At 59.1% G+C, this 110927-nt stretch carries 113 protein-coding genes and 5 pseudogenes (1 of these 118 running past the window's edge); 60 read left to right on the top strand and 58 right to left on the bottom strand.

Translation table 11 applies throughout. The features are described 5' to 3' along the window. Together ACWGTI_RS23225 and ACWGTI_RS23220 are read right to left on the bottom strand one after the other, a co-directional pair. On the bottom strand, positions 1-494 hold the 5' portion of the coding sequence (locus tag ACWGTI_RS23225; protein ID WP_454589273.1) for an SDR family NAD(P)-dependent oxidoreductase. Its footprint begins 253 nt before the window's first position; 494 of the gene's 747 nt are visible here — the first part of the coding sequence; it begins with the start codon at positions 492-494; its stop codon lies beyond the left edge, outside the window. Further along, positions 491-1825, bottom strand: a complete 1335-nt coding sequence (locus tag ACWGTI_RS23220; RefSeq protein WP_454589272.1) for an aspartate aminotransferase family protein — start codon at positions 1823-1825, stop codon at positions 491-493. Before ACWGTI_RS23220 ends, ACWGTI_RS23225 begins: the two co-directional genes overlap by 4 nt. Positions 1826-1971: 146 nt before the next feature. Between ACWGTI_RS23220 and ACWGTI_RS23215 the strand changes: the two genes are divergently transcribed. The 7 genes from ACWGTI_RS23215 to ACWGTI_RS23185 all read left to right on the top strand — a co-directional run bounded on the left by ACWGTI_RS23215 (position 1972) and on the right by ACWGTI_RS23185 (position 9927). Then, on the top strand, positions 1972-3348 hold the full coding sequence (locus ACWGTI_RS23215; protein WP_454589271.1) for an aminotransferase: 1377 nt from the start codon (positions 1972-1974) through the stop codon (positions 3346-3348). A gap of 23 nt (positions 3349-3371) precedes the next feature. Next, positions 3372-4502: an ABC transporter ATP-binding protein gene (locus ACWGTI_RS23210; protein WP_454589270.1), complete on the top strand. Its 1131-nt coding sequence runs from the start codon at positions 3372-3374 to the stop codon at positions 4500-4502. Positions 4503-4514: 12 nt separating this feature from the next. Next, positions 4515-5957, top strand: coding sequence for an amidase (locus tag ACWGTI_RS23205; protein ID WP_454589269.1), 1443 nt, complete (start codon positions 4515-4517; stop codon positions 5955-5957). 35 nt (positions 5958-5992) lie between these two features. Then, a complete protein-coding gene (locus ACWGTI_RS23200; RefSeq protein ID WP_454589268.1) occupies positions 5993-7033 on the top strand; it encodes a polyamine ABC transporter substrate-binding protein in 1041 nt (346 codons plus the stop codon). A gap of 78 nt (positions 7034-7111) precedes the next feature. Continuing rightward, on the top strand, positions 7112-8332 hold the full coding sequence (locus ACWGTI_RS23195; protein ID WP_454589267.1) for an ABC transporter permease subunit: 1221 nt from the start codon (positions 7112-7114) through the stop codon (positions 8330-8332). Positions 8333-8342: 10 nt separating this feature from the next. Then, positions 8343-9110: an ABC transporter permease gene (locus ACWGTI_RS23190; RefSeq protein ID WP_454589266.1), complete on the top strand. Its 768-nt coding sequence runs from the start codon at positions 8343-8345 to the stop codon at positions 9108-9110. A 115-nt stretch (positions 9111-9225) separates the two neighbouring features. Continuing rightward, the gene (locus tag ACWGTI_RS23185) at positions 9226-9927 is read left to right on the top strand and encodes a GntR family transcriptional regulator (RefSeq protein ID WP_454589265.1); all 702 of its coding nucleotides are present in this window, start codon (positions 9226-9228) and stop codon (positions 9925-9927) included. A 59-nt stretch (positions 9928-9986) separates the two neighbouring features. On the opposite strand, the gene ACWGTI_RS23180 is transcribed toward ACWGTI_RS23185, so the two are convergent. Both ACWGTI_RS23180 and ACWGTI_RS23175 read right to left on the bottom strand, forming a co-directional pair. Continuing rightward, on the bottom strand, positions 9987-10937 hold the full coding sequence (locus ACWGTI_RS23180) for a transketolase family protein (RefSeq protein WP_454589264.1): 951 nt from the start codon (positions 10935-10937) through the stop codon (positions 9987-9989). Beyond that, complete coding sequence (locus ACWGTI_RS23175) at positions 10930-11772, bottom strand: transketolase (protein ID WP_454589263.1); 843 nt, start codon at positions 11770-11772, stop codon at positions 10930-10932. Before ACWGTI_RS23175 ends, ACWGTI_RS23180 begins: the two co-directional genes overlap by 8 nt. Before the next feature lie 253 nt (positions 11773-12025). On the opposite strand from ACWGTI_RS23175, the gene ACWGTI_RS23170 reads away from it, so the two are divergent. The 5 genes from ACWGTI_RS23170 (at position 12026) to ACWGTI_RS23150 (ending at position 18441) form a co-directional block, all read left to right on the top strand. Then, positions 12026-13339 carry a hydroxyacid-oxoacid transhydrogenase gene (locus ACWGTI_RS23170; protein WP_454589262.1) on the top strand — a complete coding sequence of 438 codons (1314 nt, stop codon included), beginning with the start codon at positions 12026-12028 and terminating at the stop codon, positions 13337-13339. After that, positions 13339-13995 carry a rhomboid family intramembrane serine protease gene (locus ACWGTI_RS23165; RefSeq protein WP_454589261.1) on the top strand — a complete coding sequence of 219 codons (657 nt, stop codon included), beginning with the start codon at positions 13339-13341 and terminating at the stop codon, positions 13993-13995. The genes ACWGTI_RS23170 and ACWGTI_RS23165 overlap by 1 nt, the downstream gene beginning before the upstream one ends. 106 nt (positions 13996-14101) lie before the next feature. Beyond that, the gene (locus ACWGTI_RS23160) at positions 14102-14851 is read left to right on the top strand and encodes a 3-keto-5-aminohexanoate cleavage protein (RefSeq protein ID WP_454589260.1); all 750 of its coding nucleotides are present in this window, start codon (positions 14102-14104) and stop codon (positions 14849-14851) included. 1072 nt (positions 14852-15923) lie between these two features. Then, complete coding sequence (locus tag ACWGTI_RS23155) at positions 15924-17309, top strand: FAD-binding oxidoreductase (protein ID WP_454589259.1); 1386 nt, start codon at positions 15924-15926, stop codon at positions 17307-17309. A gap of 295 nt (positions 17310-17604) precedes the next feature. Continuing rightward, a complete protein-coding gene (locus tag ACWGTI_RS23150; protein ID WP_454589258.1) occupies positions 17605-18441 on the top strand; it encodes an NYN domain-containing protein in 837 nt (278 codons plus the stop codon). A 528-nt stretch (positions 18442-18969) separates the two neighbouring features. Here the strand turns inward: ACWGTI_RS23150 and ACWGTI_RS23145 are convergent. The 8 genes from ACWGTI_RS23145 to ACWGTI_RS23110 all read right to left on the bottom strand — a co-directional run bounded on the left by ACWGTI_RS23145 (position 18970) and on the right by ACWGTI_RS23110 (position 26335). Further along, positions 18970-19878, bottom strand: a complete 909-nt coding sequence (locus tag ACWGTI_RS23145) for an aminotransferase class IV (RefSeq protein ID WP_454589257.1) — start codon at positions 19876-19878, stop codon at positions 18970-18972. An 89-nt stretch (positions 19879-19967) separates the two neighbouring features. Further along, positions 19968-20618, bottom strand: coding sequence for an amino acid ABC transporter permease (locus ACWGTI_RS23140; RefSeq protein WP_454589256.1), 651 nt, complete (start codon positions 20616-20618; stop codon positions 19968-19970). 17 nt (positions 20619-20635) lie between these two features. Beyond that, a complete protein-coding gene (locus ACWGTI_RS23135; protein ID WP_454589255.1) occupies positions 20636-21469 on the bottom strand; it encodes a substrate-binding periplasmic protein in 834 nt (277 codons plus the stop codon). Positions 21470-21559: 90 nt separating this feature from the next. Next, the gene (locus ACWGTI_RS23130; RefSeq protein ID WP_454589254.1) at positions 21560-22300 is read right to left on the bottom strand and encodes a GntR family transcriptional regulator; all 741 of its coding nucleotides are present in this window, start codon (positions 22298-22300) and stop codon (positions 21560-21562) included. Positions 22301-22331: 31 nt separating this feature from the next. Beyond that, the gene (locus ACWGTI_RS23125; protein ID WP_454589253.1) at positions 22332-22727 is read right to left on the bottom strand and encodes a VOC family protein; all 396 of its coding nucleotides are present in this window, start codon (positions 22725-22727) and stop codon (positions 22332-22334) included. Next, positions 22724-24316 (bottom strand): AMP-binding protein, encoded by a 1593-nt coding sequence (locus ACWGTI_RS23120; protein WP_454589252.1) that lies wholly within the window; start codon positions 24314-24316, stop codon positions 22724-22726. Before ACWGTI_RS23120 ends, ACWGTI_RS23125 begins: the two co-directional genes overlap by 4 nt. A gap of 6 nt (positions 24317-24322) precedes the next feature. Beyond that, positions 24323-25489, bottom strand: coding sequence for a thiolase domain-containing protein (locus ACWGTI_RS23115; protein WP_454589251.1), 1167 nt, complete (start codon positions 25487-25489; stop codon positions 24323-24325). A gap of 489 nt (positions 25490-25978) precedes the next feature. After that, positions 25979-26335, bottom strand: a complete 357-nt coding sequence (locus tag ACWGTI_RS23110) for a VOC family protein (RefSeq protein WP_454589250.1) — start codon at positions 26333-26335, stop codon at positions 25979-25981. A gap of 342 nt (positions 26336-26677) precedes the next feature. Between ACWGTI_RS23110 and ACWGTI_RS23105 the strand changes: the two are divergent. The 6 genes and pseudogenes from ACWGTI_RS23105 to ACWGTI_RS23080 all read left to right on the top strand — a co-directional run. Then, a pseudogene (locus ACWGTI_RS23105) lies at positions 26678-26776 on the top strand (CsbD family protein); the annotation flags it as partial. Between the two features lie 153 nt (positions 26777-26929). After that, positions 26930-27994, top strand: coding sequence for a type III polyketide synthase (locus ACWGTI_RS23100; protein WP_454589249.1), 1065 nt, complete (start codon positions 26930-26932; stop codon positions 27992-27994). Continuing rightward, positions 27991-28701, top strand: coding sequence for a class I SAM-dependent methyltransferase (locus ACWGTI_RS23095; protein WP_454589248.1), 711 nt, complete (start codon positions 27991-27993; stop codon positions 28699-28701). Before ACWGTI_RS23100 ends, ACWGTI_RS23095 begins: the two co-directional genes overlap by 4 nt. Positions 28702-28707: 6 nt before the next feature. Continuing rightward, positions 28708-29958: an NAD(P)/FAD-dependent oxidoreductase gene (locus ACWGTI_RS23090; protein ID WP_454589247.1), complete on the top strand. Its 1251-nt coding sequence runs from the start codon at positions 28708-28710 to the stop codon at positions 29956-29958. Between the two features lie 327 nt (positions 29959-30285). Continuing rightward, a complete protein-coding gene (locus ACWGTI_RS23085; RefSeq protein ID WP_454589246.1) occupies positions 30286-30954 on the top strand; it encodes an ankyrin repeat domain-containing protein in 669 nt (222 codons plus the stop codon). A 28-nt stretch (positions 30955-30982) separates the two neighbouring features. Then, a complete protein-coding gene (locus tag ACWGTI_RS23080) occupies positions 30983-31492 on the top strand; it encodes a YHS domain-containing (seleno)protein (protein ID WP_454589245.1) in 510 nt (169 codons plus the stop codon). A gap of 41 nt (positions 31493-31533) precedes the next feature. On the opposite strand, the gene ACWGTI_RS23075 is transcribed toward ACWGTI_RS23080, so the two are convergent. Beyond that, positions 31534-33750 (bottom strand): adenylate/guanylate cyclase domain-containing protein, encoded by a 2217-nt coding sequence (locus tag ACWGTI_RS23075; protein ID WP_454589244.1) that lies wholly within the window; start codon positions 33748-33750, stop codon positions 31534-31536. A 338-nt stretch (positions 33751-34088) separates the two neighbouring features. On the opposite strand from ACWGTI_RS23075, the gene ACWGTI_RS23070 reads away from it, so the two are divergent. Then, positions 34089-35507 (top strand): DUF6600 domain-containing protein, encoded by a 1419-nt coding sequence (locus tag ACWGTI_RS23070; RefSeq protein ID WP_454589243.1) that lies wholly within the window; start codon positions 34089-34091, stop codon positions 35505-35507. A gap of 478 nt (positions 35508-35985) precedes the next feature. Here the strand turns inward: ACWGTI_RS23070 and ACWGTI_RS23065 are convergent, their stop codons facing one another. From ACWGTI_RS23065 to ACWGTI_RS23055, 3 genes are all read right to left on the bottom strand, one after another. Further along, on the bottom strand, positions 35986-36444 hold the full coding sequence (locus tag ACWGTI_RS23065) for a hypothetical protein (RefSeq protein WP_454589242.1): 459 nt from the start codon (positions 36442-36444) through the stop codon (positions 35986-35988). Between the two features lie 176 nt (positions 36445-36620). Then, entirely contained in the window at positions 36621-36860 is a 240-nt protein-coding gene (locus ACWGTI_RS23060; protein ID WP_454589241.1) for a hypothetical protein, read from the bottom strand. 231 nt (positions 36861-37091) lie between these two features. Next, entirely contained in the window at positions 37092-37937 is an 846-nt protein-coding gene (locus ACWGTI_RS23055) for a PRC-barrel domain-containing protein (protein ID WP_454589240.1), read from the bottom strand. A gap of 593 nt (positions 37938-38530) precedes the next feature. On the opposite strand from ACWGTI_RS23055, the gene ACWGTI_RS23050 reads away from it, so the two are divergent. Continuing rightward, a complete protein-coding gene (locus tag ACWGTI_RS23050; protein WP_454589239.1) occupies positions 38531-38971 on the top strand; it encodes a hypothetical protein in 441 nt (146 codons plus the stop codon). 158 nt (positions 38972-39129) lie between these two features. Here ACWGTI_RS23050 and ACWGTI_RS23045 read toward each other — a convergent pair whose 3' ends face one another. From ACWGTI_RS23045 to ACWGTI_RS23030, 4 genes are all read right to left on the bottom strand, one after another. Continuing rightward, positions 39130-39408 (bottom strand): hypothetical protein, encoded by a 279-nt coding sequence (locus tag ACWGTI_RS23045; protein WP_454589238.1) that lies wholly within the window; start codon positions 39406-39408, stop codon positions 39130-39132. Between the two features lie 655 nt (positions 39409-40063). Then, a complete protein-coding gene (locus ACWGTI_RS23040; protein WP_454589237.1) occupies positions 40064-40270 on the bottom strand; it encodes a KTSC domain-containing protein in 207 nt (68 codons plus the stop codon). Between the two features lie 9 nt (positions 40271-40279). Then, positions 40280-40585 (bottom strand): hypothetical protein, encoded by a 306-nt coding sequence (locus tag ACWGTI_RS23035; RefSeq protein ID WP_454589236.1) that lies wholly within the window; start codon positions 40583-40585, stop codon positions 40280-40282. 110 nt (positions 40586-40695) lie between these two features. Further along, a complete protein-coding gene (locus ACWGTI_RS23030) occupies positions 40696-41871 on the bottom strand; it encodes an extracellular catalytic domain type 1 short-chain-length polyhydroxyalkanoate depolymerase (RefSeq protein ID WP_454589235.1) in 1176 nt (391 codons plus the stop codon). Between the two features lie 2699 nt (positions 41872-44570). Here ACWGTI_RS23030 and ACWGTI_RS23025 point away from each other — a divergent pair. Next, positions 44571-45434 (top strand): ATP-dependent DNA ligase, encoded by an 864-nt coding sequence (locus ACWGTI_RS23025; RefSeq protein WP_454589234.1) that lies wholly within the window; start codon positions 44571-44573, stop codon positions 45432-45434. A gap of 120 nt (positions 45435-45554) precedes the next feature. On the opposite strand, the gene ACWGTI_RS23020 is transcribed toward ACWGTI_RS23025, so the two are convergent. Beyond that, entirely contained in the window at positions 45555-45833 is a 279-nt protein-coding gene (locus tag ACWGTI_RS23020) for a hypothetical protein (protein WP_454589233.1), read from the bottom strand. 109 nt (positions 45834-45942) lie between these two features. Here ACWGTI_RS23020 and ACWGTI_RS23015 point away from each other — a divergent pair, with 109 nt between their 5' ends. The 3 genes and pseudogenes from ACWGTI_RS23015 to ACWGTI_RS23005 form a co-directional block, all read left to right on the top strand. Next, positions 45943-46578: a hypothetical protein gene (locus ACWGTI_RS23015; RefSeq protein WP_454589337.1), complete on the top strand. Its 636-nt coding sequence runs from the start codon at positions 45943-45945 to the stop codon at positions 46576-46578. A 231-nt stretch (positions 46579-46809) separates the two neighbouring features. Beyond that, on the top strand, positions 46810-47034 hold the full coding sequence (locus tag ACWGTI_RS23010; protein WP_454589232.1) for a DUF768 domain-containing protein: 225 nt from the start codon (positions 46810-46812) through the stop codon (positions 47032-47034). A gap of 40 nt (positions 47035-47074) precedes the next feature. Then, positions 47075-47511: pseudogene (locus ACWGTI_RS23005) on the top strand (class I SAM-dependent methyltransferase); the annotation flags it as partial. Positions 47512-47677: 166 nt separating this feature from the next. Here ACWGTI_RS23005 and ACWGTI_RS23000 read toward each other — a convergent pair. Both ACWGTI_RS23000 and ACWGTI_RS22995 read right to left on the bottom strand, forming a co-directional pair. Beyond that, positions 47678-47914 carry a hypothetical protein gene (locus ACWGTI_RS23000; RefSeq protein ID WP_454589231.1) on the bottom strand — a complete coding sequence of 79 codons (237 nt, stop codon included), beginning with the start codon at positions 47912-47914 and terminating at the stop codon, positions 47678-47680. 81 nt (positions 47915-47995) lie between these two features. Then, the gene (locus ACWGTI_RS22995; protein WP_454589230.1) at positions 47996-48559 is read right to left on the bottom strand and encodes a hypothetical protein; all 564 of its coding nucleotides are present in this window, start codon (positions 48557-48559) and stop codon (positions 47996-47998) included. A 343-nt stretch (positions 48560-48902) separates the two neighbouring features. Between ACWGTI_RS22995 and ACWGTI_RS22990 the strand changes: the two genes are divergently transcribed. The 4 genes from ACWGTI_RS22990 (at position 48903) to ACWGTI_RS22975 (ending at position 51326) form a co-directional block, all read left to right on the top strand. Continuing rightward, positions 48903-49397, top strand: a complete 495-nt coding sequence (locus tag ACWGTI_RS22990; RefSeq protein WP_454589229.1) for a YidB family protein — start codon at positions 48903-48905, stop codon at positions 49395-49397. Next, on the top strand, positions 49324-49803 hold the full coding sequence (locus tag ACWGTI_RS22985; RefSeq protein ID WP_454589228.1) for a DUF4112 domain-containing protein: 480 nt from the start codon (positions 49324-49326) through the stop codon (positions 49801-49803). The genes ACWGTI_RS22990 and ACWGTI_RS22985 overlap by 74 nt, the downstream gene beginning before the upstream one ends. Positions 49804-49931: 128 nt before the next feature. Continuing rightward, a complete protein-coding gene (locus tag ACWGTI_RS22980; protein ID WP_025583718.1) occupies positions 49932-50183 on the top strand; it encodes a GlsB/YeaQ/YmgE family stress response membrane protein in 252 nt (83 codons plus the stop codon). 666 nt (positions 50184-50849) lie between these two features. Further along, entirely contained in the window at positions 50850-51326 is a 477-nt protein-coding gene (locus ACWGTI_RS22975) for a YciE/YciF ferroxidase family protein (protein WP_454589227.1), read from the top strand. A 1058-nt stretch (positions 51327-52384) separates the two neighbouring features. On the opposite strand, the gene ACWGTI_RS22970 is transcribed toward ACWGTI_RS22975, so the two are convergent. Both ACWGTI_RS22970 and ACWGTI_RS22965 read right to left on the bottom strand, forming a co-directional pair. Further along, on the bottom strand, positions 52385-52603 hold the full coding sequence (locus ACWGTI_RS22970; protein ID WP_454589226.1) for a hypothetical protein: 219 nt from the start codon (positions 52601-52603) through the stop codon (positions 52385-52387). Between the two features lie 4 nt (positions 52604-52607). Further along, positions 52608-52796 carry a DUF3606 domain-containing protein gene (locus ACWGTI_RS22965; RefSeq protein ID WP_454589225.1) on the bottom strand — a complete coding sequence of 63 codons (189 nt, stop codon included), beginning with the start codon at positions 52794-52796 and terminating at the stop codon, positions 52608-52610. A 453-nt stretch (positions 52797-53249) separates the two neighbouring features. Here ACWGTI_RS22965 and ACWGTI_RS22960 point away from each other — a divergent pair, with 453 nt between their 5' ends. Beyond that, positions 53250-53609, top strand: coding sequence for an ArsR/SmtB family transcription factor (locus tag ACWGTI_RS22960; RefSeq protein ID WP_454589224.1), 360 nt, complete (start codon positions 53250-53252; stop codon positions 53607-53609). Between the two features lie 1220 nt (positions 53610-54829). Here ACWGTI_RS22960 and ACWGTI_RS22955 read toward each other — a convergent pair. After that, complete coding sequence (locus tag ACWGTI_RS22955) at positions 54830-55570, bottom strand: DUF1236 domain-containing protein (protein WP_454589223.1); 741 nt, start codon at positions 55568-55570, stop codon at positions 54830-54832. 65 nt (positions 55571-55635) lie between these two features. Between ACWGTI_RS22955 and ACWGTI_RS22950 the strand changes: the two genes are divergently transcribed. Both ACWGTI_RS22950 and ACWGTI_RS22945 read left to right on the top strand, forming a co-directional pair. Next, the gene (locus ACWGTI_RS22950; RefSeq protein WP_454589336.1) at positions 55636-55944 is read left to right on the top strand and encodes a Crp/Fnr family transcriptional regulator; all 309 of its coding nucleotides are present in this window, start codon (positions 55636-55638) and stop codon (positions 55942-55944) included. 480 nt (positions 55945-56424) lie between these two features. After that, positions 56425-56652 (top strand): hypothetical protein, encoded by a 228-nt coding sequence (locus tag ACWGTI_RS22945; protein ID WP_454589222.1) that lies wholly within the window; start codon positions 56425-56427, stop codon positions 56650-56652. Between the two features lie 26 nt (positions 56653-56678). Here ACWGTI_RS22945 and ACWGTI_RS22940 read toward each other — a convergent pair whose 3' ends face one another. Both ACWGTI_RS22940 and ACWGTI_RS22935 read right to left on the bottom strand, forming a co-directional pair. Continuing rightward, a complete protein-coding gene (locus ACWGTI_RS22940; RefSeq protein WP_454589221.1) occupies positions 56679-57605 on the bottom strand; it encodes a hypothetical protein in 927 nt (308 codons plus the stop codon). Between the two features lie 77 nt (positions 57606-57682). Then, the gene (locus ACWGTI_RS22935; protein WP_454589220.1) at positions 57683-58201 is read right to left on the bottom strand and encodes a winged helix-turn-helix domain-containing protein; all 519 of its coding nucleotides are present in this window, start codon (positions 58199-58201) and stop codon (positions 57683-57685) included. Between the two features lie 569 nt (positions 58202-58770). Here ACWGTI_RS22935 and ACWGTI_RS22930 point away from each other — a divergent pair. Beyond that, positions 58771-59688 (top strand): ketopantoate reductase family protein, encoded by a 918-nt coding sequence (locus tag ACWGTI_RS22930; RefSeq protein ID WP_454589219.1) that lies wholly within the window; start codon positions 58771-58773, stop codon positions 59686-59688. Positions 59689-59736: 48 nt separating this feature from the next. Beyond that, the gene (locus tag ACWGTI_RS22925) at positions 59737-60477 is read left to right on the top strand and encodes a class I SAM-dependent methyltransferase (protein ID WP_454589218.1); all 741 of its coding nucleotides are present in this window, start codon (positions 59737-59739) and stop codon (positions 60475-60477) included. A 301-nt stretch (positions 60478-60778) separates the two neighbouring features. Here the strand turns inward: ACWGTI_RS22925 and ACWGTI_RS22920 are convergent, their stop codons facing one another. The 4 genes from ACWGTI_RS22920 to ACWGTI_RS22905 all read right to left on the bottom strand — a co-directional run bounded on the left by ACWGTI_RS22920 (position 60779) and on the right by ACWGTI_RS22905 (position 63374). Beyond that, positions 60779-60940, bottom strand: a complete 162-nt coding sequence (locus ACWGTI_RS22920; RefSeq protein ID WP_454589217.1) for a hypothetical protein — start codon at positions 60938-60940, stop codon at positions 60779-60781. Beyond that, positions 60937-61185 carry a hypothetical protein gene (locus ACWGTI_RS22915; protein ID WP_454589216.1) on the bottom strand — a complete coding sequence of 83 codons (249 nt, stop codon included), beginning with the start codon at positions 61183-61185 and terminating at the stop codon, positions 60937-60939. Before ACWGTI_RS22915 ends, ACWGTI_RS22920 begins: the two co-directional genes overlap by 4 nt. A gap of 244 nt (positions 61186-61429) precedes the next feature. Next, positions 61430-62110, bottom strand: coding sequence for an outer membrane protein (locus tag ACWGTI_RS22910; protein ID WP_454589215.1), 681 nt, complete (start codon positions 62108-62110; stop codon positions 61430-61432). Positions 62111-62822: 712 nt separating this feature from the next. Then, entirely contained in the window at positions 62823-63374 is a 552-nt protein-coding gene (locus ACWGTI_RS22905) for a hypothetical protein (protein WP_454589214.1), read from the bottom strand. Between the two features lie 869 nt (positions 63375-64243). Between ACWGTI_RS22905 and ACWGTI_RS22900 the strand changes: the two genes are divergently transcribed. From ACWGTI_RS22900 to ACWGTI_RS22885, 4 genes are all read left to right on the top strand, one after another. Then, positions 64244-64528 carry an ATP-dependent DNA ligase gene (locus ACWGTI_RS22900; RefSeq protein WP_454589335.1) on the top strand — a complete coding sequence of 95 codons (285 nt, stop codon included), beginning with the start codon at positions 64244-64246 and terminating at the stop codon, positions 64526-64528. A gap of 1566 nt (positions 64529-66094) precedes the next feature. After that, positions 66095-66316 carry a DUF768 domain-containing protein gene (locus ACWGTI_RS22895; RefSeq protein ID WP_454589213.1) on the top strand — a complete coding sequence of 74 codons (222 nt, stop codon included), beginning with the start codon at positions 66095-66097 and terminating at the stop codon, positions 66314-66316. Continuing rightward, on the top strand, positions 66317-66610 hold the full coding sequence (locus tag ACWGTI_RS22890; RefSeq protein WP_454589212.1) for a hypothetical protein: 294 nt from the start codon (positions 66317-66319) through the stop codon (positions 66608-66610). It abuts the gene before it with no gap. Positions 66611-66634: 24 nt separating this feature from the next. Then, the gene (locus ACWGTI_RS22885; protein ID WP_454589211.1) at positions 66635-66877 is read left to right on the top strand and encodes a DUF768 domain-containing protein; all 243 of its coding nucleotides are present in this window, start codon (positions 66635-66637) and stop codon (positions 66875-66877) included. 514 nt (positions 66878-67391) lie between these two features. On the opposite strand, the gene ACWGTI_RS22880 is transcribed toward ACWGTI_RS22885, so the two are convergent. Together ACWGTI_RS22880 and ACWGTI_RS22875 are read right to left on the bottom strand one after the other, a co-directional pair. After that, positions 67392-67610, bottom strand: a complete 219-nt coding sequence (locus ACWGTI_RS22880; RefSeq protein WP_454589210.1) for a hypothetical protein — start codon at positions 67608-67610, stop codon at positions 67392-67394. Continuing rightward, a complete protein-coding gene (locus tag ACWGTI_RS22875) occupies positions 67603-67797 on the bottom strand; it encodes a hypothetical protein (RefSeq protein ID WP_454589209.1) in 195 nt (64 codons plus the stop codon). Before ACWGTI_RS22875 ends, ACWGTI_RS22880 begins: the two co-directional genes overlap by 8 nt. Before the next feature lie 279 nt (positions 67798-68076). Here ACWGTI_RS22875 and ACWGTI_RS22870 point away from each other — a divergent pair, with 279 nt between their 5' ends. The 3 genes from ACWGTI_RS22870 to ACWGTI_RS22860 all read left to right on the top strand — a co-directional run bounded on the left by ACWGTI_RS22870 (position 68077) and on the right by ACWGTI_RS22860 (position 69582). Continuing rightward, entirely contained in the window at positions 68077-68307 is a 231-nt protein-coding gene (locus ACWGTI_RS22870) for a DUF6894 family protein (protein WP_454589208.1), read from the top strand. Between the two features lie 77 nt (positions 68308-68384). Next, on the top strand, positions 68385-69113 hold the full coding sequence (locus tag ACWGTI_RS22865) for a Crp/Fnr family transcriptional regulator (RefSeq protein ID WP_454589207.1): 729 nt from the start codon (positions 68385-68387) through the stop codon (positions 69111-69113). Between the two features lie 55 nt (positions 69114-69168). Next, positions 69169-69582 (top strand): DUF768 domain-containing protein, encoded by a 414-nt coding sequence (locus tag ACWGTI_RS22860; protein ID WP_454589206.1) that lies wholly within the window; start codon positions 69169-69171, stop codon positions 69580-69582. Positions 69583-69803: 221 nt separating this feature from the next. Here ACWGTI_RS22860 and ACWGTI_RS22855 read toward each other — a convergent pair whose 3' ends face one another. Further along, on the bottom strand, positions 69804-70475 hold the full coding sequence (locus ACWGTI_RS22855) for a hypothetical protein (protein WP_454589205.1): 672 nt from the start codon (positions 70473-70475) through the stop codon (positions 69804-69806). Positions 70476-71087: 612 nt separating this feature from the next. On the opposite strand from ACWGTI_RS22855, the gene ACWGTI_RS22850 reads away from it, so the two are divergent. Both ACWGTI_RS22850 and ACWGTI_RS22845 read left to right on the top strand, forming a co-directional pair. Then, positions 71088-71573 carry a DUF427 domain-containing protein gene (locus ACWGTI_RS22850; protein WP_454589204.1) on the top strand — a complete coding sequence of 162 codons (486 nt, stop codon included), beginning with the start codon at positions 71088-71090 and terminating at the stop codon, positions 71571-71573. 318 nt (positions 71574-71891) lie between these two features. Then, entirely contained in the window at positions 71892-73916 is a 2025-nt protein-coding gene (locus ACWGTI_RS22845) for a sensor histidine kinase (RefSeq protein WP_454589203.1), read from the top strand. A gap of 155 nt (positions 73917-74071) precedes the next feature. Here ACWGTI_RS22845 and ACWGTI_RS22840 read toward each other — a convergent pair whose 3' ends face one another. The 4 genes and pseudogenes from ACWGTI_RS22840 to ACWGTI_RS22825 all read right to left on the bottom strand — a co-directional run bounded on the left by ACWGTI_RS22840 (position 74072) and on the right by ACWGTI_RS22825 (position 77996). Beyond that, entirely contained in the window at positions 74072-74425 is a 354-nt protein-coding gene (locus tag ACWGTI_RS22840) for a hypothetical protein (RefSeq protein ID WP_454589202.1), read from the bottom strand. Positions 74426-74579: 154 nt separating this feature from the next. Next, the gene (locus ACWGTI_RS22835) at positions 74580-76370 is read right to left on the bottom strand and encodes a PAS domain S-box protein (RefSeq protein WP_454589201.1); all 1791 of its coding nucleotides are present in this window, start codon (positions 76368-76370) and stop codon (positions 74580-74582) included. A 103-nt stretch (positions 76371-76473) separates the two neighbouring features. Continuing rightward, positions 76474-77345, bottom strand: a pseudogene (locus ACWGTI_RS22830) (alpha/beta fold hydrolase). 225 nt (positions 77346-77570) lie between these two features. Further along, positions 77571-77996, bottom strand: a complete 426-nt coding sequence (locus ACWGTI_RS22825) for a hypothetical protein (RefSeq protein WP_454589200.1) — start codon at positions 77994-77996, stop codon at positions 77571-77573. A gap of 680 nt (positions 77997-78676) precedes the next feature. Between ACWGTI_RS22825 and ACWGTI_RS22820 the strand changes: the two genes are divergently transcribed. The 3 genes from ACWGTI_RS22820 (at position 78677) to ACWGTI_RS22810 (ending at position 80032) form a co-directional block, all read left to right on the top strand. Beyond that, on the top strand, positions 78677-79060 hold the full coding sequence (locus ACWGTI_RS22820; protein WP_454589199.1) for a hypothetical protein: 384 nt from the start codon (positions 78677-78679) through the stop codon (positions 79058-79060). Positions 79061-79455: 395 nt separating this feature from the next. Further along, positions 79456-79833 carry a response regulator gene (locus ACWGTI_RS22815; protein ID WP_454589198.1) on the top strand — a complete coding sequence of 126 codons (378 nt, stop codon included), beginning with the start codon at positions 79456-79458 and terminating at the stop codon, positions 79831-79833. A 37-nt stretch (positions 79834-79870) separates the two neighbouring features. After that, on the top strand, positions 79871-80032 hold the full coding sequence (locus ACWGTI_RS22810; RefSeq protein WP_454589197.1) for a hypothetical protein: 162 nt from the start codon (positions 79871-79873) through the stop codon (positions 80030-80032). A gap of 20 nt (positions 80033-80052) precedes the next feature. Here ACWGTI_RS22810 and ACWGTI_RS22805 read toward each other — a convergent pair whose 3' ends face one another. Both ACWGTI_RS22805 and ACWGTI_RS22800 read right to left on the bottom strand, forming a co-directional pair. Further along, positions 80053-80280 carry a hypothetical protein gene (locus ACWGTI_RS22805; protein WP_454589196.1) on the bottom strand — a complete coding sequence of 76 codons (228 nt, stop codon included), beginning with the start codon at positions 80278-80280 and terminating at the stop codon, positions 80053-80055. A 129-nt stretch (positions 80281-80409) separates the two neighbouring features. Further along, positions 80410-80634 carry a hypothetical protein gene (locus ACWGTI_RS22800; RefSeq protein ID WP_454589195.1) on the bottom strand — a complete coding sequence of 75 codons (225 nt, stop codon included), beginning with the start codon at positions 80632-80634 and terminating at the stop codon, positions 80410-80412. Between the two features lie 533 nt (positions 80635-81167). Here ACWGTI_RS22800 and ACWGTI_RS22795 point away from each other — a divergent pair. The 3 genes and pseudogenes from ACWGTI_RS22795 to ACWGTI_RS22785 all read left to right on the top strand — a co-directional run bounded on the left by ACWGTI_RS22795 (position 81168) and on the right by ACWGTI_RS22785 (position 82924). Next, complete coding sequence (locus ACWGTI_RS22795; RefSeq protein ID WP_454589194.1) at positions 81168-81404, top strand: hypothetical protein; 237 nt, start codon at positions 81168-81170, stop codon at positions 81402-81404. A gap of 200 nt (positions 81405-81604) precedes the next feature. Continuing rightward, positions 81605-81807, top strand: a pseudogene (locus ACWGTI_RS22790) (DUF768 domain-containing protein); the annotation flags it as partial. Between the two features lie 274 nt (positions 81808-82081). Beyond that, positions 82082-82924: a hypothetical protein gene (locus ACWGTI_RS22785; RefSeq protein ID WP_454589193.1), complete on the top strand. Its 843-nt coding sequence runs from the start codon at positions 82082-82084 to the stop codon at positions 82922-82924. Positions 82925-83173: 249 nt separating this feature from the next. Here ACWGTI_RS22785 and ACWGTI_RS22780 read toward each other — a convergent pair whose 3' ends face one another. The 3 genes from ACWGTI_RS22780 to ACWGTI_RS22770 form a co-directional block, all read right to left on the bottom strand. Beyond that, positions 83174-83407 (bottom strand): hypothetical protein, encoded by a 234-nt coding sequence (locus ACWGTI_RS22780; protein WP_454589192.1) that lies wholly within the window; start codon positions 83405-83407, stop codon positions 83174-83176. Positions 83408-83782: 375 nt separating this feature from the next. Further along, the gene (locus tag ACWGTI_RS22775) at positions 83783-83974 is read right to left on the bottom strand and encodes a hypothetical protein (RefSeq protein ID WP_454589191.1); all 192 of its coding nucleotides are present in this window, start codon (positions 83972-83974) and stop codon (positions 83783-83785) included. Next, on the bottom strand, positions 83971-84306 hold the full coding sequence (locus ACWGTI_RS22770; protein ID WP_454589190.1) for a hypothetical protein: 336 nt from the start codon (positions 84304-84306) through the stop codon (positions 83971-83973). The genes ACWGTI_RS22775 and ACWGTI_RS22770 overlap by 4 nt, the downstream gene beginning before the upstream one ends. A gap of 232 nt (positions 84307-84538) precedes the next feature. On the opposite strand from ACWGTI_RS22770, the gene ACWGTI_RS22765 reads away from it, so the two are divergent. Together ACWGTI_RS22765 and ACWGTI_RS22760 are read left to right on the top strand one after the other, a co-directional pair. Further along, positions 84539-85045: a YciE/YciF ferroxidase family protein gene (locus ACWGTI_RS22765; RefSeq protein WP_454589189.1), complete on the top strand. Its 507-nt coding sequence runs from the start codon at positions 84539-84541 to the stop codon at positions 85043-85045. A gap of 9 nt (positions 85046-85054) precedes the next feature. Then, the gene (locus ACWGTI_RS22760) at positions 85055-86611 is read left to right on the top strand and encodes an FAD-dependent oxidoreductase (RefSeq protein WP_454589188.1); all 1557 of its coding nucleotides are present in this window, start codon (positions 85055-85057) and stop codon (positions 86609-86611) included. Positions 86612-86792: 181 nt separating this feature from the next. Here ACWGTI_RS22760 and ACWGTI_RS22755 read toward each other — a convergent pair whose 3' ends face one another. Next, entirely contained in the window at positions 86793-89936 is a 3144-nt protein-coding gene (locus ACWGTI_RS22755) for a GAF domain-containing protein (protein ID WP_454589187.1), read from the bottom strand. 372 nt (positions 89937-90308) lie between these two features. Between ACWGTI_RS22755 and ACWGTI_RS22750 the strand changes: the two genes are divergently transcribed. The 3 genes from ACWGTI_RS22750 (at position 90309) to ACWGTI_RS22740 (ending at position 94344) form a co-directional block, all read left to right on the top strand. After that, positions 90309-90512: a hypothetical protein gene (locus ACWGTI_RS22750; protein ID WP_454589186.1), complete on the top strand. Its 204-nt coding sequence runs from the start codon at positions 90309-90311 to the stop codon at positions 90510-90512. Positions 90513-90670: 158 nt separating this feature from the next. Continuing rightward, the gene (gene ligD, locus ACWGTI_RS22745) at positions 90671-93319 is read left to right on the top strand and encodes a DNA ligase D (protein ID WP_454589185.1); all 2649 of its coding nucleotides are present in this window, start codon (positions 90671-90673) and stop codon (positions 93317-93319) included. Further along, entirely contained in the window at positions 93316-94344 is a 1029-nt protein-coding gene (locus ACWGTI_RS22740) for an ATP-dependent DNA ligase (protein WP_454589184.1), read from the top strand. The genes ligD and ACWGTI_RS22740 overlap by 4 nt, the downstream gene beginning before the upstream one ends. A gap of 563 nt (positions 94345-94907) precedes the next feature. Here ACWGTI_RS22740 and ACWGTI_RS22735 read toward each other — a convergent pair. From ACWGTI_RS22735 to ACWGTI_RS22720, 4 genes are all read right to left on the bottom strand, one after another. Then, the gene (locus tag ACWGTI_RS22735; protein ID WP_454589183.1) at positions 94908-95234 is read right to left on the bottom strand and encodes a low affinity iron permease family protein; all 327 of its coding nucleotides are present in this window, start codon (positions 95232-95234) and stop codon (positions 94908-94910) included. 66 nt (positions 95235-95300) lie between these two features. Further along, complete coding sequence (locus ACWGTI_RS22730; protein WP_454589182.1) at positions 95301-96491, bottom strand: glycosyltransferase family 4 protein; 1191 nt, start codon at positions 96489-96491, stop codon at positions 95301-95303. After that, entirely contained in the window at positions 96488-97321 is an 834-nt protein-coding gene (locus ACWGTI_RS22725) for an amidohydrolase family protein (RefSeq protein ID WP_454589181.1), read from the bottom strand. Before ACWGTI_RS22725 ends, ACWGTI_RS22730 begins: the two co-directional genes overlap by 4 nt. A gap of 481 nt (positions 97322-97802) precedes the next feature. Further along, positions 97803-98498, bottom strand: a complete 696-nt coding sequence (locus ACWGTI_RS22720; RefSeq protein ID WP_454589180.1) for a methyltransferase domain-containing protein — start codon at positions 98496-98498, stop codon at positions 97803-97805. A 236-nt stretch (positions 98499-98734) separates the two neighbouring features. Between ACWGTI_RS22720 and ACWGTI_RS22715 the strand changes: the two genes are divergently transcribed. Then, entirely contained in the window at positions 98735-98998 is a 264-nt protein-coding gene (locus ACWGTI_RS22715; RefSeq protein WP_454589179.1) for a hypothetical protein, read from the top strand. A gap of 93 nt (positions 98999-99091) precedes the next feature. On the opposite strand, the gene ACWGTI_RS22710 is transcribed toward ACWGTI_RS22715, so the two are convergent. Then, on the bottom strand, positions 99092-99406 hold the full coding sequence (locus tag ACWGTI_RS22710) for a hypothetical protein (RefSeq protein ID WP_454589178.1): 315 nt from the start codon (positions 99404-99406) through the stop codon (positions 99092-99094). A 222-nt stretch (positions 99407-99628) separates the two neighbouring features. Between ACWGTI_RS22710 and ACWGTI_RS22705 the strand changes: the two genes are divergently transcribed. Together ACWGTI_RS22705 and ACWGTI_RS22700 are read left to right on the top strand one after the other, a co-directional pair. Continuing rightward, positions 99629-99934 (top strand): DUF982 domain-containing protein, encoded by a 306-nt coding sequence (locus ACWGTI_RS22705; RefSeq protein ID WP_454589177.1) that lies wholly within the window; start codon positions 99629-99631, stop codon positions 99932-99934. Positions 99935-99952: 18 nt separating this feature from the next. Further along, positions 99953-100246 carry a DUF982 domain-containing protein gene (locus tag ACWGTI_RS22700; protein ID WP_454589176.1) on the top strand — a complete coding sequence of 98 codons (294 nt, stop codon included), beginning with the start codon at positions 99953-99955 and terminating at the stop codon, positions 100244-100246. Between the two features lie 158 nt (positions 100247-100404). Here the strand turns inward: ACWGTI_RS22700 and ACWGTI_RS22695 are convergent, their stop codons facing one another. From ACWGTI_RS22695 to ACWGTI_RS22685, 3 genes are read right to left on the bottom strand one after another with little or no spacing between them, the layout of a single operon-like run. Continuing rightward, complete coding sequence (locus ACWGTI_RS22695) at positions 100405-102090, bottom strand: family 1 glycosylhydrolase (RefSeq protein WP_454589175.1); 1686 nt, start codon at positions 102088-102090, stop codon at positions 100405-100407. After that, positions 102087-103217: a UDP-galactopyranose mutase gene (gene glf, locus ACWGTI_RS22690; RefSeq protein WP_454589174.1), complete on the bottom strand. Its 1131-nt coding sequence runs from the start codon at positions 103215-103217 to the stop codon at positions 102087-102089. The genes ACWGTI_RS22695 and glf overlap by 4 nt, the downstream gene beginning before the upstream one ends. A 2-nt stretch (positions 103218-103219) precedes the next feature. Further along, on the bottom strand, positions 103220-104386 hold the full coding sequence (locus ACWGTI_RS22685) for a glycosyltransferase family 1 protein (RefSeq protein ID WP_454589173.1): 1167 nt from the start codon (positions 104384-104386) through the stop codon (positions 103220-103222). Between the two features lie 288 nt (positions 104387-104674). Here ACWGTI_RS22685 and ACWGTI_RS22680 point away from each other — a divergent pair, with 288 nt between their 5' ends. After that, positions 104675-105598, top strand: coding sequence for a hypothetical protein (locus tag ACWGTI_RS22680; protein ID WP_454589172.1), 924 nt, complete (start codon positions 104675-104677; stop codon positions 105596-105598). A gap of 34 nt (positions 105599-105632) precedes the next feature. On the opposite strand, the gene ACWGTI_RS22675 is transcribed toward ACWGTI_RS22680, so the two are convergent. From ACWGTI_RS22675 to ACWGTI_RS22665, 3 genes are read right to left on the bottom strand one after another with little or no spacing between them, the layout of a single operon-like run. After that, positions 105633-106511: a hypothetical protein gene (locus tag ACWGTI_RS22675; RefSeq protein ID WP_454589171.1), complete on the bottom strand. Its 879-nt coding sequence runs from the start codon at positions 106509-106511 to the stop codon at positions 105633-105635. Continuing rightward, positions 106508-106873 carry a phage holin family protein gene (locus tag ACWGTI_RS22670; protein ID WP_454589170.1) on the bottom strand — a complete coding sequence of 122 codons (366 nt, stop codon included), beginning with the start codon at positions 106871-106873 and terminating at the stop codon, positions 106508-106510. Before ACWGTI_RS22670 ends, ACWGTI_RS22675 begins: the two co-directional genes overlap by 4 nt. Positions 106874-106902: 29 nt before the next feature. Next, entirely contained in the window at positions 106903-107421 is a 519-nt protein-coding gene (locus ACWGTI_RS22665; RefSeq protein WP_454589169.1) for a hypothetical protein, read from the bottom strand. Between the two features lie 471 nt (positions 107422-107892). Between ACWGTI_RS22665 and nthA the strand changes: the two genes are divergently transcribed. From nthA to ACWGTI_RS22650, 3 genes are read left to right on the top strand one after another with little or no spacing between them, the layout of a single operon-like run. After that, positions 107893-108540, top strand: a complete 648-nt coding sequence (gene nthA / locus ACWGTI_RS22660) for a nitrile hydratase subunit alpha (RefSeq protein WP_454589168.1) — start codon at positions 107893-107895, stop codon at positions 108538-108540. Then, positions 108540-109196, top strand: a complete 657-nt coding sequence (gene nthB, locus ACWGTI_RS22655) for a nitrile hydratase subunit beta (RefSeq protein WP_454589167.1) — start codon at positions 108540-108542, stop codon at positions 109194-109196. Before nthA ends, nthB begins: the two co-directional genes overlap by 1 nt. Further along, positions 109183-109557 (top strand): hypothetical protein, encoded by a 375-nt coding sequence (locus ACWGTI_RS22650; RefSeq protein ID WP_454589166.1) that lies wholly within the window; start codon positions 109183-109185, stop codon positions 109555-109557. The genes nthB and ACWGTI_RS22650 overlap by 14 nt, the downstream gene beginning before the upstream one ends. A gap of 248 nt (positions 109558-109805) precedes the next feature. On the opposite strand, the gene ACWGTI_RS22645 is transcribed toward ACWGTI_RS22650, so the two are convergent. Both ACWGTI_RS22645 and ACWGTI_RS22640 read right to left on the bottom strand, forming a co-directional pair. After that, positions 109806-110033, bottom strand: a complete 228-nt coding sequence (locus ACWGTI_RS22645) for a helix-turn-helix domain-containing protein (RefSeq protein ID WP_454589165.1) — start codon at positions 110031-110033, stop codon at positions 109806-109808. 817 nt (positions 110034-110850) lie between these two features. Continuing rightward, positions 110851-110927: pseudogene (locus ACWGTI_RS22640) on the bottom strand (CsbD family protein); the annotation flags it as partial.

Here is a 110927-nt window from a genome sequence, read left to right as displayed (position 1 = left end):
TGCTCAAGAGCGAGCGCCTCGGTCAGGCCTATGAGTGCGGCCTTGCTCGCGCAATAGGCAGCCATACCCTCGGCGCCTGTCATTCCAGCGACGGACGAAACGGTCACCACGGATCCTTTGGACCTGATCAGGCCGGGCAAGCTCAACCGCGTGAACAGATAAACACTTCGGGTATTGACTGCGAAAATCCTGTCCCATTCCTCCGCCGTCGTATCGATGAAGGCGCGCCGCATCGACATGCCCGCATTGTTGACGAGGCCGGCGATCTGTCCGTCGCCTAGCGTCAGTGCCAGATCAACCGCCGCTTTGCAGTCGGCCTCGTCGCTGACATCTGCCCGGCAGAAGGTAACTCTCGAGAAAGCGCCTGCTATCTCCGAACCCTTTTTCGCGTCACGACCGACACAAAGGACCTTGGCGCGCTTTGATGCCAGATGCTCGACGCATGCGGCACCAATTCCATGGGTACCGCCGGTTACGATGTAAATTCCCGTCATCGCCATGCTCCTGCGCCATTGATGTCTTCGGTCACTACCTGTTTCATCGCGTGGATAGTTTGCTGGATGTCGTCCTCGTCATGCGCTGCTGAAATCATGAAGGTCCCGCGAGCAAAGGACCAGATGCCGTGGTTGAGCAGGGCGCGATGAATGCGCGCCAGCAGGTCCTTGTTATGCGACAGGACATCTCGATAGGTTCTGGGAATTGTCGGAGACCCATAGACACTGACGACGGCGCCGGGCCCGCCTGCGGATAACGGAGTTCCTGTCTCCCGGAAGACCTGGTTGAAGCCGGCGATAAGCTCTTTACCCAACCGCTTGATGTGTTTCAGAACCGCCTGGTCGTCACGCTTCAATTCGCGCAATACAGCAAGCGCGCCCGCGCAAGATAAGGCGCCGGAATTATAGGTTCCCAAATGCGAAACGGCATTGTCGACCAGGAGCGACATGATATTGTCGCGGCCGCCAAAACCTGCAATCGGCAAGCCGCCGGCAAACGCCTTGCCGAATATGCAGAGATCGGGGACGGTCGCGTAGAGTTCCTGTCCTCCACCGAGCGCCATCCTGAAGCCGCTGACCACCTCGTCGAAGATCAGGACCGAGCCGTAGGCTGACGCTAGAGCCCGGAGCTTTTCCAGAAAGCCTGGTGCGACTTCCAGAAATCCGTTGTTCGTCGGGTACGGCTCGAGAATGATCGCTGCGATATCGTAGCCATGCCGTGACATGATCTGGTCAATCCCCGTGAAGTCGTTCCATGTTGCGACGACAATGTCGTCGATCACGCTCTTGGGTTGGCCCGGCGTCATCGGCACGGGTTTCGGATGGCTGGCGAGCCCCATATGTGCCACCGGCTTGACGCTTACGAAGACATTGTCCGCCCAGCCATGAAAATGGCCTTCGAATTTCAGGATTTTGTCGCGGCCTGTAAATGCACGTGCCAGTCGCAGCGCCGACTGCACGGCCTCGGTTCCCGAATTCGTGAACCTGACCTTGTCGACACAAGGGAATGAGCCGACGACTTCTTCCGCGAGCAGCAACTCGCTCTCGCACGCCGCGCCGAACATGATGCCGGTTTCAAGCGATTGGGCGATTGCCTCTGAGAGCACTCGCGGGGCATGGCCGAGGATCAAGGGGCCGAACGCGAGCATGTAGTCGATGTAGCGTTTGCCGTCGGCATCCTCCACATGCGCGCCTTTGCCCTTGGTAATGAAGAGATCGCGGTGCTCGTAGCGACCGCCGCTTCCCATTCCTCCGGCAAGCACGTTGGCCAATCTCGCTGTCAAGCCGGCAGATCGATCCTGCTCGCCTGAATCCCCGGTTTCGTTGCGCATTGGCTTGAAATCCCTCCGTTGGCGGCGCGGCGCGCAATTTGCGAATCCGCTTCTTGTAATCTACAATCTATAAGTTATAAGTGCGAAGTCATAAGTGCAAGCGGATACAACCGTTGCGCTGTCGGAAATCCGGGGAACCCGAGGGCATGAGCAACATTCATCGCGCAGCCGAGATCCAGCTGCACCTGCACTCGCAGACCAACCCGCGCGTTCATGAAACCGAGGGGCCGCTGATGGTTGTGGAGGGCCGCGGCGCTACCGTGGTCGATGATTCCGGTCGCCGCTACATCGAAGGCATGTCGGGGCTTTGGTGCGCCTCACTCGGATTTTCCAATGAGCGACTTGCGAGCGCCGCATACAACCAGATGCGCACGCTTGGCGCCTATCACACTGCCAATCACCGCTCGAATGAGCCGGTCGCGGAGTTGGTGAGACTGATCGAGGAAATCTCGCCAATCCCGTCCTGCAAGATCTACCTGGCCAGTACCGGGTCCGAGGCGACGGACTCCATGATCAAGCTGGCTTGGTATTTCAACTGCGCCCGAGGCAAGCCGGAAAAGCGCAAGATCATCAGCCGGCAAGGAGCCTATCACGGGAGTACCGTGATGGCGGCAGCGCTGTGCGGATTGCCCAACATGCACCAGGCATTCAACCTGCCGACTGGGGATGTCCTCTACGCAAGGCGACCCCATTATTTCCGGGAGGCGGAACCGAACGAATCCGTGGCTGCATTTGGTGCGAGGCTCGCCCGCGAACTGGAAGCGATGATCCTCGCGGAAGGCGCCGACAATATCGCAGCGATGATTGCCGAGCCGGTGATGGGGGCCGGAGGCGTCTTTATCCCGCCAGAGAACTACTTCCCGCTGATTCAGGAGGTGCTCGCCCGGTACGACATTCTGCTACTGGCCGACGAGATCATCTGCGGCTTTGGCCGCACGGGAAACTGGTTTGGATCCGAAACCTTCAAGATCAAACCGGATATGGTGTCGATAGCCAAGGGCCTCTCGGCAGGGCATATGCCGATTGCCGGCGTCATAATATCAGACAGGATATACCAAGCCATTGCCGACCAGGCCGCATCGATCGGGGTGTTTGGCCATGGCTTCACCTATTCGGGTCATCCTGTGACGTCCGCCGTCGCTGTGGAGGCGATCAGGATCTACCAGGAAATCGATATCGTGGGGCTGGCACGTAGCGCCGGATCACACCTGCTTTCGTCGCTTCGGCAGAGATTTTCCGATCATGAATTTGTCGGCGACATCCGTGGTGTAGGCCTGCTCGGCGGAATCGAGATCGTCGCCGATCGGAAAGACAACATTGCGTTCGCACCTGAAGAGCGCATCGGTGCGAAAATCGAGATGGCATGCCGACGGCGCGGCGCGCTCGTCAGGAACATGGGCGACACGATCGCCTTCTGCCCCCCATTCCAGATCAGTGAAACGGAGACGGAACAGCTGGTGGAGATCGTCCATCAAGCGCTCGAAGACGTCCTCGGCCAGCAATCAATAAGAACGTCACGTTAAGTGCGGAACTGGGAACGGCATTCATGCTTCAGCGTATCAGCGAGAGTGACACGGACGGTGCACTTCCCTCTCAGGCGGAGGTCGTTGTTCGCTTCGAGAATGTGTCGAAGACCTATGACCAGGACAACGTCGTCATCAGCGGTCTGACCCTCGACATCGTTCGAGGTGAGTTTCTGACCCTGCTTGGTCCATCCGGATCGGGCAAGTCGACATCGCTGATGATGCTCGCGGGCTTCGAGGCTCCGAGTGCCGGTCGGATCTATCTCAATGGCCGGCCGATCGAAAATCTTCCGGCCCACAAGCGGAACATCGGAATGGTGTTCCAGAACTATGCCCTCTTTCCACACATGACTGTCGCAGAAAACCTCGCCTACCCGTTGCGGGTAAGGAGGCTGACGAAGGCTGTCATCGCCCAGCGCGTGAACCGCGCTCTCGATATGGTGCAGATGCGTGAGTTCGCTGCAAGAAAACCCACGCTTCTGTCGGGTGGACAGCAGCAGCGCGTGGCGCTAGCGCGCGCCATCGTTTTCCAGCCGGAACTTATCCTGATGGACGAGCCGCTGGGTGCGCTGGACAAGAGGCTCCGCGAAGACCTGCAGCTCGAAATCAAGCACCTGCATCAGGAGCTTGGCGTGACTGTCGTTTATGTAACCCATGACCAGTCCGAAGCGCTCACCATGTCGGACCGCATCGCGATCTTCAACGGCGGGCGCATTGAGCAACTCGACAAGCCAGGCGCGCTTTACGATGCGCCGCAGACACGCTTCGTGGCCGGCTTCATCGGCGACAACAACGCCATTGAAGGTGAGGTCGTCGCTGTCAGAGATGGGTTGGCGACGCTCATCATCGATCACGGAATAAGCACACAAGCGCGCGCGACCAACGGCCTTTACAAGGGCCAGCGAGCTATCATCTCAATTCGACCCGAGAAGATCTCTCTCCGCGCCGCGGGAAACAGCTCCGCCGCACAGCTGACTGCCTCCATCCGCGATCGGATCTATCTCGGAGATCACTTCCAATTTCACGCCCAGACCGATGCCGGCACCCGGCTGCTGGTCAAGCAACTAAACGTTGCCGAGGGGCTCGGCCTGAATCCCGGTGACCGGTGTGAACTCACCTGGGCTGCCGAAGACTGCATCGCCTTTTGCGCATGAGCAGAGGACAAAATGCCGAGCAACAATAATCTGATGGAGACAGACCTTGTCGGCCTTGCCGCGCTGGTTGCCGCCAAGGATGTTACGCCATCCGAACTGGCCGAAACCGCCCAGGCGCGGATCGATCTTGTCAACCCGCTCATCAACGCGGTGATACGCCCGATCGACCCGGCGCAGGATCTCGCGAACCTGGCGGGCCTTGGCGCGCCGCCTTTGTCGGGGGCCCCGTTCCTCATCAAGGATCTGGCGATCAATTATGCGGGTCTTCCGACCAGTGCCGGCAGCCCTCTGCTGATCGACAGGCCCGTGCCGCATGACAGCGAGCTCATGGCGCGCTACCGGAAATCCGGCCTGGTAACGCTAGGAAAAACCAATACCTGCGAATTCGGCACGCTCGGGACGACTGAGCCGAAATTATTCCGCCCCACACGCAACCCCTGGGACACACGACGGTCCAGTGGCGGTTCCAGCGGCGGATCGGCGGCCGCTGTCGCCGCCCGGATGGTCCCGGCGGCACATGCCAATGACGGGGCAGGATCCATACGCATTCCCGCTTCCTGTTGTGGCGTTTTTGGTTTGAAACCCAGCAAGGGACGGATCACCCACGGACCCGACTTCGGAGAGGGCAGCGTCGCCGGTATCGGCGTGGAACATGCGGTCACGATATCGGTCAGAGACAGCGCGGCATTACTGGACCTGACAGCTGGCGGAATGCCGGGCGATCCCTACTACGCCCCGGTGCAGCGCTCCAGTTTCACCGAGCAGGTGAGGCGCCGCCCGCGACGCCTGCGGATCGCGTGTGCTGATGTCTCGATGTTTGGAACGCCCGTTGACCCAAGCTGCAAGGAGGCCGTTCACGAGGCGGCGCGTCTGCTGGAAGATCTTGGCCATCAGGTTGAGTTCGACGCGCCGGATTTCTCGTTTGCACAATATGAGGAAGTGTATCGGCGGCTCTGGACGCTGACGGCGACCCGTACGCTGTCATTGCTGTCGCAGCGCACGGGTACCGCCGTCAACACAGCAGTCGAACGATCCGAGCCCTTCAATCGCTACCTTTTCGAGAAGGGCATCAGGGTCACCGCTGCGCAATATCTGACGGACATCGTGTTCTTCAATGGCTTCGCGCGCAGGATCGCCGAGTTTCATAGCCGATATGATCTCTGGCTGACTCCGACCCTTGGCTCGCCGCCACCGCTTCTCGGCCATTTTGATGCGGGCGTACATGGCGGAGACGAGGTCATGGACCGCTTCATCGAATTCCTCGCCTTCACGACATTCGCCAACATGACCGGGCAGCCGGCCATGAGCGTTCCGCTTCACTGGAATGCCGAGAACCTGCCGGTCGGCACGCAATTCACGGCGCGCTACGGCGAGGAAGGACTGCTTTTCAACCTGGCGCGACAACTCGAGGAGGCGAGACCGTGGGCCGATAGGAAGCCCGACCTGAAATCGTGATCCAACAAAAACATCAAATCAAAGGGAACTGAAACATGCGAACGAACCCCATTTCCACCTTGCTGTCCGCAGCGGCCATCCTGATCGCTGCGCAAGTCGCCCATGCCAGCGACATCACATTGGTCGGCGCATGCGGCGTACTGCAGGATGCCGAGCGTGCGGTCTTCTTCGAACCGTTTGCCAAGGAGGTTGGCATCAGTTTCTCGGAGGATTCTTACGCCGGCGAGCAGGCCAAGATCCGTGCCATGGTACTGTCCAAGAACGTAACCTGGGACGTGGTCCAGCTGGATCACGCCGAGATGATAGTCGGCTGCGACGAAGGCCTCTATCAGAAGCTCGACTGGTCCACGATCGGCAACACCGAGGATTTCCTGCCCCAGGCGGTACAGCCGTGTGGCGTCGGTGCTTTCGCATGGTCGTTTGTCTTTGCCTATGATCAGGATCGCATCGCCGATGGCCCGAAGAACTGGGTCGATTTCTGGAACCTGAAGAAGTGGCCGGGCAAGCGCGGTATGAGAGCGTCCGCGCGCTTGACCCTTGAAGCCGCACTGCTGGCCGATGGCGTCAAGAACGAGGACCTCTACAAGGTGCTGGCCACTGACGAAGGTGTGGCGCGTGCGTTCAAGAAGCTCGATGAGATCAAGCCGCAGATCGTCTGGTGGTCGACCGGTGCCGAGCCCATCGAGCGGCTTGCAGCTGGCGACGTCGCGGTAACGACGGCGTTCAACGGTCGCGTGACAACGGCAAACCAGAACGGCCGGCACTTCGCGCTTGTATGGGACGGGCAGATGTATGGCCAGGACTATTGGGGCATCGTGTCGGGCTCCCCTCACAAGGATCTGGCGGAAAAGTTTCTCACATTTGCGAGCCAGCCGGAAATCCAGTCGAAGCTTCCCGAGAAGATCGCCTACGGCATCATGAACAAGAAGGCGATCGCGATGGTCTCTCCGAAGGCCGCCGAGGCCATGCCGACTGCACCGCAGAACCTGAAGAATGCGATCCCCTTCGACGCTGCGTTCTGGGCGGAAAATGATGCGGATCTGACAGCCAGGTTCGAAGCCTGGCGTGCGCGATAACCGGCAGGTAACCAGGCCCCGGGTGGTCTCCACCTTCCGGGGCCGGGATTTCAATTCAGCGATCGATTGGATCGGCCAGTGAACGAATTTCATGTACCGGAGCAAGCTATCAGGCGCGCGAAACTGACGAGCTCGCCGATCCTGCTGTCCGCGCCACTCGTTGTCTTCCTCACCGTTTTCTTTTTCTCTCCGCTGGTGGTCATGCTGAGCTATTCGGTGCGCAACGGCGAAGTGCCCTCGGTGCTGCCGCATCTCAGCGAAGCGATAACGACCTGGGACGGGCAGGGGCTTCCGCCCGACGCCGTGTTTTCGGCACTGGCCCTCGACCTGAGGTCGAATAAGGATTCCATGGCACTTGGGGAGGCGGCGCGGCGGCTGGATTTCGAGGGGCCTGGCTATCGTGCGCTGCTTTTCAAGACTGCGCGTCGATTGCAAGCTGATCGGACCAGCACATCTGCCCGAGACGAACTGACCAAGATCGACGCTCGCTGGGCGAACCCTCGCTACTGGTTGGCCTTGAACCGGGCGACGGCTCGTCTGACACCGGCTTTTTTTCTCGCTGCGTTCGACCTCAAGATAGACGATTTCGGCCATATTGTCCGCGTCGAGGAGGATCGACGCGTCTATCTCGATACGTTCTTACGCACATTTCAGATCGGCGGCACTGTCACGCTGCTTTGCCTGGTCCTTGGCTATCCAATTGCCTTTGCGATCACCGTCCTGCCGCGTCGACTTGCAGCGGCTCTGACCTTCAGCGTCATCCTGCCCTTCTGGACATCGTTGCTGGTTCGCACCAGCGCCTGGATCGTGGTCCTGTCGAAGGACGGCGTGGTCAACAGCTTTCTCACCCGGCTGGGCCTGATCGGCGAACCGCTGCAGCTGATTTTCAACCGCACCGGCCTCTATATCGTGATGGTTCATATTTTGCTGCCCTTCATGGTTCTCCCGATCCGCAGCGTCATGAAGGGTATTTCACCGAACTACATGAAGGCGTCGGCGTCGCTTGGAGCTCATCCTTTCCTCGGATTTTTCAAGGTCTATCTGCCCCTGACCTTGCCAGGTGTGGGCGCCGGCTGCCTGATGACCTTTATCATCGCCATCGGCTACTACATCACTCCTGCGCTTGTTGGTGGAGCAGGCGACAATATGATCAGCTTCTTTATCGCCTTCCACACCAACAGCGTCATCAACTGGGGCATGGCCGCGGCCCTCGGCGTGGTTCTGCTTTCAGCCGTGTTGCTTATCTTCGGCACTTTCGGCCGGCTCCTCGGATTCTCGCGGATAGTAGCTTTGAAATGAAGAGGCTCCCGTGAAAACCAATCGGATCGTAACGGCTTACTCCTGCATCATGATGCTGTTCCTGCTGGGGCCGCTGCTGGCGTTCCTGCCAATCTCGTTCAGCTCCGCGAGTTTCCTGTCCTATCCGCTGCCGGGATATTCGCTGCAGTGGTACGAGAAGGTTTTGCAGCCAGTACCTTGGATGTTCGCGCTCAAGAACAGCCTGATCGTCGGCAGTCTCTCCACCGCCCTGGCAACGGTGCTGGGCACGGCTGCCGCCTTCGGCCTCACCCGGAAGAACTTCCGTGGCTCGAGCCTCGTGCTGGCGCTGATTGTTTCACCAATGATTGTGCCCGTCGTCGTAACAGCGGTGGGCACATACTTCATGTTCGCGAAGCTCGGGCTGGTAGCGACCTTCTCAGGCCTCGTCATCGCCCACACTGTGCTCGGCGTGCCTTTCGTCGTGATCACGGTCTCCTCGACCCTGCAGACCTTCGACAACAGGTTGCTGCAGGCAGCCTCCGGCCTTGGCGCATCGCCGATCCATGCGTTCTTTACGATCGTCTTGCCGCTTATCGCAAACGGTGTCATCGCCGGGGCGATCTTCGCTTTCGTCACGTCTTTCGACGACGTCGTCGTGGCGATCTTTATCGGTGGGCCGCAACAGAAAACTTTGCCGCGCCAGATGTTCGAAGGCATCAAGGACAATATCGATCCGTCCATCTTGGCGATGTCGGCGATTCTGCTGCTGGTAACGATCTTGCTGATGGTCTTCCTGGGTGTGCTTCGCCGCCGCTAACAGCATGTGCGCGAGATAATCCGGGATTTCACGGCAACCTATAACTTATGGATTGACATTGCCGCTGGTCCTGAAATGTGATCCGGACCAGGAGCAATCAGAAATCGGAGTACCAATGTCCAAGGCTGCATCCATGATTGCCGTGCCGACCTCGCCTGTAACCCGGCTGGAGCAGGGCAGTCTTTCTGTACGATGCTATGTGGCCCTACGGCAGTCTCTCATGGAAGGCCGTTTCCGGCCGGGCGAGCGACTGGTCGTGCAGGACCTGGCGCAGATGATGGGGGCAAGCGCCACTCCGGTCCGCGAGGCCTGTATCCGGCTGGTCAGCGAACAGGCGCTTGAACTTCGGTCAGGGCGCTTCGTCACGGTTCCCGATCTGACAGTCACACGACTTACCGAGCTGATGACAATAAGGATTGCGCTGGAAGGCCTCGCAGCAGAACTGGCTGCGAGCCGTATCAGCCAGGAACGCATAGACGAGCTTCGCAAGATCAACGAGAAATATGTATCTGCCGAGAAAGGAAAAAATACCGAGGTCGCGATCACGGCAAACAGGCAGTTTCATTTCGGAGCCTGTGAGGCGTCGGGGCTGCGCATGCTGTTTGCTCAGATCGAAACGCTATGGGTCTCGATGGGCCCGATCCACTCGATCTACTATGGCGGTATGCCGCTGATCCATTTTGGTGGGGAAGAACATATCAATGTCCTGCGAGCTTTTGCCGACCGCGACGGCGCCGCCGCTCGCGAGGCGCTTCAGCGCGATATCAAATTGGGCGCGGAGAACATTCTCAGCTTCATCCAACGCGATGGTGCGTGACGTCGCCGACGTAATCTTGGCCTTCGAAAATGGGCGCCTCGGTCGACGCCCATTTCTGTTCAACGAAGGGCTTCGAAGATTTTCGTGGCGGAAATCTCATATTTGTCCATGAGATAGGCTGGAGAGCCGTATTCCACAAAGGCGTCAGGCAGGCCGATACGCTGCAGTTTCCTCACTATGCCGGCGTCGAACAAGCATTCTGCGACCTGCGTGGCAAGTCCGCCCGCTTTCACGTGATTCTCCACCGTTGCCAGTTGACCGAAAGACTTGGCGAATTGGGTCACTGCAGAGCAATCAAATGGCTTCAATGTCGGGACGTGCAGGACGGCGACGGACTTGCCGGCCGCGTCAAGCCGGGCAGCGGCATCGAGTGCATGCGCTGTGGAAATACCGGTGCTAATGATGCCGATATCCGTCCCGGTCTTGACGATCTGCGCCTTTCCCGTCTTGAAGCTGTAATCTGCGGGGAGGGCCATCGGCACGTTGCCGCGTTGAAGCCGGACGTAGACAGTGCCCGGCGTATCATAGGCGGCCTTCACCACGTCCATGATTTCCGCCGCGTCGCAAGGATCGATAACGGTCAGGCCGGGAATTGCCCGCATCAAGGCGGAATCCTCGATCGCCTGATGCGAGGCGCCATAGGACGTCGTCAGCCCAGGCAACGCGCCGAAGATCTTGACGTTGAGATCGCTGTGCGCGCAGGCGACCGCGATGAAGTCATAAGCACGTCGCGTGGCGAAGACCCCATAGGTGGTGACGAACGGCGTCTTGCCCGCCTTGGCCATACCGGCAGCGACCGCTATCAGATTCTGTTCGGCCATGCCGACGTTGAAATATCGGTCCGGATAGGCCGCGGCGAACGGCATGATATCGGTGTATTTCCCAAGATCGGCGGTCAGCCCGACGATATCGTCGTGATCAGAGGCGAGTTTTACCAAGGCCGCGCCGAACGGAGCCTGGATGCTACGCTTGCCGCTATCCGCTTGAGGATTCCTGTCTGAATTAAGCATTTTGCTCCTCCAGTTCGCGGGTTAGCAGATCCCATTCATCCTGTTCGACGCGGATAAAATGCGCCTTTTCACGTGCTTCGAGCGTCGGCAGTCCCTTGCCGGGCTTCGTTCTCAGGATCACTGCCTTGGGAGCCTGATTCATGGCGCGCGCCCAGATGAGGGCGTCGACAATCTGGGCCATGTCGTTGCCATCGATCTCGACAACGTCCCAGCCAAATGCCTGCCATTTCTGGGCAATGGGCTCGATATTCATCACGATGGCCCCGTCGGCCTGGATGCCATTGCAATCCACCAGGGCAACGAGATTGTCGAGCTTGAAAGCCGAGCCTGACATCGCCGCTTCCCACGTCGATCCTTCCTGGACCTCTCCGTCCGAGATCTCGACGAAGGTGCGTGCGGATCGACCGTCGAGCTTGTGAGCCAACGCAATGCCCACGGCAACGCCTAGACCCTGCCCCAGGGAGCCGCCGGTCATTTCGACACCCGGAACGGCGTCGAAGGTCGTCATGTCTATCTGACCACCATCGGCGCCGTACGTGGGAAGGATAGCGCGATCGATGAGGCCGATTTCCGCGAAAGCTGCCCAAAGCGCAATCGCATAATGGCCCGTCGAGACCAGGAACCGGTCGCGATCCGAGTCGGTCATGTCTTGTGGGTCATAACGGAGCTCATGAAAATACATGGCCGCAAATAGTTCGGCGATCCCAAGCCCTTGGCCGAGATAGCCCTGGCCCTTCCCCCGCGCTTGAACAAGCATGTTCTTTTTGAGCTGAATCGCTCTCTGCTGCAGCAGCGCGATAGCCGCGCCGTCAGGTGGTGTTCGATTTCCTGTCATGGACGCCTCCGGTTTGCGATGTGCCTTCTTGCATCTTATAAATTATAAATCAACTCTTGCATCTTATAGATTATGGATCTATCCAATAGGACAGTCGATGCCAGAGGTGTGCGGAACCGCCCTTGAAGCTTGAGGAGGTGTCCCGCCAACGAGCAGGTGCGGGGTCACTCTCGCTGCGCCCCGGAAGGCGTTCGGCGGCGGGGGCGACGCAGCTTGCTCGCGAGTTGCTTACTGCATTGAAGTGAGGCGCTAGATGACTTGGGCAACTGACAGTATCGCCGAGATGATGGCGGCCCCTCGCGAAGGGCGTGAAAGCGTCCTTTCGGTCGACCTAACGCCGATTCACTTTGGGCTTGGGGCGCTAAGCGAACTCGATCACGTCCTTCGCCCGATGGCAGTGAGACAGGTGGCGGTGCTGGCGGACCCAGCTATGGCTTCGACGCCATCGTTGGAGCAGGTGTTTTTGCAGATCCGGAACGCGGGAGCGTCGTTTTCGCTGTTCCAGGACATCCGGTGCGAGCCCAATTGCTCCAGCGTCGAGCTTGCTCAGGCCTTCCTTCAAGCCTCCGGCGCGGAGGCAATTGTTGTGCTCGGAGGCGGCTCAGCCATCGATACCGCGAAACTCGCCAATCTCCTGGCAAGCGACGGCGGGCAACTTCACGACTACTTGCGACCGCCCGTCGGACTTGGTCGACTCCCCATAAGGAGGTTGCTTCCGATCATCGCTCTACCGACGACAGCGGGGTCGGCATCTGAGGCCTCGTCTGTTGCTGTGGTAGATGTCGAGAGCCTGAACTTGAAGGTCGGAGTGACGCATCGTTCCATGCGCCCAGTCGCGGCAATCCTCGATCCGTTTCTGACCTTGAGCGCCCCGAAGTATGTTACGGCCGCTTGTGGGCTTGACCTGGTATGCCATGCGCTAGAGAGTCTCACAGCACGCCCGATGACATCTCGACCGCGGGTCCGGCCTGAGCGTCGCTCGACCTACCAAGGGCGCAGTTCACTGACCGATGACTGGGCACTTAAAGCGATCGATCTCGGTTCCAACTACCTGCCACGGGCAGTAAATGATGGAACCGACCTCGAGGCTCGTACAGCGATGATGCTTTGCACGATGCTGGCGGGCGTGGGCTACGGTTCAGCCGGCGTGCACATTGCCCATGCCTGCTCGTATCCGATCGCGACACAAACCAAGGTGTACAAATCACCAGACTATCCGTCAGACCATCCGTTCGTCCCACATGGATTTGCAGTTGCCATGACGGCACCGGCCGTGTTCCGTTTTACCTTCGATTCCGCGCCAGACAGACATCTGCATGCCGCCAGTGTCTTGTCGGGGGCGGATACGTCCGACGATGGACGGGAGGCGTTGCCGAGAGCTATTACCGAGTTCATGCAGAAGGTGTCAGCCCCGGCCGGGCTCGAACACGTCGGCTATGGCGCGGCCGATCTTGGCGGATTGGTTGCTGGCGCAGCCGATCAGGCGAGATTGCTTGAACTCAGTCCTAAGCCAGTTGGCCGTTCCGATCTTTTGGAAATCTTCCGGACGTCGATGCGAAACTGGTGATGAACCCGGGCAGTCGCGAAAACGAGAGCTTGTCGATTCGGCCTCATGTCTCAGCCAGTCCCCTTGTATGTCGACTGTTGCAGCCGGTCGCTGCGACATTGGCGCTTATAACGGCAGTCGTATCTGTTCTAGTGACTTACAAAGTTAGCGGGTCGTGGTTTGGAGTGGTAAGCGTAGTTTCACTTAGAGAGTATGGTGGGACGACGTTTGAGGACGTTGGAAATTTCGAACTTTGGCGGCTGGCTTCCGCGCAGCTGATTCACGTCAAACTGCTACATATGCTGCTTAACGTGATCTGCCTCGTCCTAATTGCGAGCCAGGTAGAGAGACGAGTTGGAGGCATAACGACGCTTCTGATCTGGTTGCTGGCCGGAGGACTTGCCACACTATTGAGCACTATTGGCATAGAAGAGCGGTGGAACGTCGGGTCTGGCGCATCTCAGGCGAATTTCGCATTTGCCGGTTGCGCGATTGTTTTCGCTTTCTCCTCATCAACCCGCCGAGTGCTGACCGCCTCGTTGATTGCGCTCGTCGTGGTTCCGGGAATTGCGTTGGATCTTTTCCATGCCGGCTACCCTAAGCCCGGACATGCGTCGGGCTTCTTGTTTGGCGCGGCATTTGGCCTTGTTTTCCGTCGCCTGCTTGTCCTTGACTAGGTTTGACACGCGCTCTGCGAAGCGCACCCCACGTGTTGAAATTTCCACGGCGCGCCTGAGCGCCGTGATTTGTCCGGCTAGACCCAAATTTACAGGAGAGTGACCAATGATTGTTCAGGCTTGTATTAACGGTGCGCGGTCGCGTGATTTCCACCCTCTGCTGCCGCTCACGGTTGAGGACATTGCGCGCGACGCTGCTGCGTCGGTCGCGGCAGGCGCCGCTGAGCTCCATATTCATCCGAGGAGCCCCGACGGTCGGGAAAGCCTCTTGGCCGTTGACGAAACGATTGATGCTGTTCGGCGTGCCTGCCCAGGAACGCTTGTCGGGGTATCGACCGGCGCTTGGATCGAAGGTGATGAAGACCGAACGCGGGAGGCCATCCGTCACTGGGACAAGGACCTGTTGCCAGACTACGCTTCCGTTAACCTGGCTGAGAACGATGCGCCTGCGGTTATGCAGCTCCTGCGGCAGAGGGGTGTCGGCATCGAGGTCGGTCTGGCAACTGTCGCAGATGCTGAGCGGTACGTCTGTTTGGAAGGCTGCAAGCAGGTCCTTCGCGTACTCATCGAACTCGATTTTGAGCAAGACTTCCGCGCAGCTCGAGAGATTGGGGAAGGTATCCTACGGACATTGGGACACGCAAACGTCCAGCGTCCCATTCTGCTGCACGGTTTTGACGCTACGGTCTGGCCGTTCGTCGAACTAGCACGCAAACGTTGCTTTTCGACTCGTATCGGCCTTGAAGATGGCAAGCTTCTGCCCGATGGTGCTGTCGCTCGCGATAACGCCGCATTGGTTGCCAAGGTTGTCGAGATCTTCCGAGGAGGACATGACCTCGAGCGATCAGCCGCGTGACAAGATCCCGAAGCCAGTCGCCGAACGCTGGAGCCCGGCACAAAGACGTCACATGGATTTGGTGTGATAGTAACATATCTTTGCCCGACCAGCAGACGCCCTACAACACCGGGCTGGTCTCGCCCGAAGTACAGTTTTGGGGCTTTCATGGTGTCACGAATGGTGGTTCGCGCGGGCCGGTTTTGGCCAGGCCGATAAGTTGGCGGCAATTGAACATGCTCGTGCAGCGCTTGTCAGCAGTACGGATGACGCCACCGCACTAGCAGTCGCGGGTTTTGTCACGACGATGCTGAGCAAGGATCATGCGGCAGGCCTGACCGCGACTGAGCGTGCTCTTCGCCTGAACCCCTCTTGCGCCACAGCGATGTATCTCGGTTCGCTCACAAACGCGTTCGCGGGTCGTCCGGCTGTGGCGACCGCTCTGGCAGAGCGGGCGTTACGGCTAAGCCCCTTCGACTTCCTCGCCTACCAGGCTCACTTTGCGCTAGGCGCGGCAGCGATTCAGACTAGTCGGTATGCCGATGGGGCCTTGCATTTGCAGACAGCGCTGCAGCTCAATTCCAACTTGAGTTCGACCTACTGCGCTGCTGGGGCTGCACTGGCTATGTCCGATCCGCTGTCCGATGCCCGGCCCTTAGCCCGAGTTGGTCTGCAGATGGAACCGACGTTCCGGTACCGGATGTTCTCTGAGCTCATGGTCTCGGAACTCGCGGACAAGCTCGGCGGGGGCTGTCGAAGATTAGGCCTACCTGAGTAGCAGATCTCCCGCGCCAGGGGGAAGGCCGGCATTGCCGCTCCTTGAACGCCTGGATTCGCTCGCTGTGTCGCTTTGGGGCCAGATCCTCCTCTTACACGTTCCGCCGAACGAAGGTCCGAGAAGGGTCAAGCCACGACATCGGATCTTGAAGATCCGCTATCGCTCTTCCCTGGCCGCAAGCGGACCTACTGCTCCCGACCCGTTGCGGACCTTGTGGAGTGGCCGTCGCCGGCGGCAAGACAGCTAGGGCCGCACTGTGTTAATTTGAAATCATGGGATTTGGGTTCGCAATCACGGCATTGAGGGGGCTATGGCATGCTGCTGGCACGGATTTCCAAGGAATTTGAGACTGCCGAGCCGAGTTGCGCCGTCATTAGCCCTCATCAACCCGAATACCAGACCCTGCGTAAGGTATGGAATGGCACGGTAGATCGGCGGCCTGCCGTGATTGTCCGCCCGAGAACGGCCGCCCAAGTGGCAAAGGCCGTGCAGCTTGCGGCTGAACACAGCGCTCTGCTGGCAATCAGGTGCGGTGGCCATAGCTTCCCGGGCTTGTCGACCTGCGACGGCGGAATCGTTCTCGATCTGTCGGAAATGAACCATGTCGTCGTTGACCCCGTGTCCCGCACCGCCGAAGTCGAGGGCGGTGCATTGCTTGGGCATATGGATATCGCAGGCGCTGCTGCCGGACTTGTGACGCCTGCTGGGGTCGTTTCGCACACAGGGGTTGCGGGGCTCACGTTGGGCGGCGGCATGGGATGGTTGAGCAGGCGGTTTGGCCTGACGATCGACAATCTGCTGAGCGTGGACCTCATCACTGCCGAGGGTCGCGCTTTGCATACGAGTCCGCACATTGAGCCTGAACTGTTCTGGGGCATTCGCGGGGGCGGCGGCAATTTCGGAGTGGTAACGAAGTTCCGCTTCCAGATGCACCCTCTTGGACCGGTCTTGGTCGGCCGCTGGAGCTATCCGCGTCAGGCGTTCGACACCGTTCTGAGAGGCTATCGTGATGTTGCGGCCGAAGCACCGCGTGAACTGACGACAGCCTTCACAATGACATCGACAACCATCTCCGTGAGCGCTTTCTGGTCCGGATCGCCGGAAAACTCCAGCGTAGCCATTCAACCCTATGGATCATTGGCACGGCCCGATGCCAGCATGGTCGGCGGTCAGACATATCTCGAATTGCAAACCCGCAACGACTCGCACTTTGCGTGGGGCCGGCGCTACTATTCCAAGGGCGGATTCCTGGGTGACATCGACGATCAGGTCATCAACTGCCTCCTGGATTCAATCGCGACTGCACCAACGCTGGATTCGGAAATCTACGTGCTGCAGCTTGGCGGCGCGATAAGTGACGTTGACGAGGCTGCCACGGCCTATTCGGGGCGGGCTGCGAAGTTTTACTGGATTGCCGAGCCAGTCTGGGACAACCCCATCGACGACTCCCGTTGCATCGCATGGGGACGAGAGGTAGGCGGCCGCCTGGCGGCGATGTCTCAGGCCGGCAATTATGTGAATGAGCAGGCGGATACCGGCAAGGATGTCTCGTATCAGGCCTACGGCGCAGAAAAATACAACCGCCTTGCAGCGCTTAAAGCCCGCTTCGATCCTTCAAATCTCTTTCGGCTGAACCAGAACGTTGAACCGAAGCCGTCGGCAGCATCGGGTCAGATCCAGACATCACACCAGCCTGCCTAAACGTCTGCTTTGGTGGTACGGTCCCTGAAAGCTGCCTGACCGCTCCCGGCCAAAAGTGGTGGTGTCTGTCTCTACAAAGGCTCCCCTCAATCCGCGCGTCCGTTGGGTTCGAGTCGGTAGATCGCTACATCGACACTCTGCATACCCGCATCGCCGAAGACCGAATCGAAATTAGGTGGCATGACCTCACCGTGCCCCTCACGGCGCACCCGAGCGGCGCTACTTGAACGACGATCGTGCGCACATCCCACATAGATGCTATCAATGAAGATGCGCAGGGACGGCGAACAATCGAATGGAAAATGAGGACAGGTCGCGAACCACATCTAATCGGCGGATCGCCTTGCTCATCGATGCGGACAATGTGTCCCACGGCAAGATCGCAGCGATACTGGCGGAACTTTCAAAATACGGCACGGCCAATATCCGCCGCGCCTATGGCGATTGGGCAAGCGTCAATCTCAGAAACTGGAAAGACAAGCTGCACAATTTTGCAATTCGGCCCATTCAACAGTTTACCTATTCGGCCGGCAAAAACGCTACCGATATTGCGCTTGTGATCGATGCAATGGAGCTTCTCTACACGCAAAAGCTTGACGCTTTCTGTCTGGCTTCCAGCGACGCCGATTTCACACCACTGGTGATGCAGTTGAAGGCCAATGGACACGAAGTCTTCGGATTTGGGGAACGCAAAACGCCCCCTCCGTTCATCAATGCCTGCACGACTTTCCTCTACCTCGATAGCCTGGACGATGCTGAGCAACCGACAACTCCTGTAGCCCCCGACGAGAAACCAAAGACCAAAGCGGACTCGGCGGCCAAATCTAAAACGCCCTCCGAAAAGCCCGCCGACAAGCGAACGGGCAAGTCTCTATCGCAAGATACGACCCTCGTGACGATCCTGCGTGGCGCTGTGGAAGCCGCGGCGCAAGACGACGGATGGGCGACTATGTCATCAGCAGGAAGCGCAGCGAAACGACAGGCACCCATCGACCCACGAAACTATGGAGTGAAGAACTTTCCGGCACTCTTCGCGGCGACTGGCCTCTTCGACATAACGAAGATGGAGAATGGGCAGAGCTACGTCGCAGACAAGCGGAACAAGGACCGTTCACCACAGCCGAGCCGATAGGGATAAGAAATTCCATCATTGCCGCTGATGGCAAAGGCGCCGGCCGCTCTATGAAGAGGTCAGTCGCGACCTACCTCAAGCGCGTCCATGCAACCAATTTTATCATAAATCAATTACCGTCCCGGTCTAACCGGGGCGGTTTTTTGCGTTCGGGCACGCAATCGCATGCGGCGCACAAGAGGGGCGCACACCGCTTCGGCAAATCGCGCGAGACGGGTGCGGTGCAACGCGTACTTGGTTTTATTGTGCACGGCACCAGTTGTCGTGTTGGGGGAGATAGGGCACCACGGCCCTGTGTCGGAAAAGGGCTATTAGTGCTCCAAGTCGAGGCAGTTCACTCGCTGCCTAAAAGGCGACCTTCAGCAACTCTCAGATATCTTGCTTGCGCCCAATCCAAACATCTATTCCGAAAGTCCGAGCGCGCCGCCATCTGTCTCTGAGCTTATGCACGACCCTTTGTGGCAACTTCCCCACCGGTGAACCCCAACGCGCGCTCTCGACGTGCGAGCAGGCTATTTTCCAATCGGATCAAAGTTCATCAACGGGCGTCGCATGCCAGCCTTGGTCCCGTTTGGTCCAGTAGATTTGCGACAACTGCGTCGTAAGAGCCCCCGGCTTGCCAGCGCCCACTGGTTTGCCGTTGATACTGGTCACAGGCATTATCCCACCTGCGGTGCTGGAGATAAATATCTCGTCGGCGCCGATCAGATCGCTCTCATGGATGGATTTCATTTCGATCGGCTGGCCGATCTCCCGGCAGATTTCGATGACGCATCGACGGGTAATGCCTTCGAGCACATTGTACCCCGGCGTCGCAAGCACACCGCCCGTCAGGGCGAACACGTTGAAACCTGGGCCTTCGCTGATGGTGCCCAGGTGATTCCTCAGCAGCGAGGTCTCGCAGCCCGCATCATATGCGTCAAAGAGGCTGAGCACGAAGTCGATCCAGTTGTAGTTCTTGACCTGCGAAGGGACGGAGTCGGGAGGCAGGCGCCAGCGGCTGGAGATCCTGACGGAGAGCCCACGCGTGCGTTGTTCCTCATTGGCGACCACGACGAAGGGCACGCAAAAGGCCATGAACCTGTTCTTGCACAGGCGCGGATCCCGCGATCCGGCTGGACCTGATCCGCGCGTCATGATCATCTGGACGGTCGCATCGGCGAGCCCGGTCATCTCGACGCAGGACTTCAAGACCTTTTCGATCCCGTTGCGCCCGACAGGCATTGTGTAGCGCAACCGGGTGCACGATTCCTCGAAACGGTCCAAATGGTCCTGCAACCTGAAGAAGGCGCCCTTGCGGACGGAAACCGTGTCCTGGCACGCGTCGCCGCGGGTGAAACCCCAATCCATCAGGGGGATAGAGGCTTCGGCGATCGGCACATAACGATCGTCGATGAAGGCGATGCCTTCGGGATGCAAGTTGAGCGGCCTGTTCATTTTTTTGTCTCTTTCGTGACGGTCACGTGCGCGCGCAAGGCGCCGATGCCCGGCGCGCAACGCCGGCGCCTGGGTGAGCTTTGACCGGCTCAGGCTGTGGGAGCGCGTTTCATACGGTTTTCAATTCTGAGGACGACCAGCGAAGCCGGATAGCTGACGAGGAAGTAGATGGCGAAGGCCGCCGTGTAGACCTCCAGGTATTTGTATGTGGTCGATGCTATCTGATCGGCGGTGAACATCAGTTCGTTCACCGATATAACCGCCACAAGCGCGGTATCCTTGAACATGGCGATGAAGTAGTTGCCGATTGGGGGAATGGCGATCCGCATTGCCTGCGGCAGCACGACAAGCAGAAATACCGGGACCGGGCGCATGCCGAGCGAACGCGCCGCTTCGACCTGTCCCTTGCCGATCGCCGATATCGCGCTGCGGTAGACCTCTGAAAGATAGGCCGCGTAGTTGAGCGACAGTCCGAGGATGCCGGCGATCAGGGCTGGTATGTAGATACCGATATAGGGAAGCACATAGTAGATGTAGAAAAGCTGCAGCAGCAGCGGCGTCCCCCTGATGAAGTCGACATAGATCGCCGTCGCCCATCGGATGGCTCCGATGGGCGACAGACGTGCCAGGGCAATAACGAGCCCCAGCACAAGCGCAATAGCCATCGACGCCACGGTGATCCCGACCGTCAATGCGGCACCCCTGGCCAGCGCCGGCAGGAACCCAAGCACATCGTCCATGGCGATCTCCCGTCAAATCAACCGCAGCAGTTCGGGAACGGAAAATACCGCTCGACTGGCAAAAGGCCCCATTTTTCGAGAACCTTGCGCAGCCCTCCGGAAAGCTGGAACTGCCGGTTCTGCTCGTCGAAAGCCTGCCTGAGCGCAATGTCTCCCTTGCGGAAGCCCGCGCCGACGGCGTAGTCGCCGATGGGCATCTTGTAGCTGAGAATCTCAATGGGCAGCGTCGGATCGTTCTTAAAGGCGTCGGAAGCGACCATGTCGTCAAAGGCGCCAGCGTCCAGGCGTCCGGCGCGTAGTTCGGCAAGGATCTGCGGAATGTTCTTGTAGGCCTTGACCGTTATCGAGGAGTCGGCGGCAGCCATCTTGTTCAGCCAGTCGAGCTGGATGGTTCCGAGATAGGAGCCGACTGTGTGGCCCGGGAAGTCGGCCTCGCTGTTGATCTTGGCGGGATTGCCCTTGGGCACCACCAGCGCCTGCCCGGCGCGATACATCGGCGCCGAGAAGGCAATTTGCTCGGAGCGTTTGACGGTGATGGCGATGTTGTCCGAGATTAGGTCGCAACGGCTGGTGTTCAGCGCAGAGATGATGCCGGAGATCGGAACTTCGTAAAGCTCGATCTCCGTCACGCCGAGCGGCCCGAAGATGGCCCGCACCATGTCAATGTCGATACCTTCCAGCTTTCCGCTGGAGGGATTTTTGTAGGCGTAAGGAACGTCGTTGGACGAGCAGACGACAACCTTCTTGGCCGCCTGAACACGGCTCAATGAATCGTCGGCGGCACTCGCGGCCGAGGAGACCATGGCCGCGCACAGCGATGCGGCGACCAGAAAACACCATTTGACATTCATGATCACTTCCCCTTGATTTGATTGATTGTTTATTGTTAGCAATTGGTGCGGTTATGAAGTGTGTGTGGCTTCCCTTCCTCCCTTGCTAGGTTAGGCGGCTGTGGGTTCGATAGCCCTGCCGCTGGCGAGGTCTCTTGACCTGTCTTCCTGTTCGCGGAGCCATTCGACAAGGCGTTCGCCGTCAGCCGTATTGTGTTGCGCGGCAAGCCGCTCGGCATCGACTGAGCGGCCCTCTCGCATTGCCGAGATGAGCGGCTCGTGCGTCAGGATATAGTCCTGCATCGAAAGGAACTTGCTGACCAGCGATTGATAGAGCCGCACCTGGCCGGCGATCAGCGCATAATGGGCCTGCAGTGTTGAGTGTTCCGTCAGTTCGGCGATCACCTGATGAAGCTGGAAATCCGCCTCCAAGGCGCGCGTCCTGACGCCAGATGCAACCGCCTTGACGACCTTGTCGTAGGCCTGATCGAGCCGATCCCGCTTGGCATCGGTGATGGTGTCGGCGAGCAACCGCGCGGCAAAGGCCTCGAGCGTGTTGCGCAGCGTGAACAACTCCCAGGCATCGCGCGATGTGAGCGACCTGACGCTGTAGCCGCGATAGGGTTCCTGGATGATGAGCCCTTCATGCACCAGCATCCGAAGTGACGCCCGGATCGTGCCGCGGCTGAGCCCGAAGGACTCGGCGATCACCTCCTCCGTCAGTTTCTCGCCTGGCGCGAACACGCCGGTCAGGATCGCATCGCGCAGTTTGTCGGCGGCCTGCGTATCGAGGCTGCGTCGGGCCACCTCCATTTGAGGCGCTGGTTTGCGGTTCAGTTTCGGACGGGCCATGAGGCGAGCCTTTTAGGGAATCTGTCGATCATTATGCGCGATGGCAGGATGAGTAGCATGCGACTTCGATAAGATTTCTGTCGGGGTCGCGAAAATAGACCGATTGCATGGCGCCGCGCGCGCCAGTCTGACCGACCGGACCCACTTCGATCGGGATGCCGAGCGCCCTGAGTTCATGCTCGATATCGTCGATGCCGCCCGCGGCGATGAAGCACAGATCGCCCGTTCCAGGCCCGGGGATGTCGGCATGAGGTGTGTATTCGGCGCAATATGGATGCAGGTTGATCTTCTGGTCTCCGAAATGCAGGGCATTGTAGCTGCCGTCGAACACGACATGGCACATGCCGAGCACGCGCTGGTAGAAATCTATGGTCCGCGCCATGTCCCTTACTGTGAGCACCACGTGATCCAAGCCTTCGATCCTCATACCGTACCTTCCTCAAGCCGCATATCCATCGGCGGGCCTTGCGTCAGCCGAATTATGATCTCCCGCTTCAGCACTTTGCCATAGGCGGATTTCGGCAATTCCGACCAGAACACGATCTCGCTTGGCAACTTGTACCTGGCGATCCGGCCCTGAAGAGCGCCGATGACATCATCCGCAGTGATCTCGATGCCGGCATTCGGCACCACGACCGCGACGCCGCATTCACCCCATTTTGGGTGCGGAACGCCGACCACGGCCGCTTCGCTGATGCGCCCATCGTCCAGGATCGCTTCCTCGATTTCGCGGGGATAGACGTTCAAGCCACCCGAAATGAACATATCCGACGTCCGGCCGGTGATGTGCAGAAAGCCGCGCTCATCGATGAAGCCGACATCGCCGGTGTGGAACCAGCCGTGCCGGAATGCTTTCGCCGTCGCTTCCGTATCATTGTGGTAACCGAGGAAGGCCGCCTGGCCGCGCGCGCAGATCTCGCCGGTTTCACCGCAGGCAAGGCGCCGGCCGTCGGTGTCGAGGATTGCCACCTCGACACCGGTACGAGGAACCCCGCAGCTGCCTACGGCCTGGTCCGGCGACCCGGATCCCGCCAGCATGTGCTGGTCGGGTGAAAGCACGGTGATGTTGGCGGTGAATTCACCAAGGCCGTAATGCTGCACCAGAACCTTGCCGAGCTTGGCCAGGGCGATGGCCTGGTCGGAACGAAACATCGGCGCGCCGCCATAGTTCACGTGGCGCAGCGACCCATGGTCGTGGCGATCGACCGACGGATGCTCGACAAGGCTCTTGAGCAGCGTCGGAACGGCAAAGAAATTCGTCACTCCATAGCGCGCGACCGACTGCCAGACCATTTCCGGATCGAACGAGGTACCGGTGAGGATCACTTGCGTTGCGCCGCGGGCGACATGCGCCAGCGCATGGACGCCGGCGCCATGCGACAGCGGCGTCACGACCAATGACGTGTCACGCTCGCTGGTGCCGGGGAACATGTCCGCCAGATGGCTGGCGACAACGAAGGCGAGCTGGCCATGCGTGAGCACGGCCGCCTTCGGGCGTCCCGTGGTACCGGATGTGTAGAAGAACCAGGCCGGCCGATCGCTCTCCACATCCGCCTCGACAAAATGCTCGTCGCCGCCGTCGAGAAACTGTTCGTAGTTGAGACTGTCCCCAGTCGTGCCGTCCAGGCAGATGAACAGGGGGGCCGATTGCAGTTCTAACCGCGCCGCCTCGCTATGCACGGCGAATTCGCCGTCAAAGATGATTGCCCGCGAGCCGGCGTGCCTGGCCATGTAGGCGACTTCAACTGGCGTCAGGCGGAAATTGACAGGAACCCATACCGCGCCAAGCTTGAAGCATGCCCATTTGACTTCGAAGGCACGGTGACTGTTGCGCGCCTGCACGAGAATGCGATCGCCTGGCAGAATTCCCGACTTAACCAGCGCGCTGGCAAGGCGGTTGACCCGACGGTCGACCTCGGACCAAGTAGATGTCCGCTCACCCGCGACGACGCCGACACGCTCGCCGAAGCGTCGTGCGTTCTGCGTCAGGAAATGGCCTATGTTGAAGGTCGACATGGCGCTTTACCTGAGCGGCTCGAGGATAGTGGCGTAGTTGGCGACCGAGACGCCACCCATGTTGAAGACGCCGCCCAGCGAGGCATCCTTGACCTGCATGTCGCCGGCAGTGCCGGTCAACTGCATTGCGGCGTTGACCAGCATGGAGACGCCGGTCGCGCCAACCGGATGGCCTCTGGCCTTCAGCCCGCCGGACGGGTTGACGGGAAGCTGACCGTTCATTTCCGTCAGCCCGTCGTTGATCGCGCGGGCGCCATCGCCATGCGATGCAATTCCCAGCGCTTCGTACTGGATGAGTTCCGAGATGGTGAAGCAGTCGTGCAGCTCGATGAAGTCGAGGTCGCTGTTGGTCAGGCCGGCGTCGCTCATCGCTCCGGACCAGGCGCGTGCCGCGCCCTCGAATGCGGTGATGTCCGCCCTGCGCGACAGTCGCAGATAGTCGCTCGTCTGGCACATGGCGCGCAGCGCGACGGCCTTTTTCATGCGCAGCCCGGTGGCGGCATCCGTCATCACCAGTGCCGCGGCACCGTCCGAGATCAGCGCGCAGTCAGTGCGCTTCAGGGGGCCGGCGACGGCAGGATTTCGCTGCGATTCGGTGCGGCAGAAGTCGAAGCCGAGATCCTGGCGCATGTGCGCCAGCGGATTGACGACCGCGTTGCGGTGGTTCTTGGCCGCGATCCTGGCCAGCGCGTCGGACTGGTCGCCGTGTTTCTGGAAGTAGGAAGAGGCAATCTGCCCGAAGACGCCGGCGAAGCCACCCTCGACCGATCTCGTTTCCTCGACATAGCTCGCTTTCAGCAGCGCCCGGCCGACCGCGGCGCTGTCCAGCTCCGTCATTTTTTCGACGCCGATCACCAAGGCAAAGCGTGCCTGTCTCGAGGCCACGGCACGCGCCGCCTGATAAGCCGCGGCCGAACCGGTAGCGCAGGCATTTTCAACCCGGGTGGCCGGCTTGAAGCGCAGGCCGGGGATGCCGTTGAGCACCAGCGACGAGGCGAAGTCCTGCTCGACGAGCCCGGGATTGAAAGTGCCGACGAAAATTTCGTCGATCTCGTCGGGGGAGAGGCCGGCGTCGGCAATGGCGCCGGCCGCCCCGCCGGCGATCAATTCCTCGAGGCTGGTGTCCAACCTGCCGAATTTCGAATGGGACCAACCAACAATGGATGTGAGCATTTCAAACGCTTCCTCTGCGAATTCCATCAGCGTTGCGCGTTACAAGTTAATTGTCAACAATTGTTTATTATCTAAAAAGGCGGATACTGGTGATGCATCCCTCACAACGATTCGCTTCCAGAGCCGAGGCCCCACTGGGGGTTCTTCGAGTCCTTCTCACTTTTTGCACTGCTCCGCCGCTCGTATCGCGCGTGCATGTGCGGACGGTGGGACTCTCGATCTGCATGGCTGCGAGCTTGATAGGAGTTCGCACTCTGGGGGGTCGAATGGCGCTTTTCTTGCCGGCTAACGCCTTTGCCAACGACAGGCTGAAGCTTACATCTCCCGTCCGGGTATCGCAGGCCGGTTGCCTAGCTAGAGCAGCGCCGCATCGACGACGGAAAGATGGAGCAGGCTTGCGCCATGCTCACCGGCAACCCCGTGTATTTGGCGCGCTGGTTCGCGCCTGATCGCCCCGAGGCCTAACTTGGGCTCCACCCTGTTTTGGTCCTAGGTCTGAAAAGGTCGCGACGGCGGCTCTGCAAGTGTGATGCGGTTGCCGTCGGGGTCTGTGACCTGTGCGATCTTGCCGTAGTCACCCTCCGTTTCCCCCGCGAGCCTAGCACCGATTTCTTCGAGCGATTTACGGGCTTGATGCATTTTCGGTACGACAATGGTCAGCCTCCCGGAGCCTGCATGCTCCTGGTCGTGGAAGATCTGGATGTTGGCGCCTGCGATGTCGCGCCACTGGATCAGGCCCTCCATCGGACGATCGTCCGGGCCTCGTTCGAAAAGCAGGGTATAGAATTGCTCTGCTTGGTCCATGTTTGCGGCGGCAAGCGCGGCGTAGATTGCTTGGATCTGCATTCGCTATCTCCCTTCTCAACTCAAAATGGGCAAGGGCGCGGTTCTGTTCCAAGATCAGGCCGGTAGCGTGCGAGTCGCGCAGAATACGTGTCAGTTCGTCGTCAGCATTCCTGATCTTGGACAGCCTTCGGCGAGCCAAGAGCTGCTTCCCCCGCTGCTCAGCTAGAAGCGGCGGGTGTTGTCCTCGCTGGCCGCGCTATCACAGCCGCGTGTCGCTCGACGGCCATGCTATCGAACGAAAAGCGCGGTGGTTCGGCACCGTCCGATCTTTCCGCAATGCGCCATCAATCTGTTTCGCACAGAAGAATCCGCAACCCTTAAGGTTCACGCGATTGATCGTGGATTGGAAGCAAAGGCAAGGCTAAGGAGCAGCGGAGCAAGCTCACCGATGACGATCTCGACCGCATCGCCGGCAAGTGCGACCAACTCGAAGGCAAGATTCCGGCAGGCGGTCATTGCCCGGGATGAAACCAGCTTTCGGAAACGTTGATGGAATAGGTAACGCTCGAGATTTGACGCCCAATACCGGCGGCAGTGAGCAAAGACCCCTTCGGCCAGCGCGACACCGCGCGCGAGACGCCAGGGAGACCGGAAATGTCCGCCGCCTACATCAACCGGATCGCGACAGCCGTTCCGGAACACGAGGTTCATCAATTCTATCTGCGGTTCGCGGCTTCGATGCTCGCTGCCAATCGCCGGAGAATCTTCGAACGCATGGCCGGGCTTGCCGGCATCGAGAGCCGCTATTCCTGCTTTGCACCCGCCATCGATCCCGAAGGACGGTCTGTCGATCTCGCGGGGACTTTCATCCGCGGCGATTTTCCGGGAACGGCAGCTCGGATGACGATGTTTCGCGAAGCCGCACCCGTCTTGGCACAAAAAGGCGTCGATGGATTGCAGCTCGGCGAAGACGTATCGCGCCTTACCCACCTAATCGTCACCACTTGCACTGGCTTTTCCGCGCCGGGGATCGACCTCGACCTGGTCGCGCGCTGCGCCCTGCCGGTCGGCATCGAACGCACGATGATTGGGTTCATGGGCTGCTACGCAGCAATCAATGGCCTCAAGCTTGCCCGCCATATCGTCCGCTCCGACCCGCGCGCGAAGGTCCTTCTGGTCAATATCGAACTCTGCACCTTGCATCTCAGCGAAACCACTGAACTGGAAAAGCTGCTGTCGTTCTGCCTTTGGGGCGATGGCTGCGCGGCCGCACTTGTCACCGGTGAGCCCCGCGGCATCGAGCTCGACAGCTTCTTTTGCGCAGTCGTGAACGATCGGCGGGACCTGATGAGCTGGGATATCCGTGACCACGGCTTCGACATGGTTCTTTCCGGCCAGGTGCCGGCGGCGATCCATGACGCGCTGCTGAGCAACCAGAACGCCATCCTCGGCGGCCGTCCGCCGGACGCGATCGACCTCTGGGCCGTGCACCCCGGCGGGCGTTCGGTTCTCGACGCTGTCGAAAGAGCGTTGAAACTTTCGCCCGCCGCGCTCACGTCGTCGCGCGAGGTGCTGCGCCGATACGGCAACATGTCGTCGGCAACCGTGATGTTCGTGCTGCAAGAGCTGCTGAAGGCCCCGGCCGGCCTCCTCGGCTGCGGCATGTCGTTCGGACCTGGATTGACGGCCGAAACCATGCTCTTTCGAACAGTGTCATGAACGCGCTCAGCCACCGCAGCCTGGTCCCGGAAATCCTTGACGGGCTTGCGGCCGACGATCCGCGGGCGCTCGCCTCGCGCCGCGATCTTCGTCGCATCAACGCGCTGATGTTCCAGGCGCGGATCATGGCGTCATTGCTGAAGAAATTCGTGCCGAAGCCGCCACGCCGCATTCTGGAGATCGGGGCCGGCGACGGCACCTTTATGCTCGCGGTGGCGCGGCGCATCGCTAGGCATTGGCCTCACGTGGAACTGACGCTGCTCGATCGCGTCGGCCTGGTCACCAACGAGCTCTCGACCGAATTCGAGAGGTTGGGATGGAGCGTCGAAGGTATCACGGCCGACGTCTTCGACTGGGCGGAAAGGGCCGAAGGCGGGCGCATCGACGCAATCACCGCGAATCTTTTCCTGCATCATTTCGACGACGCCGAGCTGCTGCGTCTGTTTTCGCTGCTGGCGCCGAAAGCCTCTCTGACCCTGGCGACCGAACCGCTAAGGGCAATGTCGGCGCTCGCCGCGGCCCGGCTTCTTCCGGCGATCGGCGCAAACGACGTCACCCGACATGATGCGGCCCAGAGCGTGCGCGCGGGCTTTCGCGACCGCGAGCTATCTACTCTCTGGCTTGCGGCTAATGGCAAGCCGCTGAAGGAGGGGCGCGTCGGTCCCTTTTTCGCACGTCTTCGTCGGCGCCGGCACCAATTCCGGTAGCGACCCATGACGCGATTGTCGACTTACGATGCGGTCGTCATAGGCGCCGGACCGGCAGGCACCTCCGTCGCACTGACGTTGGCCCGGCGCGGATGGGCCGTGGCGATTGTGGAAAAGAGCGCGTTCCCGCGCCGCAAGGTCTGCGGCGAATACATCTCGGCAAGCAACATCGCGCTGCTCGACCGCCTGGAGGTCGGATGTGCCTGGCGTGCCAATGCCGGCCCCGAAATCCGCCGGGTCGGTTACTTTTCCGGCGAGACCTGCGTCGAGGCACCGATGCCGGGCGCAAACTATAGGCACCCTGCAAAAGACGGCTTTGGCCGGGCGCTGGGCCGTGACGTTCTGGACATTCTGCTCTTACAGGCCGCGCGATCGGCGGGCGCCTCAATCTTCCAGCCTTGCCGAGCGGTCGCCATTGAGCGGGATGGGGACATGCAAGCGGTGCGCATTCAGGCGAGGGATGAGCATTCCGAAGACGAGACGGCGACGTTGCGTGCGCCGGTGATCGTCGCCGCGCACGGCTCCTGGGAGCCGGGACCACTCTCAAGCCAGCTTGAGAAGGCGAGCCGCCCGTCGGACCTGCTCGGCTTCAAGGCGCATTTTACAGGCTCGTTGCTCGCGCCCGATCTGATGCCGCTGCTCGCCTTTCCCGGCGGCTATGGCGGCATGGTTTTGGCCGATCATGGCCGGCTGTCGATCTCGTGCTGCATAAGGCGCGACTTGCTCGCGCGGCTGCGCAGGAACCATGGTTCCGGGCATGATGGCCCCAAACAGGATAGTCATGTGTCGGCCGCGGACGCGGTCTTCCGTCACCTCACGACGTCTTGCCGGGGCGTGAGCGTTGCTCTGGATGGAGCCTACCTCGACGGTCCGTGGCTTGCCGCGGGTCCGATCCGGCCTGGCATCCGCTCCTGCTACGAACGGGATATCTTCCGCGTTGGCAATGCCGCAGGCGAGTCGCATCCGATCATCGCCGAAGGCATCTCAATGGCGCTCCAGTCCGGCTGGCTGCTGGCCACGGAGCTCGCGGACGCGCCAAGCGGCCGGGCAGGGCGCGAAGCTGCCGGCAGACGCTACCAAGCGGCTTGGAGAGAATTGTTTTCGACGCGGGTCTACGCAGCTGCAGTCCTCGCCGGATTGGCCCTCGGTCCAGCCGGCCCTGCCATGATGGGAGCGGCTGTCCGCAATTTTCCGCAAGCCCTGACACTGGGCGCACATATGAGCGGCAAGACGAGGCCGATCCCCGGTCTTACATGACCGGCGCTGCAGCGCTCGCCGAGCGGACGCGAAAACAATGATCGCGTAAGTTGCTGCAACTGGCTGCCCAGCCGCGCTCACCTTCTACCTGCACATGCTCTAATCCTAGGTGCGGTCCTGCTATGAACCCGAATGGCCGTCCGAATAGTCGTTGTTCGGGCTTCTCTTCGCCTTCGCCTGCGGATTTGCAAAACTCGAAGCGACCTTCGCCGAAAAGCCGCTTCGACAGTGCTATGACTCGTCGATGATTGCTGCACTGCGCCGAATGTATTAGAGTGGTCTCATGCACACCCATCCGCGGGCGAGCGGCGGCCGGAGGGTTAGGCCATGATGGTCTCCAGGCGATTGTTGCTGCCAAAGGCCCTCCTGATGCGGGTCAGGCGTTTCGGAACCGGCTGGGTTCGTATTGTCTGTCGGGCTCTCGTCGTTACCTTCATTTCCTGGTTTGCTGCCGGGCCGGCGATCGCGAGGCCCCTTCATGATGCTGCCGGAGAGGGCGACGCCGGCAAGGTTGCCGAACTCCTGGCACAAGGCGCCGATGTGAACGATCGCGACGAAAGCCGGCAGACCCCACTGATCAATGCAGCACTTGCCGGCAAGACTGAGGTCGCCATTGTGTTGATCGGTGCGAAGGCCGACATCGAAGCCCGCAACGACCGCGGCTTCACTGCCCTTCATGCGGCAGCCTACTCAGGAAGCCTGGACATAGCTAAATTGCTGCTCGAGCACGGGGCCGAGGTCGATGCGTTGAGCACCCACAAGATTACCCCGCTGCATGTAGCAGCAGAAGAGAACCAGACGGCCATTGCGGAGCTGTTGATCGCGCACGGAGCACAGGTCGAGGCAATCCAGGAATACGGCTACACGCCTCTCAGCCGCGCGACGTTCTTTCAGAGCGCCGACTTAATGGCCTTGCTCAAGAAGCACGGCGCAAAATGCCAACCCAAGGAAACGATGGGGTCGTCGTACAAGGTGTGCATCGCCCTCGGCAACTGACATCGAGTAGGGTTACGGGAGAAGAAACATGACAGAGAACCGTTCCACGTTTGACAGTTTGCTTTGCGCGGGGGTAGTTGCCGCCTCCATCCTGCTCTTCGGCACTAGCGCATCCTACGCCGACGACGGAGTGAACACCGGATATTTCGGCAACGTCGCCATACAGGGCTACGATCCGGTGGCGTACTTCACGGACGGTCGCGCGACAATGGGTTCGCCCACGATCTCGAAGAAATGGCTTGGCGCGACATGGTACTTCGCCAGCGTCCAGCACCGCGATGCCTTTATTTCCGAGCCTGTGCGCTATGCTCCTCAATTCGGCGGCTTTTGCACCGGGGGAATGTCAGCGAAGGAGGCATCTGCGAACCTTGACCCGGAAGCGTTCCGCATCGTCGATGGCAAGCTCTTCCTTTTTTCCGGAAAGGAGGGCCTGGAGGAAGACTTCGATGCCAACCCAGCGCCTGTCATTGCGAAGGCGGAAGCCGAATGGCCCGCAGTGGAGGCGAAGGAATTCGAGGCTAGAACGGCCGCCAACTAGCCGGGGCGCATGTCGCAAGCCCGCATGTTGAATGGTGCCCTTCACTGAGACACTGAAAAATACCAGACGGTGACGGAGTCCGGCCAAACAAACTCGTCCTGCGTTTCGCTGCTCCCCTGGGGGTTGCGATAGACCGGGGCGCAGAACTTGCGGCCGAGCAAGGTCGCGGTGGATTGCGTGCAGAAGAGGTTGCCATCCAGGCTGGACGCGCCGGTGATAATGCTGCTTTGCGAACTCAGGGCGAAATCTCCATTTGCACTCAGCTCCATGACGAACGGCGCACCATTATGCTGACGGCCGACCCATGTCCGATCACCTGTCAGGGCGCGTAAGAGGGAGCCGTCCAGGCGGTCTTCTTCCCGCCCGCGAAAATCGAAGCTCCGCTCGGGCATTCCCGCGGCGCGAAGGGCATCCAGCCGGTGATCGAGGTCCTGTTGCCGCCGGTGGTGGGCATAGACAACACGATAGGCGGCGAGGTTCTGCTCGGGATTTTTCAGGATTGCTGCAACCGCATCGTGCGCCTCGGCCATTCGGCCCAGCCGCGCATTTGCCATTGCGAGGGTTTCGAGGCCGAGGTCGCTGCGCTCTTGCGGCTGGACCTGGTTTAGCGCCCGCAAGGCCTTCTCGTATTGGCGGTTCATGTAGAGCACGAAGCCATAATAGTCGAAGACCTGCGCTCGCGGCTTGGGATCGAGTTGTAATACCCGCTCCATCGCTGTCAGAGCCTCCGGGCCTTGTCCTGCGTAGGTGAGCACGATGGCCAGGTTGAGCTCTGCCTCCGCGCCGTTCGGATCCAGTTCGACGGCTTTCTCGACAGATGCGATCGCCTGGTCCCATTCGCCATCCAGCATCTGCAGGATGCCGAGCACAGCATATGCTCTCGACGACTGGGGATCGAGCTCAAGCGCCCGCCCTGCCGCTTCATAGGCGCGCTGGCGAGCGACGGCGCTGAGCATGAGCAACTCGTAGTCGAAGCCGAGCACGTCCACCGTGGCGCGAGCATAGCCCGAGTAAGCATCCGCAAACGCAGGATCAAGCTTGATCGCTCTTTGATACAGGGACAGTGTCTCGCCGAGAGACCTGCTGTCGAGCACATAAACCTTCTGCTCGGCTCGGGTGTAGAAATCGTACGCCTCCAGGCTTCGCGTAGGGAGACGAGCAATCTGTGCCCTTTCGCCTTCCGTCAGGCGTACCGAGAGTGCGTCGACGATGCGCCCGATCACCTCGTCCTGAAGCGCAAATATCCGGGAGTAGTCGCGGTCGTAGCGCTCGGCCCAGATGTTGCTTCCCGTTTTGGCATCGATGAGCTGAACATTGATCCGGACTGCGTCGCCCTCCCGGCGGACACTGCCCTCGACCACGTAGTGGACGTTCAACTGCGCCGCGATCTCGTCGACATCGAGGGATCGATCCTTGAAGGAGAACGCGGAATTGCGGGCGATGACGAGGAGCCCGGAGATCTTGGACAGATCGGTGATGAGATCGTCTGCGAGCCCCTCAGCCAAGTAATCCTGGCCCGCTTTCTGGCCGAGATCGGTAAACGGCAAAACGGCGATGGAAGGCTTGCCGGGCGTTGAAGCGGCCTGATGGGATCTGTGACCAGGCAGAAGGTCAATTACCGGCGGCCAACGCATCAAGGCAATCCCCGCTGCCAGAGCCAGAAGGAGCCCCGCCGCGCCGATCACAGGCCACCGTGGAGAGCGCGACTTCCTGGCTCCTCCGGTCTGTTCCAGCAGAACGCGATAGGCGCGGACCCGTTCTGGAATGTTCTTGAGGCGCTGTTCGCCGAGTGACTTGAAGATCAGGCCGAGCTTGTTATGGGCCTGATCGTAGGCCGTCCCCGAGATGACGATGCCGCCAGGATCGCTCAGCCCCTCCAGCCGGGCCGCGATGTTAACGCCATCGCCGTAGACGTCGTCCTGGTCAATGATCACGTCACCCAGGTTGATTCCGATTCGGAACACGATCCAAGTATCTTCGGGAAGACTGAGGTTCTGCTGCGTGGTGACCCGCTGGATTTCGACGGCGCAAGCCACAGCATCGACGACGCTGGCGAACTCGACCAAAGCCCCATCGCCCATGAGCTTGACGATGCGGCCATGGTACGCCTCGATCGACGGTTCGATGAATTCGCGGCGAAGCGACTTGAGCCGGGTGAGCGTGCCCGTCTCGTCCAGCCCCATCAGCCGACTGTACCCCACCACGTCGGCGGCGAGGATGGCGACTAGCTTCCGTTCGAGATGTTGAACCTGTTCCACCGCCCATGACTATAGCGAAGGCCCTATGGCAAGACCATATGCGCGGCCAAGGACCGGAAAATGCGCGCGTCGCAGAGGTATGGCGTCCTTACACGGCGCTGGGAGACCGGCCTGGCCCCGGCATATTCCTACTGAGGTTAGTGGGTGAGCGGCCGCGAACCAGCAGCAGAGGTGCTGAGTCGACATGTTGCTTGCGAGGCGGGAAGCATCGGGGAAGCCGAGGACAACCATCATTGTGCGATCCCGACCCCGTTGTCCGGTGGACAGCGTTAGCGAGATGGAACAATCCGACAACTGGCGAATTTGTAAGATGAAGGGCGTCTGTTTCGGAGGAAGCTATGAAACGCGTCCTTGCCCAAAATGCGGTCCGAATGATGCTAAGCGGCGTAGCCGCCTGTCTGCTCTCGGTCGGTGAGATTCCCAACCCGATTACGCCATTGTCGCTTGTGTCCGAGGCAAGGGCTGCCACCGACGTTTCGATCAGCATATTCTACCAAGACCTATCTTCCCATGGTGATTGGGTTTCGTACCACGGAGCGACCGTTTTCGTGCCGGTTGATGTACGTGACGATTGGCGTCCGTATACCCTTGGACACTGGGTCTATACCGAGCAGTATGGCTGGCTCTGGGTATCCGACGAGCCATTCGGCTGGGCGACGTACCATTATGGCCGGTGGGGCTATGCCGACGATATCGGCTGGTACTGGGTCCCGGGCACTCGGTGGGCGCCAGCATGGGTGAGTTGGCGTCGTGAAAGGGAGCACATCATTTGGGCTCCGCTGCCGCCGCGCCGCGATCCGGATTTGGTTTCAATCGAGGTGACCTTCGACACGACGCCGGATTATTACTGGGTTGTGGTCCCCACTCGCGAATTCCTTGCTGCGGACATTTCTGTGGTCGTTATTCGTGATGAGCCGGAGTTTGTGCGCATTGTTGAGGCGGCCGAACCGGCCGGCGACGTGACGGTCCGGAACAACGTGGTGATCAACAAAGTCATTGATGTCGATGTGATCGAAAAGGAGACGAACCAGAAGGTTACTGCCGTCAAAGTCAGCAAGACCGACGCGCCCGAGCAGTCCGGCAAACTGGAAAACGATACGGTCGCTGTCTTTGAGGGCGAGGTGAAAGCCGACCCTAAGGCCAAGCCACCTAAGCTTAAAGACATCGAGGAGGTGAAGCAGGTTCAGGCTGGCCGCAAATCGAAGCCGACCGGAGGCGCCGCAACGACCGAGCAGGCCAAGCCCGAAGAAACCGCCAAGCCCGAAGAGACCGCCAAGCCTGGGAAGCCGAAGGTCGGCGAGCAGCCCGCCACCGAGCAGCAGCAGGCCGAGCCTGGCAAGGCGGCCAAGCCTGAGAAGCCGAAGGCCAAGAAGCAGCCCGCCGCCGAGCAGCAGCAGGCCGAGCCGGAGGCCGCCAAGCCCGAGAAGCCGAAGGCCAAGAATCAGCCCGCCGAGCAGCAGCAGGCCGAGCCGGAACAGGCGGCCAAGCCCGAGAAGCCGAAGGCCAAGAAGCAGCCCGCCGGCGAGCAGCAGCAGGCCGAGCCGGAACAGGCGGCCAAGCCCGAGAAGCCGAAGGCCAAGAAGCAGCCCGCCGCCGAGCAGCAGCAGGCCGAGCCGGAGGCCGCCAAGCCCGAGAAACCGAAGGCCAAGAAGCAACCCGCCGCCGAGTCGCAGCAGGCCGAGCCCGAGCAGGCGACCAAGCCCAAGCCACAGAAGGAGAAAAACAAGGCGTGCGATCCGCAGACTGAGAACTGCTAAGTGCGTGGGACGGTTTCGGCCCCGCGATCGTAATCTGACGTGGTCGGCGAAGTTCATTGGTAAGCCGCGTGAAGCGACGGTTCGCCATGCGCATAGTCAGATTGGTGCGCTCTATGTGCGACGTGCTGACATGCTCTGGGTTGGGATCGCCGCAACGCGCGTCTTGGCTGTGCCACTGGAGAGACGGCGGGCAATAAAGAGAAGCCGCGACGAGCCTCGCCGGGTGTCACACCTCGGCTGTCTCGTCCCTCGAGTCCGGCCATCTGGTTCCTGCCCTGGGTGACAGCGCCTTCGAAGAGGTTGGGCGCTGTAGCTAAATCGCGACCCCTGGCGCGCAATTAGCCGAAATTTTCCGGCGAAACCCAGAAGCAGAATGCCTCCACGGTTCGAGGCGTTCCGGCACGGCGCCTGGTGCATAGGCGTGCGCTTGGATTACGCCATGACAGATAATCTGCTGCTGAGCGCCGAGTATCGCGATTTACTCCCTCGCGTGAGTGCGGAATACCGGCCAATGGGCTATCGCCTCGCGCAATTTGGTAAAAAGCTTGCCTTCTTTGCCGATGGCAGACCGGACTTGAAGGGCAGCCCATCCAGCTTTCATCGTCCCGCCGACATGGCAATGGCAAACGATAGCGTGCAACTGCCAATCCGATAGCTCGAAGAAGCGCTTGGCTTCGCCATACGTATCGTTCCTCAGCCCGTCAGCGCACAACATCGGATCGGCGAAAGCGACGCTGAGCGCGGAGCCGATGGACTGGGCTTTGTCGCGCACGTCCAAGGCCATGTATTCGGTCCCGGGGAAGGCCGAGAGGCACCGCTCGGGATTTCGCTCGAGCAGCATGGCCCAGCGTTCCAAGCGCTGGCGCCGCGTCATAACCGGAAAGGATACTTCCACTTCCGCGACCCCATGCAGTTCTGCAAGTGTCTGATGTTTCATGACCGTCTCCTGTTGGCGAGGCGCTCCGCCTGCAGCAACGCATAGGCCGAGGCAGCCTCAGTCGTCCCTATGCAGGCGAACCTGCAGTCCGTCGGGAAGTTCCATTGGCGAGAAAAATTTTACGATGCGCTGTGATTTCCTGCTCTGCGAATGCCTTGGGCCATTCAGCGCGACACCTACTGGGATGCTTGCACCAGCCCTCGCAGCAACGGGTGATCCTTCAGGTCCTTGTAAGGCGTCAGATCTAACTCAGCCGGCACGCAGCGAAGCTGTTCCTCATCGATCGCCTTTTCATGGCCCTTGATAAACGCTTTGATAGTGGTCGCCAGCTCAGGCCAGCCGCTCTGACGGCGTCCTCTTTCGATGCGCCGAGGCGATTTGATGGACGTGCAGACAATGAAGCCGCAATCGTCCAACAGAGCCTTTTCAACAATTCGTGGCACACCAGAAACGGTTCGAGGCGCACGTCCTTGCCTTTCCATCTGATGGTGCGCGGCAGATGCCGATCGATGTAAATCTTTGTTGCATCCCTGCTGTACCCAGCGATGTAGGGAATATCGAAGCCGTGACTGACCTTAACTCGTCGAGGAAGCGCGGAAACGACATCGAAGCGCCCGCCACACGGGCGAGCGCTTGACGAGATTTTTTTACTTGGTGACGATGATGCGCTGCTTGTCTCGGTTTTGGGCGTAAGTTGCCTTGTCGTAGGCAGTCTGCGCCTCCAACTGGTCCTTGGTGAAGTTCGTATAGAGGTAACGGTTGCCGGTCTTGTCGGTCATGAACTTGAGGTTCTCCATTCCGACGGCGACCTTCTTTTCGCCAATTCCCAGGAAGCCGCCTACATCAACGACTATCGAGTCGACCTTCTTGTCACCCGTCAGGATAACGTCGCCGATCTCGCCGACCTTCGCATCATCTGCGCCATAGACGTTGGTTCCGATCAGATTTGCTGCACTGATTTTGTCTGACGGCATTTCGGTCAAGGACGTCTTATCGATCGAGGCCGTCGAAGTCGTATCGGTTTTGCCGGCAGCCGCTTGGGTGTCCGCCGTGTTGTTAGTCGGCTGGGCCGCTGCGGTATCGTAAGCCTTCGTATCGAAATTGGGCTGAGCCGTAAGCTCATCCTTGGTCGTCTTTGCAACCAACCACCGATCGCCGTTCTTGTTCACCCATTCAAGCTTGTTGAAATCGTAGGCGACATTTTTTTCGCCCACGCCAAGGAAACCGCCGACGCCAATGACGACGAGTTTGGCGTTCCCGTCCTTGTCCAGGACGATGTCATTAACATCGCCGATCTTGGTCGCGTTATCGGCGTTGCTGTCATAGACTGCGGCTCCCATGATCTTGGAGACGAGCTTGCCATCAGTGACCGGGGCGACAACTTCCGTCTGAGCAGCGGGCTTGCTGGCATTTGCGGCGTGTGCACCTGCAGTGCAGAGCGCCGTCGACATGAGAGCGGCCGTCGCCGCCGTAGCTAGGATCTTCCGGATCATGGTGAAATTCCTCCTGTTGCCTTGACTGAGCGTCAGTATCTGCCGACGTCACTTCGACAACGACAACAGCGGCGCTAAGTTCCGGGAGTGGGTTCATTGATCCTCGGCATAACCGGAGGCTCATGCAGGCCCTGATGCGACATTGGCAATAGGGGTCGCGCGGCTATTTCCGGGAAAGAGCCAGTCCTTGGTCCGGTCGCCTTGCATAACGTTCTAAAGGGTTTCGTGCGACCGCTCCGTCCGTAGGATGGTTTTCAAATTTGGATCCGATCGCGACCGTGAGTTGGCCCTGATGGATAGTTCGCCAGCACTGTGTCCAGCGGGGCAAGACGCCTTTTTTGGCATTCAGCTCATTTCCGGGACGCCAGGATTTCCGGTTCGGTTTAGAGCTAGGCGTGTTGGTTATCGCAGAAGAGACTAAGACGCCACGCTCAGGGCCTTCGCTGGAGCTTTCCGCGTCGTCACCGGAGTAACTGGGACGAGCCCGCCAAGCCCGAAGCGCCGGCTAGCTTGCGTCCAGAATTCGTTGCCGATTGATGCGGGCATATGGCAGTCTCCCGGTTTGAGCGGGATGCAGTGGCAGGGCAAAACAGATGCTGGATGCTCGAAAGGCAATAGAAAGCGACATCAAATCCGTTATGACCTCTTTGTCCGCAACTTCGGCGGGCGAATTGATCACCGCTGGCCGTACGATCGAGGAAGCCACCGAGCAGATGGTCGAGTGGTCTGGCGAAGGCGAAGCCATTGCGATCGATAGTGATAATTCGCCGATCGCCATCCTGATTTTTCGAGACGAAGACGCAAACGTGCTCGGAACGTCCTTCATGGCGACAGAGCAGTTCTTCACAGGTTGGCTGCCCACCCGGTTTCTGAAGAGGTATGTAGACGCGAAAATGAAAAAGCTGCCCGGCGTAGCTGTCGTGTCGACGACCTATTCCCAGCATCCCAGCTTGCATCGCTGGTACCGGCTCATGGGCTACCGAGATCCGGCCACAGATGGCGTTAGCTTCACTTTTGTGCGCGAGCCTCGATAGGGAGAGGAGGACCAGAATGCCTTGGTGAATGCGGGACGTTCGTGCAGAAACAGGGGCCGAAAGGCTGGCCGAGGGCCAGGAAGTTGTGCTGAACTGATCGCCGGAAGCACGGTACTGATCTCTGCCTGAACTCGCCGACCGGTGGTATCAGGAGAGCCCTATCTCGCCATGTTGGCAGTGGCCAGCCTGGATCGGGTATATGGGGAAGAAAGATTTTCCCGCTCCCGATCCAACGTGAGAGTCCAGCCGGAAACGTCCGGGCTCTGCGGCGCCTGCGCCGCTCCAGCGAACTCTTCCAAGGCATGCTCGACCTGATTGATCGAAGCCGCCGTCATCTCCAGATGAAAGAGCACCCGGTGCGTCAACATGGCGGCCTTCGCATCTCGGAACAGTTGAGTGTGCCTCAGTGGTGCAGTGTCAAAATCACCAACCTTCATGACCGTTGCTCCAATTGGGCGTTTAGGAGAAACAGCCGACGCGATCACTAGTTCCCGCCGCGCTTGCTGTTTGCGTTCGCCACTGCCGGCTCCTAACCAAGGCAGTGAGTGCTCTGGCTGATGGCGGGTCAGACAACCTGAGCGATATTGACCTAGTGTCGGATCTCGCGGAGCGGGCGGGAAAATTACCACCTTCCAAACTTTCAAATCCGCAAACGTCTATTTCGAATGAAAGCCGCCTGCCGATATCATTTTTTAAAGACTCAAGGGGCAGGCGGAGTCATCTTGCCAGCGTCCAATGCACTTTTCGGCGAGAAGAAACCCATGTTGTTTCCTGGTCAAGTCGTCATGTCCGACAAACTGGAGATGCTCGCCCGCGTCTGTCGGACAGCCTGCGCAGACAATGGTGTTGCACTTAGCAGCCCGCAGGCACAGACAATCGCACGCCATATCCTTAAGCTTTTCCTCAACGGCCTTGAGGGCGAGGACGAGCTAGTGAGCGCTGAGCGAAACCGCATGAAAAGGCAAGCTCACGAACGTTGAAAGCAGTCACGTGAGTTGCATCACGGCTAGCCTCGCATCGGAGAGGGATGCGCGTCGAGTTCAGTGCTGGTTAGCCTGCTGGCGCGCCAAAGGTCGGAGGCCCGGAAGTCCGCTAATCGTCCGAGATCAGTCGATAGCGAAACCGGTCCCGGATGTGGTCATTGAAGAAGCGGCCTTTCGCGAAGGCGTTTCGGAATGAGGTGTAGACCTCGACAGGGACACCCTCGTAGTCATAGTGCTTGCCGCTCGCAACGAACCACACGGAGAGAACCTCGCTGTCGGGATCGTATTCGCTTCTGCGGATCGACGTCGAAGGCATGGTGCAACCCTATACGAGCGCCATCGGCATGTAGCGGATGATAACCTTGTCCTGCCGAAATCTTCGTTCGAGTTCCGCGCGGCGATCGCGCCAGTCCGCCAGATCGATTTCCTGCGTCATCACCTCGAAGATGACGATGTCGTCTCTGTCGGATCCCGTGCCTTGCTGCCACAGGCCCTCTGCAGGCGCCTGCAGATAAGCCGTAACGCCTTTAAAACGCCTTGCCAGTTCCTCCTTGACCCGATCGAAATCTTCCCGCGGGAAAGGCTGGCCGCCGTTGTCGGCTCGGGGAAGGAGGATTTGAACAAGGTGCATGCGGCCACTCGCTGAATGACAGTCAACGCTTACGAAGTCGACGGCGTTCCATTGTGCAAGAGGTGGGCCTCGCTCAGACATCCACTGAGAGCCAGGCTTGAGTGCTACGCCTACCGCATCAGCCCCGCCGCGCGCAGAGCATCCTCAATCACCTCCTTTACAGCTCGAGCTTGCGGTCCTTGCAAGTCATTTAGAGCCGGTTCCGCAGGCTTGGCCTTCGCCGGTTCCTTAGGCCCTGCCCGAAGATGAGATGTCGGTGGCGTCGTTTCGACCCTTGGCGTAACTGACCTTGACGACGCGGACCTGGCGCTCGCTGACCCTCTCGCGTCGTCGGAATCGCCGAGACCCCAGAACCGCGCTATCTCCCGGGTTGAAGAGATACCTACGTCAAGCATGTAAGGGCCGGCTTTGCCGAGGCCGTCGCCAATGGGCGTACCGTGGCCCATCCCTGCAATAATATTTACCTCGATCTTCGCTTCTCCAGCGTCGCCAACCCAGACCTGCCTGCTTCGTCCACGCTCGCTCGTCGAATGGGTCGGCGCCTTGTCGAGTTTGTGCGCGCCGCGCCACTGCGCAGCAATGGACTCCGCGTTAACGGATGCCACAGTGCGATCGGCGGACCCCTGCCAGATCGAAAGCCTTGGCCAGTGCCCATTGTTCTTGGAGGCTTTCCGGAGAAGCCGCTGCAATTCTTGGTCGGACGGGCCACCGTGGCCGCGCATGAGATCAAACGCTTCGGGAACGGTTGTCGCGCATCCGAAGGGCAGGCCGGCAATGATGCCGCCGCCGGCGAACACTTCAGGATAGTTGGCGAGCATCGCCGCGGCCATGGCCCCGCCGGCCGAAAGACCGGTAACGAATACCTGCTGTCGGTCCAGGCGGTGGAGAACGACCATCGTCTCGATCATCTGCCGGATCGAAAGGACTTCGCCACGATCGCGCGCAGCATCTGTAGGCAGGAACCAGTTGAAGCAGAGGTTCGGGTTGTTGGCGCGTTGCTGTTCGGGATAGAGGAGCGCGAAACCGGTCTCGTCGGCGAGTTGGGACCACCCGGAGTGGGAGTCGTAGCCAGCCGCGTTCTGGGTGCAACCGTGCAGTACGATGACCAGCGGCGCGGCATCCGGGAGGTCAGCTGGCCGGTAGAATCTTGCCTGCAACGCGCCGGGGTTGGAGCCGAAATTATCGAGGAGGGAGAGGCGATCGACGGATGTGAAAGAGATGGGATGCATATTATGTTGCACGCGTAGTGCCCTGAGGCGGGCGATCGTATCGGAAATTCTTCGCATGTGGTCCGTCCTTGTTTTCGACGCCCGGCGTTGAAGGGCGTGAGATGCAACGCGCTCGCACCAATATCGTTGCTGCACTGCACAATAACAGGACGTCGTGGCGCTACCTACCTCCCAGTGCCGCGACGGCACTGGCGATGAAAGCCCCGATGATGAGAGATAGCTCACCCAACAAGGAGAAGGTCGCGCCGGCTTTTCGAGCCGTGTCGGGCAGCCTTCTGCGGGGGAATCTTCGCCTGCTCCACTTGGGCGAGAGCGGCATCGCCATAGCGTCCGCCCAGGAGAGGCCCGTGCGCGCTGCGACGAGTTGGCCAAGGTAGGGTTTATCGGCCGCGGAGACCTCGCCGACGGCTGCGCTTCCAACAAGGATGTGCGAGGCTTGCGCGGCAGCAGCGGCGTCACCTTCGGCCCCTGGTGCCGCCAGCCTCACGGGATCGCTTGGCCGGAACAGCGCGTCCACAATATATTCAGTTGCATCGGAGCCGCCACCGCTTCTCGCATTTGTGGTGCACCTGCGAGACCGCGCGCCTTATCCAGAGCCGGATCAGCGAGACGAGTAAGGCTATCCAGACGCTTGCCGCCAATTACGGTGAGCCGGCAGAGATGGATTTGCGAGCGCGGCGAGGATCCGAAGACCACGTCAGAATGGAAGCGGATCGCGCCGCAGCCGACACGCGTTCGGAGTGAATGGAGCGCAGTCGTGCGGTGATCAGCACGCTACGGACTTCACTCGCCGGCTTGAAAAGCCGCGGCGGGACTTCGGAGCTGTCTACCCCAGCCGTGACGTGATACCGGATCTTAAGCGGGAGATCGAGGATCGAAGAAAGGCTAGCAGCGCGCCGCCAGCCTGACCCGACAACACCTCCGTAACTTTGGCCGGGACCGACGTCGTCCGTCTCAACTCAAGCTGATTTAAGGCTGGAATAAGTATCGACAGCTTCTCGTCGGCTGACAGATGACCATCCTCGGCCACCTGCCTGCATGCTGGATCACGGAACATCACCATCAAGCACATCCTGTGTACGATGTACTGCAACGGCTAACAGTATCAAACGTTCCCCCCGCAGGGCCTTAAGCCACCGGGTGGCAGGTTTCAGCTGCGATCGAGGAAATGGCCGGCTGCGTTGGTCACCGGCCGGTGGTAGGACGAACCGGGGACTATCACGAAGAAAACCTATCAGAAGCCAGTTCTAAACAAGCGCGGGCGGCTCTCCACCCTGACGGCGCATTGCGCCATCGGGCGCCGACCCGGTCCAGCCCGAATAGCCCGCTACTAACGCGAAGGAGCACTGCGAACGAAGAAGACATATCAAAAACCTGTACTGACAAAGCGGACCGGCTCTCTACTGCGACAGCAAGTCCTAGCGCATCGGTGACCCGCCTCCGCCTCCTCGGTCCCTTGAGGCTGTAGGTGTCTGAGGGCCCGCTGGCTCCCGCCGGCGGGCTTTTTTGTTTATGCGTGGGAACAACTCCATGAGGTCGAGGTTCCTAATATGACGGTTCGTCCCTCCGAACAGTCCTTGGGTCGTTCCATCACCCAACCTTAGCCCCGCCGACTTAAGTCGGCGGGGCTGATGCTGATGCTCCCCCGGGAACCTCGCGACGACCCATTCTGTTTCCAAGTTCGGATTTCAAACCTGAACCCCGCACCATGCAAATGCAGCGATGATCTCGTCCGGCTCACGTGGGGTGAAGAGCTATCTACTGGCATATCCATCCGGTCCATTGCTGCGCCGCCACCGAATCCGACTTCCAGCACTCGATTTTCAGGAACCAACTGTAACTGATCGAGAGCGTAGCTGTTCAGCCGTGCATTGCCCCGGTTCATCCCGGCGCGGACGAGCCAGCCGCCGATCCCAGCCGGCCAAGAAAGCTGCTTTGCTATGAATCTTGGCGCCATCTCATTCCCAAGCCGTGCCGATCATAGAGCGGCTCGCAACTTACGAGCCCCCGCCGTCTTCGGCCGGCGGTTTTTACGTCGAGCCGGGAACCAGAATGAAACGCTGATGTTTGCAAGGGTGCAGTGGACTGAACGGCTTTCTTGTCCACTGTGGATCGGCCTCCGTGGACGATCGGAGCCCGCCGCCGTCTAACCCCTCAAGGTCCGGCGGCGGGCTTTTTATGGAGCAGCAATACGATCCGGCGGGTAATGCTTGATCTGATGTTGGCCAAGACATGGGTCTGATGATTTCGAAAAGACTCGGTAGGCCGTCGAGCGTCGGCGACTGGCTCGCGCAGCCGCTTCGAACGGCGTATTGGCTCGATCTCCGGACGTTAGCAGTGCCCGTGCCAATTCGGGAAAGAAGTGGCGGCATCAAACTTGCTGATAAACCTTTGCCGGCTGATCCTGGTCCTGATCGCATACTCTGATCAGGTTAGGCTCGCCGGGTTTGAGGTCGTGGGGGTCTTCACCCGGCGAGTTTGCTAACAATGCTGCCTAAATACGTGGTCGTCTGATGCATGCACGCCAATTCCCGCACTGTGCGAGCCGGCGTGCAATACAAAATTGTCAGTTGTCTGGAACCTCTCGGCATCGACGAAATTCTGTCATTGCACTGGCCCATTCAGTGCGTCCATGCCCTCAACTAGCCCGTTGATTTCGGTCAGCGGGCTTTTTCTCTTACCGGAACCAGCGTGAGTTCCGGTTCGGAACTATTTTAGCTAAAACTAATTGAATCACGGGTTGCGGGTATGGGTGTATGCGTCTCAAGTTTATTCCGCCGATGGAGCCTGAGCTATTCGACGCGCCGCCGGTAGCCGACGGGTGGAGCCACGAAATCAAATTCGACGGCTATCGCACGCAGGTCATCAGCGACGAAGACGGCATCCGGTTCTACACGAAGAACGGCTTCGACTGGACAGCCCGATATCGGTATCTCGCCGAAGAGGCGGCGGCGATCGACGCGCAAAGCTTCATCTTCGAAGGCGAAGCCATAATGATCGATAAGGCCGGCCTTTCCGACTTCCACGCCTTGCAAGCCATCATAGGCCTGCGCCGGCCGTCGCCGAACATCTATCTGGTTTCGTTTGACCTGCTATTCCTCAACGGCCATGATCTGCGCCGGATGCCTTTGGAAGACCGCCGCGAGATCCTTCAACAACTGGTTCCGACCGGCGGGCGCATCCAGTTCAGCGAAGCCATGCCCGGCACTGGTGACGCTGTTTATCACCTGGTCGACAAGGCTGGGCTCGAAGGCATGGTCTCGAAGCTCAAGGGCAGTTCATACCAAAGCGGTAAAACGACCGCCTGGCGCAAAATCAAATGCTTCGAGGAAAAGCAGATGGACATCATTGGGGTGCAACGCGAGCGCGGCAAAGCGGCGCAAGTGATCATGGCCGAGAGCGGCCACTACAAGGGCGGGGCGTTCGTAGCCTTCAAGGCCGACAAACGGCAAGCTCTGTGGGATCGCGTAAAGGGCAAGGTAGGCGGCCCAGTGCCAAAAGGTCACAAGAAGGACAAGGCCGAGTGGCTGAAACCAGGGCTTGTCGGTCGGGTGAAGACCTTGAAGGGCGAAGAGAGCCTTCGCCATGCGAGGCTGCTGGATTTTTGGGAAACTGATTGAAGGCTCTTGCCCGAGCCGGATGGATCAGCGAGCGCGCCATATGCGCTCTCGCTGAATGCCAATCACCTCTCGGCGAGAAAGCCCGCCGACGGGGTCAGCGAGCTTTTTTTCCTGAAAGGCCTACTTCCCCATCATCATTGCCACCTTGCAGAAATTTTCGTGCGCCTTGGCGATAGTTGCGTCGGCGCAGTCCTTCATAATGGCATCACGGTCTTCCTGGGACATTGCCGCCCAAGCTGCTTTCGCTTCCGCTTCAGACTTCATGGTCTTCATGCCGGCATCCGTGAAGAAGGGAGACATCTTCGCCGGGTCGTCGAGTGCAGACGTACTTCCTGCGACTGCGGAGCCCGAAACCATTGCAAGGGCCATCGTAGCGAAAACCAGTTTTTTAAGGTTCATGTCAAATTCCTCCCAAAAGGGTCAGCCATTATGGCAACCCGTGCTCCCCCAACGCCGGTTTTTGGGAAAGGTTTCTAGCAAACGCAAAGTTGTTTAATTCGGGATGGCCATGCCTCAACGGCGAAAAATCGACGAAACTGCGAAGCTGGTCGGCGAGTGGCCTCTGACGCCCGGCGCCACGCTAGGGTCCTCGGTGCGGGCGAGGGGTATTTTCCTGGAGGTGCGGTCACGCCTCCCGATGGCGGCGAGAAAGTTGCTGAATATCGAATCCCGAGTGCTGACCTTGCGCGTACCGGAAGGCGTTGAAGCTGACGTCTCCGACGCGCGCGCGATCATATCGAATGCGATGCAAGACATCGAGGAGCTGCCGGTGATCCCCCGCGAGGCCGAGGACATCTTGACGATCAAGGCGGGCGAACGGCACCGTTGGCTGAAGGATGGCCGCCTTGAAAGCGCTGGGACACGAACGGTAAAATTGCGAGGCCGCGCCAGGAAGATCACCTTTCACGTGTTCGACCCACGGCATATCGAGGATGTGCTCGACCGTGACCTGGTCTCGCTGTGGCGAGAGCAGGACATTGCAACGGCCGCCGAAAACAGGCGGCGGGCTGCAGGGCAGGCGGCCATGAAGCGCGCCCTCAAGAGAGCCCGTCGATCAGACCATTCAGACGGCAGCCGAGATGAGGAAACAGGCTCTGACCTACGCGATTGGGATGAGTTCGACATAGCCGGGCTTCTACGCTGATGATCGGCCCGGCGATAAGTGTCGGCTAACTGCCATATCGACAACCGAATGTGGGAAGGCGTGGGAGGGATGGTCACGCTGATGCGATCGGACGTCACCCGCGCGCGCCCAATGGCAGTGACAGCAACCTCATCGCCTACTTTGATATGCCCGAGCCATGCCCAAGACTCTGGATCGGCCCGCGCTGGCGTCAAGTAGCGGAACCTAATGTATGCAGCGAGCTTATGTGAAATGAGCACACGCGGCACCGACTTCTTGCAGCAATGGCTGATCGAAAACGTGCCGACCTTGGCCGGGTCTGACATTATTTCAGTGGCAAACGCGACCCAAGAACTGTTTCGAGATGCCGAAAAGCAGGGGATCAGCGCCGCAGAGATCGCGGAAGACAACGGCAGCATCTATGAGGCCGTTCTCGATGCCATAGTTCACTACCATAACTCAGGCTTGGGGGACTGACACCAACTCCCGTGCTCGCCAGCGACAGAACGAGCAGCTCATGGGCCGGTGGAGCAAACAGCTTGCTCCTCTGTTTATTGACTTCGCGGGTCTGGCAGATGGGGAGCGCATCCTGGACGTAGGCTGTGGCACCGGCAGCCTAACCTTCTTGCTGCCCCGGTCTGCTAACGTGAGAGAGATTGCCACAATCGATTCTCGCCGGTGTTCGTCGAGGATACTTCGACCGATCACTTGCACTGCTGGTATTGCACTTCGTTCCGGAGGCCGGGCGAGCGATTGGTGAGATGCGTAGGGTGACTAGGCGGCGTCGTCGCAGCCGCCGTTTGGGACCATCTCGGCGGCATGCCGGTTATGCGGATGATGTTGGACACGCTCGCGGTTGTCGATGAGCACACGAGGGCGTTGCGGAGCTGGTATTGCTTCCAGCCCATGGTGCTACCCAATGAGATGATGCAAAGCTTCGTCGAGCAAGGCCTTCGACGGTCAGCCGTTCGACCAAGTCGTGGTGTCGCAGCAATCGCGCCACCTCCAGGTTGAAAATAAACACCGTAGGCGCTTTCACCTCATACGAGAGTTCACATCCCAATCTATATCGAACGGTCAAAACACAGGTCCTATCCAAACCGAGCACCACCAATGGAGATCAACTCGTAGTATCGCCGGAGCGCCTTGGCGGGTCGACAGCGCCTGCGACGGCTTCTTTCTTGGCTTTTGGAAGTACGGTCCTCTGCAGGATGAAGATGGGCGATTCATCTTTCATCAGGCCGAAGGTCAGCCACAGCGCAAAACCGAAGACAGTCAGTGCGTTCATCGGCGCCAAAATACTCTTAGGGTCGAGCGTTCTGATGATTTTCCAGGCCTGCGGCGTAAAGCTGGCCATCGGACATCGGGCTGTGAGATATCGACGATCGCAACAGTTTGCATCGATGTGTCCAATCTCAGGAACGAGCCGTCTCAGAGCTTATTTCGCTTGCGCGAGATCCGAAACGCGCACGACGCCATGCTGGCTGACGAACGTGAGCGTGGAATCCGTGCTCTGCGCTTGAGACACACCGGAAATCTGGTGGTCGCCGGTGTCGTATATGTATGTCCGGCCATGATCGTCGATGACAAGGCGACGTTTCAGGGGAAACACCGCGTAGCGCATATCATTCTGAGATCCGACAGATGAAGGATCACCGAGCTCTTGGGGCCACCATGAACTGGCGTGACGAGAAGCCCCGGAGCGATAGCTGACAGCGCGCTCATCGGCCCGGTCCTCCGCGGGTTGCTCGCGCAGGTGCCTCGACAGTTCACCCGCAATGGCGTTGAGCTTTACTTTAAGGCTGTCGTTGAACATGTCGCCGACCATGGTCATGCCGGAAGACCATTGCGACATTCCGCCGAAGTCGGCATGGCTGAACTGGGCCATGGTTCCGCCGCCGCGGCGCAAGGCTTGAAGGACAGCCCTGACTGCGTCGTCGGAAACGCCGTGCTCATGTGCGAGCCTGGCGATTAAATCAGCGTCTTCCCCGGCGCCTGCCATCGAATGTTCTCCTCGGTTTTGTCCCCGTCAAAACAGAACTCGCGGGTCTTGGTTCCAGAGGATCGTGCGGCCCCTTTCGAAAGGGTCATGAATGACCGCCCTAATGTCCCGCTTCCGAAACTACAGTGAAATTGCGGCGCGGTGCGTTTGGAAAATGGCCAAGTAGTGCGTGCTGCGGTCCTTGCGTGCACCACCAGCGACAGGATGAAGTGGGTTAACAGGTTTCCGATGGCCGCTGCATACTCAACGCGTTACCCAAATCGCGATCAAAAAGCATTAGGTCGTCGCTGGCGGAACCTTTCTAAGGTCAAGCCCTTCTCCTCTTTTGACGGTGGAGGCACCAATGGCGAATCTGGGAAGACTGGCGATCGCGATGCTTGGCGTTCTGGCCTACCAAAATAGAGACAAAATCGGCGAAATGATCCGTGGGGCGGGAGATCGCGATCCAAACGGCCCGCAAGGCGGGATTGTAGATCAGCTTTCCAAAGGGGTCTCAGGGACGGCGCTCGGCGATATCCTAGATCGCTTTCGAGGTGCGGGGGCAGGATCAAAGGTGGACTCGTGGGTAGGCAGTGGGCCTAACGAGCCAATCGAGCCAAATGACGTAGAAGCGGCAATAGACGATCACACGCTGACGTCACTCTCGATGCAGACCGGCCTTTCGCGCGAGGAACTCATCAGCAGGATCACCAGGGATTTGCCCGAGGCAGTCAACAAGATGACGCCAAACGGTGCACTGCCACCCGGGCCTACGCAAAGATCCGATGAGACAACCCTGCTCGACGAACTGCCCCCGAGTAAGACGCAAGCCAAATCGGCCGGGCGAAACAATGTCTAGAGTGACGGCCATACCTCGGGGAGACCTGCGGACGCGTAAAGTTGGGACAACTGGGCAGGGCTTTCACGGTGCCAAGGCAGCAAGCGTAGTTGCCGAATTGGATTTGTTGGCCGCCTTGCTCGATTCCCGTTGGCGCGTTCCGGGAACATCAATTCGTTTCGGATTGGATGCCCTCGTCGGTCTGGTGCCCGTACTCGGAGATGCGGCGACAGGCATCGTTTCGGTTTACATCGTATTGCGAGCTCGAAGCTGCGGTGCTGGCAAGACCTTGGTCGCCAGAATGTTAGGGAACGTATTGCTTGATACGGTTGTAGGTAGCGTCCCTATTCTGGGCTCAATCTTCGATGTGTATTTTAAGGCCAACAACCGCAACATCAGGCTGCTTCGCCGCCACCTCCAACGGTAAAGCGGAAGTTGGCAGGGCCGGGCGACGCGAACTGCCTGATTGCAGCTCAGTAATCACCCGAGGAACTTTATTGGTTTATCGCACGTTTTCCCGCCGAACCAATTTCGGTTCAAGGAGAAGGGGAAAACATGGAAAATCCAGGTGTTGGTTGGATAGCGGCAATCGTCATCGGTGGTATCGCCGGCTGGCTCGCAGAGATGTTCATGAAAAGCAATATGGGCGTGCTCATGAACATCATTTTGGGGATCGTCGGCGCCATCGTCGCCAACGTCCTTCTCGGGCTGCTGGGCGTATCATTGGCCGGCTGGCTTGGCTATCTTGTCGCCGGCTTCATCGGTGCATGTATTTTGATTGCCGTGGCCCGAATGATTAGACGGTAACCCAATCGGTCTTGCCGCGTCCTGATTTAAGCGTGTGATCCTGGGATCACGCGCCTTTTCACGGCTCTCTGAAAGCGCTTAGTCCTTCGGATTGAGGTCGCGCAATCATCCTGGGCGTAATCAACGCGGTCGTTTTCGTTTGCCTGATCGCAGCCATCTTCGCCGCTATCCAAGATTTGCCTAATCGAAGCGTGGAATGGCGGGATGTCGGGATTGGCGCGGTTGTGACCGCTGCCCCGTTCACCCTCCGGAATTCGCTTATTGGTTGGTATATCGGCTCCCAGCGCGATCGCGTCCTGATATGGAGCTGCCAGTGGGCTGCTCGTCATCCTGTTGTTACCCGGCGGAAATTTTTCTTCTTGGTGCGGAAATCACTCGCGCTTATTCCGTTCGACACGGCAGCGGGTCCGATCTGGACGTTGTGGTCTACAATGCTTTAACAGCAAGACAGGGCGTCACATTTCGCCCGGAGCAAAGTGCTGGAGTTGTCGTGCTGCTTGCGGTGGCATGCTCGACCGGGTCTTCGCCGCCGCTGACCACGCGCTAAATGTAACTCCGAGCCAGCGCCACTTCCGGGCAGATGTCTCGTGCCCACGTGAAACGGCACGGAACCTTTCGCCTCGCCCGCTCTTTCATCCGAAGCCAATTCGGGCAAGGAGCATTGTAATGAAAACTCTAGCCGACATTTTCGAGCACACCCTCCAAGACATGTATTACGCCGAGAACGCGATTACAAAGGCCTTGCCCAAGGTGGCCGCGGCTGCGAAGGACGCCAAACTAAAGAAAGCAGCAGAGGACCACCTTGAGGAGACGAAGGGACAGATCAAGAAGCTCGAACAGGTGTTCAAGTCGATAGGCAAGAAGGCGTCTGGCGAGAAGTGCGACGCGATAGAGGGCCTCATCAAGGAAGCCGACGGACTGATGGAGGAAGCGTCAGGAACGGCCCTCGATTCCGGCCTCCTGGCAGCCTGTCAGGCAGTCGAGCATTATGAGATATCCCGGTACGGCTCGCTGCGGGAATGGGCAAAGGATCTCGGGCATGATGACGCGCACAAGTTGCTCAGCGAGATTCTCGACCAGGAAAAAGCCACCAACAACAAGCTAACGAATCTTGCGGTTACGTCGATTAACAGGACAAATTGATCCCCCCGATCCTTCGAATGTGGGTCCCACATACCCGCGCTCGATGATGATGCCGCAAGATGCTCCATTGTTCACGGATGGCGGCATGAAGACCATGAAATCTGCAGCCAACACCAACGCGCCTGAGCGGCCACGTCTCAGGAAGACGCGGTGATAAAGGATTGTGCGGAATCTGTCGCGCTTGGAGCGCGGGTATTCACCTCCGACGATCTCGAAAAAGCCTGACGACATCTTCAGACTCGCCGGGCTTTCGTCACCGCTCGTTGACTCCTGCTGGCTCGTTCCAGCCACTTCAGCCCAATTGCCCGCTGCCGAATTACGGTGGCGGGTTTTTCTTTGTATTAGCGGAACAGCATATAAGGCCATAGGTTGTCTACGCGGCAGCACTGCTGCTGGCCAAGGTCCGCAAGACTTGGCCGGGCCCGCGTCCTGCCTTGGTCGCGGGCCCGCTCCTTGTTTCTGTCGGCTGGCTCACACCGGCGGCTTTTTTGTTTATGCTGGGAACAACACGATGAGGTCGAGGTTCCTATTCTGGCCGCTTCGATCCCTCCGAGTGGTCCTTGGGTTCATCACCCAGCATCTCCCCGCTGGCTCCCGGCCAGCGGGGTTTTTCTTCCCGGAACTTCATGCGGATAGATCACTTTCGCACAACGGAATCTAACTCCAATGCGGTATGATCTAGCTTTTCGTGCCACATCACCTGCCGAAAGTCGCGCAAGTCAACTTGCTGGCCGCAAACCGTACACTGGTAGAAGTGATTGTGTGCGTTGGGCTTGGCAGGCCCATGGAGTTTGCCTGGGATGGGCGGTCCGAGGTCCGACAGCTTCGTCATCGGATTCAGCCCCTTATGCTCGGCGCCCACGGCTTGGAGTCGCGAATTTGCCTAACTGCGTTGAAGGCTTTTGCCGAATGGTCGCACCGGTGGCGGGACGGGCCGTTGGCCCTCAAAATCACCTCGGCTGCACCCTTTGAGAGGTTGTGCTTTTCCATGAACGCTTCAACCTCATAGGGGCAACTTTCCGACCATGGGTCGTTGCTGGTCTGATGTTTTCCCATTGCTATTTCACGAATTCCTCGGGCGTGCGTTCCTCAATGCTGAACTCGTGCACCGTGCCTTGGCCTTCATCGACAACCCTGAACCAATGCTCTTGCAGCGCTCTCGGTGAGATGACCCTGCCGGTAACTTCCTCAACCGCCGACAGAGCGTCCTGTGCATCGATCTCGTTAGTGCTGAGCACCTGGTCGCCCCGCAGTTCCTCGACTTGATATCGTGTCATGCTGTTATCGATTGCCCAGTCGCTTAGCCTCGGCCTCAAGCGTGTCGCGGTCATTGCCGTGCCTGGCGATCAGCTCTCGAACCTCAGGGATCGAGAGACCAAATTTGCTGGCGAAGTAGCCCACCTCATATTCCTGGTCGCCAGAAACCTGGCTGCGGTCCCGGTTGTCAGTCTTGCTCTTGTCGTCGGCCATAGTCATTCCTCCACTGCGATTAGCGGGAACGTGGTCATGGGGAAATTGTTGCACGGCGCAGTAATTTGCCGCTTCGGAGCTCTGCCTCTAATTCTCGCTGATTGCTTGTTGCACTGGCGCATTCAGCGCATCTCCGAACTCTGCCCTCTCCCGGCGGGCTTTTTTGTTCGCGGTTGGAACACGTTATGCGTCAGCGTAGCTGGCGTCTTGCGGTGGACTGAACGGCTTTCTTGCCCACTGTAGATCGGCCTCGTGGACCATCGGAGCCCGCTGCCGTTTAACCCCTCAAGGTCCGGCAGCGGGCTTTTCTGATTCCACACGGAACCTCATCAATGACGCGGCATTGAGGTCTGGGGCGCGGATCACAAATCCTCCGGCGTTCCCCGAAAAGCCTGCAGAGAAACTCCATGCTCAGCGGGCTTTTTTGCGGACTTTGGAAAGGACATTGACCTGGTGATTTCGAAAGGACTTGCTGCCAACGCCGGGTACGTCGCGGAATTCCTGGAATTAATGGGTAATGAGAAACGCCTTTTGATCATGAACCATCTCGCCGCTGGCGAAGTTCCTGTCGGCGTTCTTGCCAAGCAAGTCCAACTCAGCCAATCGGCTCTGTCGCAGCATCTCGCCAAGCTCCGCGCTTTCGGTCTTGTCGATGCCCGTCGCGACGGTAAGGCCGTCTTCTATTTCTGTTCTTCCAACGCGGTGCGCGACCTGCTTTCCATGCTGGACGGGTTCTTGTTGTCAGGAAGGCCGCTCAAGGGGCCGGGACGGCATTACGTCGCCGAACGACTGCGCAAATTGCGTGTGGCCTGACAACCCGACCTACTTCCAGCGGAGCCGTCGTTTACATGGCAGAACTGACTAACGCCGCAGAAATGGCGAACGCGGCGGGCATTGACCCGGAGACGTTTCGGGAGGCTTTGCGCGGCTGCGATTTCGTATGGCACAAGCGCAATAACGATTGGACTGTGGAGGTTGATAGCCGCGAGCACGAGTCGATGCGAACCGTGCTGCTGATACTTCTCTTGGGGCAAAGAACGAGCCTAAGCCTCGGAAACTGTAAACTCTGCACAATCGTAACGACCGGGCTAACGCATCGGAAAGCCCGTGTCGTAACCGTTGGTTCAACCATTGCTGGTATAACAAATGGTGGGAGCGGCTCCGACATTGCGGCGGGGGGTTGGTTTGCCGGAGCCGCCTGCGCAGCCTCGTGGGCACTTTGACCGCGCCGTCTCATTCTGGGACAGCGCGGTCAATGATTCGTTAAAATCTTCCGAAACTAATAAAGCTCGCGCTAATTGACCCGCCGGCTGTGAGTGAGCGTGTCAGTTCCGTCTGCATAGCCGGCCCGCGCGGCCAAGACAAATTGCCGGATGCCTGGAACATCCCTACGCCTCCGAAATTGGTTTGTTGCACTGGCCCACTCCTCCAGTGCGCCTCCATGAGACTTTGCCCGCTGGCCCCACGCCGGCCGGCTCTTTGTACGCATCGCAGGAGCCCGTCACCTTCGCCCTGAGGGTGGCGGGCTTTTTTTGCGTTGGGGGTGGTCAAGGTGTTGCTAATATACAGCACCGACAGCATCTCTAGCAGTAGCAGCGCGGAACCGCTTCCGTCGGGCCACCCGTTCGCGTCAGAGTGACAGCGAACAAAACAAAGCGAGGCGGTGAAGATGGACAAGGGGCAAGATACAAAAACCATCGAGTTGTGCTGTCTTCTAGCGGTCCCGGTATCACTGCTGTTCACTGTGGTGTTCGCTGGGATGGTCCTTGGCTGACCTAACGCCACGGGCAAATCAGACTTGTAGGCGATCCCGATTCTGACCTCGTTGGTCTTGACGCGTTCGTACTCTTCCCAATGGCGCGGGGTAGGCCAAGACAAATTGCCGGATGCCTGGGATGCGGCGAAATTGGTTTGCTGCACTGGCCCACCCAGTGGATCTCCATGAGACCTTGCCCGCTGGCCGTGGCGGGCTTTTTTCCCGGAGCAAATGAGAAAAGGCCCGGATAACGGGCCTTTTCCACTACTATTCCCGATCAAGTGAGGATCAGCACGATCTTGTAGGTATCGGGATCGACGATCACGATGCGCCCATCGGCGAGCACGAAATACTCGTAGGTTTCGTAGGCGGGTACGATCTTGACGATGCGGGCCGGCAGGCGGTGCAGGCGCACCTTGTGCCGCGGCACCTCAATACCGACCGAGATGTCGAAGCTGACATCGCGCACCGGCTCGACCTTGGTCTCGTGGATGATCTGCGTAACCTGCGTCCTCTGCTCGACCGTCACATTGGTGATCGAAGCCGTCTTATCCTGGTCGGTGCGGATCTTAGCCTTGCCCTCGGCGCTCTGCTCGGTGCTGCTTCCAGCTTTGCCCTGAGCCTGCTGATCGGTTTGCACCTTGGTTTCGCCCTGAGCGTTCTGATCGGTGGTGGCACCGGCCGTGCCCTGAACCTGCTGCTTCTTCTTCGGCGCCGTGTTGTCATCAGCGTTTTGGTTTAGCGTCGCGCCAGCCTTGCCCTGGGCCTGTTCGTCGGTCTTCACCTTGGCCTTACCTTGAGCCTGCACCTCGGTGCCAGCTTTGCCCTGGGCCTTCTGCTCGGTTTGCTGCTTAGCCTTGCCCGGCGCCTGCCCGGCGGCCTTGCCACCATTCTGACAATCGGCCGTACCGACCGCGCAATTGTCGCCGCCGCTCGGCTGTACGGTCTCGGTCTGGGCTATCGCCGCGCCGCAGCCGACGCCCAGCGCGATCATGCTCGTAATAAGCAGTTGTTTCATGGAATTGCTCCTCGAAGTCAGGTCCCTTCGCTGGGGTAACCCGAGCCGGAACGCATAGTTCCGAAATCTGTCCACAAAACGCTTGGGCCCAAGGTCTTGCCCATCTCTTCTGCGAACTCCACGCTCGCTTGCAGGCGGTCGGGCTGACAGACGACGGCCATTTCGATCTGCCCGTTACACAGGTTGAACTGGCGGACACAATGGGATTGTCTTTTGTTCACGTTAACCGGAGTTTGGCGGAGCTTCGGAAACAAAACCTCGCCACCCTGCGGGACAACAAGATTGTGATCCCTCACGTAGGCCGGTTGAAAGCTTACGCCGGGTTCGACCCAAGCTATTTGCACATTCGCGTGCCTGCCGGAGGCAACGACTAGCTCCGGTCCGTTCGAATTACACGCAGCAGAGCTCCAGCGCGCTGACAGCCGGGGAATTCATTGAGTGAGCGTGGTTGCCGACAGGGGCTAGGGAAACATTCATTTGATATCATCTATATTAATGAGCAGAATGTAACCGTCCTGACCTTCGCTTTGTGTGCTCTGGCGTGCTCACCCGCGAAGAAGTTGTTCTAAGTGACCAGGGGCCAAGCGTGAGGGTCTTAGCTGTCGCCTTCGTGGTTCTCGCCGTCATGGCGGTCGGCTTTTGGCTGGCCACCGAATTGCTGAGCGCTGGCGGCCTTACTTCTTACGTCTCAGGACGTCGAGGATAATAGCGCCGCGAATTTGGCCAGGGGGATGGACGCGGCCCTGCATATGAGTGTCCAAAATGCCACTTCAACACAGCGGCACCATTTGACTTTCAGCGCTTTCGGGGCGCTTAAACGCTCCGGATCTGGTGCCAACTGACGTTGCTCGGAGATGCCGAACCAGGATCATTCAAGGCTAATTTCGGACATCCGGTTAGGTGACAGCAAGTCCGGATGGGAAGTTGCCCGCCACGTGCGGCAAGCCCACGCGATGATGCCTGCGATCTATATCAGCGGGGACAGTGCCATCCATTGGGGCGCCGAAGGCGTTCCAGAAAGCGTCATCATCACCAAGCCGTTTGCGATCGCTCAGATCACTACGGCCCATCTACCCTTCTGAATCAGCTTCAGCCGCACCCGCCCATTTCAACTGAGCCCCGCTACACGCAGTCCCTCGATATAGAGGGCCCGGTGCTCTGGCCGCACCATCGGGTAATACTTCTCTACCCAATCCACGGAAAGGGATGGTTGAAGCCGTTTCGCTTCGCTGAGAGCACGAACAGCTGTCGTCTTGTCGCCGAATGCCCCGGCAGACGCAGCGAGGGTGCGCCAAGCCGTTCCGAAATGAGGACGAAGCCTCACAGCCCGGCTCTCGAACCTAACAGCCTCGGCGAAATCTCCGACGATGAAATGGCACATGCCTTTGATCGACAGGTTCGCGGCCTGGGTGAAGTCGCGGGGGCTCAGTCTCTCCGCGATCGCAAGATGGTGCAGGCCATCTGTGGGAAGGCCTCCATACCCGTAGGTCGATCCGAGTATGGTGTGAGCGATTGCAAGGCTCGGGTTCAGGCTGATTGCCTCGCTTAAGGCTTCGACTGCGTGATCAAAACGGCGCGCCACCATGTAGGAAAAGCCCGCCGCAAAGTGCGTCCAGGGATCTATCGGATCCTGCTGGATTGCACGTTCGGCCATCTCTTGGGCAGCGGCAAGGTTGGCCGTCGGATCTACAATTCCAAGCAGGGCTCGAGCCGCGCGCATGCAGGCGAGCAGGCTGTTGGCACGGGGATAGTCAGGCTCGATCTCAGTGGCGTGTAAAAGCAACGCCTCTGCGGCATCGATGTCCGCCGCCGGTCCCCACGTCCAAACGTGAGGCATGGCTCTCATGACGAAGCCCCAGGCGTCAAGATTGCTGGGCGAGCGGCTCTGAAAGCGGTCGTATTCCGCTGCATACAATCTTGGCTCGATTGCCCCGATGACGCTGTCGGCGATTTGGTCTTGGAGAGTCAGGAAATCGGAGACCTCAACATCGTAGCGCTCGGCCCACACCTGATGCCCACTCGATGTGTCGCTCACTTCGGCGCCAATTCTAAGACGCTGCCCAGATCGGCGAACGCTTCCATCTAGCACGTAGCGGACGCCGAGCTCTTGCCCTACCTGCTTGACGTCAAAAGCTTTGCCCAGTTGCGAGCGGGTACAAACAGCCAGCGCAACCGCCCAAGCCGCGTGATAATGTCCTCAGCCAGCCCGTCGGCAAAGTACTGTTGCTCAGGATCCTCACTAAGATTTGCGAAGGGTAGCACCGCGACCGATGGCCCCGGTTCAGAAGGAGGTGCTGCCATTGCAGGCTGATCGAGTTTTTCGACGGCGCCAGTGAAGCGGTAACCAACGCGGGCAACTGTCGCGATCCAGTCCGTTCCATCGGACATCGCACCCAACAATCTTCTCAGTGAAGCGATCTGAACGGACAGATTGCTCTCTTCGACAGCGACTCCCGGCCAGGCAGCGTCGATCAATTCGGCCTTGGTGAGAACTTGACCGGGCCTGTCAGTCAATTTCGCCAGAAGGAGCAGCGCTCGGTAACCGACCGGCACCGGAACTCCGCTTCGAAGAAGCGTACCGCTTTCCGAGTTCAGCACAAACGACCCAAAGGCAACGCGCGGCCCAAGCATGTGAGGACCTTATGTCCTTTCGGGACATTTCGGAACTTTTCCGGAAGCCTTGGGGACATTTGAAATCCCTAGACACAAGGTAGCTTCACCACAAGGAACCGACAAATGTCGTCGATCACGTACGAACGAGCACCTGATGTCGATGCAGCAGTCGATGTCCATGACTGCGAGCTATTAAAGGGAGGTCGACAATTAGAATTTCGTCTAGCTCTAGATCGCTACATGGCGGACTACGTCGAGCATCAGAAATTGCAGCTTCGGCTTGGCTCGGCTGCTGGTGGGCTCGCCAGAGGATCGTTGCAAATATTAACGCAACTGGCTTTCGTTCACGAATTGACGCGCGCATTGCCAAGGAGACCGGTGCCCAGACGAGAGCCTATGCCTAAGGCGAGATGCTTGGGCGGCTGAGATGCGAGAAGTTCGTAACGCGGCCAACAACTTGGAAAAGGAAAGCCCATAGAGGTCGCGTGGGCGTGGACGCTCGTCTGCGAACTCCTATGTTGGCCAGGCTGGGGTTTGCGTTCAAGATGAGCGGCCGAAGGTTTGCCGCTGACGTCGAGGGGGACGACATGCGCATCGTAATGATGGGAGCGGGCGGCATTGGCGGATACATTGGCGCCAGGCTAGCCCAGGCAGGGGGCGACGTGAGCTTCATTGCTCGCGGAGCGCACCTTGCGGCAATGCTACAGACGGGCCTGAGGATCCAGAGTGATCTCGGCAGCTTTGTTCTTACGCCTGTGTCCGCCAGCAAAGCGGCGGGCGATATAGGACCCGTCGATCTGGTCATCTTCGCAGTCAAGCTCTACGACAGCGAGGATGCCGCTGCGTCTATCAGGCCGCTCATAGCCGACGACACGCGCATCGTTACCCTGCAAAACGGCATCGACAGCGTCGAAATTCTTCGTCGCCACGTGCAGGGCGACCGCGTGATCGGTGGCGCCACCTACCTTTCCGGTTTCATCAACAAGCCCGGCGAGGTCATTCATTCCGGCGGGCTCCCGCACATCCTGGTTGGTGGCCAACATGATCCTGTCATCGAAGAATTGCGGGAACTGTGTGATCGTGCCGTCGGTCTTGAGCTGAAACCGGTTGCCGACATCGATGAAGTGCTGTGGGAGAAGTTTGTAACACTTGCCGCCTTCTCGGGAGGAACATCGCTCATGCGCTCGGGCATCGGTCCGATCCTGGCCGATCCGGAGGCACGCATTTTCATAGAGCAGTTGCGGGATGAGGGGATGGCGGTAGCCGCAGCGGCCGGCCACCCAATGGCCGAGGGGTTCCTGGGCCGCGTCGTGACCAGATGGTCCGCGTTTCCCCCGCATGTGAAATCCTCGATGGCTAATGACCTTGAAAGAGGAAAACCCATCGAGGTCGCGTGGCTTTCCGGGCGCATTCATCAATTGGGAAAAGAGTTGGGTGTCGCCACGCCGGGTCACACGGCAGTGTTTCGTGCGCTGCATCTGCATGCACTGGGGGTGCGAAGCTAGAATTCCAAACATGTAGCAGGTCACATCCGCATTCACTAGGAGGACGTCATGGCAAGTTCCTCAAACGACAGAGTGATGGTCACGTCAGGCGACGACGTCACCGGCTCTCAAGACATGTTCAACAAGGAACTTGAGACCTATCGCAGGATAGTCGGAGCGAACCTCATGTTCCATCGCGAGGTCTACGGCCTGCTTCGCGATCTGCTTGTCAAGCAGGCGCCGGCGTCATTCCGGTTTCTCGACATTGCCTGTGGGGACGCCCGCGCCTCGGCCGCGATGCTGAGAACGATGGCAATCGGCAATTATGTCGGCATTGATTTGTCGCAGGCTTCCCTGCGACTGGCGGCTCGGGAGCTAGACAGTCTGCCCTGTCCAGTCGAACTGCGTTGCAGCGATTTCGCCCAGGCGATGGCGAAATGGTCCGAGCCGGTCGATGTGATCTGGATCGGCATGTCCCTGCACCACCTTCCGGCTGCAGGCAAGGCACAGCTGATGTGGGACGCCCGCAGGGCCTTAGGTCGGACGGGCCTTTTCGTCATTTGGGAGCCGGCGCTGTTCGGAGGAGAGGATCGCGCGTCCTGGCTGGCGCGGTTTTCGCTGCTGCGCGACGAATGGTCGGCCGTTTCAGATGGAGAGTTCGCTTCGATGCAAAGGCACATGCTTCTCGCGGATTTCCCGGAGACGGTCGACAGATGGCTCGGCTTGGGCAGGGAAGCCGGCTTCTCTCAGGCAGAGGAGATTTTCATGATGCCGAACAGAATGGGCCGGGTGTTCCGGTTCGGGAACTGAGCTCCTGCTGTCGTTATTGAATCTGAAAAAGCCGGCGTCCCTAGGTTTTTGGGGTGGGTAGGTGGGGGGCGCCGGCATTGGTATTCCGGCAATGATCGCGGGATATGGGGCGAAAAAGACCGCTGAATACCTCTCCCGAGAGAGTGCGGACCAGCTAGTCGACTTAATCGCCCACGGCGGGGATGCCAAGACGCTTCCGGTGATCAAGAACGCTGTGCAGTTGCTCGCGGAATCGAAACGGCAGGCTTTGGCGAGAGCGCTGGCTGTTGCCGGGGTAGGCGGGATGGAAGCGCTGTCGCTATCATCTGCCAAACAGTGAGAAAATCCAGCCGCCGACATCATGGGCATAATTGGCTTTGAGATAGCCGATAAGCCCGAGACCAGCGACTAAAACCACAATCTCAACGAGACCAACACCAGCCGCAGCAACTTTTGTCTTGGGATCGTAGTCGATCTCCTTCACTTGCAGACAGCCCATTCCTGTTCTGTTGCGTTCCAGCAATAGCCGTTATCGGAAAGCTCTTTGCCAAGCTTTGCAAGGATATCGTACTGCTTGGCGCTCTCCGTCTCACTGATCGGCTGACCGTTCATCTCGCCCTGACGGCAGGCCGGGCGGGCATGGTCATAGTCCTTTATCGCGGCGCCACCATCAAAGGCAAAGGCGCTCGAAAGCGACAGACTGGCAAAAGTGATCAGCAAAAAGCGCATGGCATCTCTCCTGGCGCAATAAATAATGCGCGAATTTGAGGCTTTACAATGCTTTAGCGCAACAGCAAGTAGGTGCCAAGCGCGGCCATCAGGAGGCAAGCACGGATGGCAAGGGCGGTGCTGCGGCGTAAGGGAACACTAGGGAGCACGAATCTATCGTTTGCGACTTGCTGGCCCGCTGCCTCACGGTGGCGAGCTACATTGTCTTGCGGCCTGGCGAAGGGGTCTGTTTGCTGGCTGCAAATCAGAACTTGTAGGCGATCCCGATCCTGACCTCGTTGGTCTTGACGCGCTCGTGCTCTTCCCAACCCGAGTCAGTGTTGTTGGTGACAGTCGTAACCTTGCCGAAATCTGTGTAACGATATTCGACCTGACCGACCCAATTCTTATTGAAAGCGTAAGCGACGCCTGCCCCTAGGGTCCAGCCAGCCTTGACTGTCGACTTGGAATCCGTTGCTGCCCCATCTTCGAACTTTGTGCGAATATCCCCGAGGGCCAGACCACCAGTGACGTAGGGCAGCCAATTGTCAAAGGCATAGCCCAAGCGCCCACGCAACGAGCCCTGGGCGTCGATATGTGTGTTGTCATCGGTGCCGAACGGCCAGTCTGGATTGTGGCCGACAACTCCTGAGGCCTCGATATCACCTTCGATGCCGCCGACAATGTTACCCCATTGCATGTTGTAGCCGGCAAAAACACCTCCGGTGACGCCGCGAACCTTGAAGCTGTCCGAATAATCCGAAGAGCCATCAATGAGGTTTTCGTCCCGGATCCGGTCCTTGCCCCAAGCGTACCCAATCTGGCCGCCGATATAGGCACCGGTCCAGTCATATGTGGAAGCGACCGGAAGCTCATTCACAACATCAGCTGCCATAGCCGACGTAAGAGTGGCGCCCAGAAACGCTACTGCCAAAATGTATCTCATTGCGTGCCCCCGCGTGGATATCCAATTCAAATCCTATGTATCAGACGAATTCCCTAACGGAATGGAATTCGAAGGGAAGAAGGGCGCTCTTTCCCCACATAGATGCAATGATGCAACACGATAATAATTGGCCCGGCGGCTTCGGCCTTCCGGGCCTTATTCTTTGTGAGGAACGATATACCCGACACCACGGTCCCATGCCGCGCGTCACGACAACAGTCGTGTATCCCTGCGGCAGTGATCCTGTGACGGTCGGATCAATAGGGCGACACCTGCCAATTACCTGCCCATCGGGAGCGTCGGCGAGCCTTTCGGCTAAAGACGCTCGACATTCGTCTAGCGACGCAAACATGGCCGGCGATACGTCGATGGGTTTGCAAATGGAAGTGGTGCCACCACTACACGAGAGCAAAACCATCAGGGCTGCAGTTGCCGAATCCACGCGTCCATCTCCAGCGCCCCTATGATCCTCAAACGCCAACGGGAAGGCTTTGTTTCGCAGTTTGCTAAAATTAGAGACTGTTTCGTCCGATAATCCGCCGCAGGGCCGTTTCGTACGTTTGCGCGTATCCCACGAATGGGCGCGTGTTCTGGGCAAAACATCCCTGCCCCGGATCCGATTTCATGACCTGCGCCACACCATCCGCTACAGGTGATATCGCCAGCGCTCGCGGTACCGTTCTGAATCTATCTTCCCGCCTATTAAAACCGCTCAGTCCTCAAGAAGCGGTGCTTGCCGAGCAAGTAGATTACGCACGTTGGAAACTTGCCATTGCCCGTTCCGAGCCGTGCGAACCCCTCGATTGTTCAAGACGATGGCCAAGCCGCGCATACTGGTGACGCCGGAGCGCTGGATCGAGCGGATGATCGGCAAAACGGTCAGTGCGAAGCGATCGGCTTGCTCGGCTGCGGCCTCGCGCCCTTTGGCAGCTGCTTCGGCTGCGTTCGATGGGTTGCCAAGCTTCACGCCGTTGGCCTTGCGTGAGGCGAGCGCGGCTTTCGTCCGCTCGGAGCCGCTCCGAAGGGCATGAAGAGGCCAGCAACGCAGTGGGTGAGGCCGCGTCTCATTGGGCGTGTTAAGCACTTGCGCGGCGAGGAGGATTTGCGCCGCGCTTCGCTGCCGGATTTTTGGAAAGAATAGCGCGCAAAGGGAAAGCCATCGGACCTGTTTTCCATCTGGCTCGGAACATGGCTTCAAAAGCATCGTTATCTTGAGAAGTTCATTCTCATAGTTGGCTCCAGTCCATGAAACTCCTACGGTCATTGCATGAAATTGCCGCAGTTCGCGGCGACGGCCTTCACCCAGATTTGCTTAGGATGATCAAGCGGACAGAAACGTGGGCCAGTATAGAGGCCGCGCTGCAGTCTGCCCCCGAGATTGATGGAGTCGGGCACCCAGCCAACGACGTCCTGCCAAGTGGTGCGGCGCGACCACGCGCCGATAGGCGATAAGCGCGCGACGGATCGGCGCAGGAACAATCGCGGGGGGTCCTATGTCTTGGTCAGACCTAGTCCTGCCGTTGGGGTTCGCGGGGATGGTCCCCAGCCGACCTGACGAGGCAGCTCGGCTACAGCGGACTCAATCAAGCCTGTTGTACAAGCTGTCTTGCTGTGGGGTGCCTGGATATCTTTGGCGGGCCATCCGGGAACGAGGCGCAGGTTTGAGGGAGATGGCCCGTCGGTATCGCCGGCGGGTTTTTCTTGATGTCAGCCGCCAGGAACCGGCACCGACCGCCGGAATTAGGTGAATGGTAGGGTATGTAACTTTCCTCGGCGGGGGGCGCTGGCAATGGCAAAGGTCGTAGACGATGGCGCAAAGGTCTGAAGCGCGGAACAGGCTGCGCACTCTAAAGGTTGGATCTGCGCCGGGTTTCCAACGCCCCGGGCCAACTGCGCCTGCCGCTGCCGTGAATGGAGCGGCAGGCTTCTTTGGGCCACCCTCCAGATAATTTTGCGCGAGCCTCGGGCGGCTTCACGGGCGCCTCAAAGCTCAGCCGCTCGACCGTCGCGACAATCGCTCTCCGGCCTCGACATCGAGAGCGCAATCATCGATGGCGAGATCATCGTTCTCAACGATGCCGGCATTTCCGATTTTGGTGAGCTACGCAAAGCCATCACGCGCCGCAGCACGATCTGCACTTTGTCGCCTCCGACTTATCGCATCTTAATGGTCACGACTTGCCCGACATGGCACTGGAGGACCCGAGCGAGATCCTTGCCGAGTTGATCCCGCCAGACATCCGCATTCAATTTTCCCAGGCATTCCCCGGCGAGGCCAAGGCCATCTTTCACCTGATCGACCAAGCCGGCCTTGAGGGCATGGTTTCGAAGCGCAAGGACAGCAAATATCGAAGCGGAAACTCAACTAACTGGCTAAAGGCAAAGTGCTCGAACAGGGCAAGCCGGCGTTCGCCCTGATGGCAGAGCGAGGCACAGGGCGCTATGTCGGATCAGCCTTCATCACATTGAACCGGGAGATGCGCGAACGGCTCAGGCAGCGCCTCCAGGACCACGCCGGGGCCGCTCCGAAGGGCATGAAGCGGCCGGCAACGCAATGGGTCAAGCCGGGGCTCATCGGGTTGTAAAGCACTTGCGCGGCGAGGAGGATTTGCGCCACGCTTCGCTGCAGGATTTTCGCGATGAGGATTGACCCCTATTTGTGCTTCTCAACGAACGCTTTGCACGCCGGGGATAGCTGATCGATCATGCTTTGAAGATCACATTTGCCGATTGGCGTCATTGGGCAAAGCCGTTTGTAATCAGGTCTGCACTCTTTGCCTTGAAAACTCTTAAAAGCTTTTGCCTCGGCTACCATGGTGTTCAAGAGTATTCCCGATAGTGCCAACGCCAAGGCCGACCACAGATGCTTCCTCATAGCCCTCTCCCTTTGTTGCCTCACAATATCATCGCCGACAAATCGGCGAGGTAGGCAGGCGGCCCGACTGCCGAGCGAGCGGGGTTGCTGTTGGGGCACACGGCAGCCGGGCCATGCCGGAGTCCCTTCCGGCCGCTCATCATCTACCTTTATTAGCCACGGCGCTAATACCATTTGGTATGAGAAAATCGTACACGATAGCCGGCGGCGGCGCACGAAGCACGCCAGCAAGCAACAAGCCGCACCACGTCGAACACCTATCGCGCAAGGCAGCCAATGACGGACAAGCCCGCCCCACCATATCACCCCAGCGGCGCCCGCCACCAGCAGTCCGCCGCGTGCCCCCACGCGACGGACCTCTGATGGGAGCGGCTACATCCCTAAGGAATCGGCCGCTTGTATTGGTATTGTGAACTGCGGGTCGCGTTAGCCTAATGGCGTGATCGCGTAAGTCATGGCCCTAGTGGCGTCACCGGCCTGTGCCGTTCCACTGGATGAACGCGGCAGCTAGGCGATATCTGCGGCTACACGACGCGCCGAACTCCCATATGCTTAGCGGAACGCATGCGAGGGAAGAATGCGCGTCACGAGTCTGTTTTTCCTATCAGCCGGCCTCACGATGCCAATTGCAGCCTACGCTCAAGGCGAAGTCTCGGTCGAACGAGGGTTGAAGGTATCCATCCTGCGGGTGTCACGATTGCCATACCGAAGGCTACAGCGAAACAGAAGGCAAGATTGATCCTGAAAAGGCTTTGATGGGCAGCTCGGTCGGCTGGCGCGGTCCTTGGGGTACGACCTATGCGACCAATCTTCGGATAGATGCTTCGGTCAATCTTCGAGCGATGGAGGAGAGCGATATGAAATCGCTTTATCAATACATTAGGTCGCTCGGCGAACACGGGAAGCCAGCCCCAAGCCGCATTCGCTCTGATAAGGAACCGACGACGCCATACGTTGACTTGTGCCACCGCAAATGCCGCAGAACTGACAAATCTGGCGGTATTGAACGTCATTGGCTGCAGCCATTCACCATTAGCGCCATCTCCGTTAATCATCCCAAAATCAGAAGGGCGAAGGAACCTTAGTCCAGCGGCCGAGCTTAAACTTCCATGAGCACGCGCGGCATCAACTTCCTCGATAAATGGATCTCCAGCAAGATACCGGAGACGGCCGGCGCCGACGTCATTTCTGTCGGCGGACTCACGGCTCAATTGTTCGCTGACGCAAAGGCGGCCGGCATCAGCAGCGTCGAAATCGAGGAAGAGGTCAGCAGCGTCTACCAATCCATCCTCGATGCGATCGTGCACCACGTTGCCGGCTTGGCGGACTGAGTGGCCTTGCTCTATACCGACGAAATGGGAAAAGGCTGGACCTATCAAACGCTGATCGACGCCAAGATGAAGGTCACAGCGTACTGCCACGCATGCAACCACTCCAAAACGCTTGATCTCGAGATGCTGCGCGACCAGCTGGGCCCGGATGCCCCCGCAATGGCAGACGACATCATGCCAAAACTGCGGTGCGACAAGTGCGGATCAAAGAAGGTCGGCATGATCTATGCGCCAGACGCCGACAGGGTCTCTGGCATGGGCAAGAGCCTCTATTCGAAGGCGAAAGGAACCTAGTTTCGCGAGCGAGCTTAGTTCTCCATGAGCACATGCGGGCATGCCGGAATGAGCGAGCGAGCAACCAGATTTTTGCACCTTTGGATGGAGGCACAAAGCTTGCTCGACGGCGAAAGCTATAGCCAGGCGGAGATCAATGAACTGGCGAAGCACCTCGTGAGCGAGGCCGAGGCTGAGGGCATTACTGACGTAGAGATTACCGAGGCATACCGGCGTCTTCACGCTATCCTAATGCGACGACACCATCTATTGCCGACGAAGCATTAGCGTTGAGAGGCTGAGAAAAAGCCGACGTCCCAAGAGGTCTTGGGGATGGGTAAGCGCGGGACGCCGCGGACGCGCTAGGACGCGAACGGCGCTCCGGGAACAGAGGCGGCGGAAACGCGCGCTGGTGGGGCCTATTTCCCCGACGGAACCTATCGCCTTCTCACGCCTTCTTAGGAGGGCCGTCTCGGCCCACCTTGGAGGCGGGATTTGGTTAGCAGCGCGGGGGGTAAGGATGCCGAGCGGGGTTTTAATTCCGGTTACTGTGACAATCGACGGGGTCAAGAAGACGTTCCCGTCGCTCACACATTTGGCGCTCCATGTAGGTTCAAATCCGGCTGCGCCCGCTGCTTGGCGTACTCGCAACCCCGACCGACCAATTCAGGACTGGGTAGACAAGCGGCTCATGCGGAAAGTCAGCAGGGCAGACAATGTTGAGTAGTCCCTCTCATGACGGCCTGTCGACCAGCCGTTTTCCCTTCGGCGACACATAGCTCTCGACCAGAGCTCTGCATTGCTAGTCCAGCCGCCAATGTCTATTCCGCATCTCCAGCGCCTGCAGGAATGCGTTGGCGGCAGCGTCGCAAGCAACCCTCGACGGTCCATTGACAAAAAGAAGAACCTCGGCAGCCCTCTCTGTCAGTCCGTACTTTTCGGCAAAGGCAGCGACTTCGTAGGGCATCTCACCTGGAATGCTGGAGTGGCGGGGCTTTTGGTTATAGCTGAAGTCACCCACCGCGGCTCTCCTTCGGCAGGCCCAAGCCCAATCGCTGACCCTCTGCGAACGCGCGTGCATAGGACTCGATTTCGAACGTGCTGACATGCGCCTTGCCATTACGCACAACACGGACGAACCACTCGCCTAGGTTTTCTGTAATCTCGACGGAATCGGGGCAGCCGGTATCCGGCTGAAACTCAACCATTTGCTTCCTCCCTGGTACGGCGAAAGCACCTGAGTTGACTTTCAAGCGTCCGTTTGCCTCGATGGATGCGGACGACCATCGAGTCCTATCCTCAATGTCAGTGCAGGTCGTGATCATATGTTAGGGGGATGCTAAATTAACGCGCATTCGCCCGCCGCCTCACATATGTTGTGGCCACCGCTCAAAAAACGTGCGCCTATGGGCAATCATCGGCAACTCTTCGAGGCCCGCCGAGACAGCGAGACAAAGTGTGCTCCCGCCAATGTCGAGGAGCTGAGAATGTCACGTTATTTCTTCCATGTTTTAAACGGCAAGGCCCTTGTCGATGAAGTGGGTGTAGAACTGGTCGACTTGAATGCCATGCGAAATGAAGCCATCCGCTCTTCCGGAGAGATGCTAAGCACGGGCCAGCAGACGTGGGCCGGCGAGGCCTGGCAGATGGTCGTCACCGACGAAACCGAAACCGTGGTCTTTAGTGTCCGCTACTCGGTCGACCGACACGGCTTGTAGCAGCTCGAACGCATCATCGTCCCCTGATTTGCCAGAGCGCAGCGTGAGCGCTAAACTTTGGCGTAGGGACATCGGCAATGACCAACGCATTCGTCCGCAAGTTGATGGGCTTCGGGCCGCTGACTGACGCCGACAGGGCGTGGCTGGAGACAGTCACCAAATTGTCTTATGAAGTTGGCACCGACACCGACATTATTCGAGAAGGCGATAATCCTGACCGCGTTCACGTCATCCTCGAAGGCTTTGCTGCGCGCTACAAGGTCACGTTCGAGGGCAAGCGTCAGCTGTTTGGGTACTTAATTCCAGGGGACTTTTGCGACCTGCATGTCGCCGTTCTGCGGCGCATGGACCATAGCATCGCAACACTTACGCCGTGCGTGGTTGCGACCCTTCCCACCGAGACAGTTGCGGAACTGACGGAGACGCGACCGGCTCTGGCGCGGGCCTTCTGGTGGTGCTCGCTGGTCGATGAGGCCACCCTGCGGGAGTGGTTGCTGAACATGGGTCAAAGGCCGGCGGCCCAGGGTCTTGCCCATCTCTTCTGCGAACTCCACGCTCGCTTAGAGGCGGTCGGGCTGACAGACGACGGCCATTTCGATCTGCCCGTTACACAGGTTGAACTGGCGGACACAATGGGATTGTCATTTGTTCACGTTAACCGGAGTTTGGCGGAGCTTCGGAAACAAAACCTCGTCACCCTGCGGGACAACAAGATTGTGATCCCGCACGTAGGCCGGTTGAAAGCTTACGCCGGGTTCGACCCGAGCTATTTGCACATTCGCGTGCCTGCCGGAGGCGACGACTAGCCGCCGGTCCACACCTATGAAAGTCCCCTCAATTCAAAAGGCGAAAGGAACCTAGTTGGGGCTGTTCGCTTATGAGCAGATGAGCACACGCGGGATCAACTTCTTTGACCGATGGATGGCTGAGCACCTGCCGAACGTAATGACGGACGATCCTGTCGCTGTGAGCGACCTCGCCGACGAAATGTTCGAGGCCGCCAAGCGTGAGGGCATCGATGCCGCCGAGATCAACGGCGAAGTCGACAGCGTCTATGCGGTTATCTTCGAGGCGATGCTTCACCGGGATGGCAGTTTGCCCGAACCCGAACTCGCCGTTTTTGACATCATGGCCGGTCGGCTATCCCAGGAAGCAAACATCTCCAAGGAGCAGGCCAGCAATCTGATCGAGCGTATTGGCACCGATTGGGAATCGCTGCTGAACGAAGCCCATTTTATGAAAGAACTTGAAGGCCGACTGGGGAAGGATCCCTAAGCGCAGCCAAACCTGCGTTCGCTCCTGGCCGTCGCGATCGGGAAGGAATGGCGTGAAAGGGTCGCACGGGCGCGCGCATAGGTAGCTTCGATGGAACTAGAGCGCAGCCCGCCCAGCTGTCGCCGGTTTTGGATACGCTTGCGATAAGCTGGCACTCTCTCAACGAATCCTGGAACAGCTACGGTTGGCTTAGCCGGCCGAACGAGCGCATTGTTCGCGCACTAACGCTTGCGAAATAAAACGGGTACGACATGGTGAAAAGCGGTTCCTTCATCGCGGTGTTCGCCACCGGTGATTGCTGCAAACCATGCTGCCGCAGCGCCCAACGCGGAGCCGGCAGCAGTCGCGAAACTAAATATGGCAGTTATGTGGGCCGAAAGGCGCACCATGCTTTCGTTGAGTTGCGCGTCAGCGGGATTGACCACGGCGGCCGCGCCGTGGGCGCCAATCATCGCCAAGAAAAACGCTGCTCCGAGGGTCGCTAGAGCCCAGACTGCGATACCGTGTATGCCATCGCGGAATTCGCTTTCACTTTCGTTGCTATCGCCCCAGCGCGTGCGCATTCGTCCAGCTACGTAACCACCGGCTGCGGAACTTGCTATGGCGACGATCACTACCCAAAGCCCTGCCACCAGCACATTCCAAGAGGCGCCACCGTTGGGAAGAGTTGGAGAACCCAGCGCCAAACCAGCGCTTGACGCAAATTGCAACAGAACCACAGAAATGGCGCAAGCGATGACGCTTCCGCCAAATATTCCTCCCCATTCAAGATAGGACGATGGCGCCACTTTTGGGCTCACTGCAACGCTTTCCGTTGGGTCTATTTTGGCCATGATCTTACCGAAGTCCAAAAAATGATAGAATGAACAAAACGACCACGACGAGGCCAACAAGATAGATTATTCCGTTCACGGCATCCTCCTCCTGATTGCGGACGTCAGACAACGTGTTCGTGATGTTTTGGTTGCAATAGCGGATGATAACCTTGTCCTGCCGAAATCTTCGTTCGAGTTCCGCGCGGCGGTCGCGCCAGTCGGATTCCGCGTCTTGCCGCCACAGGCCCTCTGCAGGCGCCTTAAGATCGTACGCCTTAAATCGGCTCGCCAGCTCCTCCTTGACCCGATCGAAATCTTCCCGCGGTAAGGCTGGCCGCCGTTGTCGGCTCGGGGAAGCAGCATCTGGATTAGGTGCATGCGGCACTCGCTGAACGCTGCGAAGTCGACTGCGTTCCATTGTGATCAACGGGGCGAGTAGGGGTGCCCATCTCCCTCCGCGCGGGTGGCGCTTACTACCCGTCAGTTCATCGTCAGCATCCTAAACTTGGACAGCCTTCGGCGAGCCAGCTTGCGAGCTGCCTCGCTGCCATTCGGCAACGAACGCCAGCGTCATCCGGTCAATTAGGCCGTCAGAGGTGCCGCACACCAATGGCGACGTCGGCGCGATCTGATGCATCCGCGATCAGTCGGCGTGCAGATGCCGTACAACTTTGCCACCTATGATTTTTGATGGTGGAACCCGACCCGTTCGCCGCGCATTTCGTTTCCATGCGCCTCAACCAAGAACGGCAGGATAGCCAGGAGATTGAAATGGAACCTATCGCTGCGTCCTCGGACCACCAAAATTTCATCATTGAACCGTTTGTCGGAACGGTGACTGTGCGTTTTTCCGATGCGATTGTCGCCGCAACGGACCGAGCAAAAGTGCTTAAGGAGGATGGAAAGGAGCCGGTTTTCTACGTACCATTCGAGGACATCTACTTTGATCTGCTCGAGAAGACCAACACTGTGAAAAATTTCCCGCTCAAGGGGACCGCAGCCTTTTGGCGAGTACATGCTGTCGGGAGCGCGGCGGACGATTTCATGTGGGCGTTTGAAACTCCGGAGGTAAGCGCACTGGCCATTGCAGGCCACGGTGCATTCGATGCGCAAAAGTCGCGAATCGACGCCGAGCCCGCGCAGGACAAGCGTCATACACCGCACGTTCTCGAGTAAACCGGCCTGAAAGCACCCGCTGCTGATCGATGCGTGAGGCCCGTTCAGGCCGCTACTCCCGCTCAGAGTAGCGGCTTTCCGTCTGGAGGAACTCTCTGCCCGGAGAGCCAACGGAAACGCAGTGCACCAAGTCCCCGAGATCATTAGGCGGCGATTACGCCCATCGGCCGACGCTGGTGGCGTTTACGCGGTCTGGCCATTGATGCCTGGCTGGCCGGCATATGCACGTTTCGAAGCAGAACGTTCATTCGCAACATCTAAATCTTTACGTTTAGGCATCGGGGTCTATGTTCGGCTTGCCAATAGGGGGAAGGGGAAGTGCCTCGTCGATCAGCTCGAGCTCATCTGCTTGGTCTCATCGCGGCTGCCGTCCTGCCCGTCTGGCTGTTCGCGGCATACCTTCTGGTAGAGTATGCTCTGCATGAACAACGCCGCTTCGAACAGGATGCGCTGCAGACCGCGCGACAGGTTTCCCTTGTGGTCGAAGCGGAACTTGTCAATCTCCAGACGATTATCGACGGCCTGTCAAAATCGGCCGCTATCGCAAATGGCGATCTGAAGGCGTTCCACGATCAGGCGAGCCGCCTCGTTCAGGGCACCAGCGCGATTGTTTCATTGCGAGATACCGAAGGCAATCAACTCGCAAACACCAAAGTTGCTGTCGGCGGATATTTGCCACCGGTCAAGCCGATTGCGCCGCAGGACCATGAGCGGCTCAAGTCCGTCGGCGTCTTGGTAAGCGATGTGTTCGCAAACCAGAATTCCGATGGGTATCGCGTAGAGGTGGCAAGACGGGTGTTGGGACCGAACGGCAAGGAGTGGCTGCTCTCGATTTCTGTGCCGACGGCCCGCATCCGTGATGTCATGCTGGCGGCGGTCCCGGACGGCTGGACGGTAGGTGTGGGTGATCGCCGTGGCCATTACGTTGCGCGTTCCAAACAACACGATGAGATGACAGGCAAGCCAGGATTGCCTGAGTATGTGCAAAAGATCGTCGGCTCTTCTGGCAGTTTTAAGTCTCGCAACTTTTTTGGCACGACACTCCTTGCCGGTTATTACCGGTCGGCATATTCGGGCTGGTTTTATACAGCCAATGTGCCGCTTTCAGATGTGCAGGCACCTCTGTGGCGCTCGCTTGAGGCAATCGGCGGGATCGGCATTGCCGCGTTGCTGATTTCTCTCGCACTTGCCTACATCGTTGGGAAGCGGCTGACCGAGGCTACGATCGATCTCGCGGGCCGAGCCGATGCCCTCGGCGCCGGGAGAAAGGTCGAGCCGATGTCCACGACCGTTGCAGAGTTCGCGACTATTTCAAAGGCGATGGTCAAAGCCGAAAAAGCCATCGCGGAGCGGACGAGAGAGCTGGAGACCGTGTTGGAAACGGTGCCTGCGGCGGTCTGGTTCACTTACGATCCTCAAGCGCGGCAGGTGATCCGAAATCGATTTGCAGCCGACCTGATGGGGCTGCCCACGAACAACACCCGCAGATCGTTCGGCACACCCGATCTCGTCATCGACACCGTGGCGGTCAAGGAGGGTCGCACAATTTCCCGGGAAGATCGTCCTTTGAGTCGGGCCATGCGTGGCGAGACGATCGACAATCAGGAATTCACGTACACGCTTCCGTCCGGTATGCAGCGTCATTTGCTTACCAGTGCCCGTCCCATCCTCAGCCCCGGCGGCTCGATTATTGGAGCCGTGCAGATCAGCTTGGATATCTCGGAGCGGAAGCGTGGTGAGGAGCAACGCCAGCTGTTGGTCAATGAACTTAATCACCGGGTCAAAAACACGCTGGCGGTGGTGCAGTCGATTGCCACGCAGACTATCCGCAATGCCGCTGATCTGCCGGCGGCAGGAAAGACCCTAACAAGTCGATTGATCGCGCTGGCAAAGGCGCATGACGTCCTAACGCGCAAGGACTGGAGCGGTGCCGATCTCGCCGATCTAATTATTAACTCGGTCCAGCCTCACGCCTCGCTTGATCGCTTTCATATCGGTGGAGAGGATGTCTGGCTTGAACCCAACATCGCCCTTTCATTCGCGCTGGCACTTCACGAGCTTGCTACTAACGCCATCAAATATGGTGCCCTGTCGAACTCGACCGGTACGGTCCGGATAAGCTGGGAGACCGTGGATAGTGAGCAGGGGCCAATGCTGAAGCTTGAATGGCGTGAAACAGGCGGGCCACCTGTAGGACGGGTGGTGCGCGAGGGTTTCGGCACTCGATTGCTGACACGGGTCTTCGACAACGAGCGGATCGGCGGCGTGGTGCTGAGCTACGAGCCGTCGGGGTTGCTTTGCGTTTTTCGCGTGAGCATGTCTGGGCGCCGCCCGACAGAATAGGACCCCGCGTCTATTCGCTATCGCCGCCATGTCGGTGAGATTGTGTGAAGAGGAGAATGCGCTAATCTCCAGCGAGGCTTAACGTCGGGTGTTGCTCGACCTTGCGCTGGTCTCCGACGTCGACCACGGACAACGTGTCACGAAGCGCTTCGCACCTACACTTCGCTGTTCTGAATATGCGCGCTTCCTACCTCGCGAAACGCTGTCGTTTCTAACCGGCCTCTCGCCCCTGCATTCACCCTTTCGTCGCCGTAAGCGAGAAAGACGACATCGGCCAGCTCAGGCGTTGGCCGGATAACGATCAGCTTGCCGGCGGTCGGCAAGGCAACGACGTTTCCGGGTGCCCCCACGACCGCCGCGCGCGCAAGCGAATTCTTCTCGGTCCATGAGAAGCCAATGCGAGTTGCCCTTGGAATCCCTCGCGCGATATCCGGATCGCAAGGCGGAGATTTTACCAAGAATCCGCCCGTGGCATCCGTGACGGCTTCCACAGGCACGATCAGCGTCACGCAGACCGGATCCATCATCATTCCACAGCAACGGCGTTCACGGGCTACCTCACCGCAAATACTCGACGTCAAGTTGGATCGCAGGCCGCAGCAACACCGAGCCCCCCTCTACGCCTGGGGGGAAGCGGTGACGGTCTACGGAGCCTTCCCATTCTTAACCCTCGGCGGCAATTGAGGCCTCCACCGCAGATAGTGGTGCTTCCAACGTCCACACGATTCCATGCTCGCCATAATCGAGATTACCTTTGCCTCCAACCGCCTCGGGAGCAACCCGCTTCAGCACCACAGTTCCAAACCCACCTTGACCAATGGCCTGGACCCTTGGGCCATCTGTTTCACTCCAGGTAAGCTGGAATACCCGCTGGGCGCCCGACCCCAAGAGGTCCCATCTGACCGAAATCGATCCATCATCTCCCGACAGCACCCCGTATTTGGCTGAATTGGTGGCCAGTTCGTGAAACGCGATCCCGAGATACTGTACCGCATTGGGATTAAGAATAACGGAGGCTCCAGACATGGAAATTCGGCCCTCATCGCCAAATGGTTTGGCCTGCGACAGCAGAAGTTCGAAAACGGTGACGCCCTTCCAGTCGCCCGTAACAAGCAGATCGTGCGAGCGTGACAGAGCCATGATCCTCTCACGAACCTGCCGTTCGAACATTGCTGGATTTTCGGCTCGTTTGTTGGTTTCCCTGATCATCGAGAGAATCACGGAATATTGGTTTTTGACCCGATGGTTGACCTCGCGCATCAGCATCCGAATGCGATGCTCGCTCTCTTTCGCTGAGGTGATATCTCGGGCGATCTTCGACGCACCGATGATCTGACCGGCCGCGTTGCGCACAGGCGATATCGTCAGCGATACCGGGAAGAGGCTACCATCCTTTCGCTTCCTAACTGTTTCGAAGCTCTCGACCCGTTCGCCGCGGCGGATGCGTTCAATGATACGGGGTTCCTCGTCCTGAAGGTCATCCGGGATTAACATCGTCACCGATCGCCCGATGGCCTCCTCGGCTTTGTAGCCGAACAGCCGTTCGGCACCGTGATTCCAACTCGTGATGATCGTGTTCAGATCCTTGCTGACGATTGCGTCGAACGAGGATTCCACGATCGCTGACAGATGATGGCGGACCTCCTCGGCGCGCTGACGGTCGGTAAGGTCAAGCAGCATGTTGACCGCGCCAGTCAGATTGCCCGTCTCGTCTCGTATAGGAGTTGGATAGGGCTGGAAAGGGAAGAAGGACCCGTCTGGTCGTTGAGCTATCGCCCGCTGGTTGTGGACAGGCCGGTTCTCTTTAAGCGCAATCGCCATCGGGCATTCGTCATGCGGCAGTTCGTTGCCGTCGGGCGTAAACAGCTTGAATGTGACGCACCATTTGTCCTTGCCGATTTCGGGCTCCCGGCCCGCAAGCTCAGCAGCGGCGCGATTGTAATAGGTGATCGTCCCATGTGGGTCGGTGGTATAGACGGCGACTGGAAGCGCATCCAAAATCTGATGATAGGCATGGTCCTTGTGCCTCAACTCGCTGCGGGTTCGCTCCAGGTCGGTCACATCGACGGTGAAGCATCTCGTGTTGATCAGTTTGCCATCGCGGAAATTGCCACTTGACGTGATTTCGACGTTCTTGATCGACCCGTCGAAAGCTCTCAACCGCGCCGGATACCTAGCAATATTTTCCCCGCTGATGAGGCGGTCCAAAATATCTTCGATCACCTCCGCATCAGGATAGAACTCGGCAATGTGGCGGCCGACATATTCCTCCGCCGGGTAGCCAATCAGATCGAGTTCAGCCTTGTTGGCGTGCAGAATGATACCATCCGCGCTGACCAGATGGAGTGCAACGGCACCGTTCTCAAAGAAGTCCCTATAATCAAAGTCCCGGCCGTTCTGAGAAGTTTCACAATCCTCAAAGGCGACAACGTTGCTCAGCGGTCGTTCGCTCATCCCAATCCCTTTTCAGCTAAACCTCTGCAAACGGAGGACGGGTAAATTCGTTCCATGGATCACCGGAGTGGACTTGAGCCTGCCCAAAACGGCGCCGCGGATCCTAAGCCAGTCTGGACTGACTACAAAAATCCCTTAAGGCCGCTGCGAGAGCGGCGGGATTTTCTTCGGCGATGTGGTGCCGCTCTTGATTCCGTAGCCGCGTACTTCCCCGGCCCAGCGCTTCCAAATCTCTACTGGGTCCCCGTAGATCTGCTCGAGGTCGTCGTCGAGCGACCAGAGGCAGAGCATTGGACAGCGGACCTTTCGACCAGCCGCTCGATCCTCGCGGTCATGATGATGGTCAATCTTTATGCCAGCACGATAGTCCTCAACCATGCCATGGACTACATCGGGATCATGAAGGAGCGACATCAAATCGTCATAGGCCTCGCGTCCCATGGGCTCCGGTCGCAGGGTGCCGTACCAGGCCATAGGGTCGGCCAGTATGGCCCGTTCTGGTTTTTCGGGCTGCGCGAAGAAGAACCAGTGGAACCAGTCGCGGGCGAATTGCCAGTCAGTACGTTCCAGATGCTCAAGAACGGGCAGCCCGTCCACAACAATCAGCTTTCGCACCACCGTGGAATGATCCATTGCCATTCTGAAGGCGACTAGACTGCCACGATCATGCCCCGCGACGAAAAAGCCGTGATGGCCCAGCCGTTCCATCAGTTCCACCAGCGCAAGGGACTTCTCCCGCTTCGATGAAAACCTACTGTTCGGATCGTCTACCGGTTGGTAGGAGCAGCCGAATCCCGGAAGGTCGGGACATACGACGCGAAAGTCTGCGGATAGCAAGTCCGCAACCTGCCCCCAGGTCATATGCGATCGGGGATGTCCATGGATGAGAAGCAGTGGCGGCCCAGAACCTCCATGCCGTACCCTGATCGGCCCGCGCTCAGTTTCAACTCTCTCAAGGACGAAATTTTCGAACATCTGCGAGCCCCAAAGGAGATCTAAACCGAGAAGGAAACTCTCGAGACCTGCAATGGTTCTGACCGCAGGCGCTAGGCCAACCAAGGCACGCACATGAGATGCAGCCCGCGCACGCTTGCTCGCTCCAGATCGGCCCGCAGTCTATCGCGACGATCAACACGCCGTTGGGCTGGGCTGGGGGCTCGGGCTTGATCCGGCGGCGATCGTTGCGCCTTAGAGCCATTTTCAATTCATCGTCAGCACCCTGATCCTGGACAGCCTTCGGCGAGCCAGCTTGCGAACTGCCTCAGTTACCTGACTGTTGAACCCCTCTGCGACAAAGGCCAACGTCATCAGGTCGACCAGGAAGTCGTCAAAGGCGCCTGAAATCACCGACGACGAGGGCGCGATCTGATGCTTCAAAGATCGAGCCTCTGACAAGGCGAACTGCGTTTCCCCTGAATCGATAAGTGCTTCAAGCCTATCGAACCCCTGCATTTCTAAATCCCGTTTCCGCCACGCTGTCTTAACGCGATGGCCTGAAAAAAATTCCAATGGAAACACAAAAAATATGTCTGACTCTTTCGCCAGTACTCGCGCAAAGCGGTTAAGGGTTTCACACATCGCGTCTACGAGGTCCGCTCGCTCCGGCGGGCGGGCGGGCTTTTTCATGGCTCACGGAACCTGACGCGACATGCGGCATTGAGGGCTGGGGCGCGGATTAACAACCCTCCGACACTCCCGAAAAGCCTGCCGGGTACTCCAGACTCGGCAGGCTTTTTGATGCGCTCTGGAACCTGATATTCAACCGCTGGTTTTTTCGCTGCAGCGCTGCGGCCAAGGGAATTCGCTCTTTGCCGGCCCGCATCGCAACGCCAGCGGTGCGGGCCTCCTTCATATGCCGGAGCTCGGCCGCACGAGACTATTTGCCGGTTGCCTTGAGCATCTCGACGCCGACGCAATTCATTTGTTGCCCCGGCCCGTTCAGTGCGATGACTCCATGAGGGCTCTGCCCGCTGGCCGTCGGACAGGCGGGCATTTTGTAGATTTGGATTTTTGTTGGCGTCGCGGAACAGGGGGGAGATCGGTAGGTTGATGTGAGGCAGCGGTTCGACGTCATACTCCTCCCGCTGTCGAGTGGTCCGCAAGACAGTCGGACGGCCCGCGTTTCCCTCACCAGTGGCGCGGGCCGTCGTTTTTGCACGCTAGTTACCTTCGACCTAACAAATGTGGGCGACAGGCTGCCACCCTGCTCTATTGTTGCAGGCATCGCTAGATATTGAACAGGGCTCTGGCGCTTGAGAGTTCCATTGTGCTCCCGCCCCAAACTGGAGCTTTCGATGGCTCAGCGAATGGACGACGAAATTTCCGCCTTCGAGTTTTCAATAATAAAGGATTGTTTTCGACAGATGGTGAGCGAGGGCTTGCCTGAACATAGATGGGTTTACGCTGTTGAGGATCTGGTGGGCGCCGTAACTGGCTCGAACGACACCGACCCGGAATTGATTGTCGCCATCCTCGGCGGAGGACCGAAGCAATTGAAGCGGCGTTTCTTGGACAAGGATAGACTTGACCGGGCCGATCGGGAGTCCCGTCACATCATGGATGCCGAGCGTATTTCAAGAGAGGCGAAGACCTTCCGATTGAGGGAACAGAGGGCCGCTTTCCAGGCAATGTTGTCGCCAGCTGCGCACACGCTTCTGAAGTCCACGCGCAAAATGAAGCTTTCGCATTAAAGTGCCCGCTTCCCAAGCCCGTGATACTCATATTCGGTAGGCCGGCGACTGTCGCGGCCTTGGGGTAGCTCAGTTTGCGTAACCTTGATCCAGGCTGCCTCTCCCCTTCGCAAGGTGACCGTTCGGCGACTGGCGCGAGCCGCTGCTTCGAACGGCGTGTTGGCTTCGATCGTCTGTGTCGAGACGACCTCATCGAATTCAATCTCTTCAACGCGATACCGCTTCAAGTGCCCCCCGGGCAATGAACATATAACCACGTGCTAAAATAGCAGTCGGCAAGGCGCGAAGACACTTGCCTGAAAGTGCAATGCGTCCCTATCTCATATGTGTTTGACAGAAGCGCCGTCAGTCCCTAGGCGCTGACGCAGCAGGTATCGGGGAGGCCCGTCTTTTCCATGAAAAGGCCCGTCGTTCTGATCGTCGAAGACGAACCAATGATCGCCCTGGATCTGGAGTTCGAGCTGGTCGAAGCTGGGTTTGCAATCTTCATTGCGACGTCTTGCAAAGAGGCTTCCGAGTTCCTCTCCGACCATTGCCCCGACATCGCCGTGCTCGACGTGCGCCTCACCGACGGCGAATGTACACAGGCCGCTACAAAGCTCGCGGTACAGGGCGTACCATTCATCGTCCACACTGCATTGCTTACCGACGAGATCGACGAGGTCTTCCTGCAGGGCACGGTGGTCAAGAAACCTGGCGGCACCCCTGACCTCGTCGACGTGGTCAATCGCATGCTGCCGCAATCGGCCTTTTCGCGCAAAAGGGGAACTTAAGGGGGGTCTTGAGTGTTCCGAGAGATCGGAAACGCTGATGACCGACGAGCCCAAACCATTGGATCCAAAAGCCGAAATTGTTCGGAAATATGCGCGCGAGCTGGGGATCACCGAGGCCCAAGTACGAGACATAATTTCCCTGGTCGGCTACAACTATGCCTCGATCGCGCGAGAGGCTCGGATCATGAAAAAGGCCTGAGAGCCTCCCCCGTTCAGGCATCATTGAGCACTGTCCAGCTTGTCTCGATGGCTTTGGCATTCCGCTGCCTTCAGCACGGCGTCGATTAGATCGGCTGGGCAGATTTGGCCGGGATGCAGGTCGTTGAAGACTTCAGCCACCAATTTTGGAGCCAAGCTGGCCGGATATATATCCCGCATTTCCCGCACGACATTGGTGATCGTCAGGAAGTCATAGGCATTGGCTGAAACAGATGCGGGCTTGTTCACGTGCTTTCTCTCCCCAGGATGGGCGAAAGCATGGTGACCGCTTCCAAGCGCCTCGTGCCGTGCTGGATCGAGGCGACTTTGCTAAGTTATACTCATGCGCATTGCGCGCAACACCAAATGAGGGTCGCTTTAGGATTTGATCCTCGGCGGCGGTGCCATTTCGGCTATCGTCGCGTAGTGGAAGACGCGGGACTGCGCCTCGTCGACGACCCGGAACCAATGTTGCTCTGTCGTTCTGACCACAAACGGTCCGGCCACGACGTTCCCCAATGCTAGAGAGGGCGTTTCCCCCTCGCTGGTATGATGCGAGACAGACTCGCCGTCTCTCATTTCGTCGATCTCGTATTTCGGCATGGAAGTCTCCGCCACTTCAAAATCAACTTCGCCACAGGAAGATTTGTTCCGAGCCAAAAGCATTTCGGGAATCCACGTTAGCGACACAGGCCTTGGGTAGGGGGTTTGCCGGAGCCGCCAGCGCAGACGGTAGGGATTTGCCGGAGCCGCCAGGAACCGCCCTCAGGTATCGGCCTCCATCGATAACGGCGCGGGTAGTTTTAGCCTCGCCTACCGCAGGTGTTGAAATTGGACATAAGCAGCTACCGCGTGGTCGCAACGAGACCGTGATGGCCCGTTGCTTCGCAGCAGGACTTCGGCCGCTTCCCGCGCAGGCTGTGCTTTTCCATGAAGATGATTTGATCAGCCGGTTCACATCCTTGTAGGCGGCTGAGCGGCTATGGCTGCGCGTCCAAGACCACGCCCCGCTTCCAAGGGCATGAAAAGACCGGCGACTCATTGGATAAAGCGGGGGGCATCGGGCGCGTAAAGCACTTGCGCGGCGAGGAGGATTTGCGCCACGCTTCGTTGCAGGATTTCAGGGAGGAAGAATAATGGCCGTTGCCAAGAAGGACCAGGAGCGCGTCACCTATGCCTGGATGTATGGCGTTCAGGCGAACAAGGACGGCAAGGAGCGCACGGTGCCTGAATACTGGCAGGAGTTCGCTGACGCTTGGCTGCAGGGGTTCGATGGTGAGCCCATCGGCGGCGCACTGAAGCCCGTCCGCGACACGATGGAAGCGGAGATCGACACCTCGTCTTTGGAGTCCGCCGAGCGGGCGCCTGAATGACTGGCAAAACTGACGCTGCAATCCCTGATCGACGCCCAGATGGCGGCAACCGCGCTTTGCCGCATCTGCTAATGCCACCTCGGTGGGGGCTGACACGACTGGCGACCGCATGCTCGTCTGCAGCGCCGGCAATCACATCTGTGAACCACCTAAATCAAAAGGCGACAGGAACCTAGTTTCGCGACTGAGCTTAAGCCTCCATGAGCACACGCGGCATCAATTTCCTGGACAAGTGGATCGCAATCAACATCCCCGAGACGGCCACGGCTGATGTCGTTTCGCTGGACGAGCTTACCCACAAGGTCAGTGCAGACGCCAGTCGGGTGGCATCAAGCGCTCTGAGATCGACGGGGAGGTGTCGAGCCTGTACCGCGTCTTGGACGATGCGATTGTGCCCGGAATGAGCAAGCGAGCGGTTAGATTTTTCCACCTTTGGAGGGAGCCCAAAAGCACCTCGTCACCGGGGCCGAGGCTGAATGCATTGGTGATGCAGAGATTGGCGGGGGATACAGGTGGATTCGCGCGAACTTAAGACCTCGACACCAGCTGATACTGACGAAGCACGAGCGAGGAGGCTGAGAAAACGCCCCTTGCAAGGGCTGGCCGGCACACGAGACCACTCTAAGGCCGATCGAGCGGCCGTTGCCGCCTTGCTAGATCGCACTACGGAAGCCGATGTGCTGACACGGCTTAGGCTGGAATCGCGGCTCCAAGAACTTGACGCTGAGATAGCTGCGGAAGGTAAAGTGCTGGCAGAGACACACGCGTCGGTGGCATTGCTTTTTGGCGGCGACCCGGTCTCTGGATCCAGGGGCGTTGAGGCAGAGTTCGGCGCAGGCGCTGTTGCGACCTTTCAAGACCTCGTCGCAAGAGTCCTTGCTAAAAACACCTCGGGCCTAGGTGGGAAAGGCGCTGTTGTGAACAAGGCCGCAGGTGCGATGCATATTACAAACGTCGTAACGGGCTCGTTCGGATTCCTCTTGGAAGAAGTTCGGGATCACGATCGGTTATCGGACACCAATCTCAAAGAGGCTGTCGAGGAAGCTTCCAAGCTACTTGACGTTTTGGGGCAGGCGGACGAGGAGCGCTTCCAAGCCACGGTTGTAGAAGCGGACCAACGGATATTAGCGACCATGCGAGTGTTCTTCGAGCTAATGCGCCAGCACGGAGCGACTTTGCGGATGGTGGCTGGAGAGAATGAATACCAACTAGGAAGCCAGTCCGTTGCGCGCGGCGCCGAGAGGGCGAGTGGGACCTCTATCGAAGAGGACCAAGTAACTCTCAAAGGGCGGCTTTCGGGAGTTCTTCCAGGTGCCCATCAATTTGAATTTTGCGCGATCGCGGGGGAGGCTCTGAAAGGAAGGGTCGATCCGGCTTGGACAGCGGCTGATCTTGAGCGATGGAACAGAGAGCTCGTCGGGGTCGATGCGACGATGGTTGGGTCAGTAAAGCGGGTAATACGTCATGGCCAGGTCGCACGCGAAAACTATGTCCTTAAGGGCCTGACCCCCGCTGAATGACCCCGTTGCGGTTCAGTTGCTAACAAAACGGCTTGCAGGCCTCAAGCCACCGAGCCAACCTGCGCGAAGGTCAGTTCATCGCGAATGTGGCTTCCTCATCGTTCGTCCGGCCCAATCGTCCCCAGTTGATGCGCTTGGAAGAACACCTGGACCAGATCCGAAGCGACTTCCTCCGCGCGGCCGACGCCATGCACAAAACGTATCCGAGATTGACGGACTCGTGCAGAATTTCAGGGCCCAACTCGGCGTTTAGTTCGCGCGCTTGGTGGGCGTTCTCGACACACCCTTGCCGTCGACGCGATCGAGGAAGGTGTGCAGCGCCACCATCAGCGTATTGGCGCCTTGCGGGCTGAGCATAAAGGATTTGGTGCCGTCCTCGGTTAGCAGGCCAACAAGACAAGCGCTTGGGCTGTCCTTGTTGTCTAGATCGATCGTCACCCCCCTGACGGCCGGAAGGATCTCGTGGTTCGGTTTTTTGGCCATTGGTTGTGCCTTCACAAAAAAGCGTTCGACGTCACCACGACGCTCGAAACAGAAATAGTGCGACGGCTCCCTTCGCGAAGGCCCGGCCCGCTTCTTTCTTGCGCCCTGTTCGCATATGTGTCCCGTCGGTCGCGCGCTTCCGCGCAGTCTGCGCTACGCCGTCGGTGAGCTTGATCGGTTCACTCGATCACTCAAGGCTGATGGATTTTACAAGACGGCTTGTCTTAATGGCTTTCACCGCCTGTTAGAGCCGACCGCTCGCATCTCTTCTTCTCAAGGTGCCGGCGCAAATTGACGACCAGCGGCCAGCCCCGCTACGTCGGCGCCGCCAGCCGGCAACGGGCATGGTGAACGCCGGGTCAGTATCCACTGGGTTCACCTGAACGCGTATTTAGACACTGTACGATTTTTCTCGTCGGTGACGCGCACCCATCGCGCTTCGTCACGGCGAGCCTTGACTTCCCTCTTGGTCCCGACTGTCGCGGCCTCCCACGGCGAGTTGGCTATGACAGTGCGTTGCCAAACCGGTGCATCGCCGGCCATCTCTTCAACCACATAGCTTTTCATCCGCTCTCAACTTCGGCGGCCCCTGCTTGTTCCTGACTGCCAAACTCGCAGAGATTGGCGGCAAGGGCCTCGAGCGCTTCTACGTCGCTTGCATACGATGCTGCATGATCCGGGTACTTATGCTGTTGCTGGCGATAGAAGGCGATCCATCCCGGCAGATCGGCAATCGGGAACGTCCCTCGCCATTGGTCTTTCACGAGCGTGAAAGTCCCTGCCGCCGAATCATACGTCGCTGTCGTTTTCATGTCGCCCTTATAGACAGACATACCGGTGCCGCCGCCAGTCATAGGTGGATTTGCGAAATGCTGCTGGGCCACGCCGCTGGCAGCCACGCATGCTGATGATTGCCTTTTCAATCTCGCGCCTGCGCGCGGAGACTTCCCTCGATAAAGGCGAGCCGGACATCGGCGCGAGAAGCCGCAACGAAAGAAGACGACATTCGTTCCTGTGGCGTGGGCAGCGGCGGTCAAGCTGGTGCAGTCATCAAGCCGCCGGCGGCCGGAACGGACGGTCACGCTACGCGTTCTGCTCAGATCTTTCAGCAATCCAATTGGGGAGCGCGCCATGGGCCTGTTTACGAAGGACATCAAGACTATGGACGATTTGTTCCTGCACGTTCTGCAGGACATCTATTATGCGGAGCAGCAAATCCTGAAGGCGCTCCCCGACATGGTCGAAAAGGCAACCAACCGAGATCTGATGGCGGCTTTCAAAGCGCACCTCGATGAGACGGAAAAACACGTCCAACGTCTTGAGCAGGCCTTCGAGTTGATCGGCGAAAAGCCGAAGGGAACGACCTGCCCGGCGATCGATGGCATCATCAAGGAAGCCAACGAGATCGCCGGCGAGGTTGCCGAGAAGAAGGTGCTCGACGCCGCCTTGATCACCGCAGCGCAGGCCGTCGAACATTATGAAATCACTCGCTACGGGACTCTCATCGCCTGGGCGAAGGAGAGCGGAAAGGAGGCCGTCGCCCGGCTTCTCACCACGACACTCAATGAGGAAAAAGCAGCCGACAAGAAGCTGACCGGGATAGCTGAGCGAAAGGTCAACGCGAAGGCCGCTGGCTAAGGTCTTTAGATGAACGCGCGTGGTGAACAAACCCGATCGCTCTGGATGAAGATCGACGTCTATCCTGATGCGCCGAAATTCTTGGGAAAACAGAGCTGCGATACTGTGATTATTGGATCCGGGATCGCCGGGCTGTCGGTCGCGTACGAGCTTGCCAGTATTGGGCAGAAGGTGATCGTTATCGATCGCGGTCCGATCGCCGGCGGTATGACATCGCGGACGACAGCGCATCTGGCGCCGATTTGCGATGACGGCCTGAGCGCGCTGATCAACCTGCGCGGCGAAGAGACCGCAGGGCTTTTCCAGGAAAGCCAGGAAGCTGCCGTCGCGCGCATCCAGCAGAATGTCGAAGAGCTGGCGATCGATTGCAATTTTCGACGGCTGGATGCCTTTCTTTTTCCCGCGATGGGGGTCGGGCCGAAAGAAGCCCGGGATCAGCGCAAGCAGGAATTCGATGCGGCGCGAAAGGTGAGAGCGGCTGCCGAGTTGGTGACGGGCGTGCCTCTGAAGGGTTTCGAAACGGCGCCTGTACTCCGTTATCCCAACCAGGCCACCTTCCACCCGCTTCGCTATCTCCGTGGCCTAGCCACGGCGATCCGCGACAAAGGCGGCCGCATGTTTGCCAACAGCCCCGTGATCTCCGTCGAGGAATTGCGGGAGGGCGGCGTGCGGGTCTCGACGGAGAATGGCGGTGTGATCGAAGCGGCATCGGCGGTGGTCGCCACGAATTCGCCAATCAACGCTGGCTTGCAACTTCACACCAAAATGTCTCCCTATCGCACTTATGCGATGGCATTGACCCTGCCGCGCGGCCATCTCCCGGATGCGCTGTTCTGGGACACCGGCGACCCCTATCATTACGTACGGATGAATCCAGGTCCGGGCTCCGTCGATTATCTTATCGCCGGTGGCGCCGATCACAAATCCGGCGAAGCCGATGATGGCGACATCCGCTTTGAGGCGATCGAGGCATGGATACGTTCCCTCGTTCCAACCCTAGGCAAAGAGGTGGCCCGCTGGTCCGGGCAAGTTCTCGACACGATCGATTATTGCGCCTTCATCGGCCTCAACCCCGGCAGCAGGTCTCTCTATGTGGTCACCGGCGACTCCGGACAGGGCATGACGCATGGCGCGCTTTCCGGCGTGCTCCTGAAGGATCTGATTTCCGATAGACCAAACCCGTGGGCAGCGGTTTATGAGCCATCGCGAAAGACACCCTCGGCTGTGATCAATTATGTTCGGGAAAATCTGTCGGCTGTCAAAAATCTCGCCGGCTACGCACTACCTGGCGATGTGAAGTCAACGGATGAGCTTGAGCCGGGCCAAGGCGGGATCCTTCGCGACGGCGTGCGCAAGATTGCCGCCTGTCGCGATCTCCACGGAAAGCTCCATCTTCATTTGGCCACCTGCACCCACTCGGGATGCGAAGTCGCCTGGAATTCTACCGAGCAGTGCTGGGATTGCTCATGCCATGGCTCACATTTTGCTCTGGATGGCACAGTCCTCAATGGGCCAGCGGTGCTACCCCTAGCGTTGGTCGACAAGGCGGGGGCAAGGCAAGTGTGATGCCGGTCGAAAGGGGAAGCACATGGTCGAGAAGGTCACCGGTTAGCGTCGGCCCTGAGCAATGATCTCGAGCGCCTGGTGAACACCTTCCACTTCACGGATGATGGCCTCGTCACGCCCTCGCCTTGAGCATAATCGACTACCGGGGCCCATAAAGCTGCCGCGCAGGTTTTCCGATTTTCTATTTATCTAAAACCTTGCGGATTTTTTCGGCCAGTTCGTCGATGGTGTAGGGCTTGGTCAGAAGTTCCGTTCCAAAATCAAGGGTTCCATTGTGGACGATCGCACTGCGCGTGTACCCCGTGGTGTAGAGTACTTTAAGCGATGGTTGGACCACCTTCACCTTATCTGCCAGTTCGCGTCCAGACATTTCCGGCATCACCACGTCGGTAAAAAGAAGGGATGGCACCGTGCCGCCTTCCAGCGCCGCCAAAGCTTCCTGCGGGCCGCGCATTTCAAGAACGGAATACCCAAGGTTTCGAAGCGCCTCGACTGCCATCGACCTGACGCGGTCCTCATCTTCAACGACCATGATGATTTCGGCGGCGCTGCCTGTGTTTTCACTAGCTGGTATTGCGGCTTGAAGTTCGGGCTCGCTTTTATGCGAGCGGGGCAAATAGATTTTCAGCGTGGTCCCCACACCTTGTTCGGAATAAATCCTGACGCTGCCGCCGGACTGACGAACGAAGCCGTAGACTTGGCTTAACCCAAGACCGGTGCCCTTGCCGACGGACTTGGTAGTGAAGAACGGATCAAAAGCTCTTGCGATGACTTCTTTGGACATACCGATACCCGTGTCGGTGACCGACAAGAGGACATAGTATCCGGCAGGGATGCCATTTTCCCTCGCGAACCGCTCATCAACATGAGCATTGGACGTCTCGATCGTCAATTTGCCCCCAGCCGGCATGGCGTCGCGGGCGTTGACGCAAAGGTTGAGCAAGGTGCTCTCCAATTGTCCGGCGTCAACTTCGACCTGCCACAGGCCAGCAGCAAGGACAGTCTCGATCTGTATGGTTTCGCCGAGCGTGCGACCCAGCAATTCACTCATTTCCGAGACCAGCCGGTTCGGGTTCATAATCTTGGGGGCGAGAGGTTGCTGACGAGAAAAGGCGAGGAGGCGCTTGGTCAGTTCGGCCGCACGCTGCGCCCCCTCAATGGCTCCTTCGACGAACATGTTGACGTTTGTGTCGCCGCTCCTGAGCTTGCGCTGCACCAGGTTCAAGCCGCCGATGATGACGGCAAGCATATTGTTGAAGTCATGGGCAATTCCGCCCGTAAGCTGACCGACCGCTTCCATCTTCTGGGACTGGCGTAGGTGTTCTTCCGCCTTAGCCCGCTCGGCAACGGCTTCAACGACCCGCTGTTCCAGCGTCGAATTGAGGGTCTGCAGAGCCTTGAAGAGGCGGGAATTGTCGATTGCCGTGGCCGCATGCCCGGCCAGACCGAGAATGGCGGCCTCGTGTTCGGCACCGAACACGCCGGTGTCGGAATGTCCGAAGAAGAGCCCGCCCAACACTTCGCCCGAGCGGGAGGTGACCGGTACGGCCAGATAGGACCGCACGGGAAGGTGGCCCTCAGGCATTCCCTTCCTTGGGGTATTTTTTCCATATCGTGGATCCTGCAGGATATCGTCGGAACGGACGACGCCTGTGCCGCGGAACGTCGGCTCGAAGACCGCCGTGTTGCGCGGCATCGGAAAATTCTCGAAGGCCGATCTCGGTGCGCCAGATAGCGCGTAGAGCATGTAGCTGTCGCTGCTTTCATCCATGACATTGTAGAAGAATGCGCCGAACTGCGCTCCTGTGAGTTCGACCCCCACATCCGTCACGGTCTGGACGATAACGCCTACGTCCAGTTCGGCCGCGACGGTGGCCGCTGTGGCGTTTATGACCTGAAGCTGGCGTTGAACGCGCTTCCGTGACGTTATGTCGATTACCGTGCCGACAAAGCGAACCGCGCGTCCATTGTCAAAGAGCGCATCGCCGGTGGCAGCAATCCATCGCTCCTTTGCGTCCTGCAGTCCGATCGTGCGATATTCGATATCATAACGCGACGCGCCTCCCGGCTTAAGCGCCTGGCGTACGGCATTGTCAGCGCGCTCGCGGTCTTCCGGATGAAGGCCGGCCAGAAAGGTCTCTTCGTAGGAAACACTCGCCTCCGGCGGCAAGCCGAAAAGCGCCTTGCATCGGTCGTCCCAGCGTAGCGTGCCAGACACGGGATCGTAATCCCAGATACCGATTGCGGCCGCGTCTGTCGCAAGCCTCAGCCGCTCCTCCGATATCCTGGCAGCCTCTTCGGAACGGACCCGTTCAATATGGGCCCATGAGCGTTCAGTTACCTCCGTCAGCAGAGCCAGTTCGCGGTCGGACCAGACACGCGGTTCCTTGTCATGAATCGCCATCAAGGCAGCGAGCCGCCCCTGCTTGACCAACGGCATGCAGATCGTGGCCGTTATCCCGATATCCTGGAACGTCTTGGCTTCTGCCGGGTCAATCTCCAACAGGTTGTTGTTGATGATGAGCGGTCTGTTCGCACCGAGATTGTTGACCGCGAGCTTGCCGAAATCTGCAAGGCTGTAGTACCCGACGATGCTCCGCGACCCTGGCGCAGTCCAGTCGCCCCGGATCGTAAAATGGTCTTGATCGCCCTCCATGTCGGCATAGGCACAGATGGCAACCCCAAGGTGCTCCCCGAGCCGCCTGGTCGTGATCGCCATCACAGCATCGGCATCTTTCGCGAGCGCGATTTCTTTGCCCAGACTATCCAGAAACACCAGTCGTTGCGAACTCTCCCGCAGCGCTCGCTCCGCCCGCAGCCGCTCTGTCGCGGTGCGTGTGCGCTCGGCCACCTCAAAAATGAGGGCTATTTCGTCCTCGGTCCAATGCCTGGGAGCGGCGTTGTTCAGGTAAAGCAGGGCGACCACCTCGCCATGCTCGGAAATCGGCATATTGATGACAGAGCGAGCGTTTATCGCTTGGAGAGCCCAAGCGCGATCGCGGGTCCGCGGATCAGTCTGGGCATCCTCAAAGATGACGACCTCGCCGCGTTTCAGGTCTTCGATATACGATCCGTAGTCCCGAAACTGCAGCGTTCCGGCCAGGCTTTTGATGCCAGGGGCATTCCAGTCCCGATCGATCGAGATGGTTTCCGCTTCGAGGTTGATCGTCCCATAGCCGGCACGGCTGACGTCGAGGTGGCGTCCCAGCAATTCGGCGGCGGCATAAGCCAACTCCGCAGGATCTTCGATCTCCCGGATACGATCGCCCAGCGCCGCCAGAAGTTCCAGGCGCAACTGCCCCGGTTGATGTGCGGTAGCCCCCATTGCTTCCCCCACCGTGGAGCGCACTCAATGCGCTGGAGTGAAAAGGGTTCCATCATGGCCGAATGCGGCCAGCCTCTGGGCTTAGACTCAAGTGACAGATGGACCTGCTCCAAAGACCCCGCGATCGCCGACGGCCGTGCTCGACGCAGAGTGGGGATCCCATCGATGGCGGAGATCGCACGAAAGACCGACTGCTGGCGATGTCGTCAGTTTTAGATAGCACCTGTTCGGCCATTGGCGCCAAAAACGCTCGCCCCGGTATAGGTTAACTCGCCTGAGCAAGCAGGGACGAAAGCGCTGCAAGCCGTCCCATTGATGAAACTTTCCAGCCTCTCGCCGGTTACTCAGCGTTGACTTGCAGGAGGATCCCATATGCCCGGATCGGGTGAGTTTGGAGGAAGCAAAGCGCCAAGAAAGCCCCGCAGCAAGCCGCTGAAGGGCGAGGACGCCGAGGTGAAGCATGTGGTCGATACACACGATGTTTCCCCAACCCAAGCGAGAGAGCTGGTACGGCGCCATGGCAACGACTGGCGCAAAATCGACGAAGCCGCGAAGTCCTACAAAGACGAAAAATGAGAATTGAGTGCTGAGAGCGACGGCCTTCGAAGAGGGCTTGGAGGCTGGCGGTAGAGGTGTGTCAATTTTGGCCTTGGTCGACATCTTCAACGCCTGCCGAACGAAATCTCACTGAGAACGTTTGACTTGCGCATGGCGTCATCAGTCGGGGCTCTTCCATGAAAAAGGCCAAGCTTTCCACCTATCGGGCCAAACGGGATTTCACCAAGACAAAGGAGCCCAGCGGCGAAGGCTCCATCCTGAAGTCGAACCGGCTGCGATTTGTCATTCAGAAACATGCGGCGACCCGGTTGCACTATGATCTTCGTTTAGAACTGGGTGGCGTCTTCAAGTCGTGGGCCGTCACCAAGGGCCCGTCGCTTGACCCACACGACAAGCGCCTCGCGGTCGAAGTCGAGGACCACCCGCTCGACTATGGAGACTTCGAGGGCACGATCCCGAAAGGCCAGTACGGCGGCGGCACCGTGCAGCTCTGGGACCGCGGCTATTGGGAGCCGGAGGGCACGATGTCTCCCGAGCAAGCCCTTGAGAAAGGCGACCTCAAATTCACGCTTGACGGCAAACGCCTGCATGGAAGTTTCGTCCTGGTGCGCATGAAGCACGACCGCAATGGCGGCAAGCGGACCAATTGGCTGCTGATCAAACACCGTGACAAATACGCCACCGTTGGCAATGGCGACGCCGTGCTCGCGCAAGATCGGTCTGTGGCCTCCGGCCGAAGCATGGACAGGATCGCGGCGGGCACGGGGGCCGCGCCCAAGCCCTTTATGCTGCGAGGCACCGGAGCGGAGGCCGACGCCGTCTGGGACAGCAGTCGAGGCGTTGCCGCCAAAGCGCGTGCGACGAGATCCATAAAACCGACAGCAGGCCGGGCGAAGATCCCTCGAACCTCCGGCGCGAAAATGCCCGAATTCATCGAGCCGCAGCTGTGCGAAACGCTCTCTCGCCCGCCGGCGGGGTCGAACTGGGTCCATGAGATCAAGTTCGACGGCTATCGGGTCCAGCTTCGCGTCGACGATGGCGTCGTAACGCTGAGAACCCGAAAAGGGCTCGACTGGACCGGAAAATTCGGCGCCATTGCAAAAGAGGCGGCCAGCCTCCCCAATCTCATCATCGACGGCGAGATCGTTGCACTTGGCGAGAACGGAGCGCCCGATTTCGCCGCCCTGCAGGCTGCCTTGTCGGAGCGCAGAACCAAGGATCTGATCTTCTTCGCCTTTGACCTCCTGTTTGCAAACGGCGTCGATCTGCGCAAACAGCCGCTGACAGCGCGCAAGGCGCAATTGAGCGGCATCCTGGGCGAAGCCGATCGCGGCGAGGTAAATCTGATCCGCTATGTCGAGCATTTCACCAATGGCGGCGACGCGGTGCTGCGATCCGCATGCCGCCTGTCGCTCGAAGGCATCATCTCCAAGAAAGAGGATGCGGCTTATACGTCCGGACGCTCCAACAGCTGGGCAAAGTCAAAATGCCGTGCCGGGCACGAGGTGGTCATCGGCGGCTGGTCGACCACCAACGGCAAGTTCCGGTCACTGCTGGTTGGCGTGAACCGAGGGGAGCACTTTGCCTATATTGGCCGCGTCGGCACCGGCTACAGCGAGGCGAAGGTCAAGCAGCTCCTGCCCAGGCTTAAGGCCGTGAAGGCGGCAACATCGCCATTCACGGGCGATGGCGCGCCTAAAAAGGATTCCACGATTTTCTGGACGAAGCCGGAACTCGTAGCCGAAATCGAATTCGCCGGCTGGACTGGCAGCGGCAATGTCCGTCAGGCAGCGTTTAAGGGCCTGCGCGAAGACAAGCCTGCCAGCGACGTCGAGGCCGAGCGCCCCGCCGATCCCGGGCAGACGCAGATCGCTCAGCCGGCCAGGGCGACGACCCGCACCGGAAAGAGCCCGGTCGTGATGGGGGTCATCATCTCGAAACCCGACAAGCCGCTGTGGCCGGACGCCGGCGATGGTGGGCATCCCGTAACCAAGCTTGACCTCGGCGAATACTTCGAGGCCGTTGGCCCCTGGATGATCAACCATATCAAGGGCCGCCCATGTTCGCTCGTGCGGGCGCCCGACGGGTATGCCGGCGAGCAGTTCTTCCAGCGCCATGCAATGCCCGGAACGTCGAACCTCCTTGAACTAGTCAAGGTTTTCGGTGACCACAAACCGTATCTGCAGATCGACCGTGTCGAGGGTCTGGCCGCCATCGCCCAGATCGGCGGCCTCGAACTACATCCGTGGAATTGCCGGCCGGGCCATCCCGAAATCCCCGGCAGGCTGGTCTTTGACCTCGACCCCGGTCCTGAGGTCGACTTTTCACGAGTGGTCGCTGCGGCCAAGGAAATGCGCGATCGCCTCGAAAGACTGGGCCTGATGAGCTTCTGCAAGACAACGGGCGGGAAGGGCCTGCATGTCGTGACGCCGCTAGCGGGTCATCGCAGCAAGACGACCTGGGCCGAAGCCAAGGTCTTCGCCAGGGCGGTGTGCCAGCAGATGGCGGCCGACAGTCCCGAGCTCTACCTCATCAACATGGCCAAGAAACTGAGGACGTCGCGTATTTTCCTCGACTACCTGCGGAACGACCGCATGGCGACCGCGGTCGCTCCGCTGTCGCCGCGCGCAAGGGAAGGCGCCACCGTTTCCATGCCGCTGACATGGGGGCAGGTGAGGGCAGACCTCGATCCGCGGAAATACACCATCCGCACGGTACCGGGCCTCCTGAAGAAGACAGCGGCCTGGGCGGATTATGACGATGGCGAACGCTCCATCGCCAGCGCCATCAAGCGGATAGGCGCGGCGGCAAGGATCGCCGCATGACGTCGCTGAAACAAGGACCCTATGCGCTGCCATTGGATACCGAGCCGATGGAGGCAAAGTCGGCCGATGCCCTTCCTGATGACGCCGGCCACTGGCAGTATGAACCCAAATGGGACGGGTTTCGATGCCTGGCATTCAAGGCTGGAGACGCGGTGGACCTCAGGGCCAAATCAGGCAAGCCGCTGGGCCGATATTTTCCGGAAGTCGTCCAAATGTTGCGCGACCTTGAGGCAAGGGCGTTCGTCGTCGACGGCGAGATCGTCATCGAGGTGGATGGGGCACTTTCGTTCGACGCATTGCAGATGCGGTTGCATCCCGCCGAAAGCAGGATCCGCAAATTGTCGGCGGCAACGCCGGCGCGGCTGATCCTCTTTGACATATTGGCAGGCGCGGACGGACCGTTGATTTCCCAACCTCTTTCAGCCCGTCGCGGCGAACTGGAGCTGTTCGTGGCCAAAGCAGGGAACAAGGATATCGTGCTGTCCCGCGCCACGCGGCGCCTTGCGAGCGCGGCCAAATGGCTTGGCCAGTCAGGGCACGGGCCGACCGATGGTGTGGTCGCCAAACGCATCGACGACCAGTACCGGCCGGGCGAGCGCGCCATGATCAAGGTGAAGCGCTTGCGCACCGCCGACTGTGTGGTTGGGGGATTTCGGTATCTGGCCAACTCGCGCGACGTCGGCTCATTGCTGCTGGGGCTCTACAATGAGGATGGCAAGCTCGACCATGTCGGCTTCACCTCGACAATCGCCGCCCAGGATCGCACGGAGCTGACCCGCCGCCTGGAGGGTCTGCGGGCGTTGCCAGGCTTCACCGGCAAGGCGCCGGGCGGACCGAGCCGCTGGAGCACGGAAAGGAGCGGACAGTGGGAGCCGGTACGTCCCGAGCTCGTGGCGGAAGTACGTTTCGATCATGTTACCGGGGATCGCTTCCGGCACGGAACGAAATTCTTGCGCTGGCGCCCCGACAAGGACCCAAGGCAATGCACGTTCGAACAGATTCTGGGGGAATCTTTGCGGCAATAAAATCAGTTTGAGCGACGCTTTCAAGGCCGACCCGCATTTCTGGCCTGCGCGACGCCCCCTCGAATCGGGCAGCGCGAAGGTCATGGCAGAGCGGAAGTAACGACACTGCCTCGGGCGAAGCTGGTCGAGGCAAACCGCCGCGAACGGCTTTTTGCCCCGCCACTGACAACGGTTAGCGATCGGATCGTCTAGCCTGTTGTCGCTCGGCAGAAATCGACAAGCGCACTCACCGCGCGCAATCGATCTGGCCCGGCTGTCGTCGCGATCTTGAAGATCAGTCGATCTTCGCCAGAGGAGCAATGCCGGTGCTTTTTCAGACGCGTCAAACGCTTCGGATCCGGCTGCGCGAGCTCAATGGCAATGGCTGCAGGGCCGGCGCGCTTAGGCTGGCCTTCGGCCTAATCACAACCGAGTGGCCGATCATCGTCACCAACGCGGTCTGCCTGATCTTGTCGACCTTTATCCTGCTGGATGACCCTGCGCCCGCGAGCCAAGACGGACGCGGTGGCAACCACGCTGGATCCTGCCGCGCCAACCGAAAAATGAAAACGGCTGCTGCGCGGTCAGGACGCCCCGTCGCGCTGCTCGGCATCTCGCTGCTGCTCAATCTCCTCTGGCTCTTTCTGATCGATCCTGGTCACCTCGTCCCTGGCCGCGCTGTTGGCGTGGATGAGTTCGTCCAGTTTCGCCTGGATCGCCTGCGTGTCCCGGTGCTCGGCGCGCTGGATGAAGAGCGTCATTGCCCAGGTGGCCAATGTAGCGGCGCCATGCCAGTCGAGACTGTCCCGCTCGAAAATCGCCCACAGCGCGCCATAGGTCAGCAGAATCAAAAAAGCCCAAGGCCGCGCCGAGAGTGTGCCCAGTTTTGTGAGAATGCTTCCGGCGTCCATGGTCCTGCCTCCGGTTCGATGATGAGCGGCCGTTCTATCTCGTGCGAACGATCGCTCCGGGGACGATCAGGTCACGGAATGAAGCCGGGCCTGTTCCTGCACTGGCCGCAGCATCTGGCGGAAAAGTTGGCTGGTCGCCGCGGCCGAGCGGCGAATGTCAAAATAGGTTTGGGCCCTGACGACACTCTTGGCCGACATGTCTTTCAGCCGCTTCGGCTGACCGATCAAGGCGAGCGCTGCCTGCCCCACGCCTTCCCAGTCGCCTGCGTATTCCGACACGATGCCGGGCCATTCGCTTGTCCCGATCAGAATTCCGGTTTCTCCGGTTTCGATGATTTCCGGCACGCCCCCGACCCCGATTGCCACCACCGGGACACCGGACGCCATGGCCTCCAGGATCGCCAGGGGCATGGCGTCGGCGCGCGACGTATGCAGCATCATGTCGAGCGACGGATAGGCTTGATTTGGCCGCGGCCAGAGGCCCGCCATATGGAACCGCGCGCCGATGCCTGCTCGGTTCGCCGCCTGTGTCAGCTCGGTTTCCATCACGCCAGTGCCGATCATGGCGAAGTGAATGTCGGGCCGGCGCTGCAAGATATACTCGGCCGCCTTAAGGAATTTGTCGGGACCCTTCTCCCAAGCGAGCCGACCGACAAAACCGATCAGGAAATCATCGGGGCTGATCTTGATGGCCTGACGAAAGTCGGCGCGATCAGCCGAACGGGGATGATATGTCGACAGATCGACACCATTGGGCACCAGGCTGACGGCATCGGGTGCTAGGCCGACGGCCATCGCCTGCGACCATGCTTCCCGGCACACGACAATCGTGTGGCTGCCGGTGTTGCGCACGACGCTGATTTCTTGCGGCTGCAGGCTCATGCCGTGCAGCGTCGCCACGGTGGGCGTGCCGGTCAGCTTGCCGGCGATTGCGGTCGCCGTGTGTGCGTTCATCAGGTGGGCGTGGAGCAGATGGACGCCATGCTGTCGCACCAGCGTGCAGATAAACTCGATTGTCCGCCATGGCGGATCGTCGCGCAAAGGCGCGATGAAGACGTCGCGGCCTTCGGCGCGCAGCGCGCTGGTGAATGCGCTCTCAAAGGGACATAGCAGCGACACTTTATATTCGTTGGCTGGCAGGCAGGAGATGAGGTTGCGGACGTAGTTTTCCATGCCGCCGACGATGGCATTTCCCAGGACTTCGAGAACGTGGATCTGTTCGCCGGGGTTGGCGACAATGTGCGGGGCACGTGTCATGAAGCGGGCCTCTCTGCGGCGAGGTTGCCGAGGCGGAGCCATTCCGATGCCGTATCGCCCATCATCGTACTGCGATCCGAGACGCTCACCTCAAGACGGTCGAAGATGTCGGCAACCTCGTCGATTGCCGCCCGAATATGGCTCCCCTCGCAGGGAAGGAAGCGGTCGCTGCCAAACTGGATGGAGCGCGGCCCGATGACGTCGATTGCCTTGCGAAAGACATCCTCGCGATAGATCGGTGGCGGCCCAAACGAAATATCGAAGCGAAACTGGCTGTCAGCCGGGTCGACCCCATTGATGCGATCGATCAGACCGACGGCGTTCGCTTCATCGCACCAGGGCCAACCGAGATGCGCCATTGTCACCCGCAGTCCAGGATGATCCCTGACGGCTTCGTAGAAGCTTGGACGGCAGTACCGACCGGAGCGGCCGTCGATGAAGATGCCGCTGTGGAACAGAATTGGCAGGTCGAGCCGGGCGGCGACCTCATAAACGCGATGGGCACAATCATCGTAAGGGTACCAACCGGTCGGCACCATCTTCAAAGCACGTATGCCGGGCAGTTCCGCGGCACGCTCGAGATCTTCGGCCGCATCGCCATGAAGCGGATTGACGACAGCAAAGCCCAGGAGTCGGTCCGTATGGCCCTTGAGCAACTGCGAGAGATATCGATTGCCCGCCCTCAACGAACCCGCGTCACCGAGCGAGTAGGGTGGCGTCAGGAACGGGGCCAGCAGGAACGCCACGTCGACGCCGGCCTCATCCAGCGTGTGCAGCACGCCGGCCGTAGTTTCTTGGCCAGACGTGTGGAGATGGGCGTCTATGATCATGGGTGGTCTCCCTGTTCGACAACGGAGAGGACCGTGCCGCGTTCCCGGAAATCGTTCGCCAACATTCTATCGAGGAGGGGCAGGCGCCGTGAAGCATGCGACAAGCCGGGAGAGGACACGGCGTCGGGGCGGGTGCAGGCGGGCCGTCCAGGATGGGACGCTGTATTCGAAGACCGCGGCGCCAGCCTCTCCGAAAACCCGCCACCAGAGCAAATGCTGGCCGCGCGACGAGCGGACCTGCGGCGATCTTTTTTCAGAGCTTTGGAAGCGCTTCTGCCGTTCACGGAAAGTGTGGCTATAGGTTCAGCGCCCATCACCTCCTCTATCTGAAATTGGATCGTGCGCACAGAAGGTCCCATTGGGTCGCAATCTCGTAGTTCGAGGGAAGTTCCCTCCCGCGCACGAAAGCATTTGACCGGACGGCGATGCCGGGCGTCGCGGGAAGTCCGGCAAGGTGAGCGAGCCGGTCCGCCTTGGACGCTTACTCAATCGGAGCGGGGAAGGGCTTCCAGGCTCTTATCCCGGTGATCACGGGATATAGCGGGTCGACGACGTCGAGGTCGGAACGGTCGATTTCCTCAAAGGCCATGCCTTGCAGGAAAGCAGTAGCGGCAAGAACATTGCCAAATTGTTCGGTCACGACACAGGCGTGACCGAACCGTTCCTCGAACAGGCGCCGGGCAGCGCTCTGCGTCATGGCCCAGAACCATTTTTCAGGACCGTCATGGGCATCAATCGGGGTAATGCCGGGGACAGTCGCCAGGACGACCCCACCGGGCGACAACGCACGATGGAGCGTCGACACTACACCGTGGACGTCATAGGTCATGTGGAGCGTCTGGGTGACGATCAGGCAGTCGAAACATGCTGCCTCGATGTCTTCCTCACGCTGGAGATCGAGCATGATCGTGGCACATGGATTTGCGCTTTGCGGAGAATCGATGATGTCGGACCGCACCACGCGGTCGCCGCCGAAACGCCTTGTATAGACATCGTCGCCAATTTCAGCGACGCGGCCCTTGATGTGTCCGGCGTGCCGGCCCAGAAAATTTTCAATGTAGTAGCGATCCAGCGGAGTGCCACGATCGCCGCCAAACGCGCGGCCAAGGGGCTCGACTGAGTCCAGGTCCCCAAGGTCCACCGTTCCTGGGGGGGGAACATGTTGGCGTAGTTTCATTGGCGGGCCTCCGTTTCGGCAGCGAGGGGAGTAAGATCCGGAGCGCATGGCCGGCGAGCAGATTGGCATACTCAACTGAACTCTGTGCCGTCTGCCAGGTTCCGGTCGCAGGCGTCTCTCGCCACGCACTGTCCCGATCGCACAGGGAAGCAAAATGCCGGTTGGCGCTTTATACTCCCTTGAGGGTGGTTCATCATATGGACGGTGGCGCTGCTCTGGTCGTTGAAGACGAGGCAATGATCCTGCTCGACCTCGAGTCGGCCTTGGAGGAGGCGAGCTTCGACGTCGTAGGCAGTAAGAATGGATCCGAAGCCATCGCGACCTTCGAGGATAGTCCTGAAAAATTCAGGGCATTGCTGTCTGACATGCGCCTGGGGGAAGGGCCTTCAGGATGGGAGGTCGCACGCCATATCCGAAAGGTGAATCCTACCCATCCCGGTGTATATATAAGCGGCGACTCTGCGTTGCATTGGGGTGCAGAAGGTTCCCGCAAAGCGTAATGCTCACCAAGCCATTCTTCATGCCCCAAATCATCGCCGCTCTTGCCACGCTTCTCAACGATGAACAGCCAACGACTTGACGCCGCAGGCATATCACTCGACTTCGCTGATATGCCGGACCAGCTTTTTCGAAGCAGGCTCGGATGACTCCGCCGGCTTTGACAGGCCAGCCTGCATCTTCAACCTTTGCGCCTTCAGCCGGAGCGTCTTGGCATCCCGGGCCTGCCGTTCGGCATCTATGACGATGCGGGCCTCCCGGTCGGCGCGAGCTATTTTCTCTCTGTCAACGCTGCGTCTCATCCGCGATCTCCCGATCGATTTTGATGAGCGAAAATGCGCAAGCGAGGCGCCTGTTCCGCAAAAAAATAATCCGGAAATGCATCTTTTGTTGTTGAACAGGAAAGACATGGCGCTCGCGCACCAAGCAGCGATTTGGGGTCGAGCACACCATTCGGAGATAAGGGAGTTCGTCAGCATATCCTTCGACCGAAATCCAGTTCAGGACCAGTCAAAATGAAGTCAACGGTCCCTTGACCGTCAAATTGCCAGATCCCATATCGCTGCCGGGTGTGAACCACTGGACTGTTCCTCCCGATTAAACTCAATTGTTCGTTCGACTTGGAGGATCCTATGAACGATCGGTTATTCGACAGCCCTGTCTTGGTGCGTAGCGAAAGTGGCCTCGTACAAGAAATAGTCGGCATCGAGGATGCCCTGGAGTTTCTCTACGAATGGCCAAAAAATCGGCGTGGGGTAATTTACGACACTGCATTGCGCGCATGCCAGAGAGCATTTGACAGCGGCTACCCGCTACCCGCCGCGCGCCAGGCATTTTGCGGCTTTGCCAGATCGGCGAGAATCTATGACGACGTGACCAGCGCATTGCCGTGGGCGGCCACCGGTGCGCAAAGCCGTGACGGCGGGTTGGTCGTTTAGCGCAAACGGGAGTTAGCGATGCTTTCCAGACCCTTCAAAAGACCGGTCCGCGTTTGGGTCGGATTAGGCTTCCCGCGCCAACTGAATACCGTCGCTGATGCCTACCAGTTTGCAGTGGAATGGTGTGGCAACAGTCCGGAGCAGAAAGCGGCCGTCCGCGCATGCAAAGCCGCTTTGGTCGGTGATGTGGATCCCGAGACCGCGCGGGGCATTTTCGTGGCTTTTGCGCGGAAGAAAGACATTCTCATGGAGGAAACGACTTACCCCGCGTTCGACAGCAGATCCGCCCCCGACCCACATCTAAAGCCATAGAGGCGGCCGCCGGCCGCCAAGCCGGGGTGCACGTTGAATGTTTCGATCGCGGCTTCGTCACGCATCGTAACGTCGTAGAGTATTCAGCGGGCTCTCCGGCAAGGTCGCAGCCTAACGATGCGCTGGCCGCTCCAGGGCTAGTTGACGCTTGGAGCGGATCACGCCACAAAGCTCTCCGCCTGGCCCGATCGCTGCTTGGCCGCAGGGCAAATACTGCTGAAACGATACTGGTTGCCTGGTCCAGAGTGCACCATCTCGAACGCCCCGCGCTCCCCATCGATGACCAGATCCAAAAGTGCATTGCACATATCGATGGTTGGCGAACTGGCGTTGAACTGCACGTCGAGTTCGGTGTTGTCGGGATAGTGGCACACGATCCTGGTGGTCGCGCCTGCATCTCTGCGACCTTGACGTTCAACGCGGAGCGCCGCCCAGGCGCGATGATCCGCCATGAATGGTTTGACCCGGGCGGCGGTCGCGGCGACTACCCTCAGCCTGCGGAAAGCGCAGCACGCCTCGATGGTCGAGATCGTGCGGCCGAAACCCACAAGGAGGAGTGGCCGTACTTCACAGTCTGCGCAGGCATGCTCGTCTCTCCACCAGCCGCAACGATCAAGGACGGGATGGTCGACGGTTCCTCGCCTGGCCAGTTGCGCGATTGCGTGAGCAACGGCAGTGGGGCGGGCAATGCCGCACCGAACGTCAAACGCTCCGCTTTCGTAGAACCCGCTCTGCGCGGTCAGCAGGGAGTTCCAGTCCACAGCCCCGAACAGGGACCAGGCGGTCACCGCTCGAACATCTACGTCGCGAGCCCTCGCAAGTCGTGCGGCCTCCCATCCCTCGGCAAGCCAGCGGACCTGCTCGTCTCGGGTCGATCCATTGTGCAGCTCAGTGACCGCAATGGGTAGGCGGTAGCGTTGCCAGACTTCGTCGATCCTGTTGCCAAGTTGCGCATCGTGACGGTGAACGGAGCGGACCGCCGCACTGTCGACATAGGCGTCGATACCGTTGCCGCCCACCTGATCCTGTTGATGCCCTTCGACATCGTCGTCGAGCATCCGATCGCTCGTCAGGTAATAGTCAACCCCGATTGTGTCGGGCAAGCAGGGCTCGGCCGCAAGAGACGACAGGTGCGAGGCCCGGACGCCTGCTTGGAGTAGACGGTGATGGAACGGATGCCGGTGATTAACGCGCCCGGCCAGCAAATCCAGAGCGAGCCAGCGCCGTTCATTTTCATGCTCGGCCTGGTATGCAAGACGCTCGGTGGAAAAAACCCGCCCGACATCTTCTGTCTGTATCAGCAATGCCGAAGGCGTATGGCTGCGAATAGCTCTCATCGCCCTTGCTGTCGCCACGCATTGGGCGACGGTCAATTGGAAGCAGACCGCCTCGCTCGATCCATACGGATGCCACAGGCCGTAGAGCCCGCTCAGCCGTGCCGTGGTTAGCGGCTCATTGATCGGTGTGTAAAGCCTCAGCCATGGATACCGCTCGGCGACCGCCGCGGCGTAGCGCGCGAAGCGGCCCGGAAAATCGGGATCAAGAATGTCCATCCAGGGCGGTCCGCCGCCATGGTGCAAAAGGCCGGCTATCGGCTCTATCCCCAATTCCCGGAGGCGAAGCAGTCGCTCGTCCGTCCAGCTCCAGTCGTAAATGCCGGCCCGGTCTTCAACCGTTTCCCACAAGACCGGATAGCGTACTGTGCGGATGCCGAGTTCCGCTATCCGGTCAAGGTCCTCGATCCGATGCTGGTGTCCGGTTTCCGATAACTGATCGCGCACAGCGGAGCCGACGCGAACATGGCTGCACTCAACACCTCCCCACATTTCCAGCGAAGAGGTCATTCGGCGGCCTCGGCCAGCGTCGACACTGCGGTTGCCAGCTGCTTCTGGATCCGCCCGAAGGTCGCAAGCGCCTGACCAACGACCTGATCCATATTGTAATATCGGTACGTCGCCAGCCGGCCGACAAACCAGACGTCGCGTACGTCGGACGCAAGCGCTTCGTAGCGCTTGTAGAGCACTTCGTTCTCGGCCCGCGGCACCGGGTAATAGGGGTCGCCGATATCAGTCGGATACTCGTAGGTGAGGCTGGTCTTCGGGCTCTGCTGGCCGGTGAGATGCTTGTATTCGGTGATGCGCGTATAGGCTTCGGTCTGGGGATAGTTCACAACAGCGACAGGCTGAAATTGCTCCTGGTCGAGGGTGACGTGGTGGAACCGCAGCGACCGGTAGGGCAGCGCGCCCAGCCTCCAGTCGAAATACTCATCAATCGGCCCTGTATAGATCATCCGACGAAACGGGATGCTGTCCCTGACATCGCGATAGTCCGTCTGAAGCATGATCTTGATGTTGGGATGGTCCACCATGCGCTGGAACATGCGCGTGTATCCACCGGCCGGCATCTGCTGGAAGCTGTCGCCGAAATACCGATCGTCTCGATTGGTTCGCGTCGGCACGCGCGCCGTAACCGATTTGCTGAGCTGGGACGGGTCGACGCCCCACTGTTTTCGGGTATAGCCGCGAAAAAACTTTTCATAGAGTTCGCGGCCGACGGTGCTGACCACGACATCCTCAGCGGTGCGGATTTCCTCGACCGCCTCGCGCCGAGAGGCAAAAAACGCTTCCAGCGTCTGCGACGTCAAGTCGAGATCGTAAAGCTGGTTGATCGTATCGAGGTTGATCGGGATTGGCAGCAGCTTTCCGTCGACCTGAGACAGGACGCGATGCTCGTATGGCCGCCAGGCGGTGAACAGGGAGAGATAGTCGACGATCGACTGGGCGTTGGTGTGGAAGATGTGAGGCCCATATCGATGAACCAGGATACCATCCTCATTGTAGCAATCGTAAGCGTTGCCGCCGATGTGGCTGCGCCTGTCGATCAGCAGGACTGTCTCATTTCGCTGGGAAGCAATGCGCTCCGCCAGCACACTCCCGGCAAATCCGGCCCCGACGATCATCCAGTCGAACATGATTAAGCACTCCGCCTGAAAGCGACGACGTTCTTCCTCGAACGAGCGTGCTGGAGATGTGCGGCCATCGCCACCCAGGTCTTCTCCCACGACATGTCGATGAGGTAAGCGTCGACACGAGAACGCAAAGTGTCACGCGGTCGCGCCAGCATGGATCGGATTTTCAGTTCGGCGTCGTTTGCATCGATGATCTCGACCAGACCTTGCGCGCCGTAGGTCCGCACCACGTCAACGATCGCGGTCGAAACCAGGGGCACGCCGGCGGCAAGAAACTCGGGCGTCTTTGTCGGACTGATATAGCGGGTGGCGGCGTTCAGCGCGAAGGGCATCCACCCTGCATCCCAATGCCTTAGATAGTTCGGCAAATCCGCATAATCCTTGCCGCCTAGCCAGTGGATGTTGTCGGCCGTGGGAAGGCTATCGCGATCGATCTTGACGACCGGCCCGAGCATGACGAAATGGACGTCCGGCATGTTACGCGCGACCTGGGCCACCAGGTCGACGTCGAGCCTTTCGTCTATCACCCCGAAATAACCTACTCTTGGGTTAGGAATCTGGACTTGGTCGACGGGATCCTCTCCGGTCGCCCTTGCCCGGTGAAAGTGCGTGAAGTCGATGCTGCTCGGAAACGGAAACATCGAGCGGTGAAGGCTGCGCTTGGCCTCGTAAAGGCTCTGGCCGCCGGTGAAGACGACATCGGCGCGCTCAAGAAGTCTGCGCTCCATCTGCATCAGTTCCGGAGGCGCGTTCTTGAATGCGGAGAGTTCGTCCATGCAATCGTAGACACACACGTCGCAAAGCACGTGCTCGCTGAACGGCAGCGCCATCGGTGTGTAGTACCACAGCGTGAGCAGCTGCTGAGGCGTCGCGGCGACGAGCTCGTCGACGAACTTTCGCTGCATCCTCGCGGCATCGGCCGGGCCGGCTCCGACCGGCAGAATCGGCGTCACGACCGTGATGGATGGCGAAATCTGGTTGGCTCGCATCGTCGGCTGGACGACGGTCTCGACGAGCGGCTCCTCGAAGTAAACGACGTTCTGAGATTTTGATGCCAGGGTGAGAATGTGTTGAGGGCGCTGGTAGACGAAATTCCAACGCAGATGAGAGAAGCACAAGAGCAGAGGAGAGGTAGAAGTAACATGGTCTTTCGCCACGGCCGGGTTTTCCATTTTGATCATCCTTTGATTATCTGAAGAAGTTCATTGAGACGTGGCTGTACAACAAATGTTAATAGAGGCGTCGAGATGTGATGTCAGCTGAGGGCTAACTTGGCTGAGGGATACTCGTTCCGCTCTTGACCTGAATTCCGTTTGTGAACGCAACCCACTTGCCGCCGGCTCGGACATCGCACGGGGCAGGGGCGTAGCCGGGCCCATTGCGCCCTGTCGTCCAACGGTAGAAACTCAAGAACCGAATCTGCGCAGCGGCAGTCGGTTCGACCGGTTGACGAGGGACTGATGTCCATCACGTTCGAGACAAACGTCTTTCCATTGTTTCAGCCGACGAACGTCGACGACGTGAAGGATCCGTGCCCCGTTTTCGATGGACACCGTTGGCACATGTTCGGATCAAGCGGGACGGTGACAAATGAAACCTGGAGTCTCCTCCACGCCACCGCACCAGGGACGGACGGGCCGTGGACCGAGCACGAATCGATAGGGCTTTCGGTCCTCGGTTCAGGTGTGGCTGCTCCCGGCGTGATCTTCGACAGCGGCGTCTTTCACATGTTCATCCAGACCGAATTCATGAAATCGGGCGGGCGCTGCGAGCACGTCGTTTCGGACAACGGATTTGAATGGACCGCGCTCGGGCCCGCCATCCATTCGCTTCCCGATACGGATGAGGACGGCATCTACGATCCACATCCGGCCCTCATCGGTGGCAAGCGCTACATCGTCTATTCAGGCATGCCGCGGTTCAAGACCGTACCGCAGCCCGACATCTATCTCGCGCGCAGCCAATCGGATTCGTGGTTTGGACCTTGGAAGCGGGCAGGCAAGATACTCGACCATGTCGACTTGCCTCACCACAATTCCCGTGAGCAGCCCGACTATGAATGGGGCATCGAAGGCGCGCAGTTGGTTGAATTGCCGGGCGGCCGCATCCTTCTCAACGCAACATGTTTTCTTCCCGAAGGGCCACGGGGCAGCCGCCAGCGGGTCTTTTTCGCTTTAGCCGACCGGGTCGAAGGCCCCTACATCACCGTCGGGCCGGTTCTTGATCCAGGGGAGCCGGGTGAAAACGGGCACTCGACGGTCGTCATCGAGGGTAACCGGCTGGTGCTTTTCTACCAGAGCCGCAGGGCCGCAACAGGTCATCGCTGGCGGTATGGTGTCGCGAAATGCGATCTGGCAAGGCAGGCCTGGAGCAACGTCGCCTGATCGCGATCAACCAACGCTGCAACTGCCCCCACCGTCAATCCGCCGGCCCGCCGCCCGCATCCTTGATCTTGTTGCGAACGGCCCTTTCAGTTTTAGAGGCGGTCGTCTTGACGACGTCAGAAACCGTGTCGATGATCGAAGCATCGGCGCTGAAGCCCTTTTTGTCTGCCTCGTCTTTCACTGTCTGGTAGGCTTGGGCGGCAACATCCTTGGCCTCTTCGACGCCTTGATGAAGCAGATCGTTGGCCTTCTCGCGGACAGCGTCGCTCGTTTCCCCGAGCTGTTGATCCTCGAAATCCGTCCGCGGCAGCAATGCACCGACCGCAGTGCCGAACGCCAATCCCAAGGCTGCCAGCACGAGCGGTTCCTGGCGCAGCATGTCCACAGCAGCAGCAGTTGCCTTGCTTGCCTGATCAACGGTGCTCGCACCGTATTGGCTAGCGCTGTCCGAAACACTTGAAGCAGCTCCGGCCATGGACGAACTTACGCCGTCGATCGCACCTCCGACCATCGATTTTGCCTTGTCAGCGGCGCCTGACAAGGCATCGGACATGGCATCTGTCAGCCCTTCGGCGTCGGATTGACGATCCGCAGTTCCGACATCGCTCGTAAAGCCAGGGTACGTGTTCGAACGAGAGGACCCACTTGGAGCGGACGGCTTCTGCGTTCCTTGCCCTGCCATCAGCCACATCAAGCCGACGCCTACGAGGGCTACGGGAAGGGGATTGGCGCCAACCTGGGACTTGAGGGCGCCGAGCATCGAGCTGCTATCGCCACTCGTAAAGAGCCCGGAAAACTCGTCGATGAGCTGGCCGGGCGTCATCTTGTTGCGAATCGACTCGGCCGTGTCGGTAACGTTGGCCCGCGCGATTTCGGCCTCGCGTTGAAGTTCGGCGGATGTTTTCTCGATCATTTGACTTGGTCCTTGATTACCCTTGCGTCGCTCTTCAGCTGCGCGGCGGTACGATCCGGCGTTAACTCGGACGGTTTCATATTGGCGGAGCCTGTCTTCAAGAGGACAACGCCGAGGACGGCGACAATGATGCCGACCACCAGTGACGACCAGCCTGGTCCGAGAGGGGTCTTCGAAAGTGCGATGACCAGGGCCTGCAGAAGAACCAACAGGGCTGCAAGCAGACAGATGGCGCCGCCCAGAACCTCGATCGCGCCCGCTCCTGCCTTTTCTGCCTTTTCCGAGAGCTCGGTCCTGAGCAACCTGCCTTCGGTCTGGACCAAAGTGACGACCTGCTGCGACAGGTCGCCGATCAGCGTCATTAGGCTGCGATCCTCCTGGCTGCCGGGGGTCATGGCGTGTCCCTCCCGGCCATCAAATCGGAACCCTGGGGGCGATTTTGAGGGGCGTCGGGGGATGAGCTCTTGATGAATCGCCCCAGTGCCAAACCGGCAACCATCGCGCCGCCGAAAAGCGCCGCCGGATTGCTGCCGCCGAACGCGCGGACTTCGGCCAGCACTTCTTCGAAGGGCTTGTCCTTCAGCGAGGCGGACATCCGCTCAAGACCGCCAACCGCCTCGAGGGCGAATTTTGCCGCCGCTTTCTGGTCGCTGTTGGCAAGGTGCTCGCTGGCTGCACGAACGGCACCGCCGAATGCCGCAACAGCCCCTGTCAGTGTATTCTGCGCAGCCTGAGCCTGGTCCAACAGGGCGTCCTTGCCTTCGGTGGCCACGTCTTTTGCTTTCTGCGAAATGTCGTCCTTTGCAGAGCCAAGGATATCCGAGGCTTTACGCCCCAAATCGTCGGCGAGGGCGCCAACCTCCCGCTGGGTCTGCGAGAAATCAGGGTGAGAATTCTGTTCAGCTGTCATGCCAGTCTCCCATGTCGGGCCAACCATCAGTGGAGGCCTAGAAACGAGAGGACCGCGAGCACGACGACCACCAATCCAATAAGGTAAATGACACCGTTCATGTGCGTGTTCCTCCAGACAGGGCAACTTGCCATGTCATCAAACGTTCCGGCGCTGGACCGATTATCCTTCGCTCCGTGCGAGGGACTCGACCTTGCATCCACGCGAGAGAATGTGCGCCTCTCATCCGGACACGCGGAACCCAGGAAAAAGTATCGGCACTTAGGCGCCGGTGGTCCGCAACGCGCACTTTGTGCTCCACCTGCACCCTCCCGTGTTACAGCCGCCCGCGGCAGCAGTGTCGCTGGTCAGCTCTATCGGGTGGGTCGCGCGGAGAGCGTGCTGCTTGACCGACCACCCGGTCGTGTTTTGCAACCGAGTTGTGTCCATGGTAAATTACGCTCCGATCTGAGCCTCAAATCGGGGACGTCGATGACGAGTTTCAATTCCCAAACCATATCGAAGATTCATCACGACCTGCACCACGATTTGCCGACCGAGCCCGCTCTGAGAGCGAAGGCACTTGAGAGCCTGTTGGTCGAGAAGGGCTTGGTCGATCCGGAAGCGATAGACGCATGGATCGAGATGTATCAGGAGGAGATCGGACCTAAGCGCGGCGCAAAAGTTGTGGCGCGCGCATGGAAAGATCCCGTTTTCAAAGCGCGCCTTCTCTCAGACGCTACATCGGCAATCGATGAGCTGGGTTTTGCAGGCCATGCAACGGGTCATCTAGAAGCTGTCGAAAATACGGCAAACGTTCATAACCTCGTCGTTTGCACGCTTTGCTCCTGCTATCCGTTTTCCATTTTGGGCATGTCGCCTGCATGGTACAAGTCCAACGAATACCGAGCGCGCGCAGTACGCGATCCTCGGGGAGTCCTGAAGGAATTCGGCGTCGAGCTCGCAGACACCATAGAGGTGCGCGTCTGGGACTCGACGTCAGAAAGACGATACCTCGTGCTGCCGCAGCAGCCAGATAATACCGAGAGCCTGGACGAGCACGCTCTTGCGCGGTTGGTGACGCGCAACTCGATGATCGGAACTGAAAGGCATCTCTCGCCGTCGCCGAAGGGTCGCTGATGGACGGGGTTCATGATCTCGGTGGACGAGAGGGTTTTGGCCCGATTCAAGGCTTGGGGGATGGTCGACCATTCCATGAAGAGTGGGAAATGCGCGCCTTCGGACTGGCACAGGCCGCCGCAGGCGATAGCGACTGGTCGATTGACTGGTTCCGGCATTGCCGTGAGTTGATCGGTCCAGCGGACTATCTGGCGCGAACCTATTTCGATCATTGGCTGCTCACACTTGCAGCGGAGATGGTCGACGGGGGCTATATCACTTTGGCGGAACTCAAATCGGGGAAATCGACGTTCACGCCGCAGCCAGGATATCTGCCGGAGACTGCCGAAGAGGCGAGAGCCTATGTGAAGAACCCACGCAGCTACGCGGTTGAAATCGATGCTCCACCATCTTTTGCCCTAGGCGAGGCCGTGCGCGGAATGAGCTCAGGGCACTCGGGACATATTCGTCTGCCTGGTTATGTGCGCGGCAGAATGGGAATTATCTTCGCTCATCATGGTGCGCATGTCTTCCCGGATGCGTCTGCAAGGGGCGAACAAAAGGCGGAGCACCTTTATACGGTCAGCTTCGCTGCATCGGAACTGTGGCCGGAAGCCAAGGACCGGCGAGATCGAGTTTTTGTTGATCTTTGGGAGAGCTACCTTGGGCACGCCTGATCCAGGATACGCGCCGTTGCGGAGACGAGACGACGAGCCAATCTTCGCTGAACCATGGCACGCCCAGGCAATGGCAATCGCCGACCTGTTGATTGGTTCGGGGACGATCTCGCAATCAGCATTCACGGAAGCCTTGGGCGAAGAACTCCGTTTGGTAATTCTCGCTGGAGGTGAAGACGACACAGACACTTATCACAATGCCGTGCTGTCTGCGCTCGAACGACTTCTGGATGCTGGGGGGAACGTGTCACGCATGGAACTGGCACACTGTCGGGACGAGTGGCGGCGAGCACATTTGAACACTCCTCACGGACAGCCGGTAAAGCTTGACCGCACACCGATTATCCACACGTTAGATTAGAAACTATAAAACGCGGCAGAAGCGTCTCGATACCGCGGGGTCTCGCGGTCTCTTTCGGGGCGGTCTCCAAATGGGGCGTCCGGCCGCTGCAAAGTCATCCACGACAACACCAGCGGTGCGACGGACAGCCTGGAGTCGGGCTGAAGCAAGACCGAGGTCGCATTATTCTTGCGATTTATGTCGTCTCGCGATTTGTCTGCCGCCGGCGCCACCTTCTGTTGTCGGTGAAGCAGCCACCATTCTGACCTTCAGAGGTGGCTAGCGATGGGCTCCCTTCTACGGTGAAGACAATTCCCGCTCTTTCCAAAGGCCCGGCGGACGGCAGCAATAATGTGGGTTCTCGGTTTCCTGATCCCGTTTTCAAATTCGCTGATCGTCATTTCGCTAAGATTGGCCTTGGCAGCGAGCCGCACTCGCGACCAATTCAAGAGTGACCGTGCGGCTCTTAACTGTTCTGCTGAAAGTACCCTGTCCATAAACAGTCGAACATTCGAAGTCCCTAAAATGTTCCGGCTGCTTGGTCATTGTTGCGCGGGGGCGCCTCATGACGCTGCCGCTATTTTTCGCTGCGCCACAGTCAACGAGTGGGTGCCCATCGCATTTGGGCAAACTAGGCAGGCCGATCGCGGATGCCATTCGCGCTCATTGCAACCAGACGAGCCCAAGACGCCGTGATAACTCGGTCGGTAGTGCGATGGCGGCGATGTCAGCGGCATGCTGAGACGCGCCGAAGTAGCTCTCAATCAGTGAGAGGTTTTCCTTGCGCTGGCAGCCTTGGGCTGGCCAGACTTGCCCTTGCTGGCCGCGTCTTTGGAATGAGCTGCCATCGCAGGTGCTGATCCGGTGCTCTTCGCCACCGTGGCCTTCCCCGACGCGGCTTTTTTGCAGCAGGCGCCCTCCTGGCAGGAGCCTTCTTGGGTTTCTTCGAGCTGAAAATTCCAGTGATACTGTCGATGATAGACATGGCAAACCCTCTGTTGAAGTCGAATATCAATGCAGCACATGGCTAGACAGTTCCATTAGGCCGGCTCGCCGCTCGGCACGGATTGTCTTTCACCAGCCATTCATGGGGACTGGACGGTGCGATCCGCAACGTAGCCCCTATGCCGCGCCATGGGTGTGCCGCTCTCGTGCAGGTTGTCTGGCGTCTGTCATTGCTCCGATTGTCGATCGCCCCCTGAGGAGCGTCTGCAGGACGTTTGTCTAAGATTGACTGCCGGCGTTCCGCAGTGCGGCGACCGCCTTTTTAGGCGGAAAAAATCAGGGGCGCCGAAGCGCGCCTGCGAGAACAAGCTACCAACCTTGCATCGAGTACCAGTCGTCAACGTCTCTCCGGACCCGATCCTTCTCGATTCCGTACCGCTCCTGGA

The sequence above is a fragment of the Mesorhizobium sp. ArgA1 genome (genome assembly GCF_053714375.1).
The sequence above is the reverse complement of the archived record's forward strand: the minus strand, read 5'-3'. Positions and strand labels throughout refer to the sequence as shown.

Bases quoted from the DNA above. Each gene is read 5' to 3' on its own strand.
- ACWGTI_RS23210 (WP_454589270.1), top strand. From the start codon at position 3,372: ATGCTTCAGCGTATCAGCGAGAGTGACACGGACGGTGCACTTCCCTCT.
- ACWGTI_RS22715 (WP_454589179.1), top strand. From the start codon at position 98,735: ATGATCCTGCTCGACCTCGAGTCGGCCTTGGAGGAGGCGAGCTTCGAC.
- ACWGTI_RS22825 (WP_454589200.1), bottom strand. From the start codon at position 77,996: ATGAAAAAGCCCGCCCGCCCGCCGGAGCGAGCGGACCTCGTAGACGCG.
- ACWGTI_RS22985 (WP_454589228.1), top strand. From the start codon at position 49,324: ATGAGACAACCCTGCTCGACGAACTGCCCCCGAGTAAGACGCAAGCCA.
- ACWGTI_RS22645 (WP_454589165.1), bottom strand. From the start codon at position 110,033: ATGGACAGGGTACTTTCAGCAGAACAGTTAAGAGCCGCACGGTCACTC.
- ACWGTI_RS23085 (WP_454589246.1), top strand. From the start codon at position 30,286: ATGATGGTCTCCAGGCGATTGTTGCTGCCAAAGGCCCTCCTGATGCGG.
- ACWGTI_RS23215 (WP_454589271.1), top strand. From the start codon at position 1,972: ATGAGCAACATTCATCGCGCAGCCGAGATCCAGCTGCACCTGCACTCG.
- ACWGTI_RS23100 (WP_454589249.1), top strand. From the start codon at position 26,930: ATGTCCGCCGCCTACATCAACCGGATCGCGACAGCCGTTCCGGAACAC.
- ACWGTI_RS22915 (WP_454589216.1), bottom strand. From the start codon at position 61,185: ATGCGCTTTTTGCTGATCACTTTTGCCAGTCTGTCGCTTTCGAGCGCC.
- ACWGTI_RS22780 (WP_454589192.1), bottom strand. From the start codon at position 83,407: ATGGCCAAAAAACCGAACCACGAGATCCTTCCGGCCGTCAGGGGGGTG.
- ACWGTI_RS23185 (WP_454589265.1), top strand. From the start codon at position 9,226: ATGTCCAAGGCTGCATCCATGATTGCCGTGCCGACCTCGCCTGTAACC.
- ACWGTI_RS23080 (WP_454589245.1), top strand. From the start codon at position 30,983: ATGACAGAGAACCGTTCCACGTTTGACAGTTTGCTTTGCGCGGGGGTA.
- ACWGTI_RS22665 (WP_454589169.1), bottom strand. From the start codon at position 107,421: ATGACAGCTGAACAGAATTCTCACCCTGATTTCTCGCAGACCCAGCGG.
- ACWGTI_RS22680 (WP_454589172.1), top strand. From the start codon at position 104,675: ATGTCCATCACGTTCGAGACAAACGTCTTTCCATTGTTTCAGCCGACG.
- ACWGTI_RS22755 (WP_454589187.1), bottom strand. From the start codon at position 89,936: ATGGGGGCTACCGCACATCAACCGGGGCAGTTGCGCCTGGAACTTCTG.
- ACWGTI_RS23135 (WP_454589255.1), bottom strand. From the start codon at position 21,469: ATGAATGTCAAATGGTGTTTTCTGGTCGCCGCATCGCTGTGCGCGGCC.
- ACWGTI_RS23065 (WP_454589242.1), bottom strand. From the start codon at position 36,444: ATGAAACATCAGACACTTGCAGAACTGCATGGGGTCGCGGAAGTGGAA.
- ACWGTI_RS22865 (WP_454589207.1), top strand. From the start codon at position 68,385: ATGACCAACGCATTCGTCCGCAAGTTGATGGGCTTCGGGCCGCTGACT.
- ACWGTI_RS23070 (WP_454589243.1), top strand. From the start codon at position 34,089: ATGAAACGCGTCCTTGCCCAAAATGCGGTCCGAATGATGCTAAGCGGC.
- ACWGTI_RS22800 (WP_454589195.1), bottom strand. From the start codon at position 80,634: ATGCCGAAATACGAGATCGACGAAATGAGAGACGGCGAGTCTGTCTCG.
- ACWGTI_RS23025 (WP_454589234.1), top strand. From the start codon at position 44,571: ATGCGTCTCAAGTTTATTCCGCCGATGGAGCCTGAGCTATTCGACGCG.
- ACWGTI_RS23030 (WP_454589235.1), bottom strand. From the start codon at position 41,871: ATGCGAAGAATTTCCGATACGATCGCCCGCCTCAGGGCACTACGCGTG.
- ACWGTI_RS23160 (WP_454589260.1), top strand. From the start codon at position 14,102: ATGATTGTTCAGGCTTGTATTAACGGTGCGCGGTCGCGTGATTTCCAC.
- ACWGTI_RS22765 (WP_454589189.1), top strand. From the start codon at position 84,539: ATGGGCCTGTTTACGAAGGACATCAAGACTATGGACGATTTGTTCCTG.
- ACWGTI_RS22965 (WP_454589225.1), bottom strand. From the start codon at position 52,796: ATGGCCGACGACAAGAGCAAGACTGACAACCGGGACCGCAGCCAGGTT.
- ACWGTI_RS22760 (WP_454589188.1), top strand. From the start codon at position 85,055: ATGAACGCGCGTGGTGAACAAACCCGATCGCTCTGGATGAAGATCGAC.
- ACWGTI_RS22970 (WP_454589226.1), bottom strand. From the start codon at position 52,603: ATGACACGATATCAAGTCGAGGAACTGCGGGGCGACCAGGTGCTCAGC.
- ACWGTI_RS22945 (WP_454589222.1), top strand. From the start codon at position 56,425: ATGCCGAACCAGGATCATTCAAGGCTAATTTCGGACATCCGGTTAGGT.
- ACWGTI_RS22815 (WP_454589198.1), top strand. From the start codon at position 79,456: ATGAAAAGGCCCGTCGTTCTGATCGTCGAAGACGAACCAATGATCGCC.
- ACWGTI_RS23175 (WP_454589263.1), bottom strand. From the start codon at position 11,772: ATGACAGGAAATCGAACACCACCTGACGGCGCGGCTATCGCGCTGCTG.
- ACWGTI_RS22905 (WP_454589214.1), bottom strand. From the start codon at position 63,374: ATGACCGTAGGAGTTTCATGGACTGGAGCCAACTATGAGAATGAACTT.
- ACWGTI_RS23120 (WP_454589252.1), bottom strand. From the start codon at position 24,316: ATGTCGACCTTCAACATAGGCCATTTCCTGACGCAGAACGCACGACGC.
- ACWGTI_RS23170 (WP_454589262.1), top strand. From the start codon at position 12,026: ATGACTTGGGCAACTGACAGTATCGCCGAGATGATGGCGGCCCCTCGC.
- ACWGTI_RS22795 (WP_454589194.1), top strand. From the start codon at position 81,168: ATGGCCGTTGCCAAGAAGGACCAGGAGCGCGTCACCTATGCCTGGATG.
- ACWGTI_RS23000 (WP_454589231.1), bottom strand. From the start codon at position 47,914: ATGGCCAGCTTTACGCCGCAGGCCTGGAAAATCATCAGAACGCTCGAC.
- ACWGTI_RS22720 (WP_454589180.1), bottom strand. From the start codon at position 98,498: ATGAAACTACGCCAACATGTTCCCCCCCCAGGAACGGTGGACCTTGGG.
- ACWGTI_RS22875 (WP_454589209.1), bottom strand. From the start codon at position 67,797: ATGGTTGAGTTTCAGCCGGATACCGGCTGCCCCGATTCCGTCGAGATT.
- ACWGTI_RS22910 (WP_454589215.1), bottom strand. From the start codon at position 62,110: ATGAGATACATTTTGGCAGTAGCGTTTCTGGGCGCCACTCTTACGTCG.
- ACWGTI_RS22740 (WP_454589184.1), top strand. From the start codon at position 93,316: ATGACGTCGCTGAAACAAGGACCCTATGCGCTGCCATTGGATACCGAG.
- ACWGTI_RS22695 (WP_454589175.1), bottom strand. From the start codon at position 102,090: ATGACCTCTTCGCTGGAAATGTGGGGAGGTGTTGAGTGCAGCCATGTT.
- ACWGTI_RS23205 (WP_454589269.1), top strand. From the start codon at position 4,515: ATGCCGAGCAACAATAATCTGATGGAGACAGACCTTGTCGGCCTTGCC.
- ACWGTI_RS22930 (WP_454589219.1), top strand. From the start codon at position 58,771: ATGCGCATCGTAATGATGGGAGCGGGCGGCATTGGCGGATACATTGGC.
- ACWGTI_RS22710 (WP_454589178.1), bottom strand. From the start codon at position 99,406: ATGTCTTTCCTGTTCAACAACAAAAGATGCATTTCCGGATTATTTTTT.
- ACWGTI_RS22935 (WP_454589220.1), bottom strand. From the start codon at position 58,201: ATGCTTGGGCCGCGCGTTGCCTTTGGGTCGTTTGTGCTGAACTCGGAA.
- ACWGTI_RS22980 (WP_025583718.1), top strand. From the start codon at position 49,932: ATGGAAAATCCAGGTGTTGGTTGGATAGCGGCAATCGTCATCGGTGGT.
- ACWGTI_RS23010 (WP_454589232.1), top strand. From the start codon at position 46,810: ATGAGCACACGCGGCACCGACTTCTTGCAGCAATGGCTGATCGAAAAC.
- ACWGTI_RS23110 (WP_454589250.1), bottom strand. From the start codon at position 26,335: ATGCAGATCCAAGCAATCTACGCCGCGCTTGCCGCCGCAAACATGGAC.
- ACWGTI_RS22725 (WP_454589181.1), bottom strand. From the start codon at position 97,321: ATGATCATAGACGCCCATCTCCACACGTCTGGCCAAGAAACTACGGCC.
- ACWGTI_RS22995 (WP_454589230.1), bottom strand. From the start codon at position 48,559: ATGGCAGGCGCCGGGGAAGACGCTGATTTAATCGCCAGGCTCGCACAT.
- ACWGTI_RS23165 (WP_454589261.1), top strand. From the start codon at position 13,339: ATGAACCCGGGCAGTCGCGAAAACGAGAGCTTGTCGATTCGGCCTCAT.
- ACWGTI_RS22700 (WP_454589176.1), top strand. From the start codon at position 99,953: ATGCTTTCCAGACCCTTCAAAAGACCGGTCCGCGTTTGGGTCGGATTA.
- ACWGTI_RS22820 (WP_454589199.1), top strand. From the start codon at position 78,677: ATGGACGACGAAATTTCCGCCTTCGAGTTTTCAATAATAAAGGATTGT.
- ACWGTI_RS22730 (WP_454589182.1), bottom strand. From the start codon at position 96,491: ATGACACGTGCCCCGCACATTGTCGCCAACCCCGGCGAACAGATCCAC.
- ACWGTI_RS22810 (WP_454589197.1), top strand. From the start codon at position 79,871: ATGACCGACGAGCCCAAACCATTGGATCCAAAAGCCGAAATTGTTCGG.
- ACWGTI_RS23180 (WP_454589264.1), bottom strand. From the start codon at position 10,937: ATGCTTAATTCAGACAGGAATCCTCAAGCGGATAGCGGCAAGCGTAGC.
- ACWGTI_RS22990 (WP_454589229.1), top strand. From the start codon at position 48,903: ATGGCGAATCTGGGAAGACTGGCGATCGCGATGCTTGGCGTTCTGGCC.
- ACWGTI_RS23140 (WP_454589256.1), bottom strand. From the start codon at position 20,618: ATGGACGATGTGCTTGGGTTCCTGCCGGCGCTGGCCAGGGGTGCCGCA.
- ACWGTI_RS22975 (WP_454589227.1), top strand. From the start codon at position 50,850: ATGAAAACTCTAGCCGACATTTTCGAGCACACCCTCCAAGACATGTAT.
- ACWGTI_RS22925 (WP_454589218.1), top strand. From the start codon at position 59,737: ATGGCAAGTTCCTCAAACGACAGAGTGATGGTCACGTCAGGCGACGAC.
- ACWGTI_RS22835 (WP_454589201.1), bottom strand. From the start codon at position 76,370: ATGAGCGAACGACCGCTGAGCAACGTTGTCGCCTTTGAGGATTGTGAA.
- ACWGTI_RS23200 (WP_454589268.1), top strand. From the start codon at position 5,993: ATGCGAACGAACCCCATTTCCACCTTGCTGTCCGCAGCGGCCATCCTG.
- ACWGTI_RS23015 (WP_454589337.1), top strand. From the start codon at position 45,943: ATGCCTCAACGGCGAAAAATCGACGAAACTGCGAAGCTGGTCGGCGAG.
- ACWGTI_RS23145 (WP_454589257.1), bottom strand. From the start codon at position 19,878: ATGAACAGGCCGCTCAACTTGCATCCCGAAGGCATCGCCTTCATCGAC.
- ACWGTI_RS22670 (WP_454589170.1), bottom strand. From the start codon at position 106,873: ATGACGCTGATCGGCGACCTGTCGCAGCAGGTCGTCACTTTGGTCCAG.
- ACWGTI_RS23155 (WP_454589259.1), top strand. From the start codon at position 15,924: ATGCTGCTGGCACGGATTTCCAAGGAATTTGAGACTGCCGAGCCGAGT.
- ACWGTI_RS22705 (WP_454589177.1), top strand. From the start codon at position 99,629: ATGAACGATCGGTTATTCGACAGCCCTGTCTTGGTGCGTAGCGAAAGT.
- ACWGTI_RS22685 (WP_454589173.1), bottom strand. From the start codon at position 104,386: ATGGAAAACCCGGCCGTGGCGAAAGACCATGTTACTTCTACCTCTCCT.
- ACWGTI_RS23125 (WP_454589253.1), bottom strand. From the start codon at position 22,727: ATGAGGATCGAAGGCTTGGATCACGTGGTGCTCACAGTAAGGGACATG.
- ACWGTI_RS22750 (WP_454589186.1), top strand. From the start codon at position 90,309: ATGCCCGGATCGGGTGAGTTTGGAGGAAGCAAAGCGCCAAGAAAGCCC.
- nthA (WP_454589168.1), top strand. From the start codon at position 107,893: ATGACGAGTTTCAATTCCCAAACCATATCGAAGATTCATCACGACCTG.
- ACWGTI_RS23055 (WP_454589240.1), bottom strand. From the start codon at position 37,937: ATGATCCGGAAGATCCTAGCTACGGCGGCGACGGCCGCTCTCATGTCG.
- ACWGTI_RS23035 (WP_454589236.1), bottom strand. From the start codon at position 40,585: ATGCACCTTGTTCAAATCCTCCTTCCCCGAGCCGACAACGGCGGCCAG.
- ACWGTI_RS23040 (WP_454589237.1), bottom strand. From the start codon at position 40,270: ATGCCTTCGACGTCGATCCGCAGAAGCGAATACGATCCCGACAGCGAG.
- ACWGTI_RS23045 (WP_454589238.1), bottom strand. From the start codon at position 39,408: ATGAAGGTTGGTGATTTTGACACTGCACCACTGAGGCACACTCAACTG.
- ACWGTI_RS23115 (WP_454589251.1), bottom strand. From the start codon at position 25,489: ATGCTCACATCCATTGTTGGTTGGTCCCATTCGAAATTCGGCAGGTTG.
- ACWGTI_RS22885 (WP_454589211.1), top strand. From the start codon at position 66,635: ATGAGCACATGCGGGCATGCCGGAATGAGCGAGCGAGCAACCAGATTT.
- ACWGTI_RS22675 (WP_454589171.1), bottom strand. From the start codon at position 106,511: ATGATCGAGAAAACATCCGCCGAACTTCAACGCGAGGCCGAAATCGCG.
- ACWGTI_RS22775 (WP_454589191.1), bottom strand. From the start codon at position 83,974: ATGAAAAGCTATGTGGTTGAAGAGATGGCCGGCGATGCACCGGTTTGG.
- glf (WP_454589174.1), bottom strand. From the start codon at position 103,217: ATGTTCGACTGGATGATCGTCGGGGCCGGATTTGCCGGGAGTGTGCTG.
- ACWGTI_RS23050 (WP_454589239.1), top strand. From the start codon at position 38,531: ATGCTGGATGCTCGAAAGGCAATAGAAAGCGACATCAAATCCGTTATG.
- ACWGTI_RS23220 (WP_454589272.1), bottom strand. From the start codon at position 1,825: ATGCGCAACGAAACCGGGGATTCAGGCGAGCAGGATCGATCTGCCGGC.
- ACWGTI_RS23090 (WP_454589247.1), top strand. From the start codon at position 28,708: ATGACGCGATTGTCGACTTACGATGCGGTCGTCATAGGCGCCGGACCG.
- nthB (WP_454589167.1), top strand. From the start codon at position 108,540: ATGGACGGGGTTCATGATCTCGGTGGACGAGAGGGTTTTGGCCCGATT.
- ACWGTI_RS23020 (WP_454589233.1), bottom strand. From the start codon at position 45,833: ATGAACCTTAAAAAACTGGTTTTCGCTACGATGGCCCTTGCAATGGTT.
- ACWGTI_RS23095 (WP_454589248.1), top strand. From the start codon at position 27,991: ATGAACGCGCTCAGCCACCGCAGCCTGGTCCCGGAAATCCTTGACGGG.
- ACWGTI_RS23150 (WP_454589258.1), top strand. From the start codon at position 17,605: ATGGAAAATGAGGACAGGTCGCGAACCACATCTAATCGGCGGATCGCC.
- ACWGTI_RS22955 (WP_454589223.1), bottom strand. From the start codon at position 55,570: ATGAAACAACTGCTTATTACGAGCATGATCGCGCTGGGCGTCGGCTGC.
- ligD (WP_454589185.1), top strand. From the start codon at position 90,671: ATGAAAAAGGCCAAGCTTTCCACCTATCGGGCCAAACGGGATTTCACC.
- ACWGTI_RS22870 (WP_454589208.1), top strand. From the start codon at position 68,077: ATGTCACGTTATTTCTTCCATGTTTTAAACGGCAAGGCCCTTGTCGAT.
- ACWGTI_RS22735 (WP_454589183.1), bottom strand. From the start codon at position 95,234: ATGGACGCCGGAAGCATTCTCACAAAACTGGGCACACTCTCGGCGCGG.
- ACWGTI_RS23130 (WP_454589254.1), bottom strand. From the start codon at position 22,300: ATGGCCCGTCCGAAACTGAACCGCAAACCAGCGCCTCAAATGGAGGTG.
- ACWGTI_RS22895 (WP_454589213.1), top strand. From the start codon at position 66,095: ATGAGCACGCGCGGCATCAACTTCCTCGATAAATGGATCTCCAGCAAG.
- ACWGTI_RS22850 (WP_454589204.1), top strand. From the start codon at position 71,088: ATGGTGGAACCCGACCCGTTCGCCGCGCATTTCGTTTCCATGCGCCTC.